The sequence below is a fragment of the Nocardiopsis sp. CA-288880 genome, from assembly GCF_050955985.1.
Taxonomy (GTDB): domain Bacteria; phylum Actinomycetota; class Actinomycetes; order Streptosporangiales; family Streptosporangiaceae; genus Nocardiopsis; species Nocardiopsis tropica.
In genome coordinates this window covers 6,376,452-6,491,794 of the sequence record NZ_CP192105.1, presented here as the reverse complement: position 1 = coordinate 6,491,794, position 115,343 = coordinate 6,376,452, and the positions used below count along the sequence as shown (strand labels likewise).

Below are 115,343 nucleotides of genomic sequence, written 5' to 3'. Positions count from 1 at the left end.
CTGGGGAACACAGACTAGTCGCTCAAGCACCCTGGGTGATCGGTCGACGCCTGGACAGCGGCCCAATCGTGTACTCGCCGTGACATCCGCGGGAGCGGACGGCGCCCGGGACGCGTCCCGGGCGCGCCTCCGGCGCGGGGCCGGGCGCTCCACCCCCGGGCGCTCGGTAGGCTGACCTGGAAGGTATGTCCTCTACGGAAACGGGTTTGCGGCGATGGCCCACGCGGTAACTCCTAGCCCTGCCAAGAGCGGTGGCGAACCCACCCCGGTGGCCTACGAGCAGGCGCTGACCAGGTACGAGCCCGTCCTCGGTCTGGAGACCCACATCGAGTTGGGCACCGCCTCCAAGATGTTCTGCTCCTGCCCCACCGGCTTCGGCGCGGAGCCGAACACCCAGGTCTGCCCTGTCTGCCTCGCGTTCCCGGGTTCCCTCCCGGTGGTCAACGAGAAGGCCGTCGAGGGCGCGATCCGCCTGGGTCTGGCGCTGAACTGCTCCATCGCGCCCTGGGGCCGGTTCGCCCGGAAGAACTACTTCTATCCGGACATGCCGAAGAACTACCAGATCTCGCAGTACGACGAGCCGATCTGCGTGGACGGCCACCTCGACGTCACCGTCGACACCCCCGACGGTCCGCGCGAGTTCCGCGTGGAGATCGAGCGCGTCCACATGGAGGAGGACACCGGCAAGACCTCCCACGTGGGCGGGGCGACCGGCCGCATCCACGGCGCCACCTACTCGATCGTCGACTACAACCGCGCGGGCATCCCGCTGCTGGAGATCGTCACCCGGCCCATCACCGGCACCGGCGAACTCGCCCCCCTGGTGGCGCGCGCCTACGCCGCCGAACTGCGCGACCTGGTCCGCTCCCTGGGCATCTCCGACGTGCGCATGGAGGAGGGCTCCATGCGCTGCGACGTCAACGTGTCCATCCAGCCGGTCGGCACCGCCGAGTGGGGCACCCGGAGCGAGACCAAGAACGTCAACTCGCTGCGCTCCGTCGAGCGCGCCGTGCGCTCCGAGATCGAGCGCCAGGCGGGCGTCCTCGACGCCGGGCACAGGGTCGTGCAGGAGACCCGCCACTTCCAGGAGAACACCGGCCGCAGCATCTCCGGCCGCTCCAAGGAGGAGGCGCAGGACTACCGGTACTTCCCGGACCCCGACCTCGTCCCGGTGGCCCCGACCGAGGAGTGGATCGAGGAGCTCCGCGCCACACTGCCGGAGCTGCCCGCCGCCCAGCGCGCCAGGGTCAAGGCCGAGTGGGACCTCAGCGACACCGAGCTGCGGGACCTGGTCAACGCCGGCGCGATCGAGCTGGTCGAGGCGACCGTGGTCGCCGGGGCCCCGTCCGCCGAGGCGCGCAAGCTGTGGCTCAACGAGCTGTCCCGCCGCGCCACCGAGCAGGAGGTCGAGCTGGGGGCCCTGCCCATCACGCCCGCCCAGGTCGCGCGGATCATCTCCCTGGTCTCCGAGGGCACGCTGACCAACAAGCTCGCCCGCCAGGTCGTGGAGGGCGTGCTGGCCGGTGAGGGCGGCCCCGACGAGGTCGTCGAGGCGCGCGGCCTCCAGGTCGTCAGCGACGACGGCGCGCTGGGCGCCGCCGTGGACGAGGCCATCGCCGCCAACCCGGACGCCGCCGACAAGGTGCGCGGCGGCAAGCTCGCCGCGGCCGGCGCGCTGGTGGGCGCCGTCATGAAGGCGACCCGGGGCCAGGCCGACGCCGGACGCGCCCGGGAGCTCATCCTGGAGAGGCTCGCCGGGGCATGACCCCCTTCCGGGCCGGTCGGGCGACGACCGGCCCGGTCCCTCCCGGAGCCGGTCCGCCCGCCGTGCGGCGGGTCCCGGCGCCGCCGGGGCGCGGCGGGCCGGGAGGGGGGCCCACGGCGCGTCGCGCGCGCGGCGCGAGGCCCGCGCGCCATGGTGACTCTGGGTCACCATTCTGTCGTCATCTCTCATCCGGTCCTCAATCGCTGTGTGACCTTGGTTGCGTAGGGTTGCGACGCACGGGGGTGTGCGCGGTCGCTCCGACCGCCCCGCCACCGGGCTCGTCCCGGTCCCGCGAGAACCCGGGCGGCAGACCGCGGTACCTGGCGCTGTGCCGCGCCGGTACTCGAACGACGCGAGGTGGGTGCTCCATGTACGAGGAGAGAGCGCGACGGCGGCTGCGTGCCGCGACGGTCGCGACACGCCCGCGGGGAGGTCGGTGATGGGAACCCGGGCACGCCGTCTGTGGACCTTCGGCCTGGGCGTGCTGTTCCTGGTCTACGTGGCGGCGGCGTTCGTCCCGCTGGGGTCGACCACCGTCACCGCGGCGTTCGCCGAGTGGCCCACGGCGCTGGCCGCGGGCGTCGCCGGGCTCTCCCTGCTCCTGGCCTCGCGGCGCTGGGCGGCGACCGGGGCCGACCGCGACGCGCACGTCGACGGGGCCGACGGCCCGGCCGCGCTGCGGCACCTCGGGTTCGCCGCGCTCGCCTGGTGCGCGGGTGGCGTCACTCACGGTCTGACCCGGCTCTTCAGTTCCAGTTCGGTGCTCTCGCTCACGCTGGGTGATCTTTTCGCGCTCGCCGCGCTGCCACTCTTCGTGGTGGGGTTCACCCGGTTCGCCCCCTGGCCGGGCGGGCTGCGCACCGCGATGCGCCACATCACCGACAGCTACGTGTGCGCCGCCGCGGTGTTCTCCGTGGTCTGGCTGCTGCTGTTCTCCCCCCTCTACGAGGAGCTCGGGGAGGGCGCCGGGTTCCTGGGGTTCGCCCTGGTCTACCCGGTCGCCGACATCGTCGTCCTGTGCCTGCTCGTCCCGCTGGTGTTCATGTCGCCGCACAGCACGCGGCGCGCGGTGCTGCTGGCCATCGGGGCGCTCATCGTCATCGCCGGTTCGGACATGATCGGCGCGCTCACCCGCCTGACCGGGGTCCCCATCGCCGGGGGCGTCGAGCACCCGATCAAGTTCCTGGGCTTCGCCCTCCTGGGCGCCCTGCCGTGGCTGATCGAGCACCGGCCGGGCGCCGACCCCCGCCGGATCACGGGGAGGGGCCTGTACCGGTTCGCGCCGGAGCTGGCGGCGGTGGGGGCGGTGGCCGTCGCCGCCGTGGTGCTCACGGTGGCCGGGGTCCGGCTGTCCGGGGTGGCGCCGGTGCTCCCGCTGGCGGCGGGGACCGCCGTGATCGTGCTCCTGGTGCGGGTCCTGGGCATGCTGGAGGAGAACGCGACCCTCGCCCGCATGGTCCGCAACCGCGAGGGCCACTTCCACGAGCTGGCGCGCAACAGCGGGGACGTCATCCTCATCCTCGACCGGGACGGGGGCGTGTTCTACGTCAGCCCGGGGACGGCCGAGGCGTTCGGCTACCGCCTGGACGACGTGCTCGCCGCGCCCGTCACCGCGCTGATCCACCCCGAGGACCTCGCGCGCACGAAGGCCGTGACGGACCTGTTCACCGAGCGCGGCTCGCAGGGCGTGCACCTGCGGCTGCGGGTGCGGGCCGCCGACGGGACCTGGCGGCACACCGAGTCGACCGCCTCCCTGTACGAGCAGCCGGGGGAGCCCGACCGCCTGCTGGTGACCACCCGCGACATCAGCGCGCAGGTGGCCCTCCAGGACGAGGTGGAGCACCTGACGTTCCACGACGGGGTGACCGGGCTGCCCAACCGGGCGTACCTGGAGGAGCGGGCCAGCGACGTGCTGGCGCACAGGGCGATCAGCGAGGAGCCCGCCGAGGACATCGCGGTGATCTTCCTGGACCTGGACGGGTTCACGTCCGTCAACGACTCGGCGGGCCACGTGCGCGGGGACCACCTGCTGGGCCAGGCGGCCCGCAGGCTGCGCGCCGAGGTGGACTCCAACGCCACCCTGGCCCGCTGGGGCGGCGACGAGTTCGCGGTCCTGGTGGAGGGGGTGCCCCGGGCGCAGCGGGTGGTCGACCTGGCCGAGCGCCTGGGCCGCGTGATCGCCTCCGAGCCCTTCCAGGTGGCCGACCGGGACATCATGCTGACCGCCAGCACGGGGGTGGCCTTCGCGGAGCCCACCACCGACAGCGGCGAGCTGCTGCGCAACGCCGACGTGGCCATGACCAGGGCCAAGGAGCGCGGCGCGGGACACGTGGAGGTCTACGCCGCCCACATGCACGACATGGTGGTCTCCCGCCTGGAGCTGCAGATACGCCTGCGCGAGGCGCTGGCCAACGGCGACTTCTTCCTGGAGTACCAGCCGGTCGTGGACCTGGGCACCTCCCAGGTGACCTCGGTGGAGGCGCTGGTGCGCTGGGACCGGGACGGGGAGGCGGTCGGTCCGGACGCGTTCCTCGGCGCCGCCGAGGAGTCGGGGCTGATCGTGCCGCTGGGGGAGTGGATCCTCCGCGAGGCGTGCGAGAAGGTCGCGGTCTGGCGGCTCTCGGACTGGGACATCGGCCTGTCGGTCAACCTGTCCGTCAAGCAGGTCCTGTCGCCCCGTTTCATGGAGACGGTGGCCGGCGTCCTGGCCGAGACGGGGCTGTCCTCCGACGTGCTCACCCTGGAGGTGGACGAGGAGGTCCTGCTGGACGACGGCGGCGAGGCGGTGCAGCGCCTGGCGGAGCTCCGGGAGCTGGGCGTGCGGCTGGCCATCGACGACTACGGCATGGGCTACGCGTCGCTGGCGCACCTGCGGCGGCTCAGCGTGGACGCGATCAAGATCGACCCGTCCTTCATCGCCGACCTCGGGCGCGACGACACGGTCACCCTGCTCACCCACACGATCATCCAGCTGGGCCGTGACCTGGGGGTGCAGGTGGTGGCGGAGGGCATCGAGCGCCCCGAGCAGCTGGAGCAGCTGAGGGCCATGGGCTGCGACCACGGCCAGGGCTTCCTGGTGGCCCGCCCGATGCCCGCGAGCGGCGTCGAGTCCCTCGTCGGGGGGGAGGCCGGGGTCAACCTCTGACCCCGGTCCCGCCCTCGACCCCCGGTCGCACACGACCCCCGCCACGTGTTCTGTGTTACACGCGGCGGGGGTCTTGTGGTGGTTCGTCCAGTTCAGAAGGGCTTCTCAGCGAGGGGGGCGGTCGCATGCTGACATATGAGTCTCATATAATGAGACATTATGTCGTTCTTGTTGACGGGCGGCCCCTCCGTCGGCCAATGTGGTCAACGTGCAGAACACCTCCCTGATCCTCGTACTTGGTCGGCGCGCAGCCCACTGAGTTTCTTCTGCTGCGCGCCACCCCTCAACCGCCACAGGGCGGTGGGGGTTTTTTTATTGCCAGGCAGGGACCAGACCCACCAAGCCAGAGCCCCAGCACCGCTCTGGAACCTCGCTGAAGGATCTTGAGATGACCGAGCAGATGACCGGCGCCCAATCGCTGATCAGGTCGCTGGAGCAGGTCGGCGTTGACACTGTCTTCGGGATTCCCGGCGGTGCCATCCTCCCGGCCTACGACCCGCTCTACGACTCGGCCGCGGTGCGCCACATCCTCATGCGCCACGAGCAGGGGGCCGGGCACGCCGCCGAGGGCTACGCCTACGCGACCGGCCGGCCCGGGGTGTGCATGGCCACCAGCGGGCCCGGCGCCACCAACCTGGTGACCCCCCTCGCCGACGCCCACATGGACTCGGTCCCGATGGTCGCCATCACCGGGCAGGTCGCGGCCCCCATGATCGGCACGGACGCCTTCCAGGAAGCCGACATCTGCGGCATCACGATGCCGATCACCAAGCACAACTTCCTGGTCAAGAACGCCCGCGACATCCCCCGGACCATCGCCGAGGCCTTCCACATCGCCTCCAGCGGACGTCCCGGGCCGGTCCTGGTCGACATCTCCAAGGACGCGCTCCAGGCCTCCGCCGACTTCGTCTGGCCCGAGCGCCTCGAACTCCCCGGCTACCGGCCGGTCACCAAGCCCCACGGCAAGCAGGTCCGCGAGGCGGCCCGCATGATCGCCGAGGCCCGCCGCCCCGTCCTGTACGTCGGCGGCGGCGTCCTGCGCGCCGGCGCCGCGGCCGAGCTGCGCGTCCTCGCCGAGATCACCGGCGCCCCCGTCGTCACCACGCTGATGGCCCGGGGCGTCTTCCCCGACAGCCACCCGCAGTTCGTGGGCATGCCCGGGATGCACGGCGACGTCAGCGCCGTCGGGGCCCTCCAGAAGGCCGACCTCATCGTCGCCCTGGGCGCGCGCTTCGACGACCGCGTCACCGGCAGGCTCGACAGCTTCGCCCCCGACGCCAAGATCGTCCACGCCGACATCGACCCGGCCGAGATCTCCAAGAACCGCCACGCCGACGTGCCCATCGTCGGCGACTGCCGCGAGGTCCTCGCGGACATGGTCGTGGCCGTCCGCGCCGACCAGGAGAAGGGCCGGCAGGGCGACTACGAGGCCTGGTGGCAGCAGCTCAACCGCATGCGCACCACCTACCCCAAGGGTTACGAGGCCTCCGACGACGGCAGCCTCTCCCCGCAGGCCGTCATCCAGCGCCTGGGCCAGATCGCCGGCCCGGAGGCCACCTACGTCGCGGGCGTCGGCCAGCACCAGATGTGGGCCGCCCAGTTCATCGACTACGAGCGCCCCGGGTCCTTCGTCAACTCCGGCGGGCTCGGCACCATGGGCTTCTCCGTCCCCGCGGCCCTGGGCGCCAAGGTCGGCGACCCCGACCGGGTCGTCTGGTCCGTGGACGGCGACGGCTGCTTCCAGATGACCAACCAGGAACTGGCCACCTGCGCCATCGAGGGGATCCCCGTCAAGGTCGCGGTGGTCAACAACGGCAACCTGGGCATGGTCCGCCAGTGGCAGACCCTCTACTACGAGGGCCGCTACTCCAACACCGACCTCCAGACCTCGCCCCGGGACGAGAAGGTCCGGATCCCCGACTTCGTCCGCCTCGCGGAGGCGTACGGTTGTGTCGGCCTGCGCTGCGAGCGCGCCGAGGACATCGACGCCACCATCGAGAAGGCCATGGCGATCGACGACGCACCCGTCGTCGTGGACTTCACGGTCAACCACGACGCCATGGTCTGGCCGATGGTCGGCCCCGGCGTCAGCAACGACAACATCCAGTACGCGCGCGACATGGCGCCGAACTGGGAACACGAGGACTAAGAGGAGAAGGCCGAACCACCATGAGCAGTCACACGCTTTCCGTTCTGGTGGAGGACACCCCGGGGATCCTCGCCCGCGCCTCCTCCCTCTTCTCCCGCCGCGGCTTCAACATCGACTCACTCAGTGTCAGCACCACCGAGTACCCAGGCCTGTCCCGGATGACAATCGTGGTCAACTGCGACCTCCACCCCTTGGAGCAGGTGACCAAACAGCTCAACAAGCTGGTCAACGTCGTCAAGATCGTGGAGATGGACGCCACCGCGTCGGTCCGGCGCGAGCTCCTGCTCGTCAAGGTCAAGGCCGACGCGTCGAGCCGCACCCATGTGCTTCAGACGGCCGAGCTGTTCCGCGCGCACATCGTGGACGTCAGCCCGGACGTCGTCGTCATCGAGGCCGTCGGCGACCCGGAGAAACTCGATGCCCTGGTGAGGAACCTGGAGCCGTTCGGCATCAGGGAGCTCGTCAAGTCAGGGCTGGTCGCCCTGGGCCGCGGGCCGCGGTCGATCACCGACCGCTCCCTCCGCACCGTCGACCGCAGCGCCTGAGGCCGCCGGGCGCCCGGGAGGGCGCCGGAGCCGCGGGCCCTCCCGACCGGCGGGCGGGCGCGGACGACCGCCCACCCCGACCCCACACGTACGCAAGAACAAGGAGCATTCCCAAGTGGCAGCACAGATGTACTACGACGACGCCGCGGACCTCGCGCTCATCCAGAGCAAGAAGGTCGCCGTGATCGGCTACGGCAGCCAGGGGCACGCGCACGCGCTGTCGCTGCGCGACTCGGGCGTGGACGTGCGGGTCGGCCTCGCCGAGGGCTCCAAGAGCCGCGCCAAGGCCGAGGAGGAGGGCCTGCGCGTCGTCACCCCCGCGGAGGCCACCCGCGAGGCCGACGTCATCATGATCCTGGTCCCCGACCACATCCACCGGGACCTGTACGCCGAGGAGATCGCGCCGAACCTGGAGGAGGGCAACGCCCTGTTCTTCGGCCACGGCTTCAGCATCCGCTACGGCCTCATCAAGCCGCCCGCGGGCGTGGACGTGGCCATGGTCGCCCCCAAGGGCCCGGGCCACCTGGTCCGCCGCCAGTTCGAGGCCGGGCGCGGCGTGCCCTGCCTGGTCGCGGTCGAGAAGGACGCCAGCGGACAGGCCTGGGACCTGGCGCTGTCGTGGGCCAAGGGCATCGGCGGCACCAAGGCGGGCGTGATCCGGACGACGTTCACCGAGGAGACCGAGACCGACCTGTTCGGTGAGCAGGCCGTGCTGTGCGGCGGTACCGAGGAGCTGGTCAAGGCCGGTTTCGCCACCCTGGTCGAGGCGGGCTACCAGCCGGAGATCGCCTACTTCGAGTGCCTGCACGAGCTCAAGCTGATCGTCGACCTCATGTACGAGGGCGGCATCTCCAAGATGAACTGGTCGGTGTCCGACAACGCGGAGTACGGCGGCTACACCCGCGGCCCGCGCGTCATCACCGAGCAGACCCGCGAGGAGATGCGCAAGATCCTCGGCGAGATCCAGGACGGCTCCTACGCCAAGGAGCTCATGGACGAGTTCGACGCCGGCCAGCCGACCTTCAAGAAGCGCCGCGAGGCCGAGCAGAACGAGAAGATCGAGAAGGTGGGCGCCGAACTGCGTCCGCTGATGAGCTGGCTCAAGGCCTAGGGGACCGGGCGAGGACCCCGTGAACCGGGGGCAGGTGGACTACACCACCTGCCCCCGTCGGGCTTCCCTACCCGGGCAGTAGACTTTTGATCGGCCGTCCCACCCGATCCGGGCAGTGCCAACCACCTGCGCGGTCGGGTCGCACCACCCGAAAAGGAACCGTTGTGCCCAAACCCGCCGTACTCGTAGCGGAAGAACTCTCGCCCGCCGGAATCGCGCTGCTCGAAGAGGACTTCGAGGTGCGCCACGTCAACGGCGCCGACCGGTCCGAGCTCCTGCCCGCCCTCGCCGACGTCGACGCCCTGATCGTGCGCAGCGCGACCAAGGTGGACGCCGAGGCCCTGGCCGCGGCCTCCCGGCTCCAGGTGGTCGCCCGCGCGGGCGTCGGCCTGGACAACGTGGACGTGGACGCCGCCACCAAGGCGGGCGTCCTGGTGGTCAACGCCCCGACCTCCAACATCATCAGCGCCGCGGAGCAGGCGATCAACCTGCTGCTGGCCAGCGCCCGCAACACCGCCCCGGCCCACAACGCCCTCATCAACGGCGAGTGGAAGCGGTCCAAGTACACCGGTGTCGAGCTGTACGAGAAGACCGTCGGCGTCGTCGGCCTCGGCCGGATCGGCGCCCTCGTGGCGCAGCGCCTGTCGGCCTTCGGGACCAAGGTCATCGCGTACGACCCGTTCGTGCAGCCCGCCCGCGCGGCGCAGATCGGTGTGGAGATGACCACGCTGGACGAGCTGCTGGAGCGCTCCGACTTCATCACCATCCACCTGCCCAAGAACAAGGACACCCTGGGCCTCATCGGTGACGAGGCGCTGAGCAAGGTCAAGCCGACGGTGCGCGTCATCAACGCCGCGCGCGGCGGCATCCTGGACGAGGACGCGCTGTACCGGGCCCTGAAGGACGGCCGTGTCGCCGGAGCGGGCATCGACGTGTTCGCCAAGGAGCCCTGCACGGACAGCCCGCTCTTCGAGTTCGAGAACGTCGTGGTCGCCCCCCACCTGGGCGCGAGCACCGAGGAGGCGCAGGAGAAGGCCGGCACGCAGGTCGCGCGCTCGGTCAAGCTGGCGCTGTCGGGCGAGTTCGTGCCGGACGCCGTGAACGTGCAGGGCACCGGCGTGGCGGAGGAGATCAAGCCGGGCCTGCCCCTCACCGAGAAGCTCGGCCGGGTCTTCACCTCCCTCGCGGGCACCATCGCCAGCCGCATCGACGTCGAGGTGCGCGGGGAGATCGCCGCCCACGACGTGAAGGTCCTGGAGCTGGCCGCCCTCAAGGGCGTGTTCGCCGACGTGGTCGAGGACACGGTGACGTTCGTCAACGCCCCCCTGCTCGCGAAGGAGCGCGGTGTCGAGGTCAACCTCGTCACCAGCGACGACAGCAGCGACTGGCGCAACCTGATCTCGGTGCGCGGCGTCCTCGCCGACGGCACCCGGGTGTCGGTGTCCGGGACCCTGACCGGCCCGCGCCAGATCGAGAAGCTGGTCGAGATCAACAACTACACCATGGAGATCGGCCTGGCCGAGCACATGGTGTTCCTGGCCTACGAGGACCGCCCCGGCGTCGTCGGCAAGGTCGGCGCCCTGCTGGGCGACGCGGACGTCAACATCGCGGGGATGCAGGTCATCCGGGACCAGGAGGGCGGCAAGGCGCTGATCGCGCTCACCGTCGACTCCGCCGTGCCCGAGGAGATCCTGTCGTCGATCTCGGGCGAGATCGACGCGGACATCAGCCGCCAGATCGACCTGGAGGACTAGGCGGCGGGCGGGCCCCGGCCCCCGGCGGGGCCGCGCCGCGACCACGGCACGGCCCGGAGGGCCGCTCCCACCGATCGGTGGGAGCGGCCCTTTTCCGTGCGCGGCGTCCCGCACGCGGAAGGCCGGTGCGGCGCCCCGCGACAACCGGGGAGAAAAGCCGCTCCCGGCCACGAATGTCACCTTTTATGATTTTCCTTGGGAAATGTCCCGGGTGTGCCTGATGAGTGCGCGGAGAAGGGCCGAAGGGGGCTCCGGCCTCGTGTTATGTGAAGGTTATTTCTTTTCCTGTGCAAGGATATCGCTGGTCATGGTGCTCGTGTCCGTCCGGATTCGCGCTTGTGGAGTCCTTCTCGAACGGGTTCGGGTGTCGGCGGAGTCGCTGTCCTGGATTCCGCCTCCATAGTTCGACTCGATGCCGGGGGGATTGAATTGCATTTTCCACGTCGACGGTTCGCGGTGGCGCTGGGGGCGGCCGCAGCGGTCTGGGCGGGAACGCTCCTGGTGATGCTCGCGTACGGGGTGGTCGACATCCGGTCCGCGCTCCACCTCACCGCCCTGTCCGGGGCCTTCGGCGCGGTCGGGCTCCTCGCGCTCCTCGTGCGGCGCAACACCGCGCAGCTGCGGTCGCTCCGGCTCAGGTTCGACCGGCACGCGCGCGAGATCGCCGAGATCGCGGGGGAGAACCGGACCGAGCTCTTCGCCCGCGCCGACGACCTGACCGGCCGCCTCGCGCGGATGGAGGAATCGGTGCGCGCGCTGTGCGACGCGTCCGCGGGAGGGGGCGGGGAGCGTGCGGTCCCCGCCGTGCGGGAGCCGGGGACCCCGGCGGAGGCGAGGGCCGTCCGCGAGCTGGAGGCGCTCCTGGGTCCTGACGCGCCCATGCCGGCGCCCGGGGAGGACGGGGTCTCCCCCGAGACGGTGGAGCGGGTCGTCCGGGCCGTGCGGGACCGGCGTCCGCACCTGGTGGTGGAGGTCGGCAGCGGCGCGTCCACGCTCTGGCTGGGCCTGGCGCTCCGCCGGTTCCGGGCCGGGAGGCTGGTGGCGCTGGAGAGCGACCCCCGGTGCGCGGGCCTGGTCCGGGCCATGGTCGCCGCGCACGGGCTCTCCGGGGTCGTCGAGGTGCGCGGAGCCTCGGACCTCGACGGGCTGCACGGCATCGACCTCCTGCACCTCACCCGCGTGGCGGGGGCGAAGGGGGTCGACGCGGTCCCGGACCTCTTCGACCGCTGCGCCCCGGGCGCGCTGGTCATCCCCGGGGAGGACCACGGGGCGCGGGGCCAGGGACGCGGGAGGGCGCCGGCCGAGCGGTCCGACGCCGTCCTCGGGGCAGGGGCCTCCGCGGACGCGGTCCGGGCCCGGGCCGCCTCGTGACCGGGGGAGAGCTCGCGGACGCCCTGCGGCTCCGGGGCTCCCTCCCCACCCTGGTCTGCCACACCGGCGCCGCGGCCGCGGAAGCGGTCGGGGAGCTCGCCCTCGGCGCCGGGGACAGGGCGGTCGACCTGGACCGGGTCGTCGTCGGGGAAGCCGGGGCGGGAGCCGGACCGGCGGATCCGCACGCGGGCGTGGTCGCCGTCGTCGCCGCGACGGCGACCGACCTGAGGAGGGCGCTCGTCCCCCTCGGGGTCCTGCCGCCCGCGCCGTTCGTGGTGGTGGTCCTCCTGGAGGTCCCCTCCCACCAGGGGCCTCCGGTCCCGGTGGCGCCGGCGCCGGGGGAGTGGTCGGAGCTTCTGGAGCTGCGTGTGCGGCGCCTGGCCGGCGGAGGCTGGTCGTGCGAGGCGTGCTTCGAGGACCCCGTGTCCGTGCACAGGGTGGCGGGCGCTCTGGCACGGGGGGTCGTCGGCGGCCGGCCGGGGGCCGCACCGGTCCCGGCGGTGGCGGTGCTGGGCGCGGACGCGGGCCTGTGGTGCCCCGGCGGCGCCCGGGTGGCCGATCCCCTCAAGGCGGACGTGGTGCTGCGGGTGGGGCCCGCGGAGCCCGGCGGCCCCGTCGTCCCCGAGGGCGCGAGGGGAGGCGGTGTCCGCCGACTGAGCGTGGAGGAGTCCTCGTGGGCGGTCGCGGGGCGGCCGGGCGGCACGGTCCACGGCCGTTTCCGGGTGGAGGACGTGCCGCCCGTCGACGAGCGGACGGTGAACCCGACCGGGTTCGTCGGCCGGGCGGGCCCGAAGGTGGGACGCCTGGTCTCCCGGGGCGGGCGCTGGGTCCTGGTCTCGGGGGGATCGGTGCGGTGGCGGGTGCCCGAGGACGGCACCGTGACCGACGTGGACGTCGCCCGGCTGCGGGACCTGCGCGCCGTGGACGTGGAGTGGGGGCGGCACAGCGGTCCGCTGGCGGCGGTGCGGGCGGTGGCCGGACTGGCCGCGGCGGGGGTTCCGCTCGTCGGCGGCCCGGTGCCGCCGTGGGCCCGGTGCCTCGGGGCCGACCTGTGCGCGCTGGTCGCCTCGGTCGGAGCGGACGAGCTCGCGGACGGACTGGCGCGGGAGGAGCACAGCGTCCGGTTGCGCCGGGCGGCCCTGGGAACCCACGGCGTGCGCGCGCGGTGGAGGGACCTGGGGGCGGCGGCCGGCGTCGGGGGACCGCCCGACCCGGCGGTGTCGGTGGTGCTGTGCACCCGGCGGCCGGAGATGCTCGGGTTCGCGCTGCGCCAGGTGGCCCGCCAGCGCGGTGTGGAGGTGGAGCTGGTCCTCGGGCTGCACGGGTTCGGCGAGGACGCCCCGGGGGTCCGGGAGGCGACAGCCGCCTTCCGGAGGACCGGACGCGCCCTGCAGGTCTTCCGGCCCGACCCGGACGCGGTCCTCGGGTCGGTGCTGAACGAGGGGATCGCCCGGGCGAGCGGCTCGGCGGTCGCCAAGATGGACGACGACGACTGGTACGGGCCGGACCACCTCGCCGACCTGGTGCTGGCGCGCCGCTACTCCGGCGCCGACGTCGTGGGCAGCGCCGCGGAGTTCGTCTACCTCGAGACCCTCGACCTGACGGTGCGGCGGAGCGCCCCGACGGAGTGCCTGTGGCGGCGGGCCGCAGGGGGGACCCTCCTCATGGACCGCACGGCGGTGGAGGAGGTCGGCGGTTTCCCGCCGGTGGGCACGGCCGAGGACACGGGCCTCTTCGCCGGGATCGAACTCCTCGGCGGCCGCGTCTACCGCGGCCACGGCCTCAACTACGTCCTGCGCCGCAGGGCCTCGGGACACACCTGGGACGTCGGCGCGGGCCACTTCCTCCGCAACGGCGCGGAGCGGCGCCGGGGATGGCGGCCCAGCGCGCTCCTGGAGTCCGAGGCCGCGGACGCCCCCGGAGGGGCGGCGCCGCTGGAGATCCGCGGGGAGCCGACCGTGAGAGAGGGGAGCAGGGGATGACGCTCGTCCGGGAGGGCGCCCTCGACCGCCGCGGGCGGGGGGAGCGCGGGCCGCGGCCGCTGATCCGCCACAACGACTACTCGGTGCTGGAGCCGCCCGGGCTGGGCGCGTGGGAGCCGGAGCTGGGGGTCGGCGTGGTCGTCCGGGCGTTCGGCGGGCAGGAGAAGCTCGATCTGACGCTGGCGTCGCTGGCCGCGCAGACCTATCCGGCACGGCTCACGGAGGTCGTGGTCGTGGACGACGGCAGCGACCCGCCGCTCAGGATGCCGGAGCTCCGGCCCGCGAACACGCGGATCGTGCCGGCCCTGCCCGGGGGCTGGGGCAGGGGGCACGCGGTGAACACCGGCGCGGCCGCCACGGACGCGGACGTGGTCCTGTTCCTCGACGCCGACATGATCGCCTTCCGGGACCACGTCGAGGCGCAGATGCGCTGGCACCACCTCGCCGACCACCTCGTGGTCACCGGCCACCTGCGGTGCGTCGACCACGGGACGGGACTGCCGAGCCCGGCGGAGGTGGCCGGCGCCGTCGGCCGCGGGGAGCCGGAGGCCCTGGTCGAGGGGCCGGGCGAGGAGCTGGCGTGGCTGCGCAGGGCCTACGACCGCAAGGAGGACCTGCGCACCGCCGGATACGAGGCGTTCTCCTACTTCATCGGGGGCACCGGCTCGGTGCGCCGGGAGCTGCTGGCCGAGTGCGGGGGGACCGATCCCGAACTGCTCCTGGGCGAGGACACGCACCTGGCGTACCGGCTGGCGCAGCGCGGCGCGGTGTTCGTCCCGGAACTCGACAGCAGCAGCTGGCACCTGGGCCTCCCGGAGATGGAGCTCCGCAAGGCGGAGGGCGCCCGGTACAGGGTCCCCTTCGTCGGCAACCGCATCCCCCGGCTCGGCGTGCGCCGGGGCGCCGGCGTCCGGCAGTGGCAGGTGCCCTGCGTGGACGTGGTGGTGGAGGTGGCGGGGGCCCGGTTCGGGGCGGTGTCGGACACGGTGGAGCGCCTGCTGGGGGGCGACGCGGCGGATGTGCGGATCACGCTGGTGGGGCCGTGGCGGCGTGCGCGCTCCGGGGGGCGCGCCGTCCCGGACGGTCCGGACCCCGACACGGCGGCGCTGCGGGAGGCCTTCCGGTGCGAGTCGCGGGTGGTGTTCGCCGAGGAGGCGCCGCGGGCGGACCCGGACGTCCCGTTCCGGCTCCTCCTCCCCCCGGGCCTGCCGCTCGCCCGGCACGCCGTCCGCCGCATGGTGGAGGAGGCGGACAGCGCCCGCGCCGGGCTGCTCCGCGCCGTGGTCCCGGGGAGCGACCGCGGCGGACCCCGCCTGGAGCGCACCGCGGCGTTCGCCCGGGCCCGTCGGCTGGCGGACCGGCCGGAGGAGGTCGAGGCCCTGGTCGGAGAGGTCAGCGCCGTGCACTGGATCGACGGCGAGTCGCAGCTGCTCACGGAGGAGGACCGGCCGCCCGACCCCCCGGAGGACTGGCGGAGCGCGCTGGCGCTCGCCGAGCGGGAGGCCGCGGAGCAGGAGGCGAGGGCCGGGCGCCTGGAGCGCAGGTACCGCTGGCTGACGGGCACCCGCGGCGGCAGGTTCGTGCGCCGGGTCATCGGATGAGGGGGAGCGGCGCAATGGCGGAGACGGTCGGGGCACGGGGCAGCGTCGGCGCGCGGGCGGGACGGGCCGGGACGGGTCCCGCCCGTGCCCCCCTCAACGACCACCCGGCGCCGGAGCCGCCGGACCTGGGCGGATGGGAGCCGGAGCTGGACGCCGTCGTGGTCGTCCGTGCGTGCGGTGTGCGGGGGCGGCTCGGCCCGACGCTGGCGTCCCTGGCGGAGCAGACCTATCCGGCGCGGCTCACGGAGGTCGTGGTGGTGGACGACGGCGGCACGCCGGTCCGGCTGCCGCAGGTCCGCCCGGGGAACACGAGGACCCTCGCCGCCGGCCCCGGCCGGTCGGGACCGCAGGACGCGGTACGGGCGGTGGCGGAGTCCTCCCCGGACGCGGCGGTGCTGTGGCTGGAGGCCGGCACGGAGGTCGGCCGCACCCACGTGGAGGCGCACATGCGCTGGCACCACCTCGCCGACCACCTCGTGGTGCTGAGCGGGGCGGCCTCCCCGGAGCCGGACGGGGGGCCGGGACCGGAGGCAGCGGCCTCCGGGGACCACGATCCCTCGGAGGGGCCGGGGAACGCGGGACACCGGGCGTGGCGCGCCCTCGCCGGGTCGGCCTGGTCGGTGCGGGGCGGGCTGCTGGCCGAGTGCGGGGGGAGCGGTCCCGCCGGGCGCGTGGGAGGGGAGGACCACCTGGCGTACCGGCTGGCGCAGCGGGGCGCGGTGTTCGTCCCGGAGCCCGCCGCGGTGGTCGGGGGCCCCGGCGGGCCGCGGGGGGACGGCCGGGAGGACGGTGGCGCCCGTCTCCACCGGCTCCGCCTGGAGAACGGGGTCCCGCTCCTGCGCTCCCGCCGGGCCTCGCGTCGCCGGGAGTGGCAGGTGCCCTTCGCGGAGGTGGTGGTGGAGGTGGAGGGGGCCCGGTTCGGGGCGGTGTCGGACACGGTGGAGCGCCTGCTGGGGGGTGACGCGGCGGATGTGCGGATCACGCTGGTGGGGCCGTGGCGGGACGTGCCCTCCGGCAGGCACGCCGTCCTGGACGATCCGGACGCGGAGCGGAGGCTGGTGCGGGAGGCCTTCCGGTGCGAGTCGCGGGTGGTGTTCGCCGAGGAGGCGCCGCGGGCGGACCCGGACGTCCCGTTCCGGCTCCTGGTTCCGCCCGGGGCGCCCGTGCGCCCCCGGGCCGTGGACGCCCTGGCCGCCGCGGCGGACGCGTGCGGTGCGGGCCTCGTCCGCGTACGCGGTGCGGGCGGGCTCCGCCTGGAGCGGACCGCCGCCTTCGCCCGCGCCCGGCGCCTGGGGGCCTCCGGGCCGGACCTCGACGCCGTGGTGGCCGCGCTGTGGGGCGAGTACGAGGTCGATCCGGCCGAGGTGCTGGAGGCGGACCGCCCCGGCGGGGAGGGGCCGCCGGCCGACTGGCACAGGCGGATGAGGCGGGCGCTGAGGGCGGCCGACCGGCACCGCGCCGCCGCCGACCGCTGGGAGCGCCGTATCCGGGTGCTCGTCCGCGGCCTCGGCGTGCGGCTGCTGCTCGGCCGGGCCGCCCGGGGAGCGCGTGTGCAGGGGCCGTGACGGAGCCGGGACGCCCGGTTGAGCTGCGGCGACACCAGCATGTCTCACATCGTGGGAATTGCTGGTCATATAGTTGGACATCCGATATTCTGAAGTCCTAGGAGTTGGCGGCGTCGGCTCCACCGCCGTACGCCGCCACCCAGTGCCGCGCCCGCTCCGACCGGGGCCCGCGTCGGCGATTCCGGCAGACGATCCCGCCGGGGGCGAGCTCCTGTTCCGGTGGGCACCGCCGCCCACGTTCCGCGCTCCACCGCCGTTCGGCGCCATCCCGCCGGGCCGCGGCCGCCGAGCGCGCGGCGCCGCAGGGCGCAACCGCGAAGACCCGTGGCCGGGCCGTTCCCAGGGCCGGTCACGCAACGCATCCGGAGGATCGCATGTACGACATGATCGAGTACCCCACCGCGCCCGACTCCGAGGACGAGCTCAACCGCGCCCTCCAGGACGCCCTGAACCGCCGGGCCTGAGTCCGCCGGCCCGTCGCGCGGGGCGCCCCCGGCGCCCGGCGGGCGGCCGTGTTCCGGGGTCCGCCGCCCCGGCGCCGCCGCACGGGCCCCGCTCCGCGAAGGGGGCCCGGGGGCGGTCCGGACCCACGGCGGAAAATCGCGCGGGCGGGACGCCCCGGGTCTTCCGGGCCGGTAAGGTTGTCTCATCCAGTGTTCAATTTGATCTCACCATCTGAGAAGTACCCGGTGGGGTCGTACCCGAAGCAGAGGCAGTCCGTATGGCAGCTCGCACCGTGAAACTGGCCGTCATCCCCGGCGACGGGATCGGCCCCGAGGTCGTGGCCGAAGGGCTCAAGGTGCTGGAGGTCGCGGCCGCCCAGCAGGACCTCGCCGTGGAGACCACCGAGTACGAGCTGGGCGCGAAGCTCTGGCACCGCACGGGCGAGACGCTGCCCGAATCGGTCCGGACCGAGCTGGCCGGACACGAGGCCCTCTACCTCGGCGCGGTCGGCGACCCGTCCGTGCCCAGCGGCGTGCTGGAGCGCGGGCTGCTGCTGCGCCTGCGCTTCGACTTCGACCACTACGTCAACCTGCGCCCGGTCCGCCTGTACCCGGGGGTGGCCAGCCCGCTCGCGGGCGTGGGCCCCGAGGACATCGACATGCTCGTGGTCCGCGAGGGCACCGAGGGCCCCTACGCCGGAGCCGGCGGCGTGCTGCGCAAGGGCACCCCCCACGAGGTCGCCACGCAGGACAGCGTCAACACCCGCTTCGGCGTGGAGCGCGTGGTCCGCTACGCCTTCGAGAAGGCCGCGTCCCGACCGCGCAGGAAGCTCACGCTGGTCCACAAGGACAACGTCCTGACCTTCGCCGGCGAGCTGTGGCAGCGCGTGGTGCGGGAGGTCGGCTCCGAGTACCCGCAGGTCGCCGTGGACTACTGCCACGTCGACGCCGCGTCGATGTTCTTCGTCAACCAGCCCGCGCGCTTCGACGTGGTCGTCACCGACAACCTGTTCGGCGACATCATCACCGACATCGGCGCCGCCATCACCGGCGGCATCGGCCTGGCCGCCAGCGGCAACATCAACCCGGACAACACGTTCCCCAGCATGTTCGAGCCCGTCCACGGCTCCGCGCCCGACATCGCGGGCCAGGGCAAGGCCGACCCCACCGCCACGGTGCTGTCCGCCGCGACGATGCTCGACCACCTGGGGGTCCCCGAGGCGGCCCGCCGCATCGAGAACGCGGTCGCCGCGGACCTCAAGACCCGCGCCCAGGGCGGCGGGTCGCGAACCACGGCCCAGGTCGGCGACGACCTCGCCGCGCGAGTAGCCGAGCAGGGCTGACGCACGTTCCGTCGGCCCTGCCCTTCTCCGAGGCGCGGCCGACGGCAAGGGGCCACCCGCTCGACGGGTGGCACGGTCCCTGGGACCGGCACCGGCAGGCGCGCCCGGATCAACCCGAGCGCGCCTGCCGCCGTGTCCGGGCCCCAGGGCCCGCCCTGGCACCGGGTGCGCTCTTCCGCCAGACTGGATTCCAGGTCGGCGGCGCTGCCGACCTGTTGCACCCGAGAGGACCACCGACGACATGAACAACGACACCACCACAGCGGGGTTGACGTTCGACATCCAGCTCTCCGACCGGCGGAAGACCCCGCAGGAGCGGGAGGCACTGCTGGAGGATCCCGGTTTCGGGCAGGTGTTCACCGACCACATGGTGACCATCCGCTACACCGAGGGCCGGGGGTGGCACGACGCCAGGCTGGAGCCGTACGGCCCGCTGAGCCTGGACCCGGCCACATCGGCCCTGCACTACGCCCAGGAGATCTTCGAGGGCCTCAAGGCCTACCGCCACCCGGACGGCTCGCTCGCGTCGTTCCGGCCCGAGGCCAACGCCGCCCGGCTCAACAGGAGCGCGGCGCGCATGGCCATGCCGGCGCTTCCCGAGGAGCTGTTCCTCAAGTCGATCGACCTGCTCCTCGAGCACGACGGCGACTGGGTGCCGGACAAGGAGTACTTCAGCCTCTACCTGCGCCCGTTCATGATCTCGACGGACGTCGGCCTGGGCGTGAACCACCCGTCCCGCAGCTACCTCTACCTGCTGATCGCGTCCCCGGTCGGCTCGTACTTCTCCGGCGGCGTCAAGCCGGTGACCGTCTGGCTGTCCAAGGACTACACGCGCGCGGCCCCGGGCGGGACCGGCGCGGCGAAGTTCGCGGGCAACTACGCGGCGAGCTTCCTCGCGCAGTCCCAGGCGGTCGAGAAGGGGTGCGACCAGGTCGTCTGGCTCGACTCCCGCGAACACCGCTGGGTCGAGGAGATGGGCGGCATGAACCTGTGGTTCGTGTTCGGCTCGGGTGAGAACGCGCGCCTGCGCACGCCCCCGCTGACCGGCACCCTCCTGCCCGGCATCACCCGTGAGTCCCTGCTGACCCTGGCCCCGGACCTCGGCATCCCGGCGGAGGAGGCCCCCATCTCCACCGACGAGTGGCGCGAGGCGGCCGAGTCGGGGGAGCTCACCGAGGTGTTCGCCTGCGGCACCGCGGCCGTGATCACGCCCGTCGGGTTCGTCAAGAGCGACGAGGGCGCGTTCACGGTCGGCGACGGCACGCCCGGACCGGTCACCATGCGCCTCCGCGAGGAGCTGGTGGGCCTCCAGACGGGGCTGCGCGCCGACAAGAACGGCTGGATCACCAAGTTCTCGGGCCGCGACGCCTAGGACGGGGCCGCGCGCGGGCCGTCCCGACGGGGGCGGCCCGCGCGCGGCCCGGGGCGCGCGGGCCGCCGCCTCCCCGGGAGCGCGTACGCCCCGGCCCCGGCGTGTCCCGGCGCTGCGGTCCACGGGGTGAAACGTCCGTTCCGAGAAACTCCCGTCTCGAACAATGGGACAATCGGCCGCTGAACACGGAGGACCCGGCCGCCTTGTGGCACACTGACCTCATGCCGTCTCAGGTTCTCATTATCGTGAGGCGCGCTGGCTGACCGACGTACCTCGCCAGCGCGCCGACCTCTCGTGTCCACGGGGGGTCTTTTTTGTTGGCGGGGGCCGGTCGGCCACACCACAGCATCCACCTTCGGGAGTTCCGCCCATGAGGGACGACAGTTTCCACGTCTTCGACACCACGCTGCGCGACGGAGCCCAGCGCGAGGGGATCAACCTGCGGGTCTCCGACAAACTGGCCATCGCGCAGTTGCTGGACGACTTCGGGGTGGCGTTCATCGAGGGAGGGTGGCCGGGGGCGAACCCCAAGGACACCGAGTTCTTCCAGCGGGCTTCACGAGAGCTCACGCTGAGGCACGCGCAGCTCACCGCGTTCGGCGCGACCCGCCGGGCCGGTGTGCGGGCCGCCGACGACCCCCAGGTGGCCGCCCTGCGCGACAGCGGCGCGCCGGTCGTCACCCTCGTCGCCAAGAGTGACGACCGGCACGTCGAGCGCGCCCTGCGCACCACCCTCGACGAGAACCTCGCCATGATCGCCGACACGGTGTCCCACCTGCGCGAACACGGCCAGCGCGTGTTCGTGGACTGCGAGCACTTCTTCGACGGCTACCACCACAACCCCGACCACGCCCTCGACGTGGTCCGCACCGCCGCCGGGGCGGGGGCCGACGTCGTCGTCCTCTGCGACACCAACGGCGGCATGCTCCCCGGCGACATCACCCGCGTCGTCACCGAGGTCCGCGAGGCCACCGGCGCCCGCCTGGGCATCCACGCCCAGGACGACACCGGCTGCGCCGTCGCCAACACCCTCGCCGCCGTGGACGCCGGGGCCACCCACGTGCAGTGCACGGCCAACGGCTACGGGGAACGGGTCGGCAACGCCAACCTGTTCTCGGTGGTCGGCGCCCTCACCCTCAAGCGCGGCCTCGACGTGCTCCCCGACGGCTGCCTGCCGGAGATGACGCGCGTCGCGACCGCCGTCGCGGAGATCGTCAACCTCACCCCCGACACCCACCAGCCCTACGTGGGGGTGTCGGCGTTCGCCCACAAGGCGGGGCTGCACGCCTCGGCGATCAAGGTCGACCCCGACCTGTACCAGCACACCGACCCCGCCCTGGTCGGCAACACCATGCGGATGCTCGTCTCCGACATGGCCGGACGGGCCTCCATCGAGCTCAAGGCCCAGGAGCTGGGGCTGGACCTCTCCGGCGACCGGGCGCTGGCCGGCCGGGTCGTGGAGCGGGTCAAGGCCCTGGAGCTCTCCGGGTACAGCTTCGAGGCGGCCGACGCCTCCCTGGAGCTGCTGCTGCGCGAGGAGCTCGGGTCCCCGGTCCGCTACTTCGACACCGAGTCGTGGCGGGTCATCACCGAGCGCAGGCCGGCCACGGGCGCCGACTCCCTGTCCAACGGCTACGAGAGCCTCACCGAGGCCACGGTGAAGCTGCTCGTCAAGGGCGAGCGCGTGATCGCCACCGCCGAGGGCAACGGTCCGGTCAACGCCCTCGACCGGGCGCTGCGCAGCTCCATGGAGGGCGCCTACACCGCCCTGGCCGGGCTGGAGCTGACGGACTACAAGGTCCGCATCCTGGAGGGCACCTCGGGTACCAACGCCGTCACCCGCATCCTCGTGTCCTTCAGCGACGGGGCGGGGGAGTGGACCACGGTGGGCGTCGGCCCCAACGTCGTCGACGCGTCCTGGGCGGCGCTCGAACAGGCCGTCACCTACGGACTCCTCCGGCAGGGCTATCCGCAGGTCTGACGGGACGGCGGCCCGCGGCGGCGGGTCAGCCGTCGGAGTCCTCGTCGGACCCGTCGGCGGGCTCGTTGTCCGGGTGGACCCAGCCGTTGGCCTCGCACCCCTGGAGGTCGAGGGTCTGCTGCTGCATCACGGGGGCGGGCTCGCCCCGGCCGGGGCAGTTGACGTGGCCGTGGCCCAGGGTGTGCCCCACCTCGTGGTTGATCAGGTAGATCCGGTAGGTCTCCAGGTCGTCGTCGAAGTGGGGCACGCTCCCCACCCAGCGGTTCTGGTTGATGATCGCCCGGTTGCCGTTGGCGCAGGAGACGTACCCGTTGGTGTTGAGCGGGGCGCACATGCGGTCGACGGTGTCCGGCGCGGCCAGCAGGACCCGGATGTCGGCGTCGTCGCCGTCCACCCGCTGGAGCGAGCGCTCCCCGTCGTCCCCCCAGCTGCGGGGGTCGCCCAGGATCTCCTCGACGGCGGCCACGAAGTCCTCGGCGTCGCCGGGGAGCCCGTCCTCGACCTCCACGGCGAAGGTCGTCAGGGGGCCGTCCCCCATGACGTCGCTCTCACCCTCCATCACGGTCATCTCGCCGTCGGCGCTGTCGACCTCGTCCTCCACGGAGCGGAGGAGGACGGGCTCCTCCGCCGCCTCCTCCGGAGAGGGGGAGGACTCCTGGCCCTGGCCGGAGGCGCTGTCCGCCTGCCCGGACTCCTCCGCCGAGGCCCTTGGGTCGCCGGAGTCGTCGGGAACGCCGTCGCCCACAGGGGCGGTGGCGGAGGTCTCCGAGGGGGAGTCGAGGTCGGACGACGGCGCGGGCACGCTGATCATGAGCACGGCCGAGGCACCCGAGACCAGGCACAGGCCCAGTGCCAGCCCCATCGGGTACCGGCGTCGGCGGTGCCTGGCACGGGACCGGCCCGTGGGCGAAGCGGACGTGGGCACGACGAGCAACCTCTCGACAGTGGATATCGGACCCAGCATGCCAGAGTTCACCCGGAGTTCGGGCCAGGCGGGTATCCGGGGAGCCCTGGTGTCCCGGAGCTCGGCCGTTGTGCGTCCGGAGGCCTTCGGATCGTCGCGCCCCGGGTTCCGGTCCTGGCCCGTCGGGGTTCCGGACCGCGTCCCGCCCGCACCCCGGCCCCGGCACGCGGATACGCTTCAACCGCAAGAGAGACAACGGGGCTGCTGGGAGGCACCAGGTGCGCATCGCACGGTTCGCGGTCGGGGACGAGGTCGGTTTCGGGCTGATCGACACCGATTCCGACAGTGGGGAGGAGTTCGTCGCGCGGCTGAGCGGACACCCTCTCCTCGGCGACATCAAACTGACCGGTGAGAGGGCCAGGCTCTCCGACGTCCGGCTGCTCTCACCGGTCCTGCCCACCAAGGTGGTCTGCATCGGCAAGAACTACGCCGACCACGTCGCGGAGATGAAGGACGTCACGGGCGAGTCCACCGACGAGCCCGTCGTGTTCCTCAAGCCGTCCACCTCCGTGGCCGGACCCAACGACCCGATCTTCCACCCCTCGGTCTCGGAGCGGGTCGACTTCGAGGGCGAGCTGGCCATCGTCATCTCGCGGCCCTGCCGGGAGGTGCCGCGCGAGCGCGCCAAGGACGTGATCTTCGGGTACACCGTCGCCAACGACGTCACCGCGCGCGACCTCCAGAAGAAGGACAAGCAGTGGACGCGGGCCAAGGGCTTCGACTCCTTCTGCCCGATCGGGCCCTGGATCACCACCGGGCTGAGCATCGAGGAGGCCCAGGACCTGGCGCTCACCACCACCGTGGACGGGGAGGTCCGCCAGTCCGGGCGGACCTCGCAGTTCATCCACGACATCCCGGGCATCATCGCCTACGTCACCTCCTTCATGACGCTCCTCCCCGGTGACGTGGTCCTCACCGGCACCCCGGCGGGGGTGGGGCCGGTGCGGATCGGCCAGGAGGTCTCGGTGACGGTGGAGGGGCTGGGCACCATCAGCAACCGGGTGGTGGCCCGCGACTGACCGGGCGCCGCGGCAGGGAGCCCGCGGAACACCGTCCCACCACGGGGCCGGCGGCGCGCCGCGCCGCCGGCCCACGGACCAGCGGAAGGCCCACACGTGACGACCCCCCGACACCGCCGTGCCCGCCCCCTCGTCCTCGCGGGCGCGCTCGCGGTCGTGCTCCTGGTCGCGGGGACCGCCTACTGGACCGCCGTGCGCGACGACGGCGGCGAGACCGTACGGGAAGCGGAGGGACCAGTGGACCACCCGCGCCGCATCATGCTGGCGGGCGACTCGATGACCCAGGGCGCCAACGGCGACCGGACCTGGCGCTACCACCTGTGGAACCACCTCGCCCCGCAGGTGGAGGGGCTCGACTTCGTCGGCCCCTACACCGATCCCGCCACCCGGGAGATGATCCTGCCCGTCCCCACGACCGGGGACGAGGCCGTGGAGAGCCCCGCGCAGGACCCGGCCGAGGGCTACGAGGAGGGCGGCGGGGGCGGCGCCCCGGCGGACCGCCCGGGACAGGAGCCCTCCGGCCCCTCCCCCGGGGAGCCCGAGGGGCTGGAGGGGGTCGTCTGGCCCGGAGCCGACGGCGACCCGGACACCGTCGAGTACCGCGACCCCGACTTCGACCAGAACCACAACGCCCTGTGGGGGCGCACCCTGCGCGACGCCGCGGCCTCCATCGGGGAGGAGGTCCGGGTCCACCGGCCCGACGTCCTGTGCGTCATGCTCGGCGTGAACGACCTGCTGTGGCCCGTCACCATGGAGGAGATGGAGCACCGGCTGCGCGGCTACGTGGAGTCGGCCCGCGCGGGCAACCCGAACCTGCGCATCGTGATCGCCGAGGCCCTCCCCATCGCCCTGGCCGAGTCCGACGAGGGGTTCGCGCTGCGGGTCTACGCCTACAACGAGCTCGTCCGCGAGGTCGCCGCCGACCTGTCCACGGACACCTCGCCCGTGATCAGCCTCGACGTCGCGGGCAGGGAGTCCTGGGACGCGGCCGCCGACACCTACGACGGCACCCACCCCAACGCCGGCGGTGAGACCAAGATCGCCGCGGCGTTCGCCGACGCCCTGGCCCAGGGGTACGGGATCGGTTTCGGCTTCCCGAGGCCCCTGGCGGTCAGGCCCGCGCAGGAGTGAGGCCGCCCGTCCGCCGGCGGACCTCCCCCGGGCCCCCGCGCACCACGGATACCCTGGGCTGCGTGACTGAGACTTCGCTTCGTACCCGCTTCGCCCCGTCCCCCACGGGCATGTTCCACGTCGGCGGCGCCCGATCCGCACTGTTCAACTGGGCACTGGCCCAGCAGCGCTCCGAGGGGCGCATGGTGCTGCGCATCGAGGACACCGACGCCGCCCGCAACCGTCCCGAGTGGACCGAGGGCATCGTCCGTGCGCTGGCCTGGCTCGGCATCGGCGAGGACGACCCGCACTTCGAGGGCCCCTACTTCCAGTCGGCCTACGCCGACAAGCACCGCGAGACCGCGCAGGAGCTGTACAAGAACGGCCGCGCCTACTACTGCGACTGCACCCGCGAGCAGGTGCAGGAGCGGCGCGACAACCCCAACCTGGGGTACGACGGCCACTGCCGTGAGCGCAGCCTGGAGCCGGGCCCCGGCCGCGCGCTGCGCTTCCGCGTGCCCGACGGCGGACCCACCGTGGTGGAGGACCGGATCCGCGGCCGGGTGGAGTTCGAGCACTCCGCCATCGAGGACTTCGTGATCGCGCGTGCCGACGGCTCGCCGCTGTTCGTCCTGGCCAACGTCGTGGACGACGTGGAGATGGGCATCAACCAGGTCGTCCGCGGTGAGGAGCACCTGTCCAACACCCCCAAGCAGCAGCTGCTGTGGGAGGCGCTGGGCCTGACCCCGCCGGTGTGGGCGCACCTGCCCGTCATCGTCAACGAGCAGCGCAAGAAGCTGTCCAAGCGCCGTGACAAGGTGGCCCTGGAGTCCTACCAGGAGGAGGGCTACCTCGCCGAGGCGATGGTCAACTACCTCATGCTGCTGGGGTGGGCCCCCGGCGACGACCGCGAGATCATGCCGTGGTCGGAGATGGTGCCCCTGTTCCGCATCGAGGACGTCAACAGCTCCAGCGCCTTCTTCGACGAGAAGAAGCTCCGCGCGTTCAACGGCGAGTACATCCGCGCGCTGAGCGCCGAGGAGTTCGCGGAGCGCTGCCGGCCGTGGCTCACCGGCGACGCCGCGCCGTGGGACCCGGCCGACTACGACCCCGAGGTCTTCGCCGCCGTCGCACCGCTCGCGCAGAGCCGCGTGGCGGTGCTCAGCGAGATCGTGCCCAACGTGGACTTCCTCTTCCTCCCCGAGCCCGTCGAGGACGAGAAGAGCTGGGCCAAGGCCATGAAGCCGGGCGTCGGCGCGGAGATGCTGGAGGCCGCGCTGGCCCGCTTCGCCGACCCGGGGCTGCCGTGGACCGCCGAGGACCTCAAGACCGCCACCGAGGAGACCGGCGCGACGCTCGGCCTGAAGCTGGGCAAGGCGCAGGCCCCGGTGCGCGTCGCGGTCACCGGGCGGACGGTCGGACTGCCGCTGTTCGAGTCGCTGGAGCTGCTCGGCCGCGAGCGCGTGCGGGCGCGGCTGGAGGCCGCGCTGGCCAAGCTGCGCGCCCAGGAGGACTCCGCGTCCGCGTAGGCGCGGACCCCGGTCCGGGGTGGTCGGAGCCACAGGCCGGCCGCCCCGTATTCGGTTCGCGACCACTCCGAATGTCCGCTAGAGTTATCCACGTCGCCGAGGGGGACAGGGAAGCGGAAGCTACCGGGTCCTCCCAGAGCACTGGGGTATGGTGTAATCGGCAGCACGACTGATTCTGGTTCAGTTAGTCTAGGTTCGAGTCCTGGTACCCCAGCGCAGACTTGCGGTCTCCGTGAGTCTCACGGATCTCTGATCCGGTGCGCCCCCGTCGTCTAGTGGCCTAGGACGCCGCCCTCTCAAGGCGGTAACGGCGGTTCGAATCCGCTCGGGGGTACCAACAGGGAGAGACTCCCACGGTGTGGGAGTTTTTTTCTGGGTCGGTGCATGTCACCGATGTCCGGTTGGTGTGGGTATCGTGGTTTCGCGGTCCTGCTCCGACCAGTCCGGCCCCCGTCGTCTAGTGGCCTAGGACGCCGCCCTCTCAAGGCGGTAACGGCGGTTCGAATCCGCTCGGGGGTACCAGTCAGGCTCCATCCGCAAGGATGGGGCCTTTCGTGCGTCCGGGGCCCGCCCCCTCTCCGGGGCCTCCGGGCCCGCCGCCCGGGCGGGACGCCGGTCGGATCCGGACCCCGCCGTGGTCGCGGCCTCCCGAAGCCGTCCGCCCCCGGCGCCGCGGACCTCCTGCCGCGGTCCGTCCCGGAACCGCCGCCCGCCCGCGCTCCGGCCGTGCGGGGACCGGGGCCGGGGCGCGGAAACCGTTCGCCGCCGCCGCGCGCCGCCCGGGTGTGCCCGCGCGGGCGGGCCGCCCCTGGAATACTGGGGCGGCGCAGTCTCCCCGACCGCCCAACCCCCTGTCGGAGCGTATGAAGAGCGACCTCTCCTCCCGGACGGCCGACCGGGCCGCACGCCCCTCCCCGCGGGGAGGCGGTGCGCCGTGACCGGCCGTGAGCTCGGTCCCGGGCGCCACCAGGACAAGGAGGTCCGGGAGGTCCTCAAGGAGCTGGGGGAGCGGGGGTGGGTGCTCAGGCGCGAGGGCCACTGGGGCCGCCTGTACTGCGACTGCGGCTGCACCCGCATCCAGGTTCCCGGGACGCCGAGGGACTCCGGCCGGGCCGCACGCCGGATCAGGCAGGAGGCCCGGCGGTGCCCCATGCCCCCGGACGACCCCCGGCGCGGTGCGAGCGGCCCCCGGGGGTGATTCCGGCGGGGCGGCCGGCAGGCCCCCTCGGCGGCGCGTTCCGGGGTCCGGCCGCGCACGGCGGGCACGGGCCGCGGCGGCCGGCCCCGTTCCGGCCCGGGCATGGTGGGATCACGCCGCGGCGGGTACCCTGTTGTTGACGTTTGTCAACGCCGACGCGGGGCCGGCGCGCCCCGGTCCCCGGTGCGCGGGGCGGTGCGACGGAGGAGGGCGGGGCCGATGGCCGAGTACGAGTTCGTCTTCGTCGTCGACGGGATCACCCTGGACGACCACGACGCGGTCCACACCCTCACCGAGGACCTCGACGCGGTGGTCTCCTCCTCCCACGGGGTGACCCGGCTGACCGTGGCCGGGGCCGGGCCCGACGCCGTCACCGCGGCCAGGGCGCTCATGGAGCGCGTCCACGCCACGGCGCCCCGGGTGCGGCTGGTCCGTCTGGACCGGGAGCTCGTCGGTGTCCCCGACATCGCCGAACTCACCGGCCGGACCAGGCAGAACGTCACCCAGTGGACCCGCGGCCAGCGCCGGGACGGCGTCCCGTTCCCCGCGCCGGAGGCGACCGTCGGCCGCTCCTCCGTGTGGCTGTGGTCCGAGGTCAACGCCTGGCTCGGCGGGATCGGCCTGGACGACGGCGAACTGCGTCCCACCCGCGCGGAGGCCACCGAGATCGACTGGCTCCTCCAGACCACGCGCAAGGTCGAGCTGGCCCTCGTGCGCCACGTCGACAGCCCCGACGTGCGGCGCGTGTCCAAGCTGCTCGCCGCGCACGCCCGCACGACCCGCGAGTTCATCCACTACCTGGTCAAGAACCCCCGGGTGCGCGATCCCCGGGGGCGCTACACCATCCTGGTCTGCTCGCCCGGCGACGAGGCCGTGGACGTCTTCCGCCGGCTGGAGTCGTTCGACCACCCCGTCGTGCTCGCCACGGTCACCAACCGCATCCACGCCCTGGTCATGGTCGACGGCGAGGGCGGCGCGGCGAAGCCGACCGAGCTGGTGCGCGGGATGACCGTGCGCGACTGGCTGGGGATGATCGCCCTGTCCCCGGAGAGCGAGTTCACCGTGGCGGCCGAGGGGGCGTCCACGAAGACGGCCACGATCTCGGCCCGTTCGCCCATGGACCTCGTGGGCGCCTGACGGCCGGGGCGGGACCGGCCCGGTGCGCGGACCGACCTGACCGGACCGACCTGCGCGGACCGGTGTTCCCGGCCCTCGGGCCGGCGCCCTGCCGGGGCCGGGGGCGGCCCCGGGGCCGCGGACCGCCCGTGCGCACCGCCCCGAACGCGGAACCGCGCCGCCCGGAGCACCGGGGGCGCGGTCGCCTGTTCGAGGAGGGTCGGCTCCGGGGGGAGGGCCTGCGGCGGTCCCCGCGGACGGCGGGGCGCGTCAGTGGGCGACCTCGGTGTGCAGCGACTCGCTGATCTTCTCGGCGGCCGACAGCACGGCCTGGGAGTGGATGCGGCCGGGGGAGCGGGTCAGGCGCTCTATCGGGCCGGACACCGAGACGGCGGCGATCACGCGCCCGCCGGGGCCGGACACCGGGGCGGACACCGACGCCACGCCCTGCTCCCGCTCGGCGACGCTCTGGGCCCAGCGGCGGCGGCGCACCTGGGCGAGGCTGGCTGCGGTGAAGCGGGCGCCCACCAGCGACCGCCGTATGCGGTCGGAGTCCTCCCAGGCGAGGAGGACCTGGGCGGCCGAACCGGCGTTCATGGGGAGCTCGCTGCCCACGGGGACCGTGTCCCGCAGGCCGCTGCTCCGCTCGGAGGCCGCCACGCACACCCGCAGGTCGCCCTGGCGGCGGTAGAGCTGGGCGCTCTCGCCGGTCAGGTCGCGCAGCTGCACGAGGACGGGGGCCGCGACGGCCAGCAGGCGGTCCTCCCCGGTCGCGATGGAGAGTTCGCCGAGGCGGGGGCCGAGCACGAACCGGCCCTGGCTGTCCCGGGAGACCATGCGGTGCCGTTCGAGGGCGACGGCCAGCCTGTGCGCGGTCGGCCGGGCCAGTCCGGTGATCTGGACCAACTGGGCGAGGGAGGCCGGACCGGACTCCAGGGCGTCGAGGACGGACATGGTCTTGTCCAGGACACCGACACCGCTGGATGAGCTAGAGTTGTCCATGGCTTGATATTGCCGTCTCGAAATATGGAATGCAAGTCGGCCCGCAGTCCGCGCAGGGCACACCGAGACGAGCCCGACACGTCTGACACGAGAGAGGCGACCGCCCATGGCACGCACGATGGCCGAGAAGGTCTGGGAGGAGCACGTCGTCCGACGTGCCGACGGCGAGCCGGACCTGCTCTACATCGACCTCCACCTGGTCCACGAGGTGACCAGCCCCCAGGCCTTCGAGGGGCTGCGGCTGGCCGGCCGCAAGGTCCGGCGCCCGGACCTGACCATCGCCACCGAGGACCACAACGTCCCCACACAGGACCTCCTCGCCCCGATCGCCGACCCCGTCTCCCGCAAGCAGGTCGAGACGCTGCGCAAGAACTGCTCCGACTTCGGCGTGCGCCTGCACCCGATGGGCGACATCGAGCAGGGCGTCGTGCACGTGGTCGGCCCCCAGCTGGGCCTCACCCAGCCCGGGATGACCATCGTCTGCGGCGACAGCCACACCAGCACCCACGGCGCGTTCGGGGCCCTGGCCTTCGGCATCGGCACCAGCCAGGTCGAGCACGTGCTGGCCACCCAGACTCTGCCCATGGCGCCCTTCCGGACCATGGCGGTCACGGTCGACGGAACGCTGCGGCCGGGGGTGTCCGCCAAGGACATCATCCTCGCCGTCATCGCCAAGATCGGCACCGGCGGCGGCCAGGGCTACGTCATCGAGTACCGGGGCGAGGCCATCGAGGCCCTGTCCATGGAAGCCCGCATGACCGTGTGCAACATGTCCATCGAGGCGGGCGCCCGCGCCGGGATGATCGCCCCGGACCAGACCACGTTCGACTACATCGAGGGCCGCGCGCACGCCCCCCGGGGCGAGGACTTCGAGGCCGCCGTCGAGCACTGGAAGAGCCTGCGCACCGACGAGGGCGCCGTCTTCGACGCCGAGGTCGTCCTGGACGCCGACGAGCTCAGCCCGTTCGTCACCTGGGGCACCAACCCCGGCCAGGGCGTGCCCCTGCACGCCGAGGTCCCCGACCCCGCCTCCTACGAGGACCCCTCGGCCCGCGCCGCCGCGGAGAAGGCCCTGGCCTACATGGACCTCGCGCCGGGGACGCCGATGCGGGAGGTCCGGGTGGACACCGTCTTCCTGGGCTCGTGCACCAACGGCCGCATCGAGGACCTGCGCACCGCCGCCGAGATCATCCGGGGCCGCAGGGTCGCCGAGGGGGTGCGCATGCTCGTGGTCCCCGGGTCCATGCGGGTCAAGGAGCAGGCCAACGCGGAGGGGCTGGGCGAGGTCTTCGAGGCCGCCGGCGCCGAGTGGCGCGAGGCGGGCTGCTCGATGTGCCTGGGCATGAACCCCGACCAGCTCAAGCCGGGCGAGCGCAGCGCCTCGACCTCGAACCGCAACTTCGAGGGCCGCCAGGGCCGCGGCGGGCGCACCCACCTGGTGTCGCCGCAGGTCGCCGCGGCGACCGCCGTGCGCGGCACCCTGTCCTCGCCCGCCGACCTGGCCGCCCTGTAGCCCCTGACCCGTTAGGAGAGACCTCCCCATGGAGAAGTTCGACGTCCACACCGGTCGGGCCGTGCCGCTGCGCTCCAGCAACGTCGACACCGACCAGATCATCCCGGCCGTCTACCTCAAGCGGGTCGCGCGGACCGGCTTCGAGGACGGCCTGTTCGCCGAGTGGCGCAAGTCCGACCCGGACTTCGTCCTCAACCGCCCCGAGTACGAGGGCGCGTCCGTGCTGGTGGCCGGCCCGGACTTCGGCACCGGCTCCTCCCGCGAGCACGCCGTCTGGGCGCTCCAGGACTACGGCTTCAAGACCGTGCTGTCCTCGCGCTTCGCGGACATCTTCCGCGGCAACTCGCTCAAGGGCGGGCTGCTGACCGTCCTGCTGCCCCAGGAGGTCATCGAGCGCATCTGGAAGGCCGTCGAGGCCGACCCGGCGACCGAGGTGACCGTCGACCTCGTCGAGCGCGAGGTGCGCTCCCCGGGCGCCGGGGTGCAGGAGCCGTTCGAGCTCGACGACTACACCCGCTGGCGGCTGATGGAGGGGCTGGACGACATCGCCCTGACGCTGCGCCACACCGACGAGGTCGGGGCCTTCGAGACGACCCGGAAGCCGTGGCTCCCCGTGACCCTGTAGGGGCCGGATCGTGTTCTGGGCCGGGGATCGAGGCGTCGTGTGACGCAGCACACCCCCGGCCCAGAAATATTTTACCTTTACTTGGTGTGAGCGTTCGCTTACGTTCCCGCTGTCCTTAAGCTCGGCGTGTCTGCTGCCCGGAATCCGGTTATACGTAGGCATTTGAGAGCTACAGAAGGGGTCAAAAGGGACCACGGTCCGGGGCTCCACCGGTCCAGACCGCACCCTCTGTGAGGCTCCCTCGCAGGTGGGGAAGGCGCCGACACGCCTTGCCCGTAGGCGTTTGTATTTGTGTAAGGGCCTCTGCTTCCCCTAATTTCGTGCGAGCAAGGGGGAACCGGAGGAACCTTATGAACAAGCGTGACCTGATCGACGCGATCTCCGATCGTCTCGGAGACAAGAAGACCGCGACCGAAGCGGTCAACGCTGTGCTTGAGACCATTCAGGCAACCGTGGCGTCGGGCGACAAGGTCGCCATCACGGGCTTCGGCGTTTTCGAGAAGTCCGAGCGCGCGGCTCGCACCGCGCGCAACCCGGCCACCGGGGCCACCATCAACGTCCCCGCGAGCTTCGTTCCGAAGTTCCGCGCCGGCGCTGACTTCAAGGCCCTCGTCAACGGGGACAAGAAGAAGTAGCCCACCGCCGCACGGCGACGGGCCGAGTCCGCCCGGGTTCCCTTCGGGGAGCCCGGGCGGATCTCTGTTCCGGGTGCGGCGGGGGCGTCCCGTGCCTCCGGCAGCGGGCGGCAGACCCGGAGGACGGTCACACGCGCCACAGGACGTTCTGTGCGTCTCAGAGGTCCCACGAGCGCGGGACGGGTCCTCCCGGAGCCTCCAGGGGCGTCAGGGCGCGCCCTGCGACCGCAGGCAGCCGCCCGCGACCGCCTCCCACAGCTCACGGGTCCGCGGACCCACCCCCAGGCCCACCGCGTCGCACAGGTCCTCCGGGGTGTCCACGTCCCGCCGGACCGACGCCACGTCCGGGAGCGCGATCTCGTGCGCGCCCCCGTTCCGGTGCCGCGCACGCGAGGCCCCCTCGAACGCGGGGGTGAAGGGGTGCCCGGGCGCCGCCGCGAGCAGGGTCGTCCCCACGCCCGGGGCGTCCGGCAGGAACGAGCGCCCGTGGAGGGCCGCCGCGGCGAGGACCCGGCCCAGCTCGTCCGGGCGCAGCGCGGGCAGGTCGGCGGACAGGGCGCACACCCCGGTCCCGGGACGCCTGAGCCGTGCGGCCGCGGCCCCGTGGGCCAGGGCGGAGTTCAGCCCGGTGCCGGGCTCGCCGCCGACCACGACCGCGCCCAGTCCGGTCAGCTCGGCGCCGGCCCGGGGGTCCTCGGTCACCGCGAACACGGCCTCCACGCCGGGGCAGGCCAGCGCCGCCTCGACCGTGTCGCAGGCGATCGCCAGCGCCAGGTCCTCGCGGAGCCCCCCGGCGGCCAGGGCCAGTCGGGTCTTGGCGCGGCCGAGGTGCTTGACTGGGACGACGAGGGACCAGCGCACCCCGGGGCGCGGCGCCCCGCCCCGTACTCCAAAGCCGGTCACGCTTCCCCCGGGACGTCGAATCGGCCACGACAGTCACGAGGGTAGGCGCTCGGGGGAGGCGCGGCGCGGGCGCCCTGTGGCGTGTCGGAGCCTCGACCTGGCGGCCCTTCCCGGGCAGGTCCGGCGGGGGCACCAGGGAGGGTTCCGCCACGTCCTACACTGAACCGGTTGTGCTCCGCGGCCCGGACGGGCCGGGAGCGATGAAGTGAGGAGTCCCGTGGCCAAGCAACGAGAATCGCGGTGGGTGAAGGCGGTCGTCTCCCGGATCGTCAGGTTCGTGCTGTGGTTCATCACCAAGCCGACCTGGGAGGGCGCCGAGAACGTCCCGGCCCGGGGCGGGGTGATCATCGCCGCGAACCACCTCTCGATGGCCGACCCGCTGACGGTCGCGCACTTCCTCTACATCGGGGCCCGCCGCTGGCCGACCTTCACGATGAAGGACGGGGTCATGAAGATCCCCGTGGTGCGCGCGGTGGCCAGGAGCACGGGGCAGATCCCGATCAAGCGAGGCAGCACCGACGCCGTGAAGGCGCTCCACGAGGCGGAGGTCGCCCTCACCCGCGACGGCTCCTCGGTGATCTTCTACCCGGAGGGCACCTGCACCCGCGACCCGGGCCTGTGGCCGATGACCGCCAAGACCGGGGTGGCGCGGCTGGCGCTGACCACGGGCGTGCCGGTCGTCCCGGTCGCGCACTGGGGCGAGCAGAACCTCCTGCCCTACGGGGCCAAGAAGCCCAGCCTGTTCCCGCGCAAGCGCATCGACTTCCGCGCCGGGCCGCCGGTGGACCTGTCCCGGTTCGAGGGCCGGCCGCTGACCGCGACGGTCCTCAAGGAGGCCACCGAGCTCATCATGGGCGACATCACCGCGCTCCAGGCGCAGATCCGCGGGGAGGAGCCGCCCGCGGTCCCCTTCGACTTCAAGAGGGCGCGGGAGGAGGCCGCCGAGGCCAAGCGGGCCGAGCGGCTCGCCGACGGCGGCGACGCCGAGGGCGGAACGGGCGGCGGCGACAACGGGAAGAGCAGCGCGGGGACGTGACGGGGCAGATGGGTACCGACAACGTGAGGATCGCCGTTCTCGGCGCGGGCTCCTGGGGCACCGTGTTCGCGAACATCATCGCGGACGCCGCCGACCTGGCCCGGGAGCGGGACCCCGGCGGCAGGCCCGTCGAGGTCGTGCTGTGGGGGCGCAGGGCGTCCGTCGTGGACGCGGTCAACGAGACCTCCGAGAACCCGGACTACTTCCCGGGCATCGGCCTGAACCCCCGGCTGCGGGCCACCGCCGACGCCGCCGGGGCGCTCGCCGGGGCCGACGTGGTCGTGCTGGCGGTCCCCTCGCAGACACTCCGCGCCAACCTCGTCGAGTGGCGGCCGCACCTGCGCGAGGACGCGGTGGTCGTCAGCCTCATGAAGGGCGTGGAGCTGGGGACCTGCCTGCGCGTCAGCCAGATCATCGCCCAGGTGCTGGAGTACCCGGAGGAGCGCATCGCGGTCGTGTCGGGCCCCAACCTGGCCCGGGAGATCGCGGAGCGCCAGCCCGCCACCGCCGTCGTCGCGTGCCCGCACGAGGAGACGGCCGTCCGGCTCCAGTCGCTGTTCAAGTCGGCGTACTTCCGTCCCTACACCAGCACCGACCTGGTCGGGGTGGAGATCGGCGGCGCGATGAAGAACGTGATCGGCCTCGCCGTGGGCGTGGCCGAGGGCATGGGGTTCGGGGACAACACCAAGGCGTCCCTGATCACCCGGGGCCTGGCCGAGACCACCCGCCTCGCGGTGGCCCTGGGCGCCGACGAGCACACGCTGTCCGGCCTCGCGGGCATGGGGGACCTCGTCGCGACATGCTCCTCGCCGCTGTCGCGGAACCGGACCTTCGGTGAGAAACTGGGCGCGGGCAAGACCCTCGAACAGGTCGTGGCGGAGACCAGGCAGACCGCCGAGGGGGTCAAGTCCTCCGAGTCCGTCCTCGAACTCGGGTGGGCCAACGGGGTGGACATGCCGATCACCGAGGCCGTCGTCAAGATGATGCACCACGACCTGAGCCCGGCCGAGGCGCTGGTGGCGTTCATGTCGCGCAGCAGCAAGCCGGAACGCTACGGGGTCTGAGAGCGAGCACGATGTCACACACAGCAGGGTCCGGCGGCGAGCACACCCGGGCGGTCTCCCTCCCCGGGGCGCCGGTTCCGGAGGAGCGCCCCATGCGCATGCCGGTCCACAGGGCGACCACCTACGCGTTCGACACCTCCCAGCAGTACGCGGACGTCCTCGCGGGGACCTCCCCCGGCTACTCGTACGCCCGCATCGACAGCCCCACCGTCGACGCGTTCGCCGACGCGGTGGCCGCGCTGGAGGGCTCGGGCCTGGAGGAGGAGGTGCGCGGACAGGCGTTCTCCTCGGGCATGGGGGCGCTCAGCACCGTGTTCCTGGCGCTGACCGAGGCAGGCGCGCACGTCGTGGCCTCCCGCTCCATCTACGGCAACACCCACTCGCTGCTGGACCGGCTCCTGCGCCGGTTCGGGGTGAGCACCGACTTCGTGGACATCACCGACCTCGACGCGGTGCGCGCCGCCGTCGGTCCCCGGACCCGCGTGGTGTTCACCGAGACGCTGTCCAACCCCACGATGACCGTGTCCGACCTGCCGGGCCTGGCGCGGATCGCCCGCGGGGCGGGGGCCGCGCTGGTGGTGGACTCCACGTTCGCGTCGCCGGCGGTCTGCCGGCCCCTGGAGCACGGCGCCGACGTGGTGGTGCACTCCGCCACCAAGTACATCGGCGGCCACAGCGACACCACCGGCGGCGTGGCCGTGGCCTCGCCGGAGCTCATCGGGCGCATCCGCTCGGCGCGCATCGACCTGGGCCCCTGCCTCGCCCCCGACGAGGCGTACCTGCTCCACCGCGGCCTGGAGACGCTGCCGCTCCGGGTGCAGCGCCAGTGCGAGACCGCGGCGGCCTTCGCCGCGGCGCTGGAGGGCCACCCCCTCGTGGAGCGGGTCGACCACCCCTCCCTCGACTCGCACCCGCAGTCCGCGCTCGCGGACGAGCTGTTCGACGCGGGGCGACGCGGAGCGGTCGTGACCGTGCACCCGGTCGGCGGGCGGGAGGCGGGCACGGCCTTCGCCGACCGCCTGCGCGTGGCGACCATCGCGGCCTCCCTCGGGGGCACGCACACCCTGGCCGGACACGTCGCCTCCACCTCGCACCGCAGCATGAGCGGGGCCGAACTGGCGGCCGCGGGCATCTCCCCGGGCGCGGTGCGGTTCTCCATCGGCCTGGAGGACCCCCAGGACCTCATCGAGGACGCCCTCCGGGCCCTCGACGGGGGAAACTGACACATCACGGGTATTTCTCCCGGTTCCGGTTCCATCAGTTGGCGAGATAAGGTCAGGCAGCATGTCGTCCGAGCAGCGCAAGATTCGGGTCGCCGTCGTCTTCGGCGGGCGTAGTTCCGAACACGAGATCTCCTGCGTCACCGCGGGAAGCGTGTTGTCCGTCATCGACGGGGACCGCTACGAGGTCGTGCCCGTCGGCATCACCAGGACGGGCAACTGGGTGCTGACCTCGGGCGATCCCGAACGGCTGCGCATCGACGAGGCCACCCGGGCGCTCCCGACCGTCCCCGAGGACGGCGCGGACCTCGCCCTGCCCTTCGACGCGGCCGGCCAGCTGATGGTCGTCAACCCGGAGAAGGGCCCCGAACGGCTCGCCGAGGTGGACGTCGTCCTGCCGCTGCTGCACGGCCCCTTCGGCGAGGACGGCACCATCCAGGGGCTGTTCGAGATGATGGGGGTCCGCTACGCGGGCGCCGGGGTGTTCTCCAGCGCCGCCGCCATGGACAAGGTCTTCATGAAGGCCATGCTCCGCGGCAACGGCATCCCCACCAGCGACTTCGTCGCGATCTCCGACCGCCAGTGGCGCACGGAGCGCAAGCGGGTGCTGGACGACGTCGCCGATCTGGGCGCCACCGTGTTCGTCAAGCCCGCCCGCGCGGGCAGCAGCGTCGGCATCACCAAGGTGCGCGACACCTCGGACGCCGACGCCGTGGTCGCCGCCGTCGAGGCCGCCCGGGAACACGACCCCAAGGTGCTGGTGGAGGCGCAGGTCGTCGGCCGCGAGATCGAGTGCGGCGTCCTGGAGGCCGAGGACGGCGGGACCCCCGACGTGTCCTTCCCGGCCGAGGTGCACGTCGCCGACGGGTTCGACTTCTACGACTTCGAGGCCAAGTACCTCTCGACGAGCAGCCTCACCATCCCGGCGCGGATCCCGGAGGAGGCCACGGCGAGACTGCGCGCGATGGCGGCCGACGTGTTCGAGGCGATGGGCTGCGAGGGCCTGGCCCGTGTGGACTTCTTCTACACCGAGGACGGCGAGATCCTCGTCAACGAGCTCAACACGATGCCCGGGTTCACCCCGGCCTCGGCGTTCCCCCAGATGTGGGCCGCCACCGGTGTGGACTACGCGGCGCTGATCGAGCGGATGATCGCCTCCGCGCTGCGCCGCGCCCCCGGCCTGAGATAGCGGACGGGGCGAAGGGGCGCGGAGCCCCGGGGCGGGCGTGCGCACGGGGGCGGCGACGCGTCCCGAGACCGTCCACGGGCGGGTGACCGGTCGGTTGCCCGCCCGCGGCGTGCGGAAGGCCGGGATCCGGGGGAGCCGCCGCCCCCGACGGCGGGCGCGGACCCCCGGGTCCGGCCCAGGAGCGCGCCCGCCCCTCCCGACAGGCCCGGTCGTCACCTGTGGACGACCGGGCCGACCTGCGACCGGCCGGGTTCAGCCCGGGTGCGGTCCCCGGGGCGGGTGCTGCGGACCCGGGTCGCCCGGGTCGCCCGGGTACGCCCGGGGCGCCTCCGCTCCGAGGGCTCCCCGGGGCGTGCTCCCGGCCGGCCCGACCTGCCCGCTCCGGCCGTCCTGTCCGGACGCGAGCCCGGCAGGTCCGGAGGGCACCAGGTCGCGGGTGAGGATCGCGCCGGCCGCCGTGGCGGCGGGGAAGACCACGACCGCCACGAACGGGATCGCCAGCAGGAGGTAGGTCGGCACCGCGAAGCCCAGCACCCGCATCCGCCGCCTCGCCATGTGCTCCCTGCGGTCGCGGATGGTCGTCAGCCTCCGGCGGTCGAACGCGCTCGCCAGGAGCTCGATCGCCAGCAGCCACCCGCCCAGCAGGGCGGCCAGCACCGGGCCGACCACGGGCCCGGCCAGCGGGACGAAGCCGACCACGAGGACGAGCACCGACACCAGCAGGGACACCGCGACGATCACCAGCGACTGGCGCACGGCACGCCACATCGACGCCATCAGCGACTCGTCGGGCTCCTCGGGCGCGTTGCCCAGCTCCTCCTCGACCAGCTCGGTGATCTTGTCGTAGATCGGCGACCCGAGCGTCAGGGTCACGGTCGTGAACGTCACCACCATCAGCAGGACCGTCCCGGCCAGGATGCCGACCGACACGGCTCCGCGGAGGAGCCCCTGCCAGATGGGGTCCCAGCCGTCGCTGAAGGGCGTCGCCCAGGCCGCCAGGTCGACCAGGTTCACCACGAGGAGGACCAGCAGGCCCAGGAAGACCAGGGAGGTGATCAGGGCGGGGAGGGCCCCGAGCAGGAACAGGCGCGGTTTGCGCAGAAGCAGGACGAAGCCGCGTGCCAGGACGCCGACGCCGCCGAAGAACTCACGTACAGGATTGGCCACGGGGGAACACTAGAGGAACCCGGCCCGGGTGTCAGATCCGGGCCGGGACCCCCGTGCGGACGGGCCCGGCGGGGTCAGCCCGAACCGACGTCGCGGTACCAGCCCTCCGCGCGCGCGAGCTCCTCGTGCGTCCCGTGCTGGACGACCCTCCCGTCGCGCACCACGTAGATCCGGTCCACCCGGTCCAGACCCGTCATGTCGTGCGTGATCAGCAGGGTGGAGAACCCCTCGGCGGCGGCGAGCAGGTCGTCCACCACCGCGTCGCGGGTGTCCGGGTCCAGGTGGGCCGTCGGTTCGTCCAGCACGAGCACGCGGGGCGCCGCCAGCACGGCGCGGGCCAGGGCCAGCCGCTGCACCATCCCGCCGCTCAGCCCCAGGCCGTGCGTGCCCACCTGCGTGTCCAGCCCCTTCGGGGTCGCCGCGACGTCGTCGGCCAGCCGCGCCCGCCGCAGCGCCTCCCACAACTCGTCGTCGTCCGCCTCCGGCCGGGCCAGCCGCAGGTTCTCCCGCAGGGTCGAGGCGAACACGTGCGGGTCCTGCGGGACCCCGGACACCATTCCGCGCACCTCGTCCGCCGGGTACGTCGTGATGTCCTCGCCGCCGAACTCCACCCGGCCGCCGTCGGGGTCGCGGAACCGCAGCAGCACCGACGCCAGGGTGCTCTTGCCCGCCCCGCTCGGACCGATCACCGCGACCGTCCACCCGGCGGGGATCTCCAGGTCCACCCCGTCCAGGGCCCACGGCTCGTCCGGTCCGTAGCGCACCCGCAGGTCACGCACCCGCACCGTCGGGTCGCCGCCGGGGTCGAGGCCCGCGCGGGTGGGCGGGGCGGTGGCGGGCGGGGTGTCCAGCACCCCGAACAGGCGGGCGCCGCTCGCGCGGATCGCCCCCAGCTTCGCCGCGACGGCGGGCAAAGGGGCGACGATCTCGAACGCCGCCAGGGTCGTCAGGACCAGGACCGCCAGTGACACGGCGCTCAGCGAGCCGCCCTCCACCGCGGCCACCCCGAGGAACAGGGCTCCCCACACGGTCAGCCCGGTGATCAGCGCGGACGCCCCGGCCCCGAGGCCGAGGACCGCCGCGTCCCGCTGCGCCAGGCGCGTCAGCTCGGCGTCGGCGGCGTCGACCCGTTCCACCTGCCGGCCCATCGCGCCGTAGGCGACCAGGTCGGGCGCCCCGTGCAGGGTGTCCACGAGCGCGGTGGACAGCTCGCCGCGCGCCTTGCCCTGCCGTCGGCCCGGCTCCCGGCCCAGCGCGGCGGCGGCGAGCGGCACCGCGAGCCCGGCCAGCAGCAGGCCGCCGGCCAGGAGGAGCCCGCCCGGCACGTACACCGCCGTCAGGAAGAGGACGGTCGCACCGCCGGTCGCCAGGGAGATCAGCGGAGGGGTCAGCCCGCGCACCAGGAGGTCCAGGGTGGCCTCGGTGTCGTTGACCAGGCGGGAGACCAGGTCGCCGGAGCGGAAGCGCCCGAACGGCTCGGTCGCGGCCAGCCGCTCGTAGACCCGCACCCGCACCTCGGCCAGCGTCCGGAACGCGGCGTCGTGGGTGACCAGCCGCTCCAGGTAGCGCGCGACGCCTCGGCCCACGCCCAGCGCACGGGTGGCGACCACGGAAAAGCCCAGCGCGGTGATGCCGGGGTGGTTCGCCGCGGTGGCGAGCATCCACGCGGCGACCCCCAGCAGAGCCACCCCGGCACCGGTGGCAGCCGCGCCCAGCAGGACCCCGAGGGCGAACCTCGCGCCGCGCGGCCGGGCCAGGGCGGCCATCCGCCACAGCGGGTCGCGCCGGCGCCCGCCCCCGGGGAGCGGCGGGGCGTCCCCGCCGGGGCGGGTCCGCACGTCCGCCCCGGGAGCCCTCGAGGCACCGGCGGTGTCGGCGTCGTCGCGGTTCATCGCGGCACACTCCCTTCCCGGGTCGGCAGTGGCAGTGTCACGGTCCGCAGGGTGCCGCCGGGGAAGCCGCGCGCCCAACCGGTGTCGTGGGCGACGATGACGGCGGTCCGCCCCTCCAGGAGCCTGGCGACGGCGGTGCGCACAGCCGCCGCGTTCTCCGGGTCCAGGTGGGCGGTGGGCTCGTCCAGCAGCACGAGCGGGGCGTCGCGGCACATCGCCCGGGCCAGCGCGATCCGCTGCCGCTGCCCCGCCGACAGCCGTGCGCCGCGCTCGCCGAGCCTGGTGTCGTAGCCGTCGGGCAGGGCGCTGACGAAGGCGTCGGCCTCGGCGAGGCGGGCCGCCTCCCGCACCCGCTCCGGGGAGGCGCCGGGGGCGCCGAGCCGGATGTTGTCGGCCACGGAGACGTCGAAGAGGTAGGGGTGCTGGGGCACCCACGCGACGCCGAGCCTCCAGTCGTCGGCCGGGATCCCGTCCAGGGCCTCCCACCCGCCGCCGGGCGCGCGCACGCTGATCCGCCCCGCCGTGGGCTCGGTCAACCGCAGCACCAGTGACAGGAGGGTGGTCTTCCCCGAGCCGCTGGGCCCGGTGAGCAGCACGTGCTCCCCGGCCGCGACCTCCAGGTCCAGCCCGGACAGCGCGGGCACGTCCCTGCCCGGGTAGCTCATCCCCACGCCCTCGAAGCGGATGTCGCCGCCCGCCGCGGCCGCGGCCCGGCCGGTCGCCGGGGGAGCGGAGCCCTCCGCCGTCCCCCCGCCGCGCCTGCGGTCCAGTTCGGCGAACACCTGCTCGGCGGCGGCCACGCCCTCCATGCTCGCGTGGAACCGGGCGCCGACCTCCCTCAGCGGCAGGTACGCCTCGGGTGCGAGGATCAGCACCAGGAGGGCGGTCTGGTAGTCCATGTGGCCGCCGAGCAGGCGCAGGCCGACCTCGACGGCGACCAGCGCCACCGCCAGGGTCGACAGGAGCTCCAGCGCGAACGCCGACAGGAACGCGACCCGCAGCGTTCCCATCGTCGCCCGGCGGTGGTCCTCGCCGACCCGGCGGATGATCGCCGCCTGCGCCTTGGCGCGGCGGAAGACCGCCAGGGTCGGAAGCCCCTCCACCACGTCGAGGAAGTGGCCGCCCAGGCGGCTCAGGAGCCGCCACTGCCGGTCGGTGCGCGCCTGCGTGTGCATCCCGATCAGCGCCATGAAGACCGGGATCAGCGGAAGGGTCACCAGGACGACGATCCCGGAGATCCAGTCGGCCCGGAACACGACGGCCAGGACCGCGAGCGGCACGATCGCCGCCAGGACGAGCTGGGGGAGGTAGCGGGCGAAGTAGTCGTCCAGGGCGTCCAGGCCCCTGGTCGCCAGGGTCACCAGTTCGCCCGCCTTCGGCGACCCCTGGCCGTCCTCGGCGCCGGGGCCGGCGGTCCACACCCGGCCGGACCCCGTCACGTGCGCCACCAGGCGGCGGCGCAGCTGCGACTTCGTGCGCGCGGCGCTGTACAGGGCGGAGGTCTCGGCCAGGTAGGACAGCAGTGCCCGGGCGAGGGCGATGGCGGCGACGCCGCCGATCGCCCAGCCCAGCGCGTCCAGGCCCTCGCCCTGCCAGGCGCCCGTGACGACGCGGGCGAGCAGCCATGCCTGGGCCAGGATCAGGCCCGTGATGAGCACTCCGCCGACCACGGAGACCGCCAGGTGCACCCGGACCGCGCTCGCGGTGCGGACCAGGCGCGGATCAAGGGGTTTCATGCGTGCGGTCCTCGTCGTCTCGGCCGGGTCCCGCGGGTACCCGGGGTGTGCGGTTCTCACACGGTGGCGCGGTGCGGGCTCCGGGCCAGTATCCACCGGGGAGCCCCGCGCCGGGCCGGGAGCGCCGCGGTGCGGGCCCCGGCCCCGCGTGTCAGGCGACGGGGGTCCTCCGGGGCTCCGCCGCCCCGTCCCCGCGCCCCGGTCCGTCCGGCGCGGTGACGCTCTCCCCGGTCACCGAGGCGCCGGTCACCCGTCGGCGGAACACCCAGTAGCTCCAGCCCTGGTACAGGAGCACCAGCGGCAGGAAGACCACCGCCACCCACGTCATCACCGTCAGCGTGTAGTCGGCGGAGGACGCGTTGTCCACGGTCAGGCTGAACGCCGGGTCGGTGGTGGAGGGGAGCACGTTCGGGAAGAGCGCCCCGAAGAGCGCGGCGACGGCGGTCAGGATGGTCAGCGCCGTGAACGCGAACGACCACCCCTCGCGCCCCTTCCAGGCCGCGGCGACCCCGCCCACCAGGGCGGAGGCGGCGACGACGACGAGCGGCAGGGTCCACGGGTGGCCGTACGCGGCCTGGGTCCACAGCAGGAAGACGGCGCCCGCGGGGACCGCCGCGCAGGCCGTGGCCAGGGCGGCCCGCCGGGCGCGCGCCCGCACCGGCCCGTCGGTCTTCAGGGTCAGGAAGATCGCCCCGTGCAGGGTGAACAGCGACAGCGTGGTCAGCCCGCCGAGCAGGGCGTAGGGGTTGAGCAGGTCCAGCAGGGAGGCGGTGACGATGTGGTCGGCGTCCATGGCCACGCCCCGCACGATGTTGGCGAACGCGACGCCCCACAGCAGGGCGGGTGTGGCACTGCCGAAGAAGATCGCCCGGTCCCACCAGGTCCGCCAGGCGTCGCTGTCGCGCTTGCCCCGGTACTCGAAGGCGACGCCGCGCAGGATCAGGGCGATGAGGATGGCGAACAGCGGGATGTAGAAACCGCTGAACAGCGAGGCGTACCAGGCGGGGAACGCGGCGAACATGGCGCCTCCCGCGGTGAGCAGCCACACCTCGTTGGCGTCCCACACCGGGCCGATGGAGTTGATGGCGACCCGGCGGTCGACGGAGTTGCGCCTGCCCATGAACGGGAGGAGCGTGCCGACCCCGAAGTCGAACCCCTCCAGGACGAAGTACCCGATCCACAGGACCGAGATGGCGATGAACCAGATGACGGGGAGTTCCATGGTCCGTGGCTCCTAGTAGCTGAAGTGCGGGATCTCGGACTCGTCCTCGTCGTTCTCCAGGGCGGGGACGAGGTGGGAGGGTCCGGCCTTGACGTACTTGACCAGCAGTCCGACCTCCACCACGGCGAGGAGCCCGTAGACGGCGGTGAAGATGCTCAGGCTCATCGCGACGGTCCCGAGGCTCACCCCGGGCGAGACGCTGTCGGCGGTGAGCAGGTAGCCGTGCACCGTCCAGGGCTGTCGGCCCATCTCGGTGAGCACCCAGCCGAAGATGTTCGCGGCCAGGGCGGCGGGCAGGGACAGCATCGCCGCGAAATAGAACCACCGGTTGGTCGGGGTGCGCTCCCTGCCCCTGGTGAGCCACAGGCCCAGGGCGGCGACGGCGACCCCGGAGAGGCCGAAGCCCATCATCAGGCGGAAGGACCAGTAGACGACGAACACGTTGGGGGTGTAGTCGCCCGGGCCGTAGTACTCCTCGTAGGCCTGCTGGAGGTTGTTCATCCCGTGGACCTCGCCGTCGAACGTGCCGGTCGCGAGGAAGCTGAGCACGTTCGGGATGGTGACGTCGATGGGGTTGTAGCGCTCCTCCGTGTCGCCGACGGCCAGGGCGGAGAAGGGCGCCCCCTCCTCGGTCTCCCACAGGGCCTCGGCGGCGGCGAGCTTCATGGGCTCGTACTCGGCGGCGAGCTTGGCCTGGTGGTCGCCGGAGAAGACGACGACCGCCCCGGCGACGAGGGTGAAGACCAGGCCCACCTTCAGGGTGCCGCGGAAGAGGGCGAAGTCGCTCCGGGGCGGCGTGACGCCCTCGGTGCCGGTGTCGCCGTGCCGCTGGTTGCGCCAGAGCTTGTAGGCGCTGACGCACACGACGAACAGGCCGGCGGTGATGAACGCCGCCGAGACGGTGTGCAGGTAGGTGGACCAGGCCTGGTCGTTGCTGAGGACGGCCCAGATGTCGTTGAGCTCGGCGCGCCCGTTCTCCGCGTTGACGGTGAAGCCGACCGGGTGCCGCATCCACGCGTTGGCGGCGAGGATGAAGTAGGCGGACAGGTTGGTGCCGACCGCCACCATCCAGATGCAGGCCAGGTGGACGCCGCGCGGGAGCCGGTGCCAGCCGAAGATCCAGAGCCCGATGAAGGTCGACTCCAGGAAGAAGGCGAGCAGGGCCTCCATGGCCAGGGGCGCCCCGAACACGTCGCCGACGAACCGGGAGTACTCGCTCCAGTTCATGCCGAACTGGAACTCCTGCACGATGCCGGTGACCACGCCCATGGCGAAGTTGATCAGGAAGAGCTTGCCGAAGAACTGGGTCGCCTGGAGGTACTCGTGCCTGCCGGTGCGGTACCAGAGGGTCTGGAGCACGGCCACGATGAACGACAGTCCGATCGTGAGCGGAACGAACAGGAAGTGGTAGATCGTGGTGACACCGAACTGCCACCTCGCGAGTTCAAGAGCTTCCATGCCCACCTCTCAGGTACCGACCTCCGGTAGTACTACACAATGTAGTGCTACGACGTGTCGTCGTCTCTGCGGGCCCCCGGCAATCGCGTGTGGTCCGCGTCTCGGCGGACGCCCGGGAAGGCGCACGCGGACCACGCTGAGCCGGCCCCGGGCGAGCGGAACCGGCCTGAACTGCGGTGATGCGGTTGCGGTTCCGTGCTCCGGCCGCCCGTCGGCGGAGGGGAGAGGGGCCTTGTGGGCTTGGGCACACGCCGGGCCGGACCCTCTCCCGCGGGCTCGGGAGGGACCCGCACACGACGACGGCGCGCCCCGGTGGCCGGGTGCGCGCCGTCGTCGTGTGCGGGAGCGGTCGGTCAGTCCCCGCCGGAGCCGCTCCGCTCGTCGATCATGCCCTCCATGAGGTTCACCTCCGACTGCTGGGCGTCGATCATCCCCTGGGCGAACCGGGTGACCATCTCCTCGCCGCCCAGGTCCACCTCGGCCTCGGCCATCTCGATGCCGCCCCGGTGGTGGGCGATCATGAGTTCGAGGAACAGGAGTTCGGCCTCCACGCCCTCGGCGTCCTCCAGGGCCTCCAGGTCCTCGGGGCTCGCCAGTCCCGGCATGGTGTCGGGGACCTCCCCGCCGCCGTCGCCGTGGTCGTGCCCCTCCATCCAGGTCATCGGCGGCCGGGCGCCGCGGGCGGGCAGGTCCCAGGCCATCAGCCAGCCCTGCATGATGCCGATCTGCGCCTGCTGCGTGCGGGTCATGTCGGTGGCGACCGTGTGCAGCTCGGGGTCCTCGGTCTTGTCCAGGATGACCATCGACATGTCCACCGCCTGGGCGTGGTGCGCGCTCATGTCGCGCAGGAATCCGGCGTCCGCCCCCGTGTCCAGCGGGTAGGACGGGCGCCCGAGGAGATACCCCGCGGCGAGGGCCAGTGCGACGAGGATCACCGTGGTCCACGTCGGTACCGAACGCCATGACACCTGCGAGGACGCGCCCTCCTCCGGGGGCCGCTCCGCCCGGGGGTGCCCGCCCTCGTCCGGAGTTCCGTCGGCGTCCCCGACGCCGTCGGCGGCTCCCGAATCGGGGCCGTTCGTCTGTTCCATAGGAACCATCCTGGTCAAATCGCCCAACTGTGGTGCCAAAGTAGAGGATAGATAAGTCCCTTATGTCACCACCCACCTCAGGAGACCCCGTGGCAAAGAAGAAGACGGCGGAGGAGCGCCGCCAACGCGCAGCCGAGCTCAAGGCGCAACGCCTCAAAGAGGAGCGCCGCCGTAAGATCCTTACCATTTCCGGGGTCGTCACCGCTGTGGTTCTGGTGGTGGGCCTGATCGCCTTCCTCGTCTTCATGGAGGTCCGCAGCCGGTCGGTCTCCAACGTGGCCGAGTACGAGGTCCCCTCGTACGAGCACGTCGAGACGGGCCAGCCGGTCGACTACGAGCAGTCCCCGCCCGTGGGCGGCGACCACTGGAGCGCCTGGCAGAACTGCGGCGTGTACCCCGAGCCGGTCACCCCCGAGTTCGCGGTCCACTCCCTGGAGCACGGCGCCGTGTGGATCAACTACGAGCCCGGCCTCCCCGAGGACCAGGTCGAGCAGCTGGTGGGCATGTACAGCGCGGGCGACTACCTCGTCATCAGCCCCTACGAGGGTGAGATGGAGGCGCCGATCGTCGCCTCGAGCTGGGGCCGCCAGATCACGGCCGAGACCGCCGACGACGAGATGCTCCAGCGGTTCGTGCGCCTCTACGAGCGCGGCACCGACGTGCCCGAGCCGGGGGCCTCCTGCTCCGGCCAGGTCGCGGAGACGGCGGCCGAGGTCGAGTCCCTGATCACCGGCGGGGGAGCCGGGGGCGGCGAGGGCTCTGGCGAGGAGGACCCCGACGCGCCGGCCGAGGGCTCCGAGGAGCAGCCCATGGAGGAAGAGGAGTGACGGCGCCCCCGTCCGCTCCGTGAACACCTGGGAGGAGGACCCGGCCCCTCGGCCGGGTCCGACGACCGCGGGGGCCGCCGTACGCCGGCGGCCCCCGCCCGTGCGTCCGGGACCGGTCAGAGCTCGCCGTCGGGCAGGGGCGGGACGTGCTCGGAGACCAGGTCGCTGACCGTGCTCAGCGCCCCCGCCGGGGCGCCGTGGGCCGGCGGGACCGACAGTTCGACGTAGGCCTCGCGCCCGACGACCGTGTACAGGGTGGGGGCGTCCTCCGGCTGGGGCAGCCAGGCCACGCCGTTGACCTCCTGGAGGAGGGAGTCCGGAGCGAGGACCACGGGCCGCGGGACCCCGCAGCGCAGTCCGATGGCAGGGTCGCCCCAGGCCGCGGTGAGCTCCGAATCGGGGCGCACCCGGGCGCGCTCGGCCTCCAGCAGTGTGTCCGGCAGCGCCTCGACGAGCCCCGCGCAGGTCCGCGCGGTCGCCTCGTCCGCCTCGGGGGGCTCCATCCGCACGGTCTGCGCGCCGCAGCCCGCGGCCACGAGCGCGACGGCCAGACCCGCTCCGGCGAACCGCCTCAGCACAAGCAACCCCCGGGGTGCAGCCGACGCGGCGGAGCGCGTCAGATGTTGACGATGGGACAGGTGAGAGTCCTGGCGATCCCGTCCAACCGCTGGATCCGCGCCACCACGAGGGTGCCCAGCGAGTCGATGTCGGAGGCCTCGGCCTGGACGATCACATCGTAGGGCCCGGTCACGTCGTGGGCCGTCTCGACCCCCTCGATGCCCCGGATCCGCTCCGCCACCTCCGCAGCCTGACCGACCTCGGTCTGGATCAGGATGTATGCCTGCACCATGAGAACTCCTTCGTGTGCGCCGGGTGTGAGCGGTGGGCGGTGAGCGGTTCCCGGCCGAGCCGGGGGTGCGGCCGATGACGAACGGATGACGGACGTGGGTCCGGACCGCTGCGCCGGAGCGTCACCGTACCCTGATCCCTGTGCAGAACACCATTGGGGGCCTCGGGGAGTTCGCTCTGATCACGCGCGTGACGAGCCAATTCCCCACGACGGACGATGTAATCCTCGGACCCGGCGACGACGCGGCGGTCGTCGCCGCGCCCGACGGCCGAACGGTCGCGACCACCGACCTTCTGGTCGAGGGGCGCCACTTCCGGAGGGAGTGGTCCACCGCCCGGGACGTCGGCCACCGGGCCGTCGCCCAGAACTTCGCCGACATCGCCGCCATGGGCGCCCGTCCCACCGGCCTCCTCATCGGCTTCGCCGCCCCCTCCGACCTCCCCGTGGCCTGGGCGGAGGAGTTCACCGCCGGTGTGCGCGACGAGTGCGCGGTCGCGGGCGGGGCCGTCGTGGGCGGCGACATGGTCGGTTCGGACACCCTCACCATCGCCGTCACCGCCCTCGGCGACCTCCAGGGGAGGGCGCCCGTCCGCCGGGACGGGGCCCGGCCGGGCGACGTGGTCGCCTACACCGGTCACCTCGGGCTGTCCGCCGCCGGCCTGGCCCTGCTGGAACGGGGGATCGACGGCCCGGCCGAGTGCCTGTCCGAGCACCGCCGCCCCAGCCCGCCCTACGCGCGGGGCGCCGAGGCCGCCCGGCTCGGCGCCACCGCCATGCTCGACGTGAGCGACGGCCTCGTGCAGGATCTCGGGCACGTCTGCCGGGCCGGCGGCGTGCGCATCGATCTGGACTCGGCGGCGCTGCGCCCCGACCCCGCGCTCCTGGAGGCGGTCGCCGTCCTCGGCACCGAGGGGCCCGGGGCGGCGGCGGAGGCCGCGGTCGCCCTCATGCTCGCGGGAGGGGAGGACCACGCGCTGGTCGCGGCGTTCCCCCCGGACACCGGCCTGCCGGGCCACTGGCACCGGATCGGGTCGGTCACCGATCCCGCGGCCGGGGCGCCGGGCGGCGGCGGGGCGGGGGACGAGAACCCTGTCACAGTGGACGGGCGTGCGCCCCTGAACAGGGGCTGGGATCATTTCCGCGAGGGGTGAGCCCCTTTGGATTTGTCCTGTTTGGCTGTCACGCTAGGCTTTGCCAACGCGGCCCGCGTCTCGTTCCGGGCTGACCGCCCGGGTCCGTGCGGCGCGGCGGCCCCAGGAAGCCCCATGAGGAGCGGCCCGGGAACGGGCGGAGAAGACATCCCGGCGTGACCCAGGGCGACGGGCGGGCAGCGGAGCGTCGAGAGGCGGTTTATGGGGCGCCATGGCTGGCAGAACGGCACCCGGCGGGGTGCGCACCGCAGCGAGCCGACGGACGTCGGCGCGCTGCGACGGCTCGGCGGCCTCATCGAGAGCACGGTTCCCAAACGCGTCGAACCGCCCCGGCTCCTCAACGTGCTCGTCGTCTCCGGTGTCATCCTCGGGCTGATCCTGTTCGGCTACAGCACCACGCAGATCTATCTGCAGTTCGGCGGCGCGCCGGGGTCGAGCCGGACGCCGGGGACGCAGGACGGGGCCCAGCCGACCCACGACGCCTCCCCGGGGACGGAGGGGGACGAGTCGGCCGCCGACCGGCCCCGGGTCCCGCAGAACCAGGCGGGCTCGGAGCCCACCACGGTCGCCTACCAGGTGCTGGGGACGACGTCGGTCGGGTTCACCGGCCACGTCACCGTCACCAACACCTCGCGGACCAGGCTCGACGCCTGGGAACTGGCCCTGGCCTTCGACAGCGCCGAGATCACCGACGTGGCCGACGCCGACTGGGAGCCGATCGACGACGGCATCCTCGCCCGGCAGCCCGGGGACCGGGACGGGCTGGACCCGGGGGCCTCCGCGACCCTGACCTTCGAGGCCCTGGGCGTTCCGCAGAGCCCGGTGCGCTGCTCCCTCAACGGGCACGTCTGCGAGCTGTGACCCCGGCGGCCGGAGCACGGCCGTCCCCGCGCGGCCGGGCCGCCGCACCCGGTCCCGTACCGTCGGGGCGGAGGCACGACGAAGGCCCCCCGACCGTGGTCGGAGGGCCATCGAGGAACATGCAGCGGTGCGGGAACCCTAGCGGGTCACCTTGCCGGCCTTGATGCACGAGGTGCAGGCGTTCACGCGCTTGGGCGTGCCACCGACACGGGTGCGAACAGTCTGGATGTTGGGGTTCCAGCGGCGGCGGGTGCGACGGTGCGAGTGGGAAACACTGTTACCGAACCCTGGTCCCTTGCCGCAAACGTCGCATACGGAAGCCACGGTAACTCCATTCAAGCGCTCAGGATCGCGCACGTCGCCGCACGCGAAGATTCATCCGACCGGGAGAGGTCGGGCGGACAGGTCGGCGCGGACGCCAACCGTGGAAGAGTACACGAAGGACAAGGCCGTACACGGATCAGACCGCTGGCCAGCGCCCGTACGCGCAACGGTGGAACGTGGTGTGGTCGAGGACCCCAGCACCCACCGGCGCATCGAATCCCCCATGGCGGGCATGGCGAAAACGCGATGAACTCTGACGAGTATACCCCGGTCCGGTGGGGCGGACGCCCGGCCGAGGCCGGGCCGCCGACGGGGCCCGCCGGCGGCCCGGTCCCCGGAATCCCGGCGGACGACGACGCGGTGGGCGCCCGAGCGTCGCAGCGGGGGTCTACCGTTGCGGTGACCAGCGATCCAGAGACGCCGGGACGGGAACAGACGTGACTACCTGGGACGAACCGCTGAGCAGGGGACCGCTCAGGGGCAAGACGGCGAAGGCGCTCGCCGAGAAGCTCGACCTGCACACCCTCGGCGACCTGCTGCGCTACTACCCGCGCAGGTACGACCGGCGGGGCGACCTGACCGACCTCGCCGCGCTGCGCGAGGGGGAGGAGGTCACCGTGCAGGCCCGCGTCCTGGACGCCAGGAGGCGGACCGTCCCCGCCCGGCAGGGGCGCCGGCGCATGGACATGATGGAGGCCACCGTCACCGACGGCACCGGCCGCCTGCACCTGACCTTCTTCAACCGGGGCTCGTACCACCAGAACGCGCTCGTCCCCGGGCGGCTGGCCATGTTCTCCGGGCGGGTGTCCACCTTCAAGGGCCGCCGCCAGCTCGACCACCCCCAGTACGAGCTCCTCGACGAGGAGGGCGACACGGAGGAGCGGGCCCAGGCCTACGCCGACGAGCTCATCCCCGTGTACCCGGCGGTCAAGGGCCTGGACTCCACGACGATCGCGCGCACGGTCGCCACCGTCCTCGCCGACGTCGACAGCCTCCCCGACCCGCTCCCCCCAGGACTGCGCGGGAGCCGCGGGCTGCTCGGCGTCGCCGACGCGCTGCGCCGCATCCACCGGCCCGCGGAGTGGGCCGACGTCGGCGCGGCCCGGCGCCGCCTCAAGTGGGACGAGGCGTTCGTGCTCCAGCTCGCGCTCGCCCGCCGCCGCAGGCAGGCCGAGGAGCTGCCGGCCAAGCCCCGGCCCGGGGCGGACGGGGGCATCCTCGACGCCTTCGACGCGCAGCTCCCGTTCACGCTCACCGACGGCCAGAGGGAGGTCGGCGAACGCCTCGCCCGGCGCCTCGACGCCTCCCACCCCATGCACTGCCTGCTCCAGGGCGACGTGGGCGCGGGCAAGACCCTGGTGGCGCTGCGCGCGATGCTCCGCGTGGTCGACTCCGGCGGCCAGGCGGTCATGCTCGCCCCCACCGAGGTCCTCGCCCAGCAGCACCACCGCTCCGTCAACGCCATGCTCGGAGCCCTCGGACGCGCCGGGCAGATCGACGGGGCCGACCCCGCGACCAGGGTCGCCCTGCTCACCGGTTCCATGAACGCGGCCGCCCGCAGGGAGGCCCTGCTGGACGCCGCCTCCGGCGCCGCGGGGATCGTCGTCGGCACCCACGCCCTCCTCCAGGAGCACGTGTCCTTCGCGGACCTGGGGCTCGTGGTGGTGGACGAGCAGCACCGGTTCGGTGTGGAGCAGCGCGACGCCCTGCGGGAGAAGGCCGTGGACGGCCGTCCGCACGTGCTCGTGATGACCGCCACGCCGATCCCGCGCACCGTCGCGATGACCGTCTACGGGGACCTCGACGTGGTCGCCCTCACACAGCTGCCCTCCGGGCGGGCCCCCGTCTCCACGCACGTGGTGCCCGCCGCGGAGAAGCCGCACTTCCTGACCCGGGGCTGGGAGCGCATCCGGGAGGAGGCGGCCGAGGGCCACCAGGCCTTCGTGGTCTGTCCGAGGATCGGCGACGACGACACGGGGGAGGCCGGCGAGGAGGTCGGCGCCGCCCCGGAGGGGGACGCCCCCGGCGGGCGCCCCCCGCTCGCCGTGCTGGAGGTGGCGGCCCGGCTCGCGGAGGGCCCGCTCTCCGGTCTGCGCGTGGAGAGCCTGCACGGCCGAATGGCCCCGGACGACAAGGACGCCGTCATGCGCCGCTTCTCCGCGGGGGAGACCGACGCGGTCGTCTCCACCACCGTCATCGAGGTCGGCGTGGACGTGCCCAACGCCACTGTGATGGTGATCATGGACGCGGACCGGTTCGGGGTCTCGCAGCTCCACCAGCTGAGGGGCCGGGTCGGGCGGGGCGGACTGCCCGGGCTGTGCCTGCTGGTCACCGACGCGGAGGAGGGCTCGCCGGCCCGGGAGCGGCTGGCGGCCGTGGCGGCGACCACCGACGGGTTCGAGCTGTCCCGCGTGGACCTGGAGATGAGGCGCGAGGGCGACGTCCTGGGCGACTCCCAGTCGGGGGCCCGCTCCAGCCTGCGGATGCTCACCCTGCTCAAGGACGAGGAGTTGATCGGCGAGGCCCGGGAGGAGGCCACCGCGTACGTGGCAGAGGACCCCGGGCTGGAGGCCCACCCCCCGCTGGCCGAGGCCCTCGAGGCGCTCCTCCCGGAGGATCGGGCGGAGTACCTCGACAAGACCTGACCGGGGAGGCGAGGGGCCGGGGCTGCTCGGGGCACTCCGGCCCCGGAGGGGGCGCGCAGCCCCCCGCCGCGCCCCGGGCGCGGCCCGCCGGGTCGCCGGACGCGGTCCCGTCCTGTCCCCCGGCCACGGCCCGTCCCCGCGGGGTCCGGGCCCTGCTCCGCCCCGGCGGCGTCCTGGCCCCTGCGGCGCGCCCGGGCCCCCGCCCGCCGACCCGCCCGTCCACAGGCGGGCGGCGGGTCTGGTGGCGCCCCGCCGACCGTCCTACCGTGGTATCAGGGGGCCGCCGGCTCCGCCCGCACCGTGCTGCCCCCGCTCGGCCGCGGCCCGCCGCCCCCGGCCGCTACCGTGGGGGCATGACCCGCATCATCGCCGGGACGGCCCGCGGACGGCGCATCTCCGCGCCCGACGGCCGCAACACCCGCCCCACCAGTGACCGAGCCCGCGAGGCGCTGTTCTCCTCCGCCCAGTCCGACCTCGGCCCGCTCGACGGCCTCCGCGTCCTGGACCTGTACGCGGGCTCGGGGGCGATCGGCCTGGAGGCCCTGTCCCGCGGCGCCGCCCACGCGCTGCTGGTGGAGGCCGACCGCAAGGCCGCCCAGGTGATCCGGGACAACATCGCGGTGCTCGGGTTCTCCGGAGCGCGCCTGGCGGCCGACCGGGTGGAACGGGTCCTCGGCCAGGACAACCCCGGCGCGCCCTACGACCTCGTGGTGGCCGACCCGCCCTACGCCGTCACCGACGACGAGGTCGCCGCAGTCCTCCGCGACCTCGCCGGGCGCGGCTGGCTCACCCCGGACGCCCTCGTCGTCGTCGAGCGCTCCAAGCGCGGCGCCGAACCCGCGTGGCCCCCGGGGCTGGAACCCGACCGCAGCCGCGGGTACGGGGAGGCGGTTCTCTGGTACGCCCGCCCGTCACCCTCCACCACCCTCAACTGACGCCTGCGGCGCGGTTCCTCCGGGCCCGTCTCCCTCCGCCACCCTCGACTGACGCCTGTGGCGCGGTTTCCCCTGGGCCCGTCACCCACACGCCCCCGCCCGCCTGCGGCGCCCCGCCCCCGGTCCCCGTCCACCTCCGCGAGCGCCTCCGGCCACGGCGAGAACCTGGCGAAAGCGGGCAGAGTGTCTGATTTCGCACATGCGGGGTAGGAGTCCCCGGGTGCAGGGGTGAGTTCGGGGCGGTTGTCGTGCGACAAGCGCACGAGAGTCCGGACCGTGCGTGAATGCGGACACTAAGTGGGTGTTGCCCGGATTGGCGCAGGAGTGAGCCCCTACCATCGCGTTACCCGAAGGTAGTTCTTGAGAGGGGCGATCCACCGTGCGCCGTGTCGTCTGCCCGGGGTCCTTCGACCCGGTGACCTACGGTCATATCGACATCATCGGCAGGGCGGCCAAGCAGTACGACGAGGTCGTCGCCGCCGTGCTCAACAACGTCAACAAGCGCGGGCTCTTCAGCGTCCCGGAGAAGCTGGACATGCTGGAGGAGGGCACCGCGGAGTTCGACAACGTCCGGATCAGCGAGTTCGACGGCCTCCTCGTCGACTTCTGCCGCGAGAACGGCATCGAGACCATCGTGCGCAGCCTGCGCTCGGTCAGCGATTTCGACTACGAGCTCCAGATCGCCCAGATGAACTACCGCCTCTCGGGTGTGGAGACGGTGTTCATGACGGCGAACCCCCAGTACTCGTTCCTGTCCTCCAGCCTGGTGCGCGAGATCGCCCAGCACAGGGGCGACGTCTCCAGCCTGGTCACCCCCTACGTCCAGGGCCGACTGCGGGAGAAGTACGCGAAGAGGGACTCCGAGGGCCCCCGGGGCTGAGGGGCTCCGGCCCGCGGATCCGCCGCACGCGCCCCGGCCCGACCTCTCCCCGGGGTGGAGACCGGACCACGCGGATCCGCCGCACGCGCGGGTCCCGGACCCGCCCCGCGGCTGCGCGGACGGCGCCCGGCCCTGTTCCGGAAGGCCCTGGCACAGCGCTGATCGGGGCCTGATTTGGGTGGTCGGGGACATGATAGGTAGGATCAGGGTTTGACCATGGGCGTCGCCGGTTCTCGGTGTGCGCTCGCGCTGGTCGCGGCCGTCGTCACGACGCCTTCCGCGCGCCCGGCGACCCGTCTTCTCGTGAAAGCGCGATTACCCTGTCTCGTCTAGATCCTCGCGACCCGTTCGTGGTCGACACCCGCCAGCTGGGCCGCCAGCCGGGGTCGATGCGGACCGTCAACCGCATCGTGACCGTCCCCGAGGCGTTCGCGACGGCGATGGCAGCCGTGCCCGAGGGCAGCGAGGTCGAGCTGGACCTGCGGCTGGAGGCGGTGATGGAGGGCGTCCTCGTCACCGGCACCGTGCGCGGCCAGCTCACCGCGGAGTGCTCGCGCTGCCTCGACCCCCTGTCCGACGACATGGAGGCGGGCTTCCAGGAGATGTACCGCTACCCCGGCGACGAGGACGACAAGGTCTCCGGGGCGGACGAGGACGCGGCCGACGAGGATGAGGACTACTATCTAGAGGGCGATCTGCTCGACCTCGAACCGGTGGTCCGAGACGCCGTCGTGCTGGCGCTCCCACTCTCACCGCTGTGCGGACCGGACTGCCCCGGCCTGTGCTCCGAGTGCGGGGCCAAACTCGCCGAGGTCGGCCCCGACCACGGCCACGGTGACAACGTCGACCCCCGTTGGGAGGCGCTCCGCGGTCTCGCGGACGACCCCGGCGAACGATGAGCTCGTGAACCGATCGCGGACAGCGCCTGCCGGCGCCGACGACGACCGGAGCACACCCTCCCCGCCACAGCGCGCGGGGTGACCAGATAAGCGACCTCCCGCGACCGCGCGGGGGTGACCCAGGAGGATTGAAGTGGCCGTCCCGAAGCGGAAGATGTCGCGGAGCAACACCCGGACCCGCCGTTCCCAGTGGAAGGCTTCGCGCCCGGTGCTGGTCAACTGCCCGCGCTGCCGTGACCCGAAGCAGCCCCACATCGCGTGCCCGACGTGCGGCACCTACAACAACCGCCAGGTCATCAACCCGGCCTAGGCGCGGATGACAGGCTTCGGGTCCCGGTACCCGATTCCCGACTCATCTCGGGGCGGACCCTCCACGGGTCCGCCCCGTCGTGCTTGCCGGGGCCGGGAGGCCGCCGGCGCCCTGACCGGGCGGGCGCTCGCGAGACAGCGCGGCGCCGGGGTTTGTAGAGTGATCCCAGAGACAGCGGGCACACGACGACAAGCAACAGGAACACCGAGCACCACACCAGAGATCCGGGCCCCTCGGGTTCCCGAGTTCGTGGTGGTTGCCGGGGGAGCGGACGCTCCCGCGACGGTCACCTCGTTTTCGAGCACCCCTGACGGGCCGCGGGGTCCACACCCGACTCCAGCCGTCCGCGCGCCGCTCCACGGCGCGTACGAACAGGGAAGTGAACGAGTGGCTAGCCAACTCTCCGTCTCCGAGGCCCGGGCTTTCCATCGGGCCATCGGGGTCGAGGTCGACTCGAAGATCCTGCTCCGGGCCCTGACCCACCGCTCCTACGCCTACGAGAAGGGCGGGCTGCCGACCAACGAGCGCCTGGAGTTCCTGGGCGACTCCGTGCTCGGCCTGGTGGTGACCGACACCCTCTTCCGCAAGCACCCCGACCTGCCCGAGGGGCAGCTCGCCAAGCTGCGGGCCGCCGTCGTCAACATGCGCGCGCTCGCCGACGTGGCCCGCGGCCTGGGCATCGGCGCCTACATCCGCCTCGGCCGCGGCGAGGAGGGCACCGGGGGCCGGGACAAGTCCTCGATCCTCGCCGACACTCTCGAGGCCATCATCGGCGCCGTCTACCTGGACAGGGGTCTGGACGTGGCGTCGGAGTTCGTGCACAGGCTCTTCGACCCGCTCATCGCCACCGCCTCCGGGCTGGGGGCGGGCCTGGACTGGAAGACCTCCCTCCAGGAGCTCACCGCGGCCGAGATGCTCGGCGTCCCCGAGTACCACGTGGACGAGAGCGGTCCCGACCACCAGAAGACCTTCCGGGCCACGGTCCGCGTCGCGGGGGAGAGCTACGGCCTGGGCGAGGGCCGCAGCAAGAAGGAGGCCGAGCAGCAGGCCGCCGAGTCCGCGTGGAAGGCCATCAAGGCCAGGTCCGAGGCGCGGGCCGCCGAGACCGCCGGGGACTCCCCCTCCGGCGAGGGCCGGGGCTGAGGCGGCCATGCCCGAACTGCCGGAGGTCGAGGTCGTCCGCCGCGGACTGGCCGAACACGCGGTCGGCCGTTCCATCGGCGCCGTCGAGGTCCTGCACCCCAGGTCGGTACGGCGCCACGAGCCCGGCGCCGCCGACTTCGCCGCCCGTCTGGAGGGCCGTGTCCCCACGTCGGCACGCCGGCGCGGGAAGTACCTGTGGCTCGTCCTGGACAGCGGCGAGATGCTCCTCGCCCACCTGGGGATGAGCGGGCAGATGCTGGTCCAGCCCGCGGGCAAGCCCGACGAGCGCCACCTGCGGGTGCGCCTGCCCCTCTCGGACGGCGCCGAACTGCGCTTCGTGGACCAGCGGACCTTCGGCCACGTGATGGTGGACGTGCCCGGCGATCGCGTCGACGTGCCGTCGTCCGTGGACCACATCGCCCTGGACCCGCTGGACCCCGCGTTCGTCCCGGAGGCGTTCGTGCGGGCGCTGCGCGCGAGGGACACCGAGGTCAAGCGGGCGCTGCTGGACCAGTCGCTCATCAGCGGCGTCGGCAACATCTACGCGGACGAGGCGCTGTGGCGGGCCGGCCTGCACTGGGCGCACTCCACGCGGGCCCTGTCGGGCGGCCGGGCGACGGAGCTGCTGGGGCACGCGCGCGACGTGATGACCGAGGCGCTGGAGGTGGGAGGGACCACCTTCGACGGCCTGTACGTCAACGTCAACGGGGAGAGCGGCTACTTCTCACGCGGGCTCAACGCCTACGGGCGGAGGGACCTGCCGTGCGGCCGCTGCGGCACGGCCATCGTGCGCGAGGCGTTCATGAACCGCTCCTCGTTCAGCTGTCCGCGCTGCCAGGAGCGGCCGCGCCCGCGCGCCTGAGGGGACACGGGACGAGGACACGGGCCCGGCGGGTGACCTGGTGGATTCCGGGAGCACTCTTGCCGTGCTCCTGACGGAGTCCTGGACGTCCCGGTGCCGGACTTTGGGCGTGTCGGTGAGAGAACTCTGTCTGTCGGGTAAGGAAGCAGGTCGGACCGTGGGGAACGAGAGCGCATCCGTGCGGATGACCGCCTGGGTGCGGGGACACGTCCAAGGAGTGGGTTTCCGCTGGTGGACGCGTGCTCGCGCCCTCGAACTGGGGTTGACCGGAGCCGCCACGAACCTCGGGGACGGCCGGGTCGAGGTGGTCGCCGAAGGCCCGAGGGACGCCTGTGAACGCCTTCTTGGCCATCTCCGGGGCGGCGGTACACCCGGTCGTGTGGACTCCGTGGTCGAACGTTGGGCTCCGGCTGGGGGCGGGTTCACCGGTTTCGTCGAGCGGTGAGTATGCTGGAGGCGTAACGCGATTCGAGCACACCGCGGAACCGCGGCGGCCCAGAGGGCTCGTGGCAAGGGTTCCGGGGGGTGTGGGGCGATCATCGTGCGGGCCCCTGGAGGCCCGCGCACGCCGGCGGAGCCGGGGGTCGTCACGTTTGAATCGTGCGCCACCACGTGCCCAGATCGTCTCTCGCTGGGTTGTGGTCGTTACGTACTGTCGTAATCCAATCTTGACCGGCGGCGCGCAGAGTGAGACTCTGGAAGGCACATCGCGCAACCTTCCACCCGCGTAGGGGACAACTCCAGTTGGAAATCCCGCGGGACATCGCATGCGCAGAATCCACTGGTCACTCAGTGTGGAGGACCTACATCATGGCGAAGGCTCTGTTTGGCCACGTCGGCGGCTCCGACCCTCGGATGGTCTCGGAGATGCGGCGGCTGCAGAAGCGGGTACGCGACCTGGAGGACGAGATCAGCCGTCTTCAGGCACGGAACGACCAGCTCAACATGGCCGTCACCGATGTCGCAGCCGGCGCGACCGACCGCGAGCCCGCGCTCGCCTGACCCGCGCCACCGACGTACCGGCCGACAGGCCGACCGTTTCCGGGATGTTCCGTTCACCGGCGGGGGCGCCGAACGCGTCATTCAGGCGTCCCTGAGGAACCCGTCGGCCACCACGGTCCGGCGAGAGCCCGCACGCCGCAGATTTTCCTTTCCCTTGCGGCTTCCTTTACCGTTGTACCCGGCGGACCCTGTCACAACCCTCCGTGTCCGCCGGACGTCCCCCCTCCCCCGATCCCGGCCCCGACCCAGGTCAGCGGCCGATTCCATCGGAGGACGTCGGCCGGAACCACCCCCCGCGGTCACCGCTTCGTGGCACCCTTGGATGGTCGTGCCGTGAATGGCAGGTGAGCGCCGTGGGAGGTGTGCGTGTATCTGAAGAATCTGACGCTGCGCGGCTTCAAGTCGTTCGCGTCGGCCACCACCCTGCGTTTCGAGCCCGGTATCACCTGTGTGGTCGGTCCCAACGGCTCGGGCAAGTCCAACGTCGTCGACGCGCTCTCCTGGGTGATGGGGGAACAGGGGGCCAAGTCCCTGCGCGGCGGCAAGATGGAGGACGTGATCTTCGCGGGCACCTCCACCCGCCAGGCGCTGGGCCGTGCCGAGGTCAGCCTCACCATCGACAACACCGACGGCGCCCTGCCCATCGACTACACCGAGGTCACCATCAAGCGGACCATGTTCCGCAACGGCGGCTCGGAGTACGCCATCAACGGCGACACCTGCCGCCTCCTCGACATCCAGGACCTGCTCAGCGACTCCGGCATCGGCCGCGAGATGCACGTCATCGTGGGCCAGGGGCAGCTGGACACCGTCCTGCACGCCGGCCCCGAGGAGCGCCGCGCCCTCATCGAGGAGGCCGCCGGCATCCTCAAGCACCGCAAGCGCAAAGAGAAGGCGATCCGCAAGCTCAACGCGATGCAGGGCAACCTCGACCGCGTCAACGACCTCACCGCCGAGCTGCGCCGCCAGCTCAAGCCGCTGGGCCGCCAGGCCGAGCTGGCCCGCAGGGCCGCCGTCATCCAGGCCGACCTGCGCGACGCGCGCCTGCGCCTGCTGGCCGACGACATCGTCACCCTCACCGAGCAGCTCGCCAAGGAGGAGGCCGACGAGAAGGAGGTCCTCACCCGGCGTCGGGCGGCGGAGACGGCCCTCGCCCGGACACAGGAGCGCGAGACCGAGCTGGAGGCCCAGGCCACCGCGGCCGCGCCCGCCCTCGCCCAGGCCTCCGAGACCTACCACGCGCTCTCCCGCCTCACCGAGCGGCTCGACGCCGTGCGCGGGCTCGCCGACGAGCGCCACCGCAACCTGGCCGACGTCGCGGACGAGCCCGTCCACCGCCGCGACCCCGAGGAACTGGAGACGGAGGCCGAGGAGGCCGCCGCCCAGGAGGAGGAGCTGCTCACCCGGTTGGAGGAGGCCCGGGAGGCTCTGGAGGCCACCGTCACCGAGCGGTCCGCCGCCGAGGACGCGCTGCACCGCGAGGAGAAGCGGCTGGAGGCCGCCGCCCGCGCCGCCTCCGAGCGCCGCGAGGGCCTCGTCCGCCTGTCCGCCCGCGTGGAGGGCCTGCGCGGCCGGCTGTCCTCCGACGAGGACGAGACCACGAGGCTGGAGGAGTCCGCCCGGCAGGCCGCGGAGCGCGCCCGGCAGGCGCAGGCGGAGTACGAGATGGCCGCCGAGGAGTCCGCCGGGCTGGACGAGGGCGACGCCGAACTCGACTCCGCGCAGGAGCTGGCGGCCCGTCAGCTCTCCGCGGCCGACACCGACCTCAACCGGCTCCGCGACGCCGAGCGCACCGCCGAGGGCGAGCGTTCCGCCCTCTTCGCCCGCAAGGAGGCCCTCGAGCTGGGCCTGGCGCACAAGGACGGCGCGGGCCCCCTCCTCGACTCCGGCCTGCCCGGCATGCTGGGCGGGTTCGCCGCCCTCGTCCAGGTCGATCCCGGACACGAGACCGCGGTCGCGGCGGCCTTCGGCGCGGCCGCGGGGGCCGTCGCGGTGGAGTCCCCCGACACGGCCGTCGCCGCCCTCGAACTCCTCCGGGACCGCGACGCGGGCCGCGCGGGCGTCGTCGTCGCCGACGCCGTGCCCTCCGCGCCCCGCGAGTCCTGGCCCGTACTGCCCGCCGGAGTCCGGTACGCCGTCGACGCCGTCGTGGTCCCGGACCGCCTCCGGGGAGCCGTCACCGCGCTGCTCGACCGGACCGCCCTGGCCGACGACGTCCACGCGGCCCGCGCCCTCGTCGCCGCCCTGCCCGGGGTCCGGGCCGTCACCCCCGAGGGCGACCTGTTCACCGGGGCACTGGTGCAGGGCGGCTCCGCCGGGGCGCCCAGCCTCCTGGAGGTCCAGGCCGCGGTGGACGAGGCGGGGGAGAGGCTGGAGGCGGCCACCGAGGGCGCCAAGCGGATCGCCGCCGAACTCGAGGCCAAGAAGCGCGAACGGGCCGACCTGGCCGCCCGGGTCGACGAGCTCACCGCCCGCCGCCGCCAGAGCGACCGCAAGCGCAACGAGTCCGCCCAGAGGCTGGGCAAGCTCGGCGGCCAGGCGCGTTCGGCGGAGGCGGAGTCCGAGCGCTACGCGGCCGCCGCGGCCACGTCCTCCGCCGCGAGGGACGAGAACGCCGGGAAGCTGGCGCGGCTGGAGGAGGAGCTGGCCGAGGCCGAGGAGGTGGCCGCCTCCATCGAGGAGGACGCCCCCGACGCGGAGACCCGCGACGAGCTCGCCGTCCGGGCCTCGCGGTCCCGGGCCACCGAGATGGAGCGCCGCCTGGCGGTGCGCACCGCCGAGGAGCGGGCCCGGTCGATCGCCGGGCGCGCCGAGCAGCTGCGCGCCCAGGCCTTCGAGGAGCGGCGCGCCATGGAGCGCGCCGTCGAGCGCCGCCGGACCCGCGCCGCGCAGGCCACCGTCGCCCGGGCGGTGGCCGAGAGCGCGCGGCTGGCCCTGGAGCGGATCGCCGTCTCCCTCGCGGCCGCCGAGAACGAGCGGGCCGTCGCCGAGGCCGGGAAGGAGGCGCGGGACGGCGAGCTGAGGACCGTGCGCGCACGGGTCCGCGAGCTGTCCGTCGACCTGGAGAAGCTGACCAGCTCGGCGCACAGCGGCGAGGTGGCCCGCGCCGAACGGCGCCTGCGCCTGGAGCAGCTGGAGACCAGGGCGATGGAGGAGCTGGGCGTCGACGTGCCCACGCTCGTCGCCGAGTACGGTCCGCGCGTGCCGGTGCCGCCGCCCGCCGACGCGGGCGAGGAGGCCGTGCCGCTGCCGTACGTGCGCGAGGTGCAGGCCAAGCGGGCCAAGGCCGCCGAGCGCCAGCTCAACCAGCTGGGCAAGATCAACCCGCTGGCCCTGGAGGAGTTCGCCGCCCTGGAGGAGCGGCACGCGTTCCTCAACGCGCAGCTGGAGGACCTCAAGAAGACCCGGCGCGACCTGATGGACATCGTCCAGGAGGTGGACGCCCGCGTGCAGGAGGTGTTCGCGTCCGCCTACCTGGACGTGGAGCGCGAGTTCGCGGCGATCTTCGGCCGCCTGTTCCCGGGGGGCGAGGGGCGCCTGCTCCTCACCTCGCCCGAGGACATGCTGACCACCGGCATCGAGGTCGAGGCCCGGCCGCCCGGCAAGAAGGTCAAGCGGCTGTCCCTGCTGTCCGGCGGGGAGCGGTCCCTGACCGCGGTGGCGTTCCTCGCGGCGATCTTCAAGGCGCGCCCGTCGCCGTTCTACGTGATGGACGAGGTCGAGGCGGCCCTGGACGACACCAACCTCCAGCGGCTGCTGGTGATCTTCGAGGAGCTGCGCGCCTCGTCGCAGCTGATCGTCATCACCCACCAGAAGCGCACCATGGAGGCGGCCGACGCGCTGTACGGCGTCACGATGCAGGGCGACGGCATCTCGCAGGTCATCAGCCAGAAGCTCGTGCGCCCGGCCTGAGGCCGGTCCCGGCCGCGCCCCTCTCCGCCTGGCCGCGGCGTCCCGCGGTCAGGGGCCGGGCGGGGCGGCGGTCCTCGCCCCGCGTTCGTGTCCCGGCCCGGTCCGCGCCGGCGGGCCGGGGACCGGACACGGCGGAGGCCGCCCTCCCCGGAGGGAGGACGGCCCCGTGGCGCGTGCGGGACTACCCGCGGTCGATGGTGATGACCGGGGAGGTCCAGGTCTCCCAGTGGTCCGGGTTGTCGGGGTCGCCGAGCGCCTTGAGCGCGCGGGCCTCCAGCCGGTAGGAGCCGTCCCTCACGTCGGTGATCCGGCCGTGCCTGTCCACGACCGTGCCGTCCCACGGGTAGCTGAAGAACGACGTCCTCGTCGCGCTGCGGTGCACGTAGTCCACCGACACCCCCACGTTGCGGTCGGGGTGGACGGGGCGGCCGGTGCGCTCGTCGACGACCACCATGTCGAGCCTGGTGACGTGATGGTCGAAGTGCGCGATCACGTACGGCACGTCGGGAAGGCCGTCGACCCACTCCATCGTGTAGGAGGCGCCGTCCGGCTGGTTCTCGAACGTGCCGCCGCTGTCGCTCGCGCAGTCCAGGCCGGAGAAGGCCTCGCACTCCGTGATCCTGGTCAGCCACGGCAGGTCCGCGACCACGCCCGACCCGTCGCTGATCGGGGTCATGGCCTCGATCTGCTGGTAGTCGCCGTTGTAGGCGGCGTACGGCACCCGGTAGGTCTCCCCGCCGGTCTCGGACACGGTGACGTACCCGCCGTAGATCATCTGCTCGAAGTCCTGGGCGGGCGGGGTGACGGTGACCCGCACCTCGGCCGAACCCCCGGCGGGGACGGTCACCGAGTCGCTGTCGAAGGCCACCTCGGCGGAGCCGTCGTTGTAGCCGGGCGCGAAGGTGTCGCCGTGGGTGCCCAGGGCGGCCTCGTGGGAGAGCTCGTACGTGGCCTCCCCGTCACCGTCGTTGGTGATGGTGACCGTCTCGGTCACGGCCTCCCCGGTGGCGCCGAGGGACAGCTTGCCGGGGGTCACGGTGGTGGTGGCGAGCACGGAGCCGGGGACGTCCAGCATGCCCGCGCCCTGGCGGTGCACGTTGTCGGGGTGGCCCAGGCCGGGGTTGCCCCACCACGCCTTCGGATCGGCGCTGTTCTGGAGGATGGTGCGCACCTCGTGCGAGTCCAGGTCGGGGCGCGCCTGCAGCAGCAGCGCGACGCCGCCCGCCACGTGCGGCGACGACATGGAGGTGCCGCTGATGGTGGCGTAGCCGCCCTGGTCCATCGGGTACGTGGAGTTGATCAGGCCGCCGGGGGCGCCGATGTCCGGCTTGAGGGACAGGTCGGCGGCCAGGCCGAAGGAGCTGAAGGAGCTGATCAGCCCGCCGGTCGGGTTGGGGATGGTGATGTCCTCGCCCGTCCAGGTGAGGGTGACGGGCCCGTCGCCCTCCAGGAGCTCCAGCAGGTGGGCGCCGGCCTCGTCGGAGACACCGATCGAGAAGGCGCCCCGATCGACGATGCCGCCGCCGGCGAACATGCCGGGCACGTTGTTGTACATGACGACGCCGGTGGCGCCGGCGTCGAGGGCCGCGTCGTACTTCTCGGCGAAGGTGCACTCGCCGCGCACCATCAGGGCCGTCCGGCCCTCCAGGTCCGCGACCTCGTCGCCCAGGGAGGCGCAGCCCCGTCCGACGTGGACGAGCTCGTCGGTGCTGCCGGAGGCGGGCGGCGGCTCGGCCGCGCCCATCTCCATGTAGGCCAGGGCCTCGCCGCTCGGGTCGGCGGTCACGGACGCGGCCTGGATGTGCGTGTTGTCGAAGGAGGCGACGCCGATCACGTCCTCGCCGAGGCCGGGGGCGCCCGCCGAGTACAGGCCGGTGGCGCCCTCGTTGCCGATGGAGGCGACGACGACCATGCCCTCGTCGACGAGGTTGTCGGAGGCGACGGCGGTCGGGTACTGGGGCCAGGAGTGCGAGGAGCCGATGCTCATGTTGAGCACGTCCATGTCGTCCGCGAGGGCCTGCTCCATGGCGGCGATCATGATGTCGGAGGTGGTGGACCCCGTGCAGCCGAACACCTTGTAGGCCCCGAACTCGACGGCGGGCGCCACACCGGTGACCCGGCCCTCGGCGCCGACGATCCCGGCGACGTGCGTGCCGTGCCCGTTGCAGTCCTGGGGGTCCTCGTCGGGGACGGGGGCGGACGCGGGGTCGCCGGCGTTGAAGTCGTCGCCCACGAAGTCGTGCCCGACGACCACGCGGTCGTTGGGGAACCCGCCCCCGCCCAGGTCGGGGTGGGTGTAGTCGACGCCGGTGTCCATGATGGCCACCCGGAGCCCCTCGCCCGTCAGCCCGAGTTCGTTCTGGGCGATGTCGGATCCCGTCATGGGGAGCGCGGTGTCCAGGTCGGGGACGTTCTCGCCGGTCTCGGGGATCCGGTAGGTGAGGACGGGGTGGATGGCGCTCACGCCGGGGATCTCCCGCGCGGTGCCGACCTGGGTGTCGTCCATGCGGACGGAGAGGCCGTTCCACAGCTCGCTGAACGAGTGCCGTTCGGTGTACTCCAGGCCGTGCTCCTCGGCCTCGGCCCGGAAGTCCTCGTGCTCGCCGTCCACCGTCGCCGGGGAGGTGCCCTCGGTGGTGGGCGGGCTCTCGAGCTCGATGAACCACAGGCCGTTGGCCTGGTGGGTCAGTTCACCGTTCTCGGAGGAGGGCGCGGGATGGAGGGGGGCGAGTTCGGAGACCTCGTCGGCGTTCGCCGGTGTGGAGGCGGCGAGGCCCGCCACGAGTGTCAGCCCGGCGAGCGCCGCCAGGCGTGATCGGTGGGGTACCACCTTGTCAACACATCCCTTCTCGGTGCACGCCGCTGGACACCGGGGGAGCGGAATACCCCGCTAATGACATATGTGGTGCTCAGGGGGATACGCCGCTTCATGTCCTTGTTCGTTTGATCGGCGCGCATAGCAACGAGATCATTGCCGTGTGCCATGAAAGTGTCAATGTTCGCGAAGACTCAATATGGCCACATGGTGGATCCAAGTTGCACCAGGGGTTGATGTTTCACGAGTGGTTCATAAACGGACATACATTTACTTTTTCCGTGTGCGGGGATAAAAGGAATTCTGGTACGGAGTTCCGTTGGCCTGTGCCGGCCCCCGGCGGTGCGGGGCAGACACGGGGAAGACGCAGGCCGGGGCGGCCACCGGCCCGCCAGCGAGGAGCCGGGGGGACCCGAGTAGGCTGGGGTCGTCGGGCCGCCTCAGGGCGGCCCGTCCGGTGTCGAACGAGCGAAGTCCGGTACAGCGGTCCTGCGGGGCCGTCCAATCCGGCGCTGTCCCGCAACTGTGGAGCCCCGCCCCGGCGGGGACGAGCCAGGTCGCCTCCCGGCATCGACTCACCCGTCCTCGTGGGAAGGACAGGCCAGTCTCCGCCAGGACCGTGCTCCTTCCCCCACCCCGCAAGGAGCACCGTGCGGATCGCACGCCCATTCCCCGCCGTCCTCCTCGGAGCCGCCCTCGCCCTGACCGCCTGCGGCGGCGGGGCGGAGAACGGTGAGCCCGAGGCCGAGCCGACGACCGACGCCGCGCCCGCCGCCTGCGGCGCCCCCGAGGCCGATCCCGACCGTCCCGCCGTGGGCGACGGCGCCTTCCCCGTCACCCTCACCGGCGCCACGGGCGACGTCACCCTCGAGGAGGAGCCCCAGCGGATCGTCTCCCTGTCGCCCAGCCACACCGAGATGCTCTTCGCCATCGGCGCGGGCGACCAGGTCGAGGCCGCCGACGAGTACTCCGACTACCCGGAGGAGGCCCCCACCACGGCGCTGAGCGGCTTCGAGCCCAGCGTCGAGGCCGTCACCGAGTACGACCCGGACCTGGTCGTCCTCGCCCGCAGCGCCGAGGACACCGCCTCCCAGCTGGAGACCGTGGGCATCCCCACCCTCGTCATCGACGCCGCCCAGGACCTGGAGGACACCTACGCGCAGATCCGCCTGCTCGGGGACGCCACCGGCCGCACCGCCGAGGCCGACGCCGAGGCGGACCGGGTCGAGAGCGAGTTCAACGCGGTCGTCGAGGGCGTGTGCGACACGGCCGACGGCGCCGGGCTGACCTTCTACCAGGAGCTCGACGAGACGTCCTTCTCCGCCACCTCCGAGACCTTCGTCGGGCAGATCTACCGGTCCTTCGGTCTGGTCAACATCGCCGACGCGGCCGACGACGGCTCCGCGGGCGGGTACCCGCAGCTGTCACAGGAGTACATCGTCGAGGAGAACCCCGACATGGTCTTCCTGTCCTACGGCGACGAGTCCACGGTCGAGGACGTCGCCGGGCGCCCGGCCTTCGACACCGTCACCGCCGTGCGGAACGACGCCGTCTACCTGCTCGACGCCGACATCGCCTCCCGCTGGGGACCTCGCGTCGTCGACTTCGCCGAGCTGGTCGGCGAGGCCGTGACCGAGAACGCGGGGAACTAGCGTGAAGGGCGGTGTCGGCGTCCCCGCCGGCTGGGCGGCCGCGGGAGCGGTCGCGCTGGTCGCGGCCGGCCTCTTCGGCATCTCCGCCGGAGCGGCCTCCCTGTCGGCGGCCGACATCGTCCGGCACCTCCTCAGCCTCCTGCCGTTCGGGGTGGAGTCGCCCCTGACCGAGCGGCAGGCGGCCCTGCTCGTGGAGCTGCGCCTTCCCCGCGTGGTGATGGGCGCGATCGTCGGCGCCCTCCTGGCCACGGCGGGCGGCGCCTACCAGGGCGTGTTCCGCAACCCCCTCGCCGACCCCTTCCTCCTCGGCGCCGCCGCCGGGGCCGGGCTCGGGGCGACCCTGGTCATGGTGTTCGGCCAGGAGCTCGGCGGCTCGCCGCGCGCCCTGGTCCCCGTCGCCGCCTTCGTCGGGGCCCTTCTCGGCGTGGCGGCCGCCTACCTGCTCGGGTCCACCGCGGGGGGCGGTGGCACGGCCTCCCTCGTCCTCGCGGGCGTGGCCGTGTCGTCCTTCCTCTCCGCGGCCCAGACCCTGGTCCAGCAGATGGGCGTCGACCAGCTCCAGCGCATCTACGCCTGGCTGCTCGGCGGGCTGGGCCGCGACGGGTGGAACGACGTCCGGCTGATCGCCCCCTACGCGGTGGTCGGCCTGGCGGTCCTCCTGCTGTGCGGCTACCTGCTCGACATGCTCGCCCTCGGCGACGACAAGGCGGTCAGCCTGGGCCTGAACCCGGCGGCGGTGCGCATCGTGGTGATCGGCGCGGCGTCGCTGGCCACGGCCGCCGCGGTGTCGGTGAGCGGGCTGATCGGCTTCGTCGGGATCGTCGTCCCGCACGTGGTGCGCCGGCTGGTGGGGTCCAACTACCGGGCGATCCTGCCGGTGACCGTGCTGTTCGGCGGGGCCTTCCTCGTCCTGGTGGACATCGTGGCCAGGACCCTGGTGTCCCCCGCCGAACTCCCCATCGGCGTGGTGACCGCTTTTCTCGGCGCGCCCTTCTTCGTCCTCATCCTGCGCACCACGCGCCACCGCAGTACCTGAGGCGCGACGGCGCGGGCACTCGCGGCCACCGGCCGCGGACCCCGCGCACCGTTCGTTCCCGGCACGCCACCCGGCCGTGACGCGAACGCGTCGAACACTCTGGGAGACTGGTGCACGCTATGGACATCACCTTGATCGCCGCCATCGTCATCGCCGTCGTGCTCCTGGCCGTCGGCGGGTTCTTCCTGGTCAGGACCCAACGCCCGGTCAAGCCGGGCAAGGAGGAACCCGGACCCGAGACCACGGGGGCCGCCGGGGCGACCGCCGTGGAGGAGGACCGTGACAGGGACTCCGGAACCGTCCGCACGCCACCCTCGCAGGCCCCGCCGGAGGCCCCGGCCGCCGAGCCCGCCGCGCCGGAGCTGGAGACCCCGCCGCCCTCCGCGGGGCGCATGGTGCGCCTGCGCGCGCGGCTGGCCCGGTCGCAGAGCTCCTTCGGGCAGGGGCTGCTCAACCTCCTCTCCTCCGACACCCTGGACGACGACGCCTGGGAGGAGATCGAGGACACCCTCATCACCGCCGACATCGGCGTGGCCTCCGCCTCCCAGATCGTGGAGAGCCTGCGCACCCGCGTCAAGGTGCTCGGCAGCCGCGGCCACGACGAGGTGCGGGCGCTGCTGCGCGAGGAGCTCCTCGCGCACATCCGCACGGACGCCGACCGCACCGTGCGCACCGAACCCCACAACGGCCGCCCCGCCGTGATCATGGTGGTCGGGGTCAACGGCACCGGGAAGACCACGACCACCGGCAAGCTGGCCCGGGTCCTGGTCGGCGACGGGCGCAGCGTCGTGCTCGGCGCCGCCGACACCTTCCGCGCCGCCGCCACCGAGCAGCTCCAGACGTGGGGCAGCCGCGTGGGGGCCCCGGTCGTGCGCAAGGAGGAGGGCGCGGACCCGGCGAGCGTGGCCTTCGACGCCGTCTCGCGCGGCATCGAGGAGGGCGCCGACACGGTCATCATCGACACCGCCGGGCGCCTGCACACCAAGACCGGCCTGATGGACGAGCTGGGCAAGGTCAAGCGGGTCGTGGAGAAGAAGTCGCAGGTCGACGAGGTGCTCCTGGTCCTCGACGCGACGACCGGGCAGAACGGCCTGCGCCAGGCCCGGGTGTTCGGCGAGGTCGTGAACGTCACGGGCATCGCGCTGACCAAGCTGGACGGCACCGCCAAGGGCGGCATCATCGTGCAGGTCCAGCGCGAGCTGGGCGTGCCGGTCAAGCTGGTCGGGCTCGGGGAGGGGCCGGACGACCTGGCGCCCTTCGACCCCGAGGTCTTCGTGGACGCCATCCTGGGCTGAGGCGGCTCCCCCGTCGCCGGGGCGGATCCGCGAGCGTGGCCGGGCACCCGACCGGGTGCCCGGCCACAGCCGTGTCCGCACGGCGCGAACCCGGCCGTACCCGGACACCGGCGCCGCGGCGGCCCGTTTCACGCGATCGACACGCCGGTGAAACACCGAACGCCGCCTACTTGACGGCGCCGTCCCCACGGGCGTGAGATCTGACCGAGAGTGACCATTTGGTTCCACTCGGCTGATGTGACGGGGGTCGCTCTGTGCCGGTGCACGTGCGTTCGGGCGTGCTGGGGGGTCGGTTCATGGCGCGTTAACACTTCTGGCTGTCCTTTTACCCCTGCGCAACACGTCGGGTCCCGGGGAGAAACACCCCGGTCGGACAGTTGCCTGCGTGGTGATCGGCATCTGGCCCGATGATGCGCTCGCTGACCGCCGCCCTCACAGACACAATCCCCCGCCCGTCCTACGGAGGCGACGTAATGATTGACACCGGCAACACGGCGTGGCTGCTCATCAGCGCAGCGCTCGTGATGCTCATGACCCCGGGCCTGGCCTTCTTCTACGGAGGCATGTCGCGGGCCAAGAGCGTCCTGAACATGATGCTGATGAGCTTCGCGAGCATCGCGATCGTCAGCGTCCTCTGGGTCGTGGTGGGCCACTCGCTCACCTACTCCGACGGCGGTCCGCTCAACGCGTTCATCGGTGGCTTCGACTACGTCGGGCTCAGCAACCTGATCGGCGAGATCGAGCCCGCGGCCGACGGCGAGGGCGGCTACCCGCTGCTCGTCGACGCCGGCTTCCAGATGATGTTCGCGGTGATCACCGTGGCCCTCATCAGCGGCGCGATCGCGGACCGCGCCAAGTTCGGCGCCTGGATGCTGTTCGCCCCGGTCTGGGCCCTGCTCGTCTACTTCCCCGTCGCCCACTGGGTCTGGGGCGACGGCTGGATCGGCGGCCTGACCATCGGCGGCTACGAGGTCATCGACTTCGCCGGCGGCACCGCGGTCCACATCAACGCCGGCGCGGCGGCGCTGGCCCTGACCTTCGTCCTCGGCCGCCGCAAGGGCTTCGGCTCCGAGTCGATGCGCCCCCACAACCTCCCGTTCGTGCTGCTCGGCGCGGCGCTCCTGTGGTTCGGCTGGTTCGGCTTCAACGCCGGCTCCGCCTACGCCGCCAACGAGACCGCAGCCCTGGCCCTGGTCAACACCCAGGTCGCCACCGCCGCCGCCACCGGGGCCTGGATGCTCGTCGAGCGCCTGCGCTACGGCAAGGTCAGCGCCCTGGGCTTCGCCTCCGGCGCCATCGCCGGCCTGGTGGCCATCACCCCGGCAGCCGCGAACGTCACCCCCCTCGGCGCGATCGCCGTCGGCGCGCTGTCCGGCGCCGTGTGCGCCTACGCCATCAGCTGGAAGTTCAAGTTCAAGTACGACGACGCGCTCGACGTCGTGGGCATCCACATGGTCGGCGGCATCATCGGGTCGGTGGTCCTCGGACTCGTGGCCGCGGGTGTGGTCGGCGGCTCGGACGGCCTGCTCTACGGCGGTGGCATCGGCCTCCTGGCCGTCCAGGTCGTCGCGGTCGTCGGCGTCATGATCTACTCCTTCGTCGTCACCTGGGTCATCGCCAAGGTCATCGACCTCGTCGTCGGGTTCCGCATCACCGAGGAGGTCGAGACGAACGGCCTGGACCACGAGCTGCACGCCGAGTCGGCCTATGCCTTCGAGGAGCTCGACGAGATCGAGGCAGAAGCTGTCTCCCCGCCGACGCCTCCGGGCGGGGAGGCGGCCTCACCGCAGGTCAAGGCCTAGTCCTCAGCGTGGAGGCCGGAGGTCCTGCACCGTTGACGCGGTGAGGTGCCAGGGACCGGCGGGGAGAGATCCCCGTCGGTCCCGTTTCTGTTTCCTATAGTGCTTCGTGGCATATATGGGCATTCATAGGCCGGTATTGGCCGTGGCCTGCGTGTTGGTTCGGTACCCTCTGAGCGGTGCGGCTGTCATGCCGCGGGACGGGTGCGCCCGGCCGGGGACGCCGGCCGAATCACAGGTGCGTATCGGCGCCCTTCGGGCGGCGCCGGGGTGAAACCAGGCGCCGCGCATCCGCGTCCCACGCCAATGACGGGTCTCGGGCCGGTCGTCCCGCCGCCCACCCGGAAACTCACGCTGATTCGTACAGTGCCCCACAGGTCGGGGTCAGGAGGCAAGATGGCGCCGGTTAGTCACTTCAGGGGTCGCAGGGCCAGGCGCTCCGCGCTTGCCGCGACGAGCGCGATCGCCGTTCTCGGCTTGACGGCGTGCTCCATCGACCTGAGCAGCCTGCGCCCCGGCGGGGGCGAGGAGGAGCCCAGTCCCGAACCCGCCGAGCCGGTGGCCGCGGCGCCCCTCCTGGAGAGCGCGCTGGCGGACCTGGCCGCCTACCCGGCGCTCACCGCCACCGGGCAGGTCGCGGAGACCGTCGGCTCCTCCGAGGTCCGCGACGCCTCGCTCACCGTCGCCGACACCGGCGCGACGAGCGGGACCATCCGGGCCAACAGCGTCGAGGCGGACGTGCTCGCCGCCGACGGCAAGCTCTTCATCCGCGCGGTCGAGGACTTCTGGCTCGACCAGGGCGTCTTCGGTCCGGACTTCGACGACTTCAACGAGAACTGGGTGCGCTCCTCGGCGGCCCAGGCGGGGCTCAACCCCAGCACCACCCTGGCCCCGCCGGAGCTCTCCGCGACCCTGGCCGCGATCGAGCTGGACTCGGAGGAGGCCGTCGAGGAGAACCTGGACGGCACGCTCACCTACCGGATCGACCTCGCCGGCGAGCGCAACCAGGTCTGGATCAACGCGGAGACCGAGCAGGTCCAGCGCATCGCCATCGAGGAGCTCGTCCCCGAGGGCGCCGAGACCGGCCCCCAGGTCCGGCTGGACCTGGCCGAGGCCGACACCGCCGCCGTCGAGGAGCTCTACGACGGCGTCATCACCACGGCCGAGGACGACCTGACCGGGTCCCGGGACGCCCGGATCGAGGTGGGCTGGGACGGCAACCCCGAGATGAACTGCGAGGACGGGCCCAACTGCACCTGGTCGGGAACGGTGCGGGACGCGGGCGGCGACGGCAGCGGCGAGGTGACCGTCCGCATGGACGTGACCTTCACCAACGCCGACATCGGCGAGCAGACCTGTGACGACGGCGGCACCCTGGAGGCGGGCGCGACCCTGGACCTCTCGTGCAGCGCCGACTACAACATCGTCAGCTCCACCCAGCAGACCTACACCATCGACGGTGAGGCCCAGCTCTCCACCCGCGGCCTGACCGGCGGCCAGCAGGAGGAGATGCTGGCGGCCCTCGCCGAGCAGCGCGAGGCCACCCTGGCCGGCGGCGCCCCCTCCGAGGAGGAGTCCGCGGAGGACGGGGGCAACTAGCGCCCGGCGCCCCCGCCGGTCCGCGGACCGGCGGGGGCGCCGGCACGGTGGCGGCGACAGGCGACGACAGGGAGGGCGGGGCGTACGGGCCCCGCCCTCACCCCGTTCCCGGCCCCGCGGCCTCGGACTACTGTCCGGCGGCGGTGGGCGGGTAGGCTGGGAAACCACTTACGAGACGAAGGACTGGCCAAACTCGTGTTCGAGACGCTTTCCGACCGGCTGACATCGGTCTTCTCCTCGCTGCGCGGCAAGGGGCGGCTGTCCGAGGAGGACATCAACGCGACCGCGCGGGAGATCCGTCTCGCGCTGCTCGAGGCGGACGTCGCGCTGCCGGTGGTCCGCGAGTTCATCTCGCGGATCAAGGAGCGCGCCCGCGGCGAGGAGGTCTCCAAGGCCCTCAACCCGGCGCAGCAGGTCATCAAGATCGTCAACGAGGAGCTCGTCGAGATCCTCGGCGGCGAGACCCGGCAGGTGCGGTTCGCCAAGAACCCGCCCACCGTGATCATGCTCGCCGGCCTCCAGGGCGCCGGTAAGACCACCCTGGCGGGCAAGCTCGCCAAGTGGCTGTCGGCGGACCGCAACACGCCGCTGCTGGTCGCCGCCGACCTCCAGCGCCCCAACGCCGTCACCCAGCTCCAGGTGGTCGGTGAGCGCGTCGGGACCCCGGTGTTCGCTCCCGAGCCCGGCAACGGCGTGGGCGACCCGGTCGAGGTCGCCCGGGCCTCCGTCGAGCACGCGCGCCGCAACAACCACAACGTCGTCATCATCGACACCGCGGGCCGCCTCGGCGTGGACACCGAGATGATGCAGCAGGCCGCCGACATCCGCGACGCCGTCAGCCCCGACGAGATCCTCTTCGTCGTCGACGCGATGATCGGCCAGGACGCGGTCAACACCGCCCAGGCCTTCCTCGACGGCGTCGGCTACGACGCGGTCGCGCTCACCAAGCTCGACGGTGACGCCCGCGGCGGTGCGGCCCTGTCCATCCGGCACATCACGGGCCGTCCGATCATGTTCGCGTCCACCGGCGAGAAGCTGGAGGACTTCGACCTCTTCCACCCGGACCGGATGGCGTCGCGCATCCTGGACATGGGTGACGTCCTCACGCTCATCGAACAGGCGCAGCGCACGTTCGACGAGGCCGAGGTCGAGAAGATGGCCTCGACCATGGCCTCGGACGACGACTTCACGCTGGACGACTTCCTCCAGCAGATGTCGATGGTCCGCAAGCTCGGCCCGATCGGGAACCTGCTCGGCATGATGCCCGGCATGGGGCAGATGCGCGACCAGATCGACAACATCGACGACAAGGACCTGGACCGCATCCAGGCGATCATCCAGTCGATGACGCCGGGCGAGCGGGCCAACCCCAAGTCGATCAACGGCTCGCGCCGGCTGCGCATCGCCAACGGCTCGGGTACGCAGGTCAGCGACGTCAACGGCCTGGTCACCCGCTTCTTCGAGGCGCAGAAGATGATGCGCAAGATGAAGAACGGCGGGATGCCGGGCATGCCCGGGATGCCCGGGGTCGGCGGCGGCAACCGCAAGAAGGCCAAGGCCCAGGCCAAGAAGGCCAAGAAGGGCAAGCAGCGCAGCGGCAACCCGATGAAGGCCCGCCAGCAGGAGGCCGAGCGCGCGGCCGAGCGCCAGAAGCGCCAGGAGGAGGGCGGCCAGCAGATGCCGCAGCTGCCCCCGGGCCTCGGCGGAGGCGGCGGCGGGCAGCCCACGCTCCCGCCCGGTTTCGGCGGACCCAACATGCCGGACCTGTCCAACTTCAAGCTGCCCAAGCAGTAGCGGAGACCACAGGCGGCCCGTCCCCGGCGAGGGGGCGGGCCGTTCGCGTCGGCGGGGCCACGCGGGCGCCTGTGTCCTGTCCGAGGAACACGCTCGCGTCTGGCACAATGAGTAGTCGACTAACGGTGGACGGGTCAGCCCTCTAACTAACCCGCCACCCACGTCTTGCCTTGGCGGGTACTGCAACCCCACGTGGTTTCGCCGCCGGGCGCCGAACACCGTTCATCGGGAGAAGACCACTCCAGTGGCTGTCAAACTGAAGCTCAAGCGTATGGGCAAGATCCGTACGCCCCAGTACCGCATCATCGTCGCCGACGCCCGCACCAAGCGTGACGGCAAGGCGATCGAGGAGATCGGCAAGTACCACCCCAAGGAGCACCCGAGCCTCATCGAGGTCGACTCCGAGCGGGCGCAGTACTGGCTGTCCGTGGGGGCCCAGCCCTCCGACGCGGTCAAGGTCCTCCTGCGCAAGACCGGCGACTGGCAGAAGTTCAAGGGCCTGCCCGCCCCGGCTCCGCTCCAGGTCGCCGAGGCCAAGGACCCCGAGGCCAAGGAAGCCGCCTTCCAGGCCGCGCTGAAGGAGCTCGTGCTCCCCGGCGGCGAGGGCAAGACCAAGGCCAAGAAGACCGAGAAGAAGGCGGAGAAGGCGGCCGACAAGCCCGCCGAGACCGCCGAGGCCGAGAAGTCCGAGGGCGAGGCCTGACGTGCTGGAAGAGGCGCTTGAGCACCTCGTGAAGGGGATCGTTGCGAACTCCGACGACGTCCAGGTGAGAGCCAAGCGGCTCCGCAAGGGCAAAGTCCTGGAGGTCCGGGTCCATCCCGACGACCTCGGCAAGGTGATCGGTCGCAACGGCCGCACCGCCAAGGCACTCCGGACCGTGATCGGCTCCCTCGCCGGGGGCCGCTACGTCCGAGTGGACCTGCTGGACCTGCACGAAGTGCGCTGACGCGCCTCTTGGGGCGCCGACCACGACCGGTCGGCGCCCCGTAGTTGTGCCCGGGGCACCTGCCCCGGGCACAGTTTTCCCGTCTCCACGGTGGGACGGGCGGAAGGACGGAACCTCCCATGCGACTCGTTGTGGGCCGGATCGGCCGCGCGCACGGTATCCGCGGCGATGTCGCCGTCGACGTGCGGACGGACGACCCGGCGGCCCGCTTCGCCGACGGCACGGTGATGGAGACCGACCCGGCCGGAGCCGGACCGCTCACCGTCGCGTCCAGCCGCCGCCACAGCGACCGGCTGCTGGTGCGCTTCAAGGGGATCGCCGACCGCGACTCCGCCGAGGCGCTGCGCGGCACCCTGCTGTTCGTGGACTCACGGGACATCGCCCCCCTGGACGACCCCGACGAGTTCCACGACCACGAACTCATCGGCCTGGCCGCGGTGACCACCGGGGGCGAGTCCGTCGGCACGGTCGACGACGTGCTCCACCACGCCCAGGACGTCCTGGTCGTCGCCACCCCCGGCGGCGGCGAGGTGCTGGTGCCCTTCGTCGCCGCCCTGGTGCCCGAGGTCGACGTGGCCGGGGGCCGGATCGTCATCGACCCCCCGCCCGGCCTGCTCGACCTCGCCGACTGAAGGGGCGCGCAGTGCGCATCGACATCATCAGCATCTTCCCCGACTACTTCGCCCCCCTGGACCTCTCCCTGATCGGGAGGGCACGCGCCTCGGGCCTCCTCGACGTGCGGGTCCACGACCTGCGCTCCTGGACGCACGACAGGCACAACACCGTGGACGACACCCCCTACGGGGGAGGCCCCGGCATGGTCATGAAGCCCGAGCCCTGGGGCGAGGCGCTCGACGAGGTCGTGGCCGGGGCCCCGGCCCGCCTGATCCTGCCCACACCCAGCGGCCGCCCGTTCCGGCAGGCGGACGCCGAGCGCCTGGCGGGGGAGGAGAGGCTGGTCTTCGGGTGCGGGCGCTACGAGGGCATCGACTCCCGGGTGGCCGCGGACGCCGCCCTGCGGATGCCGGTCGAGGAGGTCAGCATCGGGGACTACGTCCTCAACGGGGGCGAGTCCGCGACGCTGGTGATGGTCGAGGCGATCACCCGCCTGCTGCCGGGTGTTCTCGGCAACACCGAGTCGGCGGTCCAGGACTCCTTCGCCTCCGGCGGCATGGAGAACCTGGTCGAGGGGCCGGTGTACACCAAGCCCGTCATGTGGCGGGACCAGGAGGTGCCGCCCGTGCTGCTGTCCGGCAACCACGGGGCCGTGGACCGCTGGCGCCGCGACCAGGCGCTCCGCAAGACCGCGCGCAACCGGCCGGACCTGGTCGGCGCCATGCCGGAGGAGGCCCTCGACCGGCGTGACCGGGAGGTCCTCGCCGAGGAGGCCGTTCGGGAAGCCACCTGACATGTGGCAAACTGGGTGGGTTCCCCCTTGGTGACCCATGGCATCCGCATGCCGGCGGCACGACGTCGGCCTCTGTGACGGTCACCGGGTGGTCCGAATGTCCAGACCCGTACGGGCCCTCGCCCGCGCAACCCTCCCCGCACCACGCCGGGGACAGGGCGCGGAGCGCTATCGATGAGGAATCGCGAGATGCACACCGCCATCCAGGAGCTCGAGAAGGCTCAGCTCCGCACCGACGTCCCCGAGTTCCGCCCGGGTGACACGCTCAACGTCCACGTCCGCGTGACGGAGGGCACCCGCACCCGTGTCCAGGTCTTCAAGGGCGTCGTCATCCGCCGTCAGGGCTCGGGCAACCGCGAGACCTTCACCATCCGCAAGGTGAGCTACGGCGTGGGCGTGGAGCGTACCTTCCCGATCCACACCCCGGCCATCGAGAAGTACGAGGTCGCCGCCCGCGGCCGCGTGCGTCGCGCCAAGCTGTACTACCTGCGCGACCTGCGCGGCAAGGCCGCCCGCATCCGCGAGCGCCGCGAGCCCGTCTCCAAGTAGTCTTCCGCTCCTTTTCGGAGCCGAAGAGCCCTCTTCCCGCACGGGAGGCAGGATAGGCTTCGGCTCGATGAGCAAAGACGAGAGGGATCCCGGCGCGGACGGGGTCCAGGACGAGGATTCCGCCCGGCCCGGCCCGGAGGAGCGAAGCTCCGCCACTGGCTCCCGAGTCCCTGAGGACTCGGGAGCCAGTGGTGTCTCCGAAGTCGTTGGTCAGGAGCCGGAGGAGAAGGCGGACGCCGAGATGAGCAAGTCCCAGAGCAGTGAGAAGAAGGGGTCGTTCTGGAAGGAACTCCCCATCCTGATCGTGATCGCCGTGGTGTTGGCGTTCGTGATCAGGACCTGGGTGATGCAGGCGTTCTACATCCCCTCCACATCGATGGAGAACACGCTGCTCGTCGGCGACCGGGTGCTCGTGAACAAGGTCGTCTACCAGATCCGCGACATCGAGCGCGGCGAGGTCGTCGTCTTCAACGGCAACGGGTCGTGGGACGACCCGAACACCGTGACCGTGCCCGAGCCGACCAACCCCGTCGCGGGCGCCTTCAGCTGGGTGCAGCAGCAGTTGGGCGCCGCGCCCACGGGCAAGGAGTACATCAAGCGGGTCATCGGGCTTCCCGGCGACACCGTGGAGTGCTGCGACGAGCAGAACCGCATCCTGGTCAACGGCGTCCCCCTGGAGGAGGACGCCTACCTGTACCCGGGAAGCGTGGCCAGCCACACCGAGTTCGGCCCGGTCGAGGTGCCCGAGGGGCACCTGTGGCTGATGGGGGACCACAGGGCGATCTCCTACGACTCCCGCCTCAACCAGAACAACCCCGGTGGCGGCGCCGTCCCGATCGACCACGTGGTGGGCCGGGCGTTCGTCATCATCTGGCCGTTCAACCAGGTCGGCGGTCTGGGCGTTCCGGAGAGCTTCGAGGCCGTCGACGCCGCGGCCGGGTGACGCCGTGACCGGTCCCGGTCCGAAGACGGATCGGGACCTCCGGAGGGTTCCGGTGACCGATCCGTCGAAGGAAATCTGTTCTACGGGGCCCAGAAGTCCGTTCCGTGACGCATGATGGATCTCGGATCGTCTTGATGTCCCCCCGACGCGTGGGTCCTCCCACGCGGGGAACAACCGGGGCGGTGGCGGTGTACACGTGATGAGGAGACCGGCACACCACGACCGGAGAGTGCGACGAAAGCGAGCGCGTGGATGAGTTCTGAGGACCTGGAGAAGTACGAGGCCGAGATGGAGCTCCAGCTCTATCGCGAGTACCGGGACGTCGTCGGGCTGTTCAGCTACGTCGTGGAGACCGAGCGCAGGTTCTACCTGACCAACAACGTCGATCTCCAGCCGCGTTCGACCGAGAACGGGGAGATGTACTTCGAGGTCGTCATGGAGGACGCCTGGGTCTGGGACATGTACCGCCCGGCGCGGTTCGTCCGCAACGTGCGCGTGGTGACGTTCAAGGACGTCAACGTCGAGGAGATCCAGAAGTCCGACCTGGAGATGCCTCCCGCGGACGGCGGCCGGGGCGGTCCCGAGCTGCCCTGACCCCGACCGTGCCCCGGGCATGACCGGTCCCCGGGGCGGCTCCCCGTGGCGGCCCGCGTGCCCGGGGCGGCGGGCGGTTCGTCCACAGGAACGAACTCCCCCTGGCGCGCCGGACGGCGATCACCCACCGTTGTAACGGGAGGTGGTCGACCGTGGACAGGTGGGCCGGATACCGGAGGACACTGGGCGGACGCGGGGAGGACCTCGCCGCGGTCTTCCTGCGGCGCGCGGGCATGCGGGTGGTGGACCGCAACTGGCGGTCGCCGTCGGGGGAGATCGACATCGTGGCCCGCGACGGACCGGTCCTGGTCGTCGCCGAGGTCAAGACCCGGACCTCCGTGCGGTACGGGCACCCCGTGGACGCCATCACACCCGACAAGCGGCGCCGTCTGCGCCGCCTCGGGAGGGCGTGGGCGGCCCGGCACCGGGTCCCGGCCGCGTCGCTGCGCGTGGACGGCGTCTGCGTCCTGATCACCGGCGGGCGCGTGTTCGTCTCCCACGAGCGGGGGATGACGTGATGACCCTCGCCCGCGCCCACTGCATCACCCTGCTGGGGGTCCAGGGGCACATCGTCGAGGTGGAGGTGCACCTGGGCGGCGGCGACCCCGGGGTGACGCTCGTGGGGCTCCCCGACGCCGCGCTCCGTGAGGCCCGGGACCGCATCCGCGCGGCCGTGGCCAACAGCGGCGAGGAGTGGCCCAGCGGCCAGATCACCATCAGCCTGTCCCCGGCCAGCCTCCCCAAGGCGGGCAGCCTCTTCGACCTCGCCATCGCCGCCGCCGTGCTGTGCGCCACGGGCGCGGTGCCGCCGGACCGCCTGGCGGGCACCGTCCTCATCGGCGAGCTCGGACTCGACGGGCGGGCGCGCCCGGTGCTCGGCGTCCTTCCCGCGATGGTCTCCGCCACCGAGCAGGGCTACCGTGGGTTCGTCGTGGCGCGCGGCAACGCGGCCGAGGCCCGCCTGGTCCCCGACGTGGAGGTGACCGCGGTGGGCAGCCTGATGGACCTGTGCCAGTGGCTGCGCGGGGAGTTCTTCCTGGAGGAGGCCGCCGGGCCGGAGGCCCCCTGTGCCCGGGAGCCGGACGACCCCGGGCCGGACCTGGCTGACGTGCTGGGCCAGCCGGTGGCGCGCAGGGCGGTGGAGGTCGCCGCGGCGGGCGGGCACAACCTCATGATGCTCGGCTCCCCGGGCACGGGCAAGAGCCTGCTCGCCGAGCGCCTGCCGACCGTCCTGCCCGGACTGCGCCCGTCCGAGGCGCTGGAGGCCACCGCCATCCACTCGGTCGCCGGGATGCTCCCCCGGGGCTCTCCTCTGGTCACCCGGCCCCCGTTCGCCGCCCCGCACCACACCTCCTCCCGGGCGTCGATCATCGGCGGGGGCAGCGGCTACCCCGGGCCGGGCTGGGTGTCCAAGGCCCACCGGGGGGTGCTGTTCGTGGACGAGGCGCCCCAGTTCGGCAGGGGGGTGCTGGACTCCCTGCGCGAGCCGCTGGAGCGGGGGGAGGTGGTGCTGGCGCGGGCCTCCTCCACGGTGACCTTCCCCGCCAGGTTCCAGCTCGTGATGGCCGCCAACCCCTGTCCCTGCGCCAGGCCGGGCAGCATGTGCACCTGCCCGCCGGGGGAGCGGCGCAGGTACTTCTCCCGGCTGTCCGGGCCGCTGTTGGACAGGATCGACCTCAAGGTCGACCTGCAACCCGTGACGAGGGCCGAGCTGCTCGCCGACCGCGCGTTCGCGGAGTCCTCCGCCGTGGTGGCCGCCCGGGTGGAGAGGGCGCGCGCCCGCGCGCTCGCACGGCTGGCGCACACGCCCTGGACCACCAACGCGGCGATCCCCGGCGCGCGGCTGCGCCGGGACTTCCCGGTCGAGCCCGCCGCGCTGCGCGTCCTCGGAAGGGCCATGGACGCCGGGCAGATCAGCGCCCGCGGGGTCGACCGGGCCCTGCGGGTCGCGTGGACGCTGGCCGATCTCGCGGAGCGGGACCGCCCGGGGGAGGAGGAGACCGCCTATGCCTTCGCGCTGTGGACCGGGCGGGCGTGGTGAGGCGGGGCTGCGGCGATCCGCGTCCCGGGGTGCGGACCGCCGCGCTCCGGAGGGGCGCGGCGGACACGGGTGGAAGGGGAGCACGGTGACCGTACGGGACCGGCAGGGGGAGGCCGACGCCCGGGCGCGGGCCTGTCTGACGGCGGTCGCGCCGCCGGGGGACCTGTGGCTGGGGGCGATGCTCGCCGAGCACGGTGCGGCCAGGGTGTGGGCGGCGCTGGTGGCGGGGGAGCCCCCGCCGCCCGTGCCGGTGGAGGAGGACGAGGACCCCGACCCGGAGGCGTGGGCCCGGCTGCGCCGCCGCTGGGACGAGTGGAGCGCGGCCGCCGCCCGGGTCGACCCCGACGGGCTGCTCGGAGAGTCCGCGGCGGCCGGGATCCGGTTCGTGGCGCCGGGCGACCCCGAGTGGCCCGGCCGGCTGGACGGCCTCGACCTCCCCGGCGGTCGCCGCTCGCACGGCCTGTGGGTACGCGGCGGCGGGGACCTGCGCAACCTGTGCCTGCGCTCGGTGGCCGTGGTGGGCGCGCGCTCGGCCACGGCCTACGGCGAGCACGTGGCGGCGGAGATGGCCTACGAGCTGGCGGAGCAGGACGTGGTCGTGGTCTCCGGCGGCGCGTACGGGATCGACGGCGCCGCGCACCGGGCCGCCCACGCCAACGGGAGCACCGTGGTGGTACTGGCCTGCGGGCTGGACGTGGACTATCCGCGCGGCCACGCGGGCATGTTCGCGGACATCGCGCGGACCGGGGTGCTGGTGGGCGAGAGGCCGGTCGGCGCCACGCCCCGGGCCAAGGACTTCCTGATCCGCAACCGGCTGATCGCGGCGCTCACCCCGGGAACGGTGGTCGTGGAGGCGGGCAGGCGCAGCGGCGCGCTCAACACCGCCTCGCACGCCGTCGAACTCCACCGGGTGCTCATGGCGGTGCCCGGTCCGGTCACCTCCGCCATGTCGGTGGGCTGCCACGTCCTCCTCCGCGACTGGCAGGCGGGCTGTGTCACCTGCGCCGACGATGTCGTCGCCCAGGTCGGCGCGGTGGGTGAGCTGCCTCCGGAGAGCGGGCCGATACGGGTCTCGGCCCACCTCGACGCGGAGAGCGCCCGGGTCCTGGAAGCCGTGCCCCGGGCGGGGGCCGGTCCCGCGGTGGTCGCCGCCGCGAGCGGGACCTCCCTGGACGTCGCGATGCGCTCCCTGGGGCTGCTGGCCGCGGCGGGGCTGGTCGAACGGTGCCGGGCCGGATGGCGGCTGCCGCGCTGACGGGGGATGCCGCGGCTCCGTGCCCCGCGGCGGTGCGGTTCCTCGACCGTAGGAGGCGGCTGCCGGTCTGGGCCTGCGGTGCGGGGTCTGCGGTGCGGATCTCGCGCCGCGCGGACCTTGTGTGGCGCGGGGTCGCCTGTCCCAGGGTTTCCGCCGCCCCGGGGCCGCGGTGCGGTCCTCGGTCCGCGCGGACCTTCTGCGGCGCGGGGCCGGGCTCCCCGCTGGCCGGGGCCTGCGGTGCGGGGCCTTCCGCCCCAGGGTTTTCCGGTGCCCCGGGGGCTGCCGTGCGGGGCCGCCGCCGGACGGGCCCCGCTGCGGCACAGCCGCCCGGGGCGGCTCGGCGGGCGCCGAACCGGGCACGGATAGCGGGGCGCGATGGCGGGTAGGGTTCCGCCATGGCCAAACCGTACAGTGACGTCGTGCTCGCGGACGGCCCGCTGCTGTTCGTCTCCGGACAGACCCCCGAGGCCCCCGACGGGGACGTCGCCGGAGGGGTCGAGGGACAGACCCGGCAGGTCTTCCGCAACATGGAGCGCGTCCTGGCCCGCCACGGGGCGGACCTGGGACACCTGGTGAAACTCACCTACTACCTCCGCCACATCGCCGACCTCGACGAGTTCCGCAGCGCCCTGGTCGCCTGCCTTCCCGGCGAGCACCGCCCGGCCGGGACCCTGGTGGAGGTGAGCGGCCTGGTCAACCCGAGGTACCTGGTGGAGATCGAGGGCGTGGCCTGCCTGCCCCGGGAGTGAGCGTGCTGGACCGCTTCGCCGCCCACCTGTCCGGTGAGCTGGGCCGCTCACCCCACACCGTGCGCGGGTACCTCGCCGACCTGCGCTCCCTGCTGGCCTTCCTGGAGGAGAACGGGTACCGGGTCGAGGACCTGGACGTGCTCCTGGTGCGCGGTTGGCTGTCCCGGTCCCGCGACGCGGGGGCGAGCCGAGCCACCGTCTCCCGGCGCGTGGCGGCCGTGCGGGCCCTCACCCGGTACCTGCACCGCGAGGGGGTGCTGGCGGCAGATCCCGGCCCGCGCCTGTCCGGTCCCTCCCAGCGGCGGTCCCTGCCGACGGTGCTGGACGAGGGGCAGGCCGCCGCGGCCCTCTCCCGGCCCCCGGGGGACGCCCCCCTCGACCTGCGCCGCCGGGCGGTGGTGGAGGTGCTGTACGCCACCGGCGTGCGGGTCGCCGAGCTGTGCGCCCTCGACCTGGCCGACGTGGACCGCGAACGCGACACGGTGCGCGTCCTGGGCAAGGGCGCGAAGGAGCGCACGGTCCCCGTGGGCGCTCCCGCGCTGGACGCCCTCGACGCGTGGCTGTCCGGCGGACGGCCGGAGATGGCCTCGGCCGCCGGCGGCGCCGCGCTGTTCGTCGGCGCGCGCGGCGGCCGGCTGGGGGTGCGCCAGGCCCGTGAGGACGTGCACGCGTACCTGCGCGCCGCCGGCGCGGACGGTGCCCCGCACGGACTGCGGCACAGCGCAGCCACGCACCTGCTCAACGGCGGGGCCGACCTGCGCAGCGTGCAGGAATTCCTGGGGCACGCCAGCCCGCGCAGCACGCAGATCTACACGCACGTGTCGGTGGAGCGCCTGCGCGACACCTACCGCCGGGCCCACCCCCGCGCCTGAGCGGACCACCGTCCCCCGTGTCTGAGCGCGGACCACCGTGTCCGCCGGCCGCACCCGCGTGCGGGCGGAGGCGGCCTCCTGGCCGTGCCCGCCCTCCTCGCCCCGCCGGTCGCATCCGCGCGCGGACGGAGAGCATCAGCTGCCCTCGGGGAAGCAGCTCGAGGAGCGCATCGCATCCGCGCGGGCGGAGAGCGTCGTGGTGCGCGATGTCGGCCAGGACGCCCGTCGGCCGCACCCGCGCGCGGGTGGGGAGCCCTCCGCCCGTCTCCGGGGCGCGCGCCCCGGGCCCACCGGCGGGTGCGGGACGGCCACCGCGCCCCTCCGCCTCCGGCCGGTCCGTGGGACAGCCCCCTTCCAGGGCCCAGGGGGCCGGCCGGTGCGAAATCCGCCACTCTCCGCCCGCCGGGCCGGGAGCGGCTCCGGGACCCGCGCCCGACCCGTGCCCCGGGGCCGCACCGCCGGAGCGGAGGCGGCAGGAGGGAGGGGCGCCGGCCGCACGGGGCCACCGGGCCGGCGGGGGTCCGGCGCGGGCCGGGCCGAGGGGGAGGAGCCGGACCTCGCCGAGGCCGAGCAGGCCGAGCGGGTCGAGGTAGTCGTCGCCGCGGAGCAGGCCCCAGTGCAGGCAGGGGCGGTCGCGGCAGTGGGGCGGGGCGGCGGCCAGGACGCCGAGGACGTCCCCGGCGGAGACCGGGTCGCCGCGCGCCAGGTCGGACTCCACCGGGAGGTAGGTGGTGCGGAGGTCCCCGTGGGCGACGCTGACCAGGGGTGTCCCGGCCACCGTGCCGGCGAAGCGCACCCGGCCGGAACCCGCGGCGTACACCTCCTGTCCGGGCTCGGCGGCCAGGTCCGCGCCCAGGTGCCCCGGGAGCCAGCGCTGCTCGGGAGGGTCGAAGGGGCGCAGCACCCCGGGGGCCGGGGACAGGGGCCAGCGCCAGCCGGTGTCCCCCGCCGCGGGGGAGGCGGGCGACGACAGGAGCGAGGCGAACAGCAGCGGGAGCAGGAGGCGGGAGAGGTCCATGCCTCCAGGGTCGGGGCGGGGGGCGGGGGCCGCCAGGGGCTTGCCGGTAACTGTGGACAACCCCGGCCCCGGGGCGCCGAACGGGGGCGCGGGGCCACTCGTAGGCGCAGCACAGGTCCGGTGTGTGCCCGGCTGAGGATAGAATCGTCCGTGGCCCGTCGGGCCGATCACAATACGCACGTCCACGCGCCTCCTCAGGGAGGGGTCGTACCTACGGTCCACCCCGCTTCGGCGGGATGGCGGTGCGGCCGGGGCGTCAGGCACAACCGAAGGCGGGGGACTCTCCCCGCCACCGCAAGGAGGACCAGTCATGGCCACAGTCGTGACGACTCGCCAGCTCCTGGAGAGCGGCGTCCACTTCGGGCACCAGACCCGTCGCTGGAACCCGAAGATGAAGCGCTTCATCCTCACGGAGCGCAACGGCATCTACATCATCGACCTCCAGAAGTCGCTGGCGCACATCGACCGCGCCTACGAGTTCGTCAAGCAGACGGTCGCCCACGGCGGCACCGTCCTGTTCGTCGGAACCAAGAAGCAGGCGCAGGAGGCCATCGACGAGCAGGCTCGTCGTGTCGGCATGCCCTTCGTCAACCAGCGCTGGCTGGGCGGCATGCTCACCAACTTCTCCACCGTCCACAAGCGGCTCCAGCGCCTCAAGGAGCTGGAGGAGATCGACTTCGACGACGTCGCCGGCTCCGCGCTCACGAAGAAGGAGCTCCTCAACCTTCGCCGTGAGAAGGAGAAGCTGGAGCGCACCCTCGGCGGTATCCGCGACATGTCCCGCGTGCCCAGCGCGGTCTGGATCGTGGACACCAAGAAGGAGCACATCGCGATCAGCGAGGCTCGCAAGCTGAACATCCCGGTCGTCGCGATCCTCGACACCAACTGCGACCCGGACGAGGTCGACTACCCGATCCCGGGCAACGACGACGCCATCCGCTCGGTCAGCCTGCTGACCCGCGTGATCGCCGACGCCGTGGCCGACGGCCTCATGGCCCGTTCCGGCGCCTCCGAGGGCACGGGCGAGCAGAAGGCCGCCGAGGAGCCCCTGGCCGAGTGGGAGCGCGAGCTCCTGGAGGGCAAGCCCGAGACCGAGGCCGCCCCGGCCGCGGACGCGGACGCCCCCGAGGTCGACAAGGAGCTGACCGAGGCCCCGGTCGAGACCCCGAAGCCCGAGGTCGAGGCCGCGATCGAGTCCGAGGCTCCGGCTGAGGCCCCGGCCGAGGCCCCGGCGCAGGAGTCCACCGAGGGCTCCGCCGAGTAGTCAGCGGTCCCAGGGACGACGGAACACCCCCGGTGCCGCCCCGCCTCCGGGCGGGGCGGCACCGGGGGTGCACGTCCAGGCTCCGCTCCTCTTTCCGAACAGACTCTCCACTCCAAGGGAATCCGAGAACAGTCATGGCGAACTTCACCGCCGCGGACGTCAAGAAGCTGCGCGACATGACCGGCGCGGGCATGATGGCCTGCAAGAAGGCCCTGACCGAGGCCGACGGCGACATCGACAAGGCCGTCGAGGCCCTGCGCGTCAAGGGTGCCAAGGACGTCGGCAAGCGCGCGGAGCGCACTGCCGCCCAGGGCATGGTCGTCCTCAAGCAGGACTCCGAGGGCAAGGCGACCCTCATCGAGCTCAACTGCGAGACCGACTTCGTCGCGAAGAACGACCAGTTCATCGCGCTGGCCAACCAGGTCGCGGACTTCGTCGCCGCGCACGAGAGCGACGACCTCGCGACCGTGGCCGCCTCCGAGATCGAGCCGGGCACGAGCCTCCAGGCCTTCATCGAGGGCAAGGGCGCCGTGATCGGTGAGAAGCTGGAGTTCCGCCGCTTCGCCAAGTTCGACGGCGTCTACGTCGCCAGCTACCTGCACAAGTCCGACCCGGACCTGCCCCCGACCATGGGCGTCCTGGTCGAGCTGGACAAGGCCGACGCCGAGGTCGGCAAGGACCTCGCCCAGCAGATCGCCGCCCTCGCCCCGCAGTACATCGGCAAGGACGACGTCCCCGCCGAGGTCGTGGAGAACGAGCGCCGCATCGCCGAGCAGACCACCCGCGAGGAGGGGAAGCCCGAGCAGGCCATCCCCAAGATCGTGGAAGGCCGCCTCAACGGTTTCTTCAAGGACGTGACGCTGCTCGGCCAGCCGTTCGTCAAGGAGAACAAGAAGACCGTCCAGAAGGTCGTCGACGAGGCCGGCGTGACCGTCAAGCGCTTCGTCCGCTTCAAGGTCGGCCAGGCCTAAGAGCTTTGAGATGATGGAGGTGCCGGGGAGACTACTCCCCGGCACCTTCGGTGGATATGGGCGGATTTCGGAGCACGCGCTCCCTGTCCGCCCTCAGCAGGAACACTCGGGGGACCCTGTGCCACTCGGGGACGACAAGGGAGGCCACAGGCCGTGAACGAAGCGACGATCACCGAACCGGCGATGCACGATTCCGGTTGGAAGCGCGTGATGCTCAAACTCTCCGGGGAGGCGTTCGCCGGCGGGGGCGGACTGGGCATCGATCCCGAGGTCGTGCAGTACGTGGCGGAGTCCATCGCCGAGGCGGTCTCCGAGGGCATCCAGGTCGCCGTGGTCGTCGGCGGCGGCAACATGTTCCGCGGCGCGCAGCTCACCGAGGGCGGCATCGAGCGCGGACGCGCCGACTACATGGGCATGCTCGGCACCGTCATCAACTGCCTCGCCCTCCAGGACTTCCTGGAGCGGCTCGGTGTGGACACCCGGGTGCAGACCGCCATCCACATGAGCCAGGTCGCGGAAGCCTACATCCCGCGCCGCGCCATCCGCCACCTGGAGAAAGGCCGCGTGGTCATCTTCGGCGCCGGTCTCGGCGCCCCGTTCTTCTCCACCGACACCACCGCCGCCCAGCGCGCCCTGGAGATCGGCGCGCAGGCCGTCCTCAAGGGCACCCAGGTCGACGGGGTCTACGACTCCGACCCGCAGCGCAACCCGGACGCGGTCAAGTTCGACAAGCTGAACTACAACGAGGTCCTCACGAAGGGTCTCAAGGTCATGGACGCCACGGCGGTCAGCCTCTGCATGGACAACGGGATGCCCATCGTGGTGTTCGACCTGATGAGCCAGGGCAACATCCTGCGCGCGGTCCGGGGTGAGAAGATCGGCACCATCGTGGGGCCGACCACCGCCTGACACCGGCCCCAGGGCCGCCAAGAAGCCACGAACACCACAGCCGAGAACCGGGAGCGCCACATGACCGAAGAGACCCTCCTCGAGGCCGAGGAGAAGATGGAGAAGGCCGTGACCGTCGCGAAGGAGGACTTCGCGACGATCCGCACGGGCCGTCCCACCCCGGCCACGTTCAACAAGATCACCGTCGACTACTACGGTGCCCGGACACCGATCAACCAGCTGGCCTCCTTCTCGGTTCCGGAGCCGCGCATGGTGGTCATCTCCCCGTTCGACGTCAACTCCCGCACCGACATCATCAACGCCATCCGCAACAGCGACCTCGGGGTGAACCCGTCCGACGACGGCCAGGTCATCCGCGTGGTGTTCCCGGACCTGTCCGAGGAGCGCCGCAAGGAGTACGTGAAGGTCGCGCGGACCAAGGCCGAGGACTCCAAGGTCTCGATCCGCAACGTCCGCCGCCGTGCCAAGGACACCTTCGAGAAGGCCGTGAAGTCGGGCGAGCTGGGCGAGGACGAGGCGCACCGCGCCCAGGCCGAGCTGGACGAGCTCTCCCAGAAGTACGTCGCGGCCATCGACGAGGTGCTGAAGCACAAGGAAGCCGAACTGCTCGAGGTCTAGCCGGTGACGACTTCTTCCAGCGGCTCCGGAGGCGATGACCACTCACCGGAGCACAGACCCGACGAGGGACCGCAGGACGATCCCGACAGGGCCGGCCAGCGCTTCGTGCTGCACAAGCCGGGGGGCGAGCCGGTCAAGACCGGCCGCAACCTCCCGGTGGCCATCGCGAGCGGGTGCGTCCTGGGCGCCCTCGTCTTCTTCTCCATCTTCCCCCTGCCCCAGCTGTTCACGATCATCACCTCCCTGGGGGTGCTGATCGGGCTGCGGGAGCTCAACCGGGCGTTCGCGGGCAAGGGCACGACCCTCGCCCTCGTACCCCTGGCCGTGGGCGGCGTCGCCATGCAGGTGGCCGCCTACTTCGGGGGGACCGAGTGGCTGGCGGGGACCACCGCCCTGACCGCGATCATCGTGCTGGTGTGGCGGCTGCGCGGCGGGGCGGACGGGTTCGTGGCCGACGCCTCGGCGAACCTGTTCACCCTGGTGTACCTGCCGTTCCTCCTGGGCACGTGGCTGCTGCTCGTCTCGCATCCCGAGGACGGCCAGTACCGGCTGGTGACGTTCATCGTGGTGACGATCTCCAGCGACATCGGCGGCTACTTCGCCGGGATCATGCTGGGCCGGCACAAGATGGCGCCGGTGATCAGCCCGAACAAGACCTGGGAGGGCTTCGGCGGCTCCGTGGTGGGGTGCGCGGTCGCCGGCGCCCTGTGCGTGACGCTGATGCTGGACGGCCCCTGGTGGGTCGGCGCGGTCCTGGGTCTGGCCGTCGTGCTCGCCGCGACGGTCGGGGACCTCATCGAGTCGCTGTTCAAGCGCGACCTGGGGGTCAAGGACATGGGCCGGTTCATGCCGGGCCACGGCGGGCTGATGGACCGGCTGGACTCGCTCCTCATCGCGGGTCCCGTGGTGTGGATCGTGCTCAGCCTCCTCCTCTAGGGGAAGCGCGGAGGACCGTGTCGAGGGGGCGGACCCGGGGGGTCCGCCCCCTCGGCGTCCCCGGTCGGGAGTGGCCGGTGGCGGGGCGTGTGGATACGCTCGTCGGGTGGAAGAACCGCTGATCGAACGAATGCGCGTGTACGGCGAGACGATCTTCGCCGAGATGACGCGTCTGGCCATGGAGACCGGGTCGGTCAACCTGGGACAGGGTTTCCCCGACACCGACGGTCCCCGCTCCCTGCTGGAGGGCGCCTCCCGCCGCGTCCTGGAGGGGGTGAACCAGTATCCCCCGGGGCCGGGGAGGCCGGAGCTGCGGCAGGCGGTGAGCCGGTACCGGGCCCGCCACTACGGCATCGAACTGGATCCCGACAGCGAGGTCTACATCACGGTCGGGGCGACCGCCGGCATCGCCGCCGCGATGCTCGCCCTGGTGGAGCGCGGCGACGAGGTGATCGTCTTCGAGCCGATGTACGACTCCTACGCCGCGATGATCACCTTGGCCGGGGGCGTGCGCAGGTCGGTGACGCTGCGCCCGGACGCGGTCTCGGGGCGGTTCACCTTCGACCCGGAGGAGCTGCGCGCCGCCGTGGGGCCCCGCACCCGCATGGTGCTGGTGAACTCGCCGCACAACCCCACCGGCACGGTCTTCACCCCGGACGAGCTGGAGGAGATCGCGCGGGTGTGCCGGGAGCACGACCTGATCGCGTTCACCGACGAGGTGTACGAGTTCCTGACCTTCGACGGCAGGCCGCACGTGCCGCTGGCGACCCTCCCGGGTATGCGGGAGCGCACGGTGTCGGTGTCCTCGGTGGGCAAGATGTTCGCCGTCACCGGCTGGAAGACCGGCTGGGTGATGGGCCCGGAGCCGCTGGTCAGCGCGGTGCGCACGGTCAACCAGTTCCTCACCTTCTCCGCCAACGGCGCGCTGCAGCTGGCGGTGGCGGACGCGATCGACGACGAGTGGGAGTGGGTGGCGGCCCAGCGCGCGGCCCTCCAGGGCAAGCGCGACCGCCTCGCGTCGGGCCTGGCCGCCGCCGGGTTCGAGGTGAACGTGTCCGAGGGCACCTACTTCGTGATGGCCGACATCCGCCCCCTGGGGTTCGGCAGCGGGCTCGACGTGGCGAGGGCCCTGCCCGGCGGGGCCGGTGTCGCGGCGGTGCCCGCCCAGGTGTTCTACGACCACCAGGAGGAGGGGGCGCACCTGCTCCGCTTCGCGTTCTGCAAGAGGGACGAGGTCCTGGACGAGGCCGTCTCCCGGCTGACCGCGTGGCACGGGCGCGGGGCCTGAACCGCGACGGGACGCCGCCGGACCCGGCACGCGGTCCTCCCCGCGGGGAGGACCGCGTCCTCATGTGCGGGGGGCGCCGGCGCGGGCGTCCATCGCCTCGACCAGGCGGCGCTCGGCGTCCGCGCCGGGCGCGATCCGGGGGAGGCGCCACAGGAGCGCGGCGCCCGCCGCCCACCACAGGGCGACCATGAGCCACTCGTGGGGCCAGCCCAGCGCGGCGGGCATGCCGGGCAGGTACAGCAGGAACAGCCCGAAGGTCAGGACGAGGGCGGTCACGCCGACCGGCACACCGGCCGGGACCGTGAAGGGCCGCTCCATGGCGGGGTCGCGACGGCGCAGCACCAGGAAGCTCACGACCACCAGCATGTAGGCGGCGACGATGTTCATGCCGCCCGCGTTGGTGAGCCAGACGAGCATCGGGCGGCCGAAGAACGGGGCCGCCAGGGACAGCGCCCCGATGAACAGGACGGCGTTGGAGGGCGTGCGGAAGCGCGGGTGCAGGTGGCCGAACCAGGCCGGGAGCATCCGGGCCCCCGCCATGGCGAAGACGAGGCGGCTGCCCCCGATGAGGAAGGCGTTCCAGCTGGTCAGCAGTCCGGCGATGCCGCCGAGGACGAGCAGGTCGCCCATGGCGTCACTGCCCCACAGGGCGGCGACGGAGTCGGCGGAGGCCAGCTCGGACGCGGAGAGCTCGGCGGCGGACAGCCCGGCGCCGGCGGTGAGTACGACCATCACGTACCAGGCGGTCGCGCAGAACACGGAGACCACCAGCAGCGTGCCGACCATGCGGTGGGGGATCCTGATCTCGGAGGCGGACTGGGGGATGACGTCGAAGCCGACGAACAGGAACGGGACCGCCACCAGCACCACGAACACGCCGGGGACGCCGCCGGTGAACAGGGGTTCCATGTTCTCGGCGGAGCCGCCGACGAACGACCCGGTGAGCATGACCGCGCCGACGGCGACCAGGAACAGCACGGCGACGACCTGGAAGGCGCTGGCCGGCCTGATGCCGACGTAGTTGACCGCCGTCATCAGCACGGCGACGACGACGCCCACGGCGACGAGGTCGGCGTGCACGTCGTGTCCCGCGATGGTCCACAGGTGCCCGACGCCCATGTCGGGGAAGAGGTAGACGAGTGTCTGGGGGACGGCGACGGCCTCGAAGGCGACCACGGACACGTAGCCCAGGACCATGGCCCAGGAGGCGGCGAAGGCGCCCCTGGGGCCGACGGCGCGCATGGCGTAGTGGTGCTCGCCGCCCGCGTGGGGCATCGCGGAGACGAGTTCGGCGTAGGTGAGGCCGACGAAGGCCATGACGACGCCGCCGATGACGAAGGCGAGGGCGGCGCCGAGGCTGCCCGCCGCGCCGATGAAGTCGCCCACGAGCACGATCCAGCCGAAGCCGATCATCGCGCCGAAGCCGAGCGCGAGCACGTCACCCCTTCCCAGGACCCGGACGAAGTTCTGGCGCTTGTCGGTCATGGGCGATCCCAACGCTCGTGCCTGTGATGGGGGACACAAAAGCACGTCGGCGGATCAGAGTGAAGGTGTCGTTCCGGACATATTCTCCCGTCCTGTTGGCCAGTCAGTCGCAAGATCCGATGATCCTCTGTCATGCCTGACGGGGGAGGGCGGCCATGGAGTCACGCACGGTGGCCGGAGGTCCGGGTGTCACGCCTGGTCGGCCGCGGGGCGCCCGGGGACGGGGCCGGGCGGATCACGGCGGGTGTGCGCGGGAGGGCGGTCGCCGACGGCCCCGGACGGCCGCTGCGACGCGTCGAACCCGTGGCGGGCGAGGCCGGGCCCCGGCCGCCCCACGGGCGGCCGGGGCCGTTCGGCGGCGCCGGCGCGCCTACCCCTCGGGCTCGAACCAGACCGCTCCCAGGGGCGGGAGGGTGATCGGCGCCGAGTGCGGCTGGCCCTGCCACGGGGTCGGCTCGGCGTCGACGTGCGCCGGGGCGGCGTGCCCGGAGCCGCCGAACCTCGTCTCGTCGGTGTTGAGGACCGCGTTCCAGCGGCCGCCGGACGGCAGGCCGATCCGCCGGTCCCCCCGGGGCACGGGCGAGAAGTTGACCGCGCAGGCCAGCACCGAGCCGTCGTCCCCGTGGCGCAGGTACGAGAGCGTGTTGCCCTCGTGGTCGCCGCCGTCCAGCCACCGGAACCCCGCGGGGTCGGTGTCCAGGGACCACAGCGCCGCCCTGGGCCGGTAGAGGTCGTTCAGGGTCTTGACCAGGCGCTGGACGCCCGCGTGGTGCTCGAACTGGAGGAGCCACCACGGCACGCCCTCCTCGTGCGACCACTCGTCCCCCTGGGCGATCTCCCCGCCCATGAACAGGAGCTGCTTGCCGGGGTGCGACCACATGAAGGCGAGGAGCGCCCTCAGGGTCGCCGAGCGCTGCCACTCGTCGCCGGGCGGCTTGTTGAACAGCGAGCGCTTGCCGTGCACCACCTCGTCGTGGGACAGGGGCAGCACGTAGTTCTCGCTGTACGCGTAGACCATCGCGAACGTGACGTCGCCGTGGTGGTACTTGCGGTGGACCGGTTCCTTCTTGACGTACTCCAGGGTGTCGTGCATCCACCCCATGTTCCACTTGAACCCGAAGCCGAGCCCTCCGCTGTCCACCGGGGTCGTCACGCCCGGGTACGCCGTGGACTCCTCGGCGATCATCGCGACGTGCGGGTTGCGCCGGTACACGGTGGTGTTGAGCTCCTTGAGGAACCCGATCGCCTCCAGGTTCTCCCGCCCGCCGAACACGTTGGGCTCCCAGGCGCCGGAGTCGCGGGAGTAGTCCAGGTAGATCATCGAGGCCACCGCGTCCACGCGGAGGCCGTCGACGTGGAACTCCTCCAGCCAGTACAGGGCGTTGGCGACGAGGAAGTTGCGCACCTCGGTCCGCCCGTAGTTGAAGATCAGCGTGCCCCAGTCGGGGTGCTCTCCCCGCCGCGGGTCCGGGTGCTCGTACAGCGCGGTCCCGTCGAACCGGGCGAGAGCCCAGTCGTCCTTGGGGAAGTGCGCGGGCACCCAGTCCAGGAGCACGCCCACCCCGGCCCGGTGCAGCGAGTCCACCAGGTACCGGAACTCGTCCGGCGACCCGAAGCGCGGCGTGGGCGCGTAGTACGACGTCACCTGGTAGCCCCAGGAGCCGTCGAACGGGTGCGCCGTGACCGGCAGGAACTCCACGTGCGTGAACCCCAGCCCGGTCACGTACGCGACCAGCTGCTCGGCCAGCTCGACGTAGCCCAGGCCCGGGCGCCAGGAGCCCAGGTGCACCTCGTACACGCTCATCGGGGCCCGGTGCTGCTCCACCCCTTTGCGCTCGGCCGTCCACGCCTGGTCCCCCCAGGAGTACGACGACGTGGTGACCACCGACGCTGTGGCCAGCGGCACCTGCGTGCGGCGCGCCATCGGGTCGGCCTTGTCCCGCCGGTGCCCGTCCGCGCCGAGGACCTGGAACTTGTACAGGGCCCCGTCGCCCACCCCGGGCAGGAACAGCTCCCACACACCGGAGGAGCCCAGGCTCCGCATCGGGGTTCCGACGCCGTCCCAGTGGTTGAAGTCGCCGATCACGCGTACGCCGCGCGCGTCCGGCGCCCACACGGCGAACCCCGTGCCGGGCACCTCGCCGATGGGCGTGTCCTCGACCCGGGTGTGCGCGCCGAGGGCGTTCCACAGCTCCTCGTGGCGGCCCTCGCCGATCAGGTGCAGGTCGAGCTCGCCGAGGGTCGGGGCGAACCGGTACGGGTCGGCGGCCACGTGCTCGGCTTCCCCCTCGGCGTAGCGGGCCGCGATCCGGTAGTCGGGCGGGGACCCGAGCCCCTTCCCGGACACCTCGCCGGAGAAGACCCCGCGGTGCAGGTGTTCGAGGCGCACCCGGGAGCCGTCCCGCAGCACGGCGTGCACGTCCAGCGCGCCGGGGCGCAGGGCCCGCAACACGGTCCCGCGGCCCTCGGCGTGCGGGCCGAGCAGGGAGTGCGGGTCGTGGTGGCGGCCCTCGACCAGTCGGTCCAGGGCCGACAGGAGCGCGGGGTCCGGCACGGCGGCCCTCCGCCGGGCGGCGGGAGCCCCGGTCCCGGACCCGGGGGCCGCCTTCGCGGCGGCCCTCCCCGTGCCCTTCCCGGCGGCCTTCGCCCCCCGGCTTCCCGGTGCGGGCTTCCCGCCGGAGGGCTCCGGCCCCGCGGACGAGGGCGCCACGGCCCCGGGGGCGCGCGCGGCGGCCTTCCCCGCCCCGGACGCGGTCCTTCCGGCCTTCTCTGTGGTGGTCCTCGCCGCCGTGGTCCCCTTCGGGGCGGCGGGCCCCGCGGTCTTCGCGGAGGTCCCCGTCTTCGCGGCGGCGGGTGTGCTGTCGGCCGAGGTCATACGGCTCCGTAGTGCTCGTTGCGGTCGGTCGTCACGGGTCGTGGTCGTGTGTGCGGGCGGCCCGCCCGAACGGGAGGGCCGCCCCGGGCTATCCGGGCACGGGCGGCGCCGCGGCCGCGGCGGCGATGGACTCCAGCGGCACCCGCAGCCAGTTCGGCCGGTTCCGGGCCTCGTACAGGACCTCGTACACGGCCTTGTCGAACTCGAACGCCCGCAGCACCGCCAGGTGCTTGTCCGGATCGGATCCGCCCCCGTCCGCGTAGCCGCGACAGAAGGCCTCCCGGTTGTTCCGGGCCCAGGCGCGGGCGGCCCACTCCAGTTCGGGGTCGTCCGGGTGCCCCACCAGCAGGAACCCGGCCGCGTAGTCGAAGGAGCGGAGCATCCCCGCCACGTCCCTCAGGGGGCTGGACAGGCGCCGGCGGTCCCGGACCGGCATGGTGGGCTCGCCCTCGAAGTCGAGGAGCACCCACCCCTCCCCGGTGCGGACGACCTGGCCGAGGTGGTAGTCGCCGTGGATGCGCTGGATCGGCAGGGGCTCGTCCACCTCGGCGAAGTCGGCGTAGGCCGCCATCACCCGGGGAGCGTGCTCGGCCAGCTCCGGTACCTCGGCGCCGGCCGTCGCCAGCCGCTCCGCCATGGCCTGCGCCAGCTCCCCGGCCCCCGCCGGGGAGAGCACGTCCGTGGGCAGGGCCCCCGCGAGCGACCGGTGGACCCGGGCCGTGGTGCGTCCCAGCCGCGCCGCCTCCTCCGCGAAGGCGGTCTCGCGGTCGGTCCCCGCCCCGTCCAGCAGGGCGCGCGCGCCGGCGGTGGCGAGCACCCACCCGTCCGCGGCCTGCGGGATGAACGTCTGCAGCATGGCCAGGGTCGTGGGCGTCGCGTACCCGGGCAGGTCGGCCTCGATCCACCCGCACGGCCGGGCCGCGTACGGGGACCCGGACAGCGCCATGTTGAGCTCCAGGTCCGGGTTGGGGCCCGGCCAGAGTCTGCGGAAGGTCTTCAGGACGTAGTCCTGTCCGAAGACCAGCGACGTGTTGGACTGCTCCCCCGTGAGCATCCGCCCGGGCGAACCGGTGCGGATCCGCTCCCCGGGCAGGGTCCGGAACCGGACCTGCCCGGAGAGGCCGGGGGCCGCGGGCAGCGCGAACCGCTCCAGGAGGAGACCGGTCAGCTGTGCGTCGTGGGCCGCGTCGTAGACCGCCTTCGGCCTCCCGCGGTCGGCCCGGCACACGCCGATGGCGGCGCGGGCCAGGTCCGGCGGCAGGGAGCCCGGCGGCCGCGAGCCCAGGAGCACCTGGTAGCGGGAGCTGTGCCCGCGCTGCCCGGTCCGCACGACGAGGACGTCGAGGCCGGGGCCGTCCGGCCCCGTGGTCACCAGGGTGTGTCTGCTCTCGATCCGGAGCTGCTGGATGGGGATCCCCTTGCCGGAGAACCAGCGCTGCCGGGGCAGCCAGGCTGCCAGGAGTTCTTCGAGTCGGGACATGTCAGAGAGGACCGTTTCCCTTCCCGCCACCGCCCCGGTCCGTCGGCTCCGGCACCGGGCCGGGGGCGGCCGGTTCGGCGGCGGGCCGGGCGGGGGTCCCGGGCGCGCCGTCGCGGAGCGCGGGCACGGTACCGGCCGGGGCGCTGGACGTGGTGGTGGCTGTGGTGCGGCGCTCCGCGCCGGGCGGGTCCGCCGGGCGTCCGGCGGCGTCGAAGGCGGTGCGCACGCTGACCCCGGCGGCCGGAAGGCCGTAGGTCGGCAGCCCGTCCCGTCCACCGTCCGTTCCCGCCGGCTCGTGGTCCGCGGGGAGCTGGAACCAGTAGAAGCCGTGGCCGGGCAGGGTGAGCAGGTACGGCAGTTCCCCGATCTCGGGGAAGCGCACGCCCCCCACGCACTCCACCGGGCTGACCCCGGCGTAGCGGGACAGGTCCAGTTCGACGGGCTGCGGGAACCTCGACAGGTTGTTCACACAGAGCATGCGGTCGTCGCCGTGCTCGCGGATGAACGCCAGGACGCCGGGGTTGGTGGCGTTCAGCTCGGTGAACTCCCCGGTGCCGAACACGGGGTGGCGCTTGCGGATCTGGATCATCCGGCGGGTCCAGTGGAGCAGCGAGCCGGGGTTGTCGCGCTGGGCCTCCACGTTGAGCGCCTGGTAGCCGTAGACCGGGTCCATGATCAGCGGCAGGTACAGGCGGGCCGGGTCGCCCTTGGAGAACCCGGCGTTGCGGTCCGAGCTCCACTGCATGGGCGTGCGCACGGCGTCGCGGTCGCCCAGCCAGATGTTGTCGCCCATGCCGATCTCGTCGCCGTAGTAGAGGACGGGCGAGCCCGGCAGGGACAGCAGCAGCGCGGTGAACAGCTCGATCTGGTTGCGGTCGTTGTCCAGGAGGGGCGCGAGCCGCCGCCGGATCCCCACGTTGGCGCGCATGCGGGGTTCTCTGGCGTATTCGGCGTACATGTAGTCGCGTTCCTCGTCGGTGACCATCTCCAGGGTCAGCTCGTCGTGGTTGCGCAGGAAGATCGCCCACTGGCAGTTCTGCGGGATGGGCGGGGTCTGGGCGAGGATCTCCGAGATCGGGAACCGCTGCTCCTGCCTGACCGCCATGAACATGCGCGGCATCAGCGGGAAGTGGAAGTTCATGTGGCACTCGTCGCCGCCGGACCCGAAGTCGCCGAAGTAGTCGACGACCTCGGAGGGCCACTGGTTGGCCTCGCTCAGCAGCACGCGGTCGGGGTAGAGCCGGTCCACCTCGGCGCGCACGCGCTTGAGGAACTCGTGCGTCTCCTTGAGGTTCTCGCAGTTGGTGCCCTCGCGCTCGTAGAGGTAGGGCACGGCGTCCAGGCGGAACCCGTCGATGCCCAGGTCCAGCCAGTAGCGCAGAACCTCCAGGATGGCCTCCTGGACGGCGGGGTTCTCGAAGTTGAGGTCCGGCTGGTGGGAGAAGAAGCGGTGCCAGTAGTACTGGCCCCGCACCTCGTCGTAGGACCAGTTGGAGGTCTCGGTGTCGACGAAGATGACGCGGGCCCCGTCGTAGCGGTCATCGGTGTCCGACCACACGTAGAAGTCCCCGTACGGACCGTCGGGGTCCTCCCGGGAGGCCTTGAACCACGGGTGCTGGTCGCTGGTGTGGTTCATGACGAGGTCGGTGATGACGCGGATGCCGCGGCGGTGCGCCTCGTCGAGGAGCTCCACGAAGTCGGCGGTGCGGCCGAACTCGGGGAGGATCTTGAAGTAGTCCGAGATGTCGTATCCGCCGTCGCGCAGAGGGGACTCGTACATCGGCAGCAGCCAGAGGCAGTCGATGCCGAGCCACTGGAGGTAGTCCAGTTTCTGCACCAGCCCCGCGAGGTCGCCGGTGCCGTCGCCGTTGGAGTCGAAGAACCCCCGGGCGAGTACCTCGTAGAAGACGGCGTGCTTGTACCAGTAGGGGTCACCGGTGCCGCCGGAGGACATGAGCGGGCCGGTGGCGGCCCCGGTGGCCGGGGCGAGCGGACCGTGTTCGGCGTGTACGCGTCCGCCGGGGCCGTGCTCGTCTTTGCTCATCTGCTGCTCCCCACCAAGAATGTTCGACATCGGGTCAACGGGCGTTCCGGGCACGGGCGGGGGCCGGCGGGGGTGGCCCGCCGGCCCCGGTCCGTGGTCCGGGGCCGCTATCTGCCGTTGACGGTGAACACGTGCGCCGGCCCGGTCGCGGGGTCGAGGCGGACGTAGTTGTCCGCGCCCCAGGTGTAGGAACGACCGGTCAGTTCGTCGGTCACCTCGAGTTCCTCCTCCCACGTGTGGCCGATGGACGGCAGATCCAGGTGCACGGTCGCCTCGTGGGCGTGGTGCGGGTCGAGGTTGACGACGGCGATGACGGCGTCGTCGGGGTCGCCGGGCCCCGCTCCGGGCCGGTGCTTGGAGAAACAGATCAGCTCGGGCCGGTCGACGTGGTGGAAGCGAAGGTTGCGCAGCTCCCGCAGGGCCGGATGCGAGCGGCGCAGCTCGTTGAGCCGCGTGATGAGCCCGCTGATGGACTCCCCGGCGGCCTCGGCCGCGGCCCAGTCGCGGGGCCGGTACTGGAACTTCTCCGAGTCCAGGTACTCCTCGCTGCCCGGGGCCGCGGGGGTGTTCTCGCACAGCTCGAAGCCGGAGTAGACGCCCCAGGAGGGGGAGAGCAGCGCCGCCAGCACCGCGCGGACCTCGAAGGCGGGCCGTCCGCCGTGCTGGAGGTAGGCGTTGAGGATGTCCGGTGTGGAGGGGAAGAAGTTGGGGCGCAGGTAGTGGGCGGTCTCCCCGGTGAGCTCGGTGAGGTAGTCGGTGATCTCGTCCTTGCCGTTGCGCCAGGTGAAGTAGGTGTAGGACTGGTGGAACCCGACCTTGGCCAGGGTGCGCATCATGGCGGGGCGGGTGAAGGCCTCGGCGAGGAAGAGCACGTCGGGGTGCTCCCGGGCCACGTCGGCGAGCAGCCGCTCCCAGAAAACGACCGGTTTGGTGTGGGGGTTGTCGACCCGGAAGATCCGGACCCCGTGGTCGATCCAGTGCCGGACGACGCGCCGGATCTCCGTGTACAGGCCCTCGAAGTCGTTGTCGAAGTCGAGGGGGTAGATGTCCTGGTACTTCTTGGGCGGGTTCTCCGCGTAGGCGATGGAGCCGTCGGCCCGGGTGGTGAACCACTCGGGGTGCTCGGCGACCCACGGATGGTCGGGGGAGCACTGGAGGGCCAGGTCGAGGGCGATCTCCAGGCCGTGCTCGGCGGCCTCGCCCACGAACGCGTCGAAGTCGGCGAGCGTGCCCAGGTCCGGGTGGACGGCGTCGTGGCCCCCCGCTGCGGACCCGACCGCCCACACCGAGCCGGGCTCGCCGGGGCCGGCGGACAGGGCGTTGTTGGCGCCCTTGCGGTGGCTCGTGCCGATCGGGTGGACGGGGGGCAGGTAGACGACGTCGAAGCCCATGCCGGCGATGGCGGGCAGGCGTTTGGCGGCGGAGGCGAAGGTCCCCGAGCGCTCCTGTCCGGGGGCCGTGTCCACCTGGGCGCCCTCGGACCTGGGGAAGAACTCGTACCAGGAGCCGAAGAGCGCCCGCTCGCGGTGGACGACGACCCCGGTGCGCCCGGACCTGGTGACCAGCTCGCGGATCGGGTGGCGTTCCATCCCGTCCAGGACCTCGGGGGTGATCGCCGCGGCGAAGCGGTCCAGCGGGGCCGCAGAGGCGTCCCTCAGGACCTCGGCCGCCCTGGTGAGGGCGGGGTTGCGGGGCACGCGCCGGCCGGCGCGTGCGAGCAGCCGGGCCCCCTCCTCCAGGACGGGCCCGGTGTCCTGGCCCAGGGGGAGTTTGACCCGGGCGACGCGGTGCCAGGTGGTGAAGGGATCGGTCCACGCCTCGACCGAGAAGGACCACGTCCCCTCGGAGGGGAGGCTGATCTCGGCCTCGTAGCGGTCGGTGCCGGGCGTGTGCTCGCGCATGGGCACGAGGCGTTCGCGGCGGCCCCGGGGGGAGTACACGACGACCCCTGCGGCGAGGGAGTCGTGGCCCTCCCGGATGACCGTCGCTCCCACGGTGAAGCGTTCCCCGGGAACTGCTTTCACCGGACCGAGGTCGTTGTCTGGAGAGATGTCGAGGATGGGCAGGCGTCCGATCACTGGCTACACCGTAATTGTCGTGGTTCGGGCGTTTCTGAGCGCGAGCGGTTTATGGCAGGCAAAAATAACCTGTTGTTAATCCGACGCAAGACGGAGTTAACGAAGATCCGGAACGAGAACTGTCCGGATTACGGCTTCGGTTCCCTCTGCTGTCTATCGTCTGCCCTCTTGTGGTGTTTGGCGGAGTGTCGGGGCCGGATAATTTGTGTGTTCCTCATCACACTGGCCGGAAGGCTTGGGGCCTGGTATTTGTCGGGTTTCACCTGGGTAAACCGCACATATCAGTCATAAGGAAACAGGGGATTCAGCTGCCTCTGTGGTTGTTTTCTGATGGTCTGTGGTGAAAGGACGGAAAATTCGTCGGTCGTGTTGGTCGGTGGGCCGTCCTGGGTAGGGATCACCGAATGCACCCGGGGTCCGCCGGGCCGTATTCCGGACACGCGGGTGTGTCGGAATGATCGCCCCGGGCCCTTTTGTCGCGAATTCGGGCGCGCCCGCCGCGGCGCCGTCCGCCGAGGTTGTTTCGCCCGGATGACGAGTGGGCCGCGCCCCCGTTTCGCGACCTCCCGCCGACGCGTCGGGGCCGGGCGCTTTGCCGTGGATTGGGCAAGCTTTTCGATGACACGCCCGATTCGGCCTCCCGGGCTTTGCGGTGCCCCTGCGAGCGTGGAGGTCGCAGTGCCCTGCTCCGCGCGCGCGACGCGGACGGGGCGTCACACGGCCGAGGGGGGCGACGTGACGGAGCCGAACCAGGACGGTCCTGCACGGGGGGAGCGGGGCCCGGACGAGGGCCGGGCCCCGCGGCACGCGCGGGAGGCACGGGAGGCGGGAGGCCCCGGCCGGGGGGCCGGCGGGCCCGGCGCGGCCGCCGGCGGCGCGTCCGGAGCGCCGCGCTGGAGGAGGTGGGCCGACCGGGCCGTCCTCCCCCTGGTGGACCGGCTCCGGGAGCGCGTGACCGCACTCGGCGACGCGGTGGAGCACGGGAGGGGCGCCGGTGACGGCGACCGCCCGGACGGGGGACGCAAGGACGCCGTCCTGCGCCTCACGGGCACGGGAGCGGTCGCCGGCCTCCTGACCGCCGCGCTGGTCATGCCGTGGGTGGGCGGGCTGGGGCTGATCGGAAGGGACACGGCCGCCGCCTTCATGGCCCTCCCCAGCGACCTGGAGATCTCCCCGCTGGCGGAGCGCGTGCTCCTCACCGACGTCGACCACAACCCGATCGCGGAGGTCGCCGACCGCGAGCGCGAGGTGGTGCCCCTGGACGCGGTCAGCCCGTGGGTGCCCGCCGCCCTCATGGCGATCGAGGACGACCGGTTCTACGAGCACTCCGGACTGGACCTGCGCGGCGTGATCAGGGCCGCCATGCGCACCGCGCAGGGGGACACCCAGGGCGGGTCCACCATCACCCAGCAGTACGTCAAGAACCTGCTCATCGAGCAGGCCTCCACCGAGGAGGAGGTGGAGCGCGCCAGTGAGCAGACCCTGGGCCGCAAGCTGCTGGAGCTGCGCCACGCCATCGACATCGAGGACCGCCTCACCAAGGACGAGATCATGGAGGGCTACCTCAACCTCGCCTACTTCGGGGCGGGGGCGTACGGCATCGAGGTGGCGGCCCAGCGGTACTTCTCCGTCTCCGCGGCCGACCTGGACCCGGCGCAGGCCGCCACCATCGTCGGGCTCGTCCGCAGCCCCTCGTTCTACGACCCGCTCAACAACCGCGAGGCCGCGCGCGAGCGCCGCGACCTGGTGCTGGAGCGGATGGGCGCGACCGGCCACCTGGACGCGGCGCAGGTCGAGGAGTACTCGAGCCGGGGGCTCGCGCTGGACCCGACCCCGCGCGGAGGCAGCTGCTACCACTCGGAGCAGCCGTTCTTCTGCGACTTCGTCATGCGCTGGCTGCGCGGCTCCGACATCCTCGGGGAGCTCCAGGGGGAGCGCGACGAGGCGCTCACCAAGGGCGGCATCACCGTGCGGACCACGCTCGACGGGAAGGCGCAGCGGGCCGCGGAGGAGGCCATCGAGCGGTACGTCCCGGCGGAGGAGTCCACCAAGTTCTCCGCCCAGGCCATCGTCGAGCCCGGCACCGGCCGGATCCGGGGCATGGCGCAGAACCTGCGCTACGGGTTCGACGACGAGGCGCTCGGCACGACCTCCATCAACCTGGCGGTCGACAGCGAGGCCGGCGGTTCGCTCGGCTACCAGGCGGGGTCGACGTTCAAGACGTTCACCCTGGCAGCCGCCCTGCACTCCGGGCTGGGCTACGGCACCAGCTTCTCCTCCCCCGAGAGCGTCTCGGTCGGAGGGCTCGAGAACTGCGACGGCGGCGTGATGTCCGGGTGGAGCGTGAGCAACGCCGGGGAGAGCGACGGCGGCCGGCACAACATGATCAGCGCGACCAAGGGGTCCGTGAACACCTACTTCGCGCAGCTCCAGGAGCGCGTCGGCCTCTGCGAGACCTCGGAGATGGCCGAGCGGGTCGGCATCCACCGCGCCGACGGCCAGCCGCTGGGGGTCTGGAGCTCCTTCACCCTGGGGGACCAGGAGGTGTCCCCGCTGACCGTCGCCAACGCGTACGCCACGTTCGCCGCCCGCGGCACCTACTGCGAGCCCGTCCCGGTGGTCTCCGTGCGGATCGGCCGCGAGGGCGCCGAGGGCACCCGGGAGGTCGCGGCGCGCACCGACTGCGAGGAGGGCAGGGTCGGGCGCGACGTCGCCGACGGGGTCAACCACCTGCTCCAGCAGACGTTCAAGGGCGGCACCGCCAACGGCCTCGGCCTCGGCCGCCCCGCCGCGGGCAAGACCGGCACCACCGACAACGCCGCCTACGCCTGGTTCGCCGGCTACACCCCGAACCTCGCGTCGGCCGTGGTCGTCGGCGACATGCGCGGCGGCGAGGAGAACCCGCTCCAGGGCGTGACGATCGGCGGGCGCTACTACGGCATCGTCTACGGCGGCACGCTGCCGGGCCCCATCTGGCAGGCCACCATGCGCGGGGCCACGGCCGACCTGCCGGCCGAGGGCTTCGCCCCGTCGCCGAAGGCGTTCGGCAACCCGTCGGCGACGCCCCCCAAGGGCGGGGACGACGAGGGCGACGCCTGACCGCGCCCGCCGGCGGGCGGGGTCGGACGGGGGCCGGAACGGGGGCCGTGGGGAGGGAACACCCCGCGGCCCCCGTTGTTGACGCATAATGGAGGGAAACCGACAGGGGAGCGCGTGAGCGCTGAGAGTGCGGCACCCGGCCGCAGACCCTTACACACCTGATCTGGGTCATGCCAGCGAAGGAAGTCGTAGGAACCCGTCTCCGGCGGCGTGCTCCCGCGCACCCGGGACGGACCCGGCGCGCGGCACGTCCTCCGGCGTCGCTCTTGGCCACATGGGCCCTCGTCCACCCCGACGAAGGGACACCACCTGATGAGCACCGAGACCGGGCGTACCGGATTCTGGCGCGACGTCCTCGGACGGCTGCGCGGCTGGCGCACCGTCGACATCGTCGTGGCAGCCGTGATCGGCGTCGCCGTCGGCGTCGTCTTCTGGCTCTGGAACATCGTCTGGTCGGTCACGACCCCGCTCTTCGTGGGCTTTCCCCCCGCGCAGGCGGCGGTCTACGGAATGTGGCTGATCTCCGGCGTCCTCGGCGGGCTGGTCGTCCGCAAGCCCGGCGCGGCACTGCTCACCTCGATCGCGGCCTCCCTGGTGTCGGCGGTGCTGGGGACGCAGTGGGGGGTCATGGTGATCATCGACGGGACGCTCCAGGGCCTCCTCCCCGAGCTGGTCTTCCTGGCCTTCGGCTACCGGCGCTGGGGCATGGGCGCGGCCGTGCTCGCGGCGGCCGCCGCCGGCCTCTCCCCGGCCGTCCGCGACAACATCGTCTACAACGTGACCTGGCCCCTGCACTTCCAGCTCGTCTACGGCGTCATCGTCGTGATCAGCTCGGCGGTCATCGCGGGCGTCGGCGCCCGCCTCCTCACCACCGCGCTGGCCAGGTCGGGCGCGCTGGCCCCCTTCCCGTCGGCCAGGGGCTGACCCGTGGCCGACCACGACCGCCGCGGCCCCGCGGGGGCGACCGCGGAGCACCCCGCCGCGCCGGCCCCCCTCCGCTCCCCCGGAGGGGGCGGCGCACGCGTCGAGCTGTCCGGCTGGGGGTGGCGCCACGCGGGCCGCGAGTCGTACGCCCTGCGCGGGGTGGACCTCACGGTCGAGCCCGGTGAGCGCGTGCTGCTGCTCGGCGCCTCCGGGTCGGGCAAGTCCACCCTGCTGCACTCCCTCGCCGGACTCACCGGCCCCGACGGCGCCCTCAACGGCGACCAGGAGGGGACGCTGCTGGTCGACGGCCTCCCCGCCGACCGGGGCCGCGGAGGCGTCGGCCTGGTCGGCCAGGACCCGGAGACGCAGCTGGTGATGGCCCGCGCGGGCGACGACGTCGCCTTCGGCCCGGAGAACCTGGGGGTGGACCCCGCCCTGATCTGGCCGAGGGTGGACGAGGCGCTCGACGCGGTCGGCTTCCCGTACGGGCGGCGCCACCCCACCGGCGCGCTGTCCGGCGGGGAGAAGCAGCGACTGGTCGTCGCCGGCGCGCTCGCCATGCGCCCGCGCCTGCTCCTCCTGGACGAGCCCACCGCCAACCTCGACCCCGCCGGGGCCGCCCTGGTGCGCGGTGTCCTGGAACGCCTGCTCGCCGAGACCGAGGCGACCCTGCTCCTGGTCGAGCACCGGGTCGCCGACGTGGTCGGGCTGGTGGACAGGGTCGTGGTCGTCGAGCCGGGCGGCGGGGTGGTCGCCGACGGCGATCCGGCGGCCGTGTTCGCCGCGCACGGGCGCTCCCTCGCGCAGCAGGGCGTGTGGGTCCCCGGTGACGAGCCCTCCCCCGGCCTCGCCCCCGCGCCGGGCGGCGGCCCCCGCGTCGAGGCGGTGGGCGTCACCGCGCGCACCCCCTTCCAGCTGGGGGCGGGCGCCCCGCCCCGGAGGACCGTGCTGGAGGGGGTGGACCTCTCCGTCGCGGCCGGTACGGCGACCGCCCTGACCGGCCCCAACGGGGCGGGCAAGTCCACGCTGCTGACCCTGCTGGCGGGGCTCTCCCGACCCCACAGGGGCGCGGTCCTGCCGCGCGGCCCCCTGGCGGAGGCCGACCGGCGGCCGCTGGCGCGATGGCCCGCCCGGCTCCTGTCCCGCCACGTGGGCACCGTGTTCCAGCACGCGGAGGACCAGTTCGTCACCGGCACCGTGCGGGACGAGCTGCGGTTCGCCCCGCGGAGGGCCGGGGCGGACCGGGCCGGGACAGAGCGGCGGGTGGACGAGCTGCTGGAGCGGCTGCGCCTGACCGGCCTGGCCGACGCCCACCCCTACACGCTCTCGGGCGGCGAGAAGCGGCGGCTGTCGGTGGCCACTGCGCTCAGCTCCGGCCCCTCGCACGCGCCCGGCGTCCTCGTCCTGGACGAGCCGACCTTCGGCCAGGACACCCGGACGTGGACGGAGCTGGTCGAGCTGCTGGGCGGGCTGAGGGCCGAGGGGTGCGCCGTCGTCGTGGCCACCCACGACGAACTCCTCCTGCGGCACTTCGCGGACGCGCGGGTGCGTGTGGCGGAGGGCCGCGCGGTCCCGGGCACGGCGGGGGAGGCGAAGCTGTGAGCGTCTCGGAGGACCGGGGCCGCGGGGGCGGCGGCGTCCCCGCCCCGGACGCGCCGGGCGCCGGGGGAGCGCGCCACTGGCTCGCCCGGCTCAACCCGGCGGCCAAGCTGCTGGCCGCGCTGCTGCTGGGGCTCGGACTGGTCCCGGCCGTGGACGCGGTCACCGGCGGGGTGGTGCTGGCCGGCGTTCTGCTGGTCCTGCCCTTCAGCGGGATCGACCGGCGCACCCTGCTCGTCCTCGGCGGCCCCTTCCTGCTCATGGGACTCTCCAGCGGGCTGGTCAACTACCTGTACGGCGAGCACGGCGCGGAGGGGGCGCTGGGCGCCGCGGTGCGCCTGCTCGCCATCGCCCTCCCCGGCCTCCTCGCGGCCGTCAGCAGCGATCCGACGGAGATGGCCGACGGGCTCGTGCAGAGGCTGGGGGTGCCCGAGCGCCCCGCCATGGGCGTGCTGGCGGCGCTGCGGCTCATCCCCCTGCTGGCCGACCAGTGGCGGACCGTGACCCTGGCGAGGCGGGCCCGCGGACTGGAGGCCGGGCGCAACCCGGTGCGGATGGTCACGCTGTTCTTCGGCAGGCTGTTCGCGCTGCTGGTGCGGTCGATCCGGACGGGGACCCTGCTGGCGACGGCGATGGACGCCAGGGCGTTCGGCACGGGGCCCCGCACACGGGCCAGGGAGAGCCGCTGGCGGGTCGGGGACACGCTCCTGCTCGCGGGTGCGGCCCTGCTGCTGGCGGGGGCGTACGCGCTGTCCGCGCGGCTCGGCACCCTGGTGCTGCTGTTCTCCTGACCCGGGTGATTAGGTGGCCCGGACAGTGACGTCGAAGTGGAAGAGGTGGAGTTCGTGGGCGAGTTCGTGCGTGTGGAGACCGATCCGGACCACCCGGCGGTGGCCGTCATCCGGTTGGACCGGCCGAAGGTCAACGCGCTCAACGCCGTGCTGACGGCGGAGATCGCCGAGGCCGCCACGAGGGTCTCCGCGGACCCCGCCGTACGAGCGGTTGTGCTCTACGGCGGCGAGCGCGTGTTCGTGGCGGGCGCCGACATCAAGGAGATGGCGGACCGCACCCACGCGGAGATGCTGGAGTACGGGCGCAACCTCCAGAACGCCCTGACCCTGGTGTCCCGCATCCCCAAGCCCGTCGTGGCCGCCGTCACCGGGTACGCCCTCGGCGGCGGGCTGGAGCTGGCGCTGGCCGCCGACTTCCGGGTCGTGGGGGAGGGGGCCCGGCTGGGCGTCCCCGAGATCCAGCTCGGCGTCATCCCCGGCGCGGGCGGCACCCAGCGCCTGCCGCGCCTGATCGGGCCCGCCCGGGCCAAGGAGATGATCTTCAGCGGCAGGCACGTGCGGGCGGAGGAGGCCGGGCGCACCGGGCTGGCCGACGAGGTCGTCCCGGACGGGGACGTCTACCGGGCGGCCGTGGCCCTGGTGGCACCGTACGCGGAGGGGCCCGCCGTGGCGCTGGCCGCGGCCAAGGAGGCCGTCGACCGGGGCCTGGAGACGGACCTGGACTCGGGGCTGGAGATCGAGCGCCTGCACTTCGCCGGGCTGTTCGCGACCGAGGACCAGAAGAACGGGATGCGGAGCTTCGTCGAGCAGGGGCCGGGCAAGGCGGTGTTCAAGGGGCGCTGACGCGGGCCGGCGCGCAGTTCGGGGCGGGGGTCCCGGCCGCTCGGGCCGGTGCGCCCGCCCCTCCCTTCCCCAAAGCTTTGTTGTTTTTTGGCATGGTTTTAGTCATTTGTCAGGTTAAGTAGCGATACAGGACCTGCTCCGGTCGTCCGGATCCGGCCAGTCGAGACGAGCGGGGCGGAACCGCCCACGCCAGTTTTCCGTCATACTCGGTGGTGGTCGTCCGAGGGCGGACGGGCCGCCGGACCCCCATTGACCCTCCGGCGGTCCCGAACAGACCACACAGGTCCGAGACGGGCCACACAAGCCAATGTTGACCCATCCCCCGGCCGATAAGCTGGACGTGGTGGTATGCGGTCTTTTGAGGGGATGAGTTCTCGATGGCAATGTCGGCAGGTTTCCCCACGGGTGAGGAGCTGCCGGAGCGCATCGGCCACTACGTGATCCGCCGCCGTATCGGGCAGGGCGGAATGGGCGTGGTGTACCAGGCCGAGGATCCCCGGACCGACCAGTTCGTCGCGCTGAAGGTCCTCAAGCCGGAGGTCGCGGGCGACCACATCGCACGGGCCAGGCTGGCCCGCGAGGTCGAGACCATGCGGCGGGTGCAGAGCCCCAACGTGGCAGAGGTCATCGACGCCGACACCCAGGCCGAGCTCCCGTGGGTGGTCACCGAGTACATCCCCGGGCCCACGCTGGACGCGACCGTCACCGACCACGGCCCGCTCCGGGGCCGCGCGCTCACGCGCTTCATCACCGGGCTCGCCCGGGCGATCCAGGACATCCACGCGGTGGAGGTGATCCACCGCGACCTCAAACCGGGCAACGTGATCATCTCCAACGGCGAGCCGATCGTCATCGACTTCGGCATCGCGCACGCCGTGGACGGCGCCAAGCTGACGCAGACCGGCACGTTCGTCGGCACCCCCAGCTACCTGTCCCCGGAGGTCATCGAGGGCACCGACCTCGGCCCGGCCACGGACATCCACGCCTGGGGCGGCACCGTCGCCTTCGCCTCCACGGGACGCCCGCCCTACGGCGCGGGCTCCTTCGAGGTCATCTTCTTCCGCATCCTCAACGGCGAGATCGACATGGACGGGATGCACGAGGCGCTGCGCCCGCTGGTCAACCGCGCCGTCTCCCGCGACATGCGCAACCGCCCCTCGGCCGCGGAGCTGGTCGCCGAGGCGGGCCGCCTCAACCTGGACCTGCCCTGGACCGAGGACCAGGGGGTCCGGTCCACCGGGCTCACCGGCAGCCACACCGTCTACAACCCCTCCACGGGCGCGGATCCCGAGGGCTCCGGCGGCGGACGGGGAGCGGGCGGGGCCGCGGCCGCGGGAGCGGCCGGAGCCGTGCTCGGCGGAGCCGCCGGATACCTGGCGGGACGCGGCGCCGGCGACGAGGGCTGGGGGCCCGCGCACACCGCCGGCGGCGCGAACCCCGCCTCCAGCGCGTGGTCCGGTTCCGGCGGGTCCCCCCGCTCCACCCACGCCGCCGAGGCGGGCGGGTGGCGCTCCGACGAGGAGGCCACGGACGACCTCTCCGGCGCGCGGGGCGCCCAGCGGTCCTGGGACGCCGACGAGGACCCGACGGACGACCTGTCGGGCGCGCAGCGGGGCTGGAGCGACCCGGAGTCGACCGACGACCTGGGCGGGCTCCGGAGCACCGACCGGATCACCCCGGGCGGCCGCGACGACCTCGACGACCCCCAGGGCACCATGCGGATCAGCCCCGTGGGGGACGACCCGGACGACGCGGGGAGCACCCGGCGCATCCGTCCCGGCGAACCCCCGCGGGACGACCCGCAGGGGACGATGATGATGGACCCCGTGGAGCCCGGCCGGGGGCGCCCCCAGACGGCCGATCCGGAGGACGGGTACCAGGCGCCGCACACGCAGTTCTTCAACACGCCCCTGCACAAGGGCGATTTCGCGGACATCCTCACGCCGGTCGAGGAGGGGCGCAACAGCCGCAACACGCAGGAGTTCGGCGAGGACGACTACGAGGAGCGCGGCGGCTGGCTCAGCCGCTTCAAGCGGGGCAGCAACGACCGTGTGGGGGACTACTTCCGCGGTGACGAGGAGGGCGTCGACGCCGACGGCGACGGTTACATCGACGAGGAGTACGAGGCCGAGGCGTGGCGGATGCACCCGCTGGTGCTCATCCCCGTCATGGTCGCCCTCGCCGGCGTGGCCCTGTGGTTCCCCTGGTTCGGCGCCCTCCTGGGCGTCGTGATCATCGCCGGCCTGGGCGCGCTGGACGTGGTCAAGGCGGAGCACGCGCGCCGCCTCCAGACCCGGGGGCCGCGCAACTCCGACAGCATGGTGGTGGCGCTCAGCTTCCCCTGGGCGTTCGGGCGCATGGCGGTCCGCACCGCCGGGTTCGGCCTGATCTACCTGCTGGCCGGGATCCTGGTCGGCATGGTCTACGCGACGGTCGTGGACGCGACCCCGGGCCAGGGCGCCAACTACACCGGCGCCTTCGCCATCTTCGTGATGGTCCTGCTCAGCTACATCATGCCGAGCGGCCGCGAGGCGCGGCACCAGGCGGTGTGGCTGGTGGAGCGGGCGCGGTTCCGGAGCCTGTACCTCTACATCGGCGTGATCGTCGGCATCGTCCTGCTGACCATGCTGATCCTGTCGATCGGGTTGTCCTCCGCCCCGGACTGGGCGCCGTTCGGCGGACCGTCCGACTGGTTCGACGGCGGATCCTCGTGACGAGCGGCCCCCTCCCGGTCCGGGAGGGGGCCCTCGCGGTTCTCCGGTGGTTCCACCGGTGGTGCGACCGGTTCCGGACCGCCGTGCGCGACCTAGGGTGGTGGGCAGGCCGGCGACCCCGGCCGCGCGGGCCGGCCCCGGTGGGGCCGCGCCCGGCGGGGCCGCCGAATCCGGTGGCAGGGTGTTGGTTAGGGTTTCCTAAGTCACACTTGGGGCCGTGGGTTGGCCTTCAAGCTACTAGCCAGTAACATCTGGTGTACGGGTATATCGCGGGACCGTCCTTGACGTGAAAGGCGGACCCGCCGTCGAATGACCGAACGGCATTCGGCATTGTTGGCAGAACGGGGCGCACCGGCGTCCGCCCGCCACACGGCGGATCAGAGTGCAGGGAGGTCGGCCACCGGCCATGAATATTGTCGTTTTGGTCAAGCAGGTCCCGGACACGGCGACCGAACGGAAGCTCAACCCCGACGACAGGACGCTCGACCGCGCAGCGTCCGACGGCGTCATCAACGAGCTCGACGAGTACGCGATCGAGGAGGCCCTGCTCCTCAAGGAGAAGCACGGCGGCGAGGTCACCGTCCTGACGATGGGACCGGACCAGGCCACCGACTCCATCCGCAAGGCCCTCTCCATGGGCGCGGACAAGGCCGTCTTCGTCAACGACGACGCGCTCCACGGATCGGACGCCCTCCAGAGCGCCTACGCGCTCGCGCAGGCCCTGGGCACCGTCGAGTTCGACCTGGTCGTCCTCGGCTCCGAGTCCACCGACGCGCGCACCGGCGTCATGGGCGCCGCGCTCGCCGAGTACCTCGGCCTGCCGCAGCTCACGCTCGCCGGCAAGGTCGACATCGACGGCGGCGCCATCAGGATCCAGCGCCAGACCGACTACGGCTACGACGTGGTCGAGGCTCAGCTCCCGGCGGTCGTCTCCGTCGTCGAGAAGATCAACGAGCCCCGCTACCCGTCCTTCAAGCTCATCATGCAGGCGAAGAAGAAGCCGGTCGACAAGAAGTCCGCGGCCGACGCGGGCATCGACACCGGCCGGGTCGGCCTGGCCAACGCCACCACCGAGACCGTCGACTTCGCCGCGGCGCCGCCGCGCGCCGCGGGCACGATCGTCAAGGACGAGGGTGACGGCGGCGTGAAGATCGCCGACTTCCTCGCCCAGAAGAAGTTCGTGTAGGCCAGGCGAGAGACTCAGGAAGGTTCAAGGATTATGGCTGAGGTCCTCGTCCTCGTCGACCACGTCGACGGACAGGTCAAGAAGGTCACGACCGAGCTGCTGACCGCGGCCCGCCGCATCGGCGAGCCCGCGGCCGTGTGGATCGGTGACGGCGCGGAGTCGGGCAGGGCCGCGCTGGCCGAGTTCGGCGCCGAGAAGGTCTACGTCGCCCCGGCCGAGCTCAACGACTACGTCGTCGCTCCCAAGGCCGAGCTGCTCGCGAAGCTGGCCCAGGACAAGGGCGCCGCCGCGATCCTCGTCTCGGCGACCGCCGAGAACAAGGAGATCGCCGGGCGCACCGCCGTCAAGCTCGGCTCCGGTGTGCTCACCGACGTCGTCGACGTCGACGCCGACGTGGTCACCGAGCACAGCATCTTCGGCGGTGGCACCGTCACCCACGCCCGCGTGCGGACCGGCGTGCCGGTCGTCGCCGTGCGCCCGAACTCCGTCCCGGCCGAGGCCGCCGCCGGAGCGGCCGTCGAGGAGGCCGTCTCGGTGGACGTCTCCGACGCCGCCAAGGCCGCCAAGGTCGTGGAGCGCGTGGTCCAGGAGCAGGGCGAGCGCCCGGAGCTCACCGAGGCCGCGATCGTGGTCTCCGGTGGCCGCGGCGTCGGCTCCGACGACTTCTCCGTCGTCGAGGGCCTGGCGGACTCGCTGGGCGCCGCCGTCGGCGCCTCCCGTGCCGCCGTCGACTCCGGCTGGTACCCGAACCAGTTCCAGGTCGGCCAGACCGGTAAGACGGTCAGCCCGAACCTGTACCTGGCACTGGGCATCTCCGGCGCGATCCAGCACCGTGCGGGCATGCAGACCGCGAAGAACATCGTCGCGGTCAACAAGGACCCCGAGGCGCCGATCTTCGAGCTCGTCGACTTCGGTGTCGTGGGCGACCTGCACTCGGTCGCTCCGCAGCTCACCGAGGAGATCAACAAGCGCAAGTAGGCGCACGCGCCGAACACGCCGAACGCCCGGCCGGGGTCACCCGGCCGGGCGTTCGCGCTGTGTCCGCAAAACCTCCGGAAACCCAGTTACGGCCAGGCCGGTACTCCGTCAGAAGGCCGTCCGGGGCCGCTGCGAGCCGCCGGGTTTTCCGGCGGGGAGGCCCGGGTAGGCGGGCCCCACGGAGCCGACCGGGGCGGGCGTCCCGGGGCGGCGGGACCTGGGAGGGGCGATGGCGGAACACGGGGGCGCGGTCCGGGTGCGCGCGGGCCGACGCGTCGTGGAGGTGCGCAAGCCGGACAAACCGCTGTTCGGTGAGGGCGGGCCGACCAAGGAGGGCCTGGCCCGGTACCACGAGCGCATCGCACCGCTGATGCTGCCGCAGCTGAAGGGCCGCCCGGTCGCCCTGGACCGGTACCCGGACGGGGTCGGAGCCGGCGGGTTCTTCGTGAAGCACCCCTCCACGCCGGAGTGGGTGCGGACCGTGGAGACCAGCGGCGGCACGATGATGGAGTGCCGGGACGCGGCGACCCTGGTGTGGTGCGCCGACCAGGCGGCGATCACCCTGCACGCCTGGCAGTCGCGGGAACCGGACCTCGGCCTCCCCGACCGGATGGTGCTCGACCTCGACCCGGCGGGGGACGGTGAGGAGGCCTTCGCGGCGTGCAGGGCCGCCGCCCGGGACGTGCGCGAGGTGCTGGACGAGGTGGGGCTGGCCGCGTACGTGATGACGACCGGTTCGCGCGGGCTGCACGTGCGGTCGCCGCTGCGGCCCGAGGCCGACGACCAGGAGGTGCGGCGGCTGGCGGAGGGCGTCGCCGACCGCGTGGCGGCGCGGCGACCGGACGAGCTGACCACCGAGGTGCGCAAGGAGGCCCGGAAGGGGAGGCTGTTCGTGGACTTCCTGCGCAACGGCCGCGAGCAGCTCGCGGTCGCCCCGTACTCGGTGCGGGCCAGGCCCGGCGCCCCGGTGGCGGCCCCGGTCACCTGGGAGGAGCTGGACGGCCTGCAGTCGTCGCGGGCGTTCGGCACGGACCTGGAGCGCGAGGCGTGCCCGTTCGCGGGCATGGGGCGCCACGCCCGGTCGCCGCGCAGGGCACTGGAGCGGTTGGAGCGGCTCGGCTGACCCCTCAGGACCCGGGGGCGCCCTCCGGCCACACGCAGGGGGAGGAGGCCCCGATGGACAGGCTGCCCTGGACGCTCGACTGGACGGACATCCGGAAGGAGTCCTCCTCGTTCTCGACGAAGACCGCCAGGTCTTCGGGGCGTCCGTCGTCTGTCACCTGGTAGCCGTTGGCCGTCCAGTACTCGTGCAGAAGTTCAACGCTGGCCTCGTTGTCCTCGGCGGGAAGGCCGCGCAGCCAGTAGGTGCGGCCGACAGACGCGCGGCCGCTCTCACCTCCGTCGACTGTGTCATCGCAGGGATTGGCGACATCGCCTCCCAGGGCTTCGAGTTCCGGGGCCTCTGGGAACACTGCCAC

Annotated in this window: 90 protein-coding genes, 3 tRNA genes, 1 pseudogene and 1 riboswitch (1 of these 95 only partly in view); of the genes and pseudogenes, 74 read left to right on the top strand and 20 right to left on the bottom strand. The window is 72.8% G+C overall.

What is annotated here, in order from left to right; all coding sequences use genetic code 11:
• Positions 1 to 268: 268 nt before the first annotated feature.
• The 13 genes from gatB to cimA all read left to right on the top strand — a co-directional run bounded on the left by gatB (position 269) and on the right by cimA (position 22,127).
• Positions 269 to 1,765 (top strand): Asp-tRNA(Asn)/Glu-tRNA(Gln) amidotransferase subunit GatB, encoded by a 1,497-nt coding sequence (gene gatB / locus ACQPYD_RS27965; protein WP_267946499.1) that lies wholly within the window; start codon positions 269 to 271, stop codon positions 1,763 to 1,765.
• Between the two features lie 439 nt (positions 1,766 to 2,204).
• Positions 2,205 to 4,910 (top strand): putative bifunctional diguanylate cyclase/phosphodiesterase, encoded by a 2,706-nt coding sequence (locus tag ACQPYD_RS27960; RefSeq protein WP_433698399.1) that lies wholly within the window; start codon positions 2,205 to 2,207, stop codon positions 4,908 to 4,910.
• Between the two features lie 388 nt (positions 4,911 to 5,298).
• Positions 5,299 to 7,059: an acetolactate synthase large subunit gene (locus ACQPYD_RS27955; RefSeq protein WP_433698398.1), complete on the top strand. Its 1,761-nt coding sequence runs from the start codon at positions 5,299 to 5,301 to the stop codon at positions 7,057 to 7,059.
• A 20-nt stretch (positions 7,060 to 7,079) separates the two neighbouring features.
• Complete coding sequence (gene ilvN / locus ACQPYD_RS27950; protein ID WP_344098454.1) at positions 7,080 to 7,604, top strand: acetolactate synthase small subunit; 525 nt, start codon at positions 7,080 to 7,082, stop codon at positions 7,602 to 7,604.
• 115 nt (positions 7,605 to 7,719) lie between these two features.
• On the top strand, positions 7,720 to 8,715 hold the full coding sequence (gene ilvC / locus ACQPYD_RS27945; protein WP_267946496.1) for a ketol-acid reductoisomerase: 996 nt from the start codon (positions 7,720 to 7,722) through the stop codon (positions 8,713 to 8,715).
• A 164-nt stretch (positions 8,716 to 8,879) separates the two neighbouring features.
• A complete protein-coding gene (gene serA / locus ACQPYD_RS27940) occupies positions 8,880 to 10,469 on the top strand; it encodes a phosphoglycerate dehydrogenase (protein ID WP_344176499.1) in 1,590 nt (529 codons plus the stop codon).
• Positions 10,470 to 10,898: 429 nt separating this feature from the next.
• Positions 10,899 to 11,840 (top strand): hypothetical protein, encoded by a 942-nt coding sequence (locus tag ACQPYD_RS27935; RefSeq protein WP_433698397.1) that lies wholly within the window; start codon positions 10,899 to 10,901, stop codon positions 11,838 to 11,840.
• Positions 11,837 to 13,822 carry a glycosyltransferase family 2 protein gene (locus ACQPYD_RS27930; RefSeq protein WP_433698396.1) on the top strand — a complete coding sequence of 662 codons (1,986 nt, stop codon included), beginning with the start codon at positions 11,837 to 11,839 and terminating at the stop codon, positions 13,820 to 13,822. The genes ACQPYD_RS27935 and ACQPYD_RS27930 overlap by 4 nt, the downstream gene beginning before the upstream one ends.
• Positions 13,819 to 15,423, top strand: a complete 1,605-nt coding sequence (locus ACQPYD_RS27925; RefSeq protein ID WP_433698395.1) for a glycosyltransferase — start codon at positions 13,819 to 13,821, stop codon at positions 15,421 to 15,423. The genes ACQPYD_RS27930 and ACQPYD_RS27925 overlap by 4 nt, the downstream gene beginning before the upstream one ends.
• A gap of 14 nt (positions 15,424 to 15,437) precedes the next feature.
• Positions 15,438 to 16,988 (top strand): glycosyltransferase family 2 protein, encoded by a 1,551-nt coding sequence (locus tag ACQPYD_RS27920; protein WP_433698394.1) that lies wholly within the window; start codon positions 15,438 to 15,440, stop codon positions 16,986 to 16,988.
• Between the two features lie 721 nt (positions 16,989 to 17,709).
• Positions 17,710 to 18,774 (top strand): 3-isopropylmalate dehydrogenase, encoded by a 1,065-nt coding sequence (locus tag ACQPYD_RS27915; protein ID WP_433698393.1) that lies wholly within the window; start codon positions 17,710 to 17,712, stop codon positions 18,772 to 18,774.
• 241 nt (positions 18,775 to 19,015) lie between these two features.
• Complete coding sequence (locus ACQPYD_RS27910) at positions 19,016 to 20,146, top strand: branched-chain amino acid aminotransferase (protein WP_433698392.1); 1,131 nt, start codon at positions 19,016 to 19,018, stop codon at positions 20,144 to 20,146.
• A gap of 370 nt (positions 20,147 to 20,516) precedes the next feature.
• Positions 20,517 to 22,127, top strand: a complete 1,611-nt coding sequence (cimA, locus tag ACQPYD_RS27905; protein ID WP_267946488.1) for a citramalate synthase — start codon at positions 20,517 to 20,519, stop codon at positions 22,125 to 22,127.
• Positions 22,128 to 22,152: 25 nt separating this feature from the next.
• Here the strand turns inward: cimA and ACQPYD_RS27900 are convergent, their stop codons facing one another.
• Positions 22,153 to 22,989: a DUF3152 domain-containing protein gene (locus ACQPYD_RS27900; RefSeq protein ID WP_433702157.1), complete on the bottom strand. Its 837-nt coding sequence runs from the start codon at positions 22,987 to 22,989 to the stop codon at positions 22,153 to 22,155.
• A gap of 320 nt (positions 22,990 to 23,309) precedes the next feature.
• Here ACQPYD_RS27900 and ACQPYD_RS27895 point away from each other — a divergent pair, with 320 nt between their 5' ends.
• From ACQPYD_RS27895 to ACQPYD_RS27860, 8 genes are all read left to right on the top strand, one after another.
• Entirely contained in the window at positions 23,310 to 24,110 is an 801-nt protein-coding gene (locus tag ACQPYD_RS27895; RefSeq protein WP_433698391.1) for a fumarylacetoacetate hydrolase family protein, read from the top strand.
• Between the two features lie 96 nt (positions 24,111 to 24,206).
• Positions 24,207 to 25,241 carry a GDSL-type esterase/lipase family protein gene (locus ACQPYD_RS27890; RefSeq protein WP_433698390.1) on the top strand — a complete coding sequence of 345 codons (1,035 nt, stop codon included), beginning with the start codon at positions 24,207 to 24,209 and terminating at the stop codon, positions 25,239 to 25,241.
• Between the two features lie 110 nt (positions 25,242 to 25,351).
• Positions 25,352 to 26,749: a glutamate--tRNA ligase gene (gene gltX, locus ACQPYD_RS27885; RefSeq protein ID WP_433702156.1), complete on the top strand. Its 1,398-nt coding sequence runs from the start codon at positions 25,352 to 25,354 to the stop codon at positions 26,747 to 26,749.
• A gap of 142 nt (positions 26,750 to 26,891) precedes the next feature.
• Positions 26,892 to 26,963 (top strand) — tRNA-Gln (locus tag ACQPYD_RS27880).
• A gap of 47 nt (positions 26,964 to 27,010) precedes the next feature.
• A tRNA-Glu gene (locus ACQPYD_RS27875) sits at positions 27,011 to 27,086 on the top strand.
• A 109-nt stretch (positions 27,087 to 27,195) separates the two neighbouring features.
• A tRNA-Glu gene (locus tag ACQPYD_RS27870) sits at positions 27,196 to 27,271 on the top strand.
• 412 nt (positions 27,272 to 27,683) lie between these two features.
• Positions 27,684 to 27,947 carry a hypothetical protein gene (locus ACQPYD_RS27865; protein WP_267946484.1) on the top strand — a complete coding sequence of 88 codons (264 nt, stop codon included), beginning with the start codon at positions 27,684 to 27,686 and terminating at the stop codon, positions 27,945 to 27,947.
• Positions 27,948 to 28,166: 219 nt separating this feature from the next.
• Positions 28,167 to 29,084: a helix-turn-helix transcriptional regulator gene (locus tag ACQPYD_RS27860; RefSeq protein WP_433698389.1), complete on the top strand. Its 918-nt coding sequence runs from the start codon at positions 28,167 to 28,169 to the stop codon at positions 29,082 to 29,084.
• A 249-nt stretch (positions 29,085 to 29,333) separates the two neighbouring features.
• On the opposite strand, the gene ACQPYD_RS27855 is transcribed toward ACQPYD_RS27860, so the two are convergent.
• Positions 29,334 to 30,017 (bottom strand): IclR family transcriptional regulator, encoded by a 684-nt coding sequence (locus tag ACQPYD_RS27855; protein WP_276567193.1) that lies wholly within the window; start codon positions 30,015 to 30,017, stop codon positions 29,334 to 29,336.
• A 154-nt stretch (positions 30,018 to 30,171) separates the two neighbouring features.
• Here ACQPYD_RS27855 and leuC point away from each other — a divergent pair, with 154 nt between their 5' ends.
• The 3 genes from leuC (at position 30,172) to ACQPYD_RS27840 (ending at position 32,838) form a co-directional block, all read left to right on the top strand.
• Positions 30,172 to 31,578 carry a 3-isopropylmalate dehydratase large subunit gene (leuC, locus tag ACQPYD_RS27850; protein ID WP_267946481.1) on the top strand — a complete coding sequence of 469 codons (1,407 nt, stop codon included), beginning with the start codon at positions 30,172 to 30,174 and terminating at the stop codon, positions 31,576 to 31,578.
• A gap of 28 nt (positions 31,579 to 31,606) precedes the next feature.
• The gene (gene leuD, locus ACQPYD_RS27845) at positions 31,607 to 32,203 is read left to right on the top strand and encodes a 3-isopropylmalate dehydratase small subunit (RefSeq protein ID WP_433698388.1); all 597 of its coding nucleotides are present in this window, start codon (positions 31,607 to 31,609) and stop codon (positions 32,201 to 32,203) included.
• 350 nt (positions 32,204 to 32,553) lie between these two features.
• Positions 32,554 to 32,838, top strand: a complete 285-nt coding sequence (locus ACQPYD_RS27840; RefSeq protein ID WP_267946479.1) for an HU family DNA-binding protein — start codon at positions 32,554 to 32,556, stop codon at positions 32,836 to 32,838.
• 207 nt (positions 32,839 to 33,045) lie between these two features.
• Here the strand turns inward: ACQPYD_RS27840 and cofC are convergent, their stop codons facing one another.
• Positions 33,046 to 33,741, bottom strand: a complete 696-nt coding sequence (cofC, locus tag ACQPYD_RS27835) for a 2-phospho-L-lactate guanylyltransferase (protein WP_433698387.1) — start codon at positions 33,739 to 33,741, stop codon at positions 33,046 to 33,048.
• A 217-nt stretch (positions 33,742 to 33,958) separates the two neighbouring features.
• Between cofC and ACQPYD_RS27830 the strand changes: the two genes are divergently transcribed.
• The 4 genes from ACQPYD_RS27830 (at position 33,959) to ACQPYD_RS27815 (ending at position 38,250) form a co-directional block, all read left to right on the top strand.
• Entirely contained in the window at positions 33,959 to 34,777 is an 819-nt protein-coding gene (locus ACQPYD_RS27830; RefSeq protein WP_433698386.1) for a lysophospholipid acyltransferase family protein, read from the top strand.
• A gap of 8 nt (positions 34,778 to 34,785) precedes the next feature.
• Positions 34,786 to 35,841 carry an NAD(P)H-dependent glycerol-3-phosphate dehydrogenase gene (locus ACQPYD_RS27825; RefSeq protein ID WP_433698385.1) on the top strand — a complete coding sequence of 352 codons (1,056 nt, stop codon included), beginning with the start codon at positions 34,786 to 34,788 and terminating at the stop codon, positions 35,839 to 35,841.
• A gap of 11 nt (positions 35,842 to 35,852) precedes the next feature.
• Positions 35,853 to 37,064 carry a trans-sulfuration enzyme family protein gene (locus ACQPYD_RS27820; protein WP_433698384.1) on the top strand — a complete coding sequence of 404 codons (1,212 nt, stop codon included), beginning with the start codon at positions 35,853 to 35,855 and terminating at the stop codon, positions 37,062 to 37,064.
• A gap of 61 nt (positions 37,065 to 37,125) precedes the next feature.
• Positions 37,126 to 38,250 (top strand): D-alanine--D-alanine ligase family protein, encoded by a 1,125-nt coding sequence (locus ACQPYD_RS27815; protein WP_433698383.1) that lies wholly within the window; start codon positions 37,126 to 37,128, stop codon positions 38,248 to 38,250.
• A 252-nt stretch (positions 38,251 to 38,502) separates the two neighbouring features.
• Here the strand turns inward: ACQPYD_RS27815 and ACQPYD_RS27810 are convergent, their stop codons facing one another.
• The 6 genes from ACQPYD_RS27810 to ACQPYD_RS27785 all read right to left on the bottom strand — a co-directional run bounded on the left by ACQPYD_RS27810 (position 38,503) and on the right by ACQPYD_RS27785 (position 46,816).
• Positions 38,503 to 39,417 (bottom strand): EI24 domain-containing protein, encoded by a 915-nt coding sequence (locus tag ACQPYD_RS27810; protein ID WP_433698382.1) that lies wholly within the window; start codon positions 39,415 to 39,417, stop codon positions 38,503 to 38,505.
• A gap of 74 nt (positions 39,418 to 39,491) precedes the next feature.
• On the bottom strand, positions 39,492 to 41,183 hold the full coding sequence (gene cydC / locus ACQPYD_RS27805) for a thiol reductant ABC exporter subunit CydC (protein ID WP_433702155.1): 1,692 nt from the start codon (positions 41,181 to 41,183) through the stop codon (positions 39,492 to 39,494).
• A 122-nt stretch (positions 41,184 to 41,305) separates the two neighbouring features.
• Positions 41,306 to 43,045 (bottom strand): thiol reductant ABC exporter subunit CydD, encoded by a 1,740-nt coding sequence (gene cydD / locus ACQPYD_RS27800; RefSeq protein ID WP_433698381.1) that lies wholly within the window; start codon positions 43,043 to 43,045, stop codon positions 41,306 to 41,308.
• Between the two features lie 151 nt (positions 43,046 to 43,196).
• Positions 43,197 to 44,267, bottom strand: coding sequence for a cytochrome d ubiquinol oxidase subunit II (gene cydB, locus ACQPYD_RS27795; RefSeq protein WP_433698380.1), 1,071 nt, complete (start codon positions 44,265 to 44,267; stop codon positions 43,197 to 43,199).
• A 12-nt stretch (positions 44,268 to 44,279) separates the two neighbouring features.
• Positions 44,280 to 45,725, bottom strand: coding sequence for a cytochrome ubiquinol oxidase subunit I (locus ACQPYD_RS27790; protein WP_433698379.1), 1,446 nt, complete (start codon positions 45,723 to 45,725; stop codon positions 44,280 to 44,282).
• A 353-nt stretch (positions 45,726 to 46,078) separates the two neighbouring features.
• Positions 46,079 to 46,816 carry a DUF305 domain-containing protein gene (locus ACQPYD_RS27785; protein ID WP_433698378.1) on the bottom strand — a complete coding sequence of 246 codons (738 nt, stop codon included), beginning with the start codon at positions 46,814 to 46,816 and terminating at the stop codon, positions 46,079 to 46,081.
• Positions 46,817 to 46,905: 89 nt separating this feature from the next.
• Here ACQPYD_RS27785 and ACQPYD_RS27780 point away from each other — a divergent pair, with 89 nt between their 5' ends.
• Positions 46,906 to 47,643: a DUF3105 domain-containing protein gene (locus tag ACQPYD_RS27780; RefSeq protein ID WP_433698377.1), complete on the top strand. Its 738-nt coding sequence runs from the start codon at positions 46,906 to 46,908 to the stop codon at positions 47,641 to 47,643.
• A gap of 116 nt (positions 47,644 to 47,759) precedes the next feature.
• On the opposite strand, the gene ACQPYD_RS27775 is transcribed toward ACQPYD_RS27780, so the two are convergent.
• Positions 47,760 to 48,221: a DUF3515 domain-containing protein gene (locus tag ACQPYD_RS27775; protein ID WP_433702154.1), complete on the bottom strand. Its 462-nt coding sequence runs from the start codon at positions 48,219 to 48,221 to the stop codon at positions 47,760 to 47,762.
• A 38-nt stretch (positions 48,222 to 48,259) separates the two neighbouring features.
• The gene (locus ACQPYD_RS27770) at positions 48,260 to 48,493 is read right to left on the bottom strand and encodes an Lrp/AsnC family transcriptional regulator (protein WP_267946466.1); all 234 of its coding nucleotides are present in this window, start codon (positions 48,491 to 48,493) and stop codon (positions 48,260 to 48,262) included.
• Between the two features lie 140 nt (positions 48,494 to 48,633).
• On the opposite strand from ACQPYD_RS27770, the gene ACQPYD_RS27765 reads away from it, so the two are divergent.
• Complete coding sequence (locus tag ACQPYD_RS27765; protein ID WP_433698376.1) at positions 48,634 to 49,644, top strand: thiamine-phosphate kinase; 1,011 nt, start codon at positions 48,634 to 48,636, stop codon at positions 49,642 to 49,644.
• Between the two features lie 201 nt (positions 49,645 to 49,845).
• The gene (locus ACQPYD_RS27760; RefSeq protein WP_433698375.1) at positions 49,846 to 50,505 is read left to right on the top strand and encodes a cellulose binding domain-containing protein; all 660 of its coding nucleotides are present in this window, start codon (positions 49,846 to 49,848) and stop codon (positions 50,503 to 50,505) included.
• Positions 50,506 to 50,643: 138 nt separating this feature from the next.
• On the opposite strand, the gene rpmB is transcribed toward ACQPYD_RS27760, so the two are convergent.
• Positions 50,644 to 50,829 carry a 50S ribosomal protein L28 gene (gene rpmB / locus ACQPYD_RS27755; RefSeq protein ID WP_013151263.1) on the bottom strand — a complete coding sequence of 62 codons (186 nt, stop codon included), beginning with the start codon at positions 50,827 to 50,829 and terminating at the stop codon, positions 50,644 to 50,646.
• 437 nt (positions 50,830 to 51,266) lie between these two features.
• Between rpmB and recG the strand changes: the two genes are divergently transcribed.
• From recG to smc, 10 genes are all read left to right on the top strand, one after another.
• A complete protein-coding gene (recG, locus tag ACQPYD_RS27750; RefSeq protein ID WP_433698374.1) occupies positions 51,267 to 53,474 on the top strand; it encodes an ATP-dependent DNA helicase RecG in 2,208 nt (735 codons plus the stop codon).
• 353 nt (positions 53,475 to 53,827) lie between these two features.
• Positions 53,828 to 54,409 carry a 16S rRNA (guanine(966)-N(2))-methyltransferase RsmD gene (gene rsmD, locus ACQPYD_RS27745; protein WP_433698373.1) on the top strand — a complete coding sequence of 194 codons (582 nt, stop codon included), beginning with the start codon at positions 53,828 to 53,830 and terminating at the stop codon, positions 54,407 to 54,409.
• Positions 54,410 to 54,788: 379 nt separating this feature from the next.
• Positions 54,789 to 55,289: a pantetheine-phosphate adenylyltransferase gene (gene coaD / locus ACQPYD_RS27740; RefSeq protein ID WP_433698372.1), complete on the top strand. Its 501-nt coding sequence runs from the start codon at positions 54,789 to 54,791 to the stop codon at positions 55,287 to 55,289.
• A gap of 350 nt (positions 55,290 to 55,639) precedes the next feature.
• Positions 55,640 to 56,188 carry a YceD family protein gene (locus ACQPYD_RS27735; RefSeq protein ID WP_433698371.1) on the top strand — a complete coding sequence of 183 codons (549 nt, stop codon included), beginning with the start codon at positions 55,640 to 55,642 and terminating at the stop codon, positions 56,186 to 56,188.
• A gap of 133 nt (positions 56,189 to 56,321) precedes the next feature.
• On the top strand, positions 56,322 to 56,498 hold the full coding sequence (gene rpmF / locus ACQPYD_RS27730; RefSeq protein WP_121187691.1) for a 50S ribosomal protein L32: 177 nt from the start codon (positions 56,322 to 56,324) through the stop codon (positions 56,496 to 56,498).
• Positions 56,499 to 56,885: 387 nt separating this feature from the next.
• Complete coding sequence (gene rnc / locus ACQPYD_RS27725) at positions 56,886 to 57,641, top strand: ribonuclease III (RefSeq protein ID WP_433698370.1); 756 nt, start codon at positions 56,886 to 56,888, stop codon at positions 57,639 to 57,641.
• Positions 57,642 to 57,648: 7 nt separating this feature from the next.
• Positions 57,649 to 58,503: a bifunctional DNA-formamidopyrimidine glycosylase/DNA-(apurinic or apyrimidinic site) lyase gene (gene mutM, locus ACQPYD_RS27720; RefSeq protein ID WP_433698369.1), complete on the top strand. Its 855-nt coding sequence runs from the start codon at positions 57,649 to 57,651 to the stop codon at positions 58,501 to 58,503.
• A gap of 184 nt (positions 58,504 to 58,687) precedes the next feature.
• Complete coding sequence (locus tag ACQPYD_RS27715) at positions 58,688 to 58,948, top strand: acylphosphatase (RefSeq protein WP_433702153.1); 261 nt, start codon at positions 58,688 to 58,690, stop codon at positions 58,946 to 58,948.
• Positions 58,949 to 59,313: 365 nt separating this feature from the next.
• Positions 59,314 to 59,505, top strand: coding sequence for a hypothetical protein (locus ACQPYD_RS27710; protein WP_433698368.1), 192 nt, complete (start codon positions 59,314 to 59,316; stop codon positions 59,503 to 59,505).
• A gap of 366 nt (positions 59,506 to 59,871) precedes the next feature.
• A complete protein-coding gene (gene smc / locus ACQPYD_RS27705) occupies positions 59,872 to 63,417 on the top strand; it encodes a chromosome segregation protein SMC (RefSeq protein WP_433698367.1) in 3,546 nt (1,181 codons plus the stop codon).
• A 181-nt stretch (positions 63,418 to 63,598) separates the two neighbouring features.
• Here smc and ACQPYD_RS27700 read toward each other — a convergent pair whose 3' ends face one another.
• Positions 63,599 to 66,247 (bottom strand): S8 family serine peptidase, encoded by a 2,649-nt coding sequence (locus ACQPYD_RS27700; protein ID WP_433698366.1) that lies wholly within the window; start codon positions 66,245 to 66,247, stop codon positions 63,599 to 63,601.
• A 635-nt stretch (positions 66,248 to 66,882) separates the two neighbouring features.
• Between ACQPYD_RS27700 and ACQPYD_RS27695 the strand changes: the two genes are divergently transcribed.
• From ACQPYD_RS27695 to ACQPYD_RS27610, 18 genes are all read left to right on the top strand, one after another.
• Positions 66,883 to 67,884 carry an ABC transporter substrate-binding protein gene (locus ACQPYD_RS27695; RefSeq protein ID WP_433698365.1) on the top strand — a complete coding sequence of 334 codons (1,002 nt, stop codon included), beginning with the start codon at positions 66,883 to 66,885 and terminating at the stop codon, positions 67,882 to 67,884.
• Position 67,885: 1 nt separating this feature from the next.
• Positions 67,886 to 68,920, top strand: coding sequence for a FecCD family ABC transporter permease (locus ACQPYD_RS27690; protein ID WP_433698364.1), 1,035 nt, complete (start codon positions 67,886 to 67,888; stop codon positions 68,918 to 68,920).
• A gap of 119 nt (positions 68,921 to 69,039) precedes the next feature.
• The gene (ftsY, locus tag ACQPYD_RS27685) at positions 69,040 to 70,215 is read left to right on the top strand and encodes a signal recognition particle-docking protein FtsY (RefSeq protein ID WP_267946452.1); all 1,176 of its coding nucleotides are present in this window, start codon (positions 69,040 to 69,042) and stop codon (positions 70,213 to 70,215) included.
• A 473-nt stretch (positions 70,216 to 70,688) separates the two neighbouring features.
• Positions 70,689 to 72,017: an ammonium transporter gene (locus tag ACQPYD_RS27680; RefSeq protein ID WP_267946451.1), complete on the top strand. Its 1,329-nt coding sequence runs from the start codon at positions 70,689 to 70,691 to the stop codon at positions 72,015 to 72,017.
• 393 nt (positions 72,018 to 72,410) lie between these two features.
• The gene (locus ACQPYD_RS27675; RefSeq protein ID WP_433698363.1) at positions 72,411 to 73,613 is read left to right on the top strand and encodes a hypothetical protein; all 1,203 of its coding nucleotides are present in this window, start codon (positions 72,411 to 72,413) and stop codon (positions 73,611 to 73,613) included.
• Between the two features lie 195 nt (positions 73,614 to 73,808).
• Positions 73,809 to 75,407 carry a signal recognition particle protein gene (gene ffh / locus ACQPYD_RS27670; RefSeq protein WP_433698361.1) on the top strand — a complete coding sequence of 533 codons (1,599 nt, stop codon included), beginning with the start codon at positions 73,809 to 73,811 and terminating at the stop codon, positions 75,405 to 75,407.
• A gap of 244 nt (positions 75,408 to 75,651) precedes the next feature.
• Positions 75,652 to 76,110, top strand: coding sequence for a 30S ribosomal protein S16 (rpsP, locus tag ACQPYD_RS27665; RefSeq protein WP_267946448.1), 459 nt, complete (start codon positions 75,652 to 75,654; stop codon positions 76,108 to 76,110).
• Between the two features lies 1 nt (position 76,111).
• A complete protein-coding gene (locus ACQPYD_RS27660) occupies positions 76,112 to 76,354 on the top strand; it encodes an RNA-binding protein (protein WP_073704564.1) in 243 nt (80 codons plus the stop codon).
• Between the two features lie 119 nt (positions 76,355 to 76,473).
• The gene (gene rimM, locus ACQPYD_RS27655; RefSeq protein WP_433698360.1) at positions 76,474 to 76,986 is read left to right on the top strand and encodes a ribosome maturation factor RimM; all 513 of its coding nucleotides are present in this window, start codon (positions 76,474 to 76,476) and stop codon (positions 76,984 to 76,986) included.
• Between the two features lie 11 nt (positions 76,987 to 76,997).
• Positions 76,998 to 77,762 carry a tRNA (guanosine(37)-N1)-methyltransferase TrmD gene (gene trmD / locus ACQPYD_RS27650; protein WP_267946446.1) on the top strand — a complete coding sequence of 255 codons (765 nt, stop codon included), beginning with the start codon at positions 76,998 to 77,000 and terminating at the stop codon, positions 77,760 to 77,762.
• 189 nt (positions 77,763 to 77,951) lie between these two features.
• Positions 77,952 to 78,311: a 50S ribosomal protein L19 gene (gene rplS / locus ACQPYD_RS27645; protein WP_267950508.1), complete on the top strand. Its 360-nt coding sequence runs from the start codon at positions 77,952 to 77,954 to the stop codon at positions 78,309 to 78,311.
• Positions 78,312 to 78,378: 67 nt separating this feature from the next.
• Positions 78,379 to 79,254 (top strand): signal peptidase I, encoded by an 876-nt coding sequence (gene lepB / locus ACQPYD_RS27640; RefSeq protein ID WP_344176447.1) that lies wholly within the window; start codon positions 78,379 to 78,381, stop codon positions 79,252 to 79,254.
• Between the two features lie 252 nt (positions 79,255 to 79,506).
• Positions 79,507 to 79,848 (top strand): DUF2469 domain-containing protein, encoded by a 342-nt coding sequence (locus tag ACQPYD_RS27635; RefSeq protein ID WP_267946444.1) that lies wholly within the window; start codon positions 79,507 to 79,509, stop codon positions 79,846 to 79,848.
• 152 nt (positions 79,849 to 80,000) lie between these two features.
• Positions 80,001 to 80,366, top strand: coding sequence for a YraN family protein (locus ACQPYD_RS27630; protein WP_433698358.1), 366 nt, complete (start codon positions 80,001 to 80,003; stop codon positions 80,364 to 80,366).
• Complete coding sequence (locus ACQPYD_RS27625; protein ID WP_433698357.1) at positions 80,366 to 81,889, top strand: YifB family Mg chelatase-like AAA ATPase; 1,524 nt, start codon at positions 80,366 to 80,368, stop codon at positions 81,887 to 81,889. The genes ACQPYD_RS27630 and ACQPYD_RS27625 overlap by 1 nt, the downstream gene beginning before the upstream one ends.
• Before the next feature lie 85 nt (positions 81,890 to 81,974).
• Positions 81,975 to 83,144: a DNA-processing protein DprA gene (locus tag ACQPYD_RS27620; protein WP_433698356.1), complete on the top strand. Its 1,170-nt coding sequence runs from the start codon at positions 81,975 to 81,977 to the stop codon at positions 83,142 to 83,144.
• Positions 83,145 to 83,539: 395 nt separating this feature from the next.
• Entirely contained in the window at positions 83,540 to 83,893 is a 354-nt protein-coding gene (locus ACQPYD_RS27615; RefSeq protein WP_433698355.1) for a RidA family protein, read from the top strand.
• Positions 83,894 to 83,895: 2 nt separating this feature from the next.
• Complete coding sequence (locus ACQPYD_RS27610; protein ID WP_433698353.1) at positions 83,896 to 84,765, top strand: tyrosine recombinase XerC; 870 nt, start codon at positions 83,896 to 83,898, stop codon at positions 84,763 to 84,765.
• Positions 84,766 to 85,405: 640 nt separating this feature from the next.
• On the opposite strand, the pseudogene ACQPYD_RS27605 reads toward ACQPYD_RS27610, so the two are convergent.
• A pseudogene (locus ACQPYD_RS27605) lies at positions 85,406 to 85,783 on the bottom strand (peptidoglycan DD-metalloendopeptidase family protein); the annotation flags it as partial.
• 310 nt (positions 85,784 to 86,093) lie between these two features.
• Between ACQPYD_RS27605 and rpsB the strand changes: the two are divergent.
• From rpsB to ACQPYD_RS27575, 6 genes are all read left to right on the top strand, one after another.
• Entirely contained in the window at positions 86,094 to 87,047 is a 954-nt protein-coding gene (gene rpsB / locus ACQPYD_RS27600; protein WP_433698352.1) for a 30S ribosomal protein S2, read from the top strand.
• Between the two features lie 134 nt (positions 87,048 to 87,181).
• Positions 87,182 to 88,018, top strand: coding sequence for a translation elongation factor Ts (gene tsf, locus ACQPYD_RS27595; protein ID WP_433698351.1), 837 nt, complete (start codon positions 87,182 to 87,184; stop codon positions 88,016 to 88,018).
• A 183-nt stretch (positions 88,019 to 88,201) separates the two neighbouring features.
• Positions 88,202 to 88,927: a UMP kinase gene (pyrH, locus tag ACQPYD_RS27590; protein ID WP_267950507.1), complete on the top strand. Its 726-nt coding sequence runs from the start codon at positions 88,202 to 88,204 to the stop codon at positions 88,925 to 88,927.
• Positions 88,928 to 88,987: 60 nt separating this feature from the next.
• On the top strand, positions 88,988 to 89,545 hold the full coding sequence (gene frr, locus ACQPYD_RS27585; RefSeq protein WP_267946435.1) for a ribosome recycling factor: 558 nt from the start codon (positions 88,988 to 88,990) through the stop codon (positions 89,543 to 89,545).
• A gap of 3 nt (positions 89,546 to 89,548) precedes the next feature.
• Positions 89,549 to 90,481, top strand: coding sequence for a phosphatidate cytidylyltransferase (locus ACQPYD_RS27580; protein WP_330158506.1), 933 nt, complete (start codon positions 89,549 to 89,551; stop codon positions 90,479 to 90,481).
• Between the two features lie 130 nt (positions 90,482 to 90,611).
• Positions 90,612 to 91,769, top strand: a complete 1,158-nt coding sequence (locus ACQPYD_RS27575) for a pyridoxal phosphate-dependent aminotransferase (RefSeq protein ID WP_433702152.1) — start codon at positions 90,612 to 90,614, stop codon at positions 91,767 to 91,769.
• Between the two features lie 60 nt (positions 91,770 to 91,829).
• Here the strand turns inward: ACQPYD_RS27575 and ACQPYD_RS27570 are convergent, their stop codons facing one another.
• The 5 genes from ACQPYD_RS27570 to ACQPYD_RS27550 all read right to left on the bottom strand — a co-directional run bounded on the left by ACQPYD_RS27570 (position 91,830) and on the right by ACQPYD_RS27550 (position 101,731).
• Positions 91,830 to 93,254, bottom strand: a complete 1,425-nt coding sequence (locus ACQPYD_RS27570) for an APC family permease (protein WP_433698350.1) — start codon at positions 93,252 to 93,254, stop codon at positions 91,830 to 91,832.
• 370 nt (positions 93,255 to 93,624) lie between these two features.
• The gene (glgB, locus tag ACQPYD_RS27565; protein ID WP_433698349.1) at positions 93,625 to 95,808 is read right to left on the bottom strand and encodes a 1,4-alpha-glucan branching protein GlgB; all 2,184 of its coding nucleotides are present in this window, start codon (positions 95,806 to 95,808) and stop codon (positions 93,625 to 93,627) included.
• A gap of 409 nt (positions 95,809 to 96,217) precedes the next feature.
• Positions 96,218 to 97,609, bottom strand: coding sequence for a maltokinase N-terminal cap-like domain-containing protein (locus ACQPYD_RS27560; protein WP_433698348.1), 1,392 nt, complete (start codon positions 97,607 to 97,609; stop codon positions 96,218 to 96,220).
• Position 97,610: 1 nt separating this feature from the next.
• Positions 97,611 to 99,653: a maltose alpha-D-glucosyltransferase gene (gene treS / locus ACQPYD_RS27555; RefSeq protein WP_433698347.1), complete on the bottom strand. Its 2,043-nt coding sequence runs from the start codon at positions 99,651 to 99,653 to the stop codon at positions 97,611 to 97,613.
• 107 nt (positions 99,654 to 99,760) lie between these two features.
• Complete coding sequence (locus ACQPYD_RS27550) at positions 99,761 to 101,731, bottom strand: alpha-1,4-glucan--maltose-1-phosphate maltosyltransferase (protein ID WP_433698346.1); 1,971 nt, start codon at positions 101,729 to 101,731, stop codon at positions 99,761 to 99,763.
• A gap of 735 nt (positions 101,732 to 102,466) precedes the next feature.
• Here ACQPYD_RS27550 and ACQPYD_RS27545 point away from each other — a divergent pair.
• The 9 genes from ACQPYD_RS27545 (at position 102,467) to ligD (ending at position 114,988) form a co-directional block, all read left to right on the top strand.
• The gene (locus tag ACQPYD_RS27545; RefSeq protein WP_433698344.1) at positions 102,467 to 104,830 is read left to right on the top strand and encodes a transglycosylase domain-containing protein; all 2,364 of its coding nucleotides are present in this window, start codon (positions 102,467 to 102,469) and stop codon (positions 104,828 to 104,830) included.
• A 94-nt stretch (positions 104,831 to 104,924) separates the two neighbouring features.
• A riboswitch (TPP riboswitch) is annotated at positions 104,925 to 105,032 on the top strand.
• A 110-nt stretch (positions 105,033 to 105,142) separates the two neighbouring features.
• Positions 105,143 to 105,754 carry an ECF transporter S component gene (locus ACQPYD_RS27540; protein ID WP_433698343.1) on the top strand — a complete coding sequence of 204 codons (612 nt, stop codon included), beginning with the start codon at positions 105,143 to 105,145 and terminating at the stop codon, positions 105,752 to 105,754.
• Positions 105,755 to 105,859: 105 nt separating this feature from the next.
• Positions 105,860 to 107,356 (top strand): ABC transporter ATP-binding protein, encoded by a 1,497-nt coding sequence (locus tag ACQPYD_RS27535; RefSeq protein ID WP_433702151.1) that lies wholly within the window; start codon positions 105,860 to 105,862, stop codon positions 107,354 to 107,356.
• Entirely contained in the window at positions 107,353 to 108,144 is a 792-nt protein-coding gene (locus ACQPYD_RS27530; protein WP_433698342.1) for an energy-coupling factor transporter transmembrane component T family protein, read from the top strand. The genes ACQPYD_RS27535 and ACQPYD_RS27530 overlap by 4 nt, the downstream gene beginning before the upstream one ends.
• A 54-nt stretch (positions 108,145 to 108,198) precedes the next feature.
• Positions 108,199 to 108,987, top strand: coding sequence for an enoyl-CoA hydratase/isomerase family protein (locus ACQPYD_RS27525; protein ID WP_433702150.1), 789 nt, complete (start codon positions 108,199 to 108,201; stop codon positions 108,985 to 108,987).
• Between the two features lie 377 nt (positions 108,988 to 109,364).
• On the top strand, positions 109,365 to 111,701 hold the full coding sequence (locus tag ACQPYD_RS27520; protein WP_433698341.1) for a protein kinase domain-containing protein: 2,337 nt from the start codon (positions 109,365 to 109,367) through the stop codon (positions 111,699 to 111,701).
• A gap of 406 nt (positions 111,702 to 112,107) precedes the next feature.
• Positions 112,108 to 112,887 (top strand): electron transfer flavoprotein subunit beta/FixA family protein, encoded by a 780-nt coding sequence (locus ACQPYD_RS27515; protein ID WP_267946423.1) that lies wholly within the window; start codon positions 112,108 to 112,110, stop codon positions 112,885 to 112,887.
• Positions 112,888 to 112,920: 33 nt separating this feature from the next.
• On the top strand, positions 112,921 to 113,865 hold the full coding sequence (locus ACQPYD_RS27510; protein ID WP_330161682.1) for an electron transfer flavoprotein subunit alpha/FixB family protein: 945 nt from the start codon (positions 112,921 to 112,923) through the stop codon (positions 113,863 to 113,865).
• A 229-nt stretch (positions 113,866 to 114,094) separates the two neighbouring features.
• Positions 114,095 to 114,988, top strand: a complete 894-nt coding sequence (gene ligD, locus ACQPYD_RS27505) for a non-homologous end-joining DNA ligase (protein ID WP_433698340.1) — start codon at positions 114,095 to 114,097, stop codon at positions 114,986 to 114,988.
• Between the two features lie 4 nt (positions 114,989 to 114,992).
• Here the strand turns inward: ligD and ACQPYD_RS27500 are convergent, their stop codons facing one another.
• Positions 114,993 to 115,343: the 3' portion of a hypothetical protein gene (locus ACQPYD_RS27500; RefSeq protein WP_402918177.1), read on the bottom strand. Its footprint extends 51 nt past the window's final position; only the last 351 of its 402 coding nucleotides appear in the window; the start codon falls outside the window, past its right edge — the gene reads right to left on this strand; its stop codon occupies positions 114,993 to 114,995.

Coding starts and splice junctions, on each gene's coding strand:
- ACQPYD_RS27925 (WP_433698395.1), top strand. CDS start 13,819: ATGACGCTCGTCCGGGAGGGCGCCCTCGACCGCCGCGGGCGGGGGGAG.
- ACQPYD_RS27510 (WP_330161682.1), top strand. CDS start 112,921: ATGGCTGAGGTCCTCGTCCTCGTCGACCACGTCGACGGACAGGTCAAG.
- ACQPYD_RS27770 (WP_267946466.1), bottom strand. CDS start 48,493: ATGGTGCAGGCATACATCCTGATCCAGACCGAGGTCGGTCAGGCTGCG.
- ACQPYD_RS27760 (WP_433698375.1), top strand. CDS start 49,846: ATGGGGCGCCATGGCTGGCAGAACGGCACCCGGCGGGGTGCGCACCGC.
- ACQPYD_RS27715 (WP_433702153.1), top strand. CDS start 58,688: ATGACCGCCTGGGTGCGGGGACACGTCCAAGGAGTGGGTTTCCGCTGG.
- tsf (WP_433698351.1), top strand. CDS start 87,182: ATGGCGAACTTCACCGCCGCGGACGTCAAGAAGCTGCGCGACATGACC.
- cydC (WP_433702155.1), bottom strand. CDS start 41,183: ATGGCCGCCCTGGCCCGGCCGCGCGGCGCGAGGTTCGCCCTCGGGGTC.
- ligD (WP_433698340.1), top strand. CDS start 114,095: ATGGCGGAACACGGGGGCGCGGTCCGGGTGCGCGCGGGCCGACGCGTC.
- cimA (WP_267946488.1), top strand. CDS start 20,517: ATGAGGGACGACAGTTTCCACGTCTTCGACACCACGCTGCGCGACGGA.
- ACQPYD_RS27860 (WP_433698389.1), top strand. CDS start 28,167: ATGGCCGAGTACGAGTTCGTCTTCGTCGTCGACGGGATCACCCTGGAC.
- rimM (WP_433698360.1), top strand. CDS start 76,474: ATGCGACTCGTTGTGGGCCGGATCGGCCGCGCGCACGGTATCCGCGGC.
- leuD (WP_433698388.1), top strand. CDS start 31,607: ATGGAGAAGTTCGACGTCCACACCGGTCGGGCCGTGCCGCTGCGCTCC.
- ACQPYD_RS27955 (WP_433698398.1), top strand. CDS start 5,299: ATGACCGAGCAGATGACCGGCGCCCAATCGCTGATCAGGTCGCTGGAG.
- ACQPYD_RS27635 (WP_267946444.1), top strand. CDS start 79,507: ATGAGTTCTGAGGACCTGGAGAAGTACGAGGCCGAGATGGAGCTCCAG.
- ACQPYD_RS27560 (WP_433698348.1), bottom strand. CDS start 97,609: ATGTCCCGACTCGAAGAACTCCTGGCAGCCTGGCTGCCCCGGCAGCGC.
- ACQPYD_RS27615 (WP_433698355.1), top strand. CDS start 83,540: ATGGCCAAACCGTACAGTGACGTCGTGCTCGCGGACGGCCCGCTGCTG.
- ACQPYD_RS27520 (WP_433698341.1), top strand. CDS start 109,365: ATGGCAATGTCGGCAGGTTTCCCCACGGGTGAGGAGCTGCCGGAGCGC.
- ACQPYD_RS27920 (WP_433698394.1), top strand. CDS start 15,438: ATGGCGGAGACGGTCGGGGCACGGGGCAGCGTCGGCGCGCGGGCGGGA.
- ACQPYD_RS27820 (WP_433698384.1), top strand. CDS start 35,853: ATGTCACACACAGCAGGGTCCGGCGGCGAGCACACCCGGGCGGTCTCC.
- ACQPYD_RS27910 (WP_433698392.1), top strand. CDS start 19,016: ATGAACAACGACACCACCACAGCGGGGTTGACGTTCGACATCCAGCTC.
- pyrH (WP_267950507.1), top strand. CDS start 88,202: ATGCACGATTCCGGTTGGAAGCGCGTGATGCTCAAACTCTCCGGGGAG.
- ACQPYD_RS27855 (WP_276567193.1), bottom strand. CDS start 30,017: ATGTCCGTCCTCGACGCCCTGGAGTCCGGTCCGGCCTCCCTCGCCCAG.
- ACQPYD_RS27515 (WP_267946423.1), top strand. CDS start 112,108: ATGAATATTGTCGTTTTGGTCAAGCAGGTCCCGGACACGGCGACCGAA.
- gltX (WP_433702156.1), top strand. CDS start 25,352: ATGTTCCACGTCGGCGGCGCCCGATCCGCACTGTTCAACTGGGCACTG.
- ACQPYD_RS27680 (WP_267946451.1), top strand. CDS start 70,689: ATGATTGACACCGGCAACACGGCGTGGCTGCTCATCAGCGCAGCGCTC.
- cydB (WP_433698380.1), bottom strand. CDS start 44,267: ATGGAACTCCCCGTCATCTGGTTCATCGCCATCTCGGTCCTGTGGATC.
- leuC (WP_267946481.1), top strand. CDS start 30,172: ATGGCACGCACGATGGCCGAGAAGGTCTGGGAGGAGCACGTCGTCCGA.
- ACQPYD_RS27710 (WP_433698368.1), top strand. CDS start 59,314: ATGGCGAAGGCTCTGTTTGGCCACGTCGGCGGCTCCGACCCTCGGATG.
- ACQPYD_RS27825 (WP_433698385.1), top strand. CDS start 34,786: ATGGGTACCGACAACGTGAGGATCGCCGTTCTCGGCGCGGGCTCCTGG.
- lepB (WP_344176447.1), top strand. CDS start 78,379: ATGAGCAAAGACGAGAGGGATCCCGGCGCGGACGGGGTCCAGGACGAG.
- ACQPYD_RS27840 (WP_267946479.1), top strand. CDS start 32,554: ATGAACAAGCGTGACCTGATCGACGCGATCTCCGATCGTCTCGGAGAC.
- ACQPYD_RS27575 (WP_433702152.1), top strand. CDS start 90,612: ATGCGCGTGTACGGCGAGACGATCTTCGCCGAGATGACGCGTCTGGCC.
- rsmD (WP_433698373.1), top strand. CDS start 53,828: ATGACCCGCATCATCGCCGGGACGGCCCGCGGACGGCGCATCTCCGCG.
- ilvN (WP_344098454.1), top strand. CDS start 7,080: ATGAGCAGTCACACGCTTTCCGTTCTGGTGGAGGACACCCCGGGGATC.
- ACQPYD_RS27915 (WP_433698393.1), top strand. CDS start 17,710: ATGGCAGCTCGCACCGTGAAACTGGCCGTCATCCCCGGCGACGGGATC.
- mutM (WP_433698369.1), top strand. CDS start 57,649: ATGCCCGAACTGCCGGAGGTCGAGGTCGTCCGCCGCGGACTGGCCGAA.
- ACQPYD_RS27960 (WP_433698399.1), top strand. CDS start 2,205: ATGGGAACCCGGGCACGCCGTCTGTGGACCTTCGGCCTGGGCGTGCTG.
- ftsY (WP_267946452.1), top strand. CDS start 69,040: ATGGACATCACCTTGATCGCCGCCATCGTCATCGCCGTCGTGCTCCTG.
- ACQPYD_RS27785 (WP_433698378.1), bottom strand. CDS start 46,816: ATGGAACAGACGAACGGCCCCGATTCGGGAGCCGCCGACGGCGTCGGG.
- ACQPYD_RS27815 (WP_433698383.1), top strand. CDS start 37,126: ATGTCGTCCGAGCAGCGCAAGATTCGGGTCGCCGTCGTCTTCGGCGGG.
- treS (WP_433698347.1), bottom strand. CDS start 99,653: ATGAGCAAAGACGAGCACGGCCCCGGCGGACGCGTACACGCCGAACAC.
- frr (WP_267946435.1), top strand. CDS start 88,988: ATGACCGAAGAGACCCTCCTCGAGGCCGAGGAGAAGATGGAGAAGGCC.
- ACQPYD_RS27790 (WP_433698379.1), bottom strand. CDS start 45,725: ATGGAAGCTCTTGAACTCGCGAGGTGGCAGTTCGGTGTCACCACGATC.
- ACQPYD_RS27625 (WP_433698357.1), top strand. CDS start 80,366: ATGACCCTCGCCCGCGCCCACTGCATCACCCTGCTGGGGGTCCAGGGG.
- ACQPYD_RS27540 (WP_433698343.1), top strand. CDS start 105,143: ATGAGCACCGAGACCGGGCGTACCGGATTCTGGCGCGACGTCCTCGGA.
- rpsB (WP_433698352.1), top strand. CDS start 86,094: ATGGCCACAGTCGTGACGACTCGCCAGCTCCTGGAGAGCGGCGTCCAC.
- ACQPYD_RS27675 (WP_433698363.1), top strand. CDS start 72,411: ATGGCGCCGGTTAGTCACTTCAGGGGTCGCAGGGCCAGGCGCTCCGCG.
- ACQPYD_RS27900 (WP_433702157.1), bottom strand. CDS start 22,989: ATGGGGCTGGCACTGGGCCTGTGCCTGGTCTCGGGTGCCTCGGCCGTG.
- cydD (WP_433698381.1), bottom strand. CDS start 43,045: ATGAAACCCCTTGATCCGCGCCTGGTCCGCACCGCGAGCGCGGTCCGG.
- rplS (WP_267950508.1), top strand. CDS start 77,952: ATGCACACCGCCATCCAGGAGCTCGAGAAGGCTCAGCTCCGCACCGAC.
- ACQPYD_RS27570 (WP_433698350.1), bottom strand. CDS start 93,254: ATGACCGACAAGCGCCAGAACTTCGTCCGGGTCCTGGGAAGGGGTGAC.